General features: G+C 62.9%; 104 protein-coding genes, 1 tRNA gene and 1 pseudogene (2 of these 106 cut by a window edge). 39 read left to right on the forward strand and 67 right to left on the reverse strand.

Annotation, left to right across the window (positions count from 1 at the left end; translation table 11 throughout):
* The 4 genes from trmB to ACIOVF_RS08235 all read right to left on the reverse strand — a co-directional run.
* Positions 1–342, reverse strand: the beginning of a protein-coding gene (gene trmB / locus ACIOVF_RS08220) for a tRNA (guanosine(46)-N7)-methyltransferase TrmB (protein WP_401288704.1). Its footprint begins 381 nt before the window's first position; the window shows 342 of its 723 coding nt (coding positions 1–342); its start codon is at positions 340–342; its stop codon lies beyond the left edge, outside the window.
* 9 nt (positions 343–351) lie between these two features.
* Positions 352–1146: a thiazole synthase gene (locus ACIOVF_RS08225; RefSeq protein WP_093377214.1), complete on the reverse strand. Its 795-nt coding sequence runs from the start codon at positions 1144–1146 to the stop codon at positions 352–354.
* A 48-nt stretch (positions 1147–1194) separates the two neighbouring features.
* Positions 1195–1395, reverse strand: coding sequence for a sulfur carrier protein ThiS (gene thiS / locus ACIOVF_RS08230; RefSeq protein ID WP_045193991.1), 201 nt, complete (start codon positions 1393–1395; stop codon positions 1195–1197).
* Between the two features lie 101 nt (positions 1396–1496).
* Complete coding sequence (locus ACIOVF_RS08235; RefSeq protein WP_045193969.1) at positions 1497–1868, reverse strand: DUF423 domain-containing protein; 372 nt, start codon at positions 1866–1868, stop codon at positions 1497–1499.
* A 34-nt stretch (positions 1869–1902) separates the two neighbouring features.
* Here ACIOVF_RS08235 and mtgA point away from each other — a divergent pair, with 34 nt between their 5' ends.
* The gene (gene mtgA, locus ACIOVF_RS08240) at positions 1903–2661 is read left to right on the forward strand and encodes a monofunctional biosynthetic peptidoglycan transglycosylase (RefSeq protein WP_401288708.1); all 759 of its coding nucleotides are present in this window, start codon (positions 1903–1905) and stop codon (positions 2659–2661) included.
* Positions 2662–2724: 63 nt separating this feature from the next.
* On the opposite strand, the gene ACIOVF_RS08245 is transcribed toward mtgA, so the two are convergent.
* The 5 genes from ACIOVF_RS08245 to ftsY form a co-directional block, all read right to left on the reverse strand.
* Entirely contained in the window at positions 2725–3234 is a 510-nt protein-coding gene (locus ACIOVF_RS08245) for a DUF1993 family protein (RefSeq protein WP_045193971.1), read from the reverse strand.
* 80 nt (positions 3235–3314) lie between these two features.
* Complete coding sequence (gene rpoH / locus ACIOVF_RS08250) at positions 3315–4169, reverse strand: RNA polymerase sigma factor RpoH (protein WP_010222193.1); 855 nt, start codon at positions 4167–4169, stop codon at positions 3315–3317.
* 112 nt (positions 4170–4281) lie between these two features.
* Entirely contained in the window at positions 4282–5313 is a 1032-nt protein-coding gene (ftsX, locus tag ACIOVF_RS08255; protein ID WP_045193972.1) for a permease-like cell division protein FtsX, read from the reverse strand.
* Positions 5310–5981 (reverse strand): cell division ATP-binding protein FtsE, encoded by a 672-nt coding sequence (gene ftsE / locus ACIOVF_RS08260; protein ID WP_010222191.1) that lies wholly within the window; start codon positions 5979–5981, stop codon positions 5310–5312. The genes ftsX and ftsE overlap by 4 nt, the downstream gene beginning before the upstream one ends.
* Complete coding sequence (ftsY, locus tag ACIOVF_RS08265) at positions 5978–7489, reverse strand: signal recognition particle-docking protein FtsY (protein WP_401288717.1); 1512 nt, start codon at positions 7487–7489, stop codon at positions 5978–5980. Before ftsY ends, ftsE begins: the two co-directional genes overlap by 4 nt.
* Before the next feature lie 230 nt (positions 7490–7719).
* Here ftsY and ACIOVF_RS08270 point away from each other — a divergent pair, with 230 nt between their 5' ends.
* From ACIOVF_RS08270 to ACIOVF_RS08295, 6 genes are all read left to right on the forward strand, one after another.
* The gene (locus ACIOVF_RS08270) at positions 7720–9075 is read left to right on the forward strand and encodes a pitrilysin family protein (protein WP_045193974.1); all 1356 of its coding nucleotides are present in this window, start codon (positions 7720–7722) and stop codon (positions 9073–9075) included.
* The gene (locus ACIOVF_RS08275; RefSeq protein ID WP_045193975.1) at positions 9068–10567 is read left to right on the forward strand and encodes a pitrilysin family protein; all 1500 of its coding nucleotides are present in this window, start codon (positions 9068–9070) and stop codon (positions 10565–10567) included. Before ACIOVF_RS08270 ends, ACIOVF_RS08275 begins: the two co-directional genes overlap by 8 nt.
* The gene (rsmD, locus tag ACIOVF_RS08280) at positions 10567–11160 is read left to right on the forward strand and encodes a 16S rRNA (guanine(966)-N(2))-methyltransferase RsmD (RefSeq protein ID WP_401288722.1); all 594 of its coding nucleotides are present in this window, start codon (positions 10567–10569) and stop codon (positions 11158–11160) included. The genes ACIOVF_RS08275 and rsmD overlap by 1 nt, the downstream gene beginning before the upstream one ends.
* Positions 11161–11272: 112 nt before the next feature.
* Positions 11273–12622, forward strand: a complete 1350-nt coding sequence (locus tag ACIOVF_RS08285) for a pitrilysin family protein (RefSeq protein ID WP_045193977.1) — start codon at positions 11273–11275, stop codon at positions 12620–12622.
* 169 nt (positions 12623–12791) lie between these two features.
* Positions 12792–14018 carry a pitrilysin family protein gene (locus ACIOVF_RS08290; RefSeq protein WP_177329131.1) on the forward strand — a complete coding sequence of 409 codons (1227 nt, stop codon included), beginning with the start codon at positions 12792–12794 and terminating at the stop codon, positions 14016–14018.
* 66 nt (positions 14019–14084) lie between these two features.
* The gene (locus tag ACIOVF_RS08295; RefSeq protein ID WP_045193978.1) at positions 14085–15086 is read left to right on the forward strand and encodes a hydrolase; all 1002 of its coding nucleotides are present in this window, start codon (positions 14085–14087) and stop codon (positions 15084–15086) included.
* 74 nt (positions 15087–15160) lie between these two features.
* On the opposite strand, the gene ACIOVF_RS08300 is transcribed toward ACIOVF_RS08295, so the two are convergent.
* Positions 15161–16015, reverse strand: coding sequence for a sulfurtransferase (locus tag ACIOVF_RS08300; protein WP_401288727.1), 855 nt, complete (start codon positions 16013–16015; stop codon positions 15161–15163).
* 39 nt (positions 16016–16054) lie between these two features.
* Positions 16055–16720 (reverse strand): TetR/AcrR family transcriptional regulator, encoded by a 666-nt coding sequence (locus ACIOVF_RS08305; RefSeq protein ID WP_045201895.1) that lies wholly within the window; start codon positions 16718–16720, stop codon positions 16055–16057.
* Between the two features lie 150 nt (positions 16721–16870).
* Here ACIOVF_RS08305 and ACIOVF_RS08310 point away from each other — a divergent pair, with 150 nt between their 5' ends.
* The 6 genes from ACIOVF_RS08310 (at position 16871) to ggt (ending at position 23129) form a co-directional block, all read left to right on the forward strand.
* Entirely contained in the window at positions 16871–18304 is a 1434-nt protein-coding gene (locus ACIOVF_RS08310; protein ID WP_045201885.1) for a coniferyl aldehyde dehydrogenase, read from the forward strand.
* A 25-nt stretch (positions 18305–18329) separates the two neighbouring features.
* Positions 18330–18863 (forward strand): hypothetical protein, encoded by a 534-nt coding sequence (locus ACIOVF_RS08315; protein ID WP_045201883.1) that lies wholly within the window; start codon positions 18330–18332, stop codon positions 18861–18863.
* A 27-nt stretch (positions 18864–18890) separates the two neighbouring features.
* Entirely contained in the window at positions 18891–20489 is a 1599-nt protein-coding gene (locus ACIOVF_RS08320) for a GMC family oxidoreductase N-terminal domain-containing protein (RefSeq protein WP_401288732.1), read from the forward strand.
* 112 nt (positions 20490–20601) lie between these two features.
* Positions 20602–21081, forward strand: a complete 480-nt coding sequence (coaD, locus tag ACIOVF_RS08325) for a pantetheine-phosphate adenylyltransferase (RefSeq protein WP_038997673.1) — start codon at positions 20602–20604, stop codon at positions 21079–21081.
* A gap of 108 nt (positions 21082–21189) precedes the next feature.
* Positions 21190–21441, forward strand: coding sequence for a YfhL family 4Fe-4S dicluster ferredoxin (locus ACIOVF_RS08330; protein ID WP_045201878.1), 252 nt, complete (start codon positions 21190–21192; stop codon positions 21439–21441).
* Positions 21441–23129 carry a gamma-glutamyltransferase gene (gene ggt, locus ACIOVF_RS08335; RefSeq protein ID WP_401288737.1) on the forward strand — a complete coding sequence of 563 codons (1689 nt, stop codon included), beginning with the start codon at positions 21441–21443 and terminating at the stop codon, positions 23127–23129. Before ACIOVF_RS08330 ends, ggt begins: the two co-directional genes overlap by 1 nt.
* 6 nt (positions 23130–23135) lie before the next feature.
* On the opposite strand, the gene mutM is transcribed toward ggt, so the two are convergent.
* Entirely contained in the window at positions 23136–23948 is an 813-nt protein-coding gene (gene mutM / locus ACIOVF_RS08340) for a bifunctional DNA-formamidopyrimidine glycosylase/DNA-(apurinic or apyrimidinic site) lyase (RefSeq protein ID WP_045201873.1), read from the reverse strand.
* A gap of 3 nt (positions 23949–23951) precedes the next feature.
* Positions 23952–24818, reverse strand: a complete 867-nt coding sequence (locus ACIOVF_RS08345) for an HDOD domain-containing protein (RefSeq protein ID WP_045201871.1) — start codon at positions 24816–24818, stop codon at positions 23952–23954.
* A 154-nt stretch (positions 24819–24972) separates the two neighbouring features.
* On the opposite strand from ACIOVF_RS08345, the gene ACIOVF_RS08350 reads away from it, so the two are divergent.
* On the forward strand, positions 24973–26169 hold the full coding sequence (locus ACIOVF_RS08350; protein WP_010222172.1) for a class I SAM-dependent rRNA methyltransferase: 1197 nt from the start codon (positions 24973–24975) through the stop codon (positions 26167–26169).
* Positions 26170–26227: 58 nt separating this feature from the next.
* Here the strand turns inward: ACIOVF_RS08350 and ACIOVF_RS08355 are convergent, their stop codons facing one another.
* Positions 26228–27901: a DUF4153 domain-containing protein gene (locus ACIOVF_RS08355; RefSeq protein ID WP_045201869.1), complete on the reverse strand. Its 1674-nt coding sequence runs from the start codon at positions 27899–27901 to the stop codon at positions 26228–26230.
* 315 nt (positions 27902–28216) lie between these two features.
* Between ACIOVF_RS08355 and ilvD the strand changes: the two genes are divergently transcribed.
* On the forward strand, positions 28217–30058 hold the full coding sequence (gene ilvD / locus ACIOVF_RS08360; protein WP_045201867.1) for a dihydroxy-acid dehydratase: 1842 nt from the start codon (positions 28217–28219) through the stop codon (positions 30056–30058).
* 71 nt (positions 30059–30129) lie between these two features.
* Here the strand turns inward: ilvD and ACIOVF_RS08365 are convergent, their stop codons facing one another.
* The 4 genes from ACIOVF_RS08365 to ACIOVF_RS08380 all read right to left on the reverse strand — a co-directional run bounded on the left by ACIOVF_RS08365 (position 30130) and on the right by ACIOVF_RS08380 (position 35309).
* On the reverse strand, positions 30130–32535 hold the full coding sequence (locus ACIOVF_RS08365; RefSeq protein ID WP_401288742.1) for a TonB-dependent siderophore receptor: 2406 nt from the start codon (positions 32533–32535) through the stop codon (positions 30130–30132).
* Between the two features lie 130 nt (positions 32536–32665).
* The gene (locus tag ACIOVF_RS08370) at positions 32666–33610 is read right to left on the reverse strand and encodes a FecR family protein (protein ID WP_045201863.1); all 945 of its coding nucleotides are present in this window, start codon (positions 33608–33610) and stop codon (positions 32666–32668) included.
* 29 nt (positions 33611–33639) lie between these two features.
* A complete protein-coding gene (locus ACIOVF_RS08375) occupies positions 33640–34173 on the reverse strand; it encodes an RNA polymerase sigma factor (protein ID WP_093377285.1) in 534 nt (177 codons plus the stop codon).
* 80 nt (positions 34174–34253) lie between these two features.
* A complete protein-coding gene (locus ACIOVF_RS08380) occupies positions 34254–35309 on the reverse strand; it encodes a haloacid dehalogenase-like hydrolase (protein WP_401288746.1) in 1056 nt (351 codons plus the stop codon).
* Between the two features lie 240 nt (positions 35310–35549).
* On the opposite strand from ACIOVF_RS08380, the gene ACIOVF_RS08385 reads away from it, so the two are divergent.
* Positions 35550–36941, forward strand: coding sequence for an L-cystine transporter (locus ACIOVF_RS08385; RefSeq protein ID WP_258608864.1), 1392 nt, complete (start codon positions 35550–35552; stop codon positions 36939–36941).
* Positions 36942–36980: 39 nt separating this feature from the next.
* On the opposite strand, the gene ACIOVF_RS08390 is transcribed toward ACIOVF_RS08385, so the two are convergent.
* Positions 36981–37499, reverse strand: a complete 519-nt coding sequence (locus ACIOVF_RS08390; protein ID WP_401288750.1) for a dihydrofolate reductase — start codon at positions 37497–37499, stop codon at positions 36981–36983.
* 63 nt (positions 37500–37562) lie between these two features.
* Here ACIOVF_RS08390 and ACIOVF_RS08395 point away from each other — a divergent pair, with 63 nt between their 5' ends.
* Together ACIOVF_RS08395 and ACIOVF_RS08400 are read left to right on the forward strand one after the other, a co-directional pair.
* The gene (locus ACIOVF_RS08395) at positions 37563–38954 is read left to right on the forward strand and encodes a DUF2868 domain-containing protein (protein ID WP_045201854.1); all 1392 of its coding nucleotides are present in this window, start codon (positions 37563–37565) and stop codon (positions 38952–38954) included.
* Positions 38947–40311: a GTPase/DUF3482 domain-containing protein gene (locus tag ACIOVF_RS08400; RefSeq protein WP_045201852.1), complete on the forward strand. Its 1365-nt coding sequence runs from the start codon at positions 38947–38949 to the stop codon at positions 40309–40311. The genes ACIOVF_RS08395 and ACIOVF_RS08400 overlap by 8 nt, the downstream gene beginning before the upstream one ends.
* Here the strand turns inward: ACIOVF_RS08400 and ACIOVF_RS08405 are convergent.
* The 7 genes from ACIOVF_RS08405 to ACIOVF_RS08435 form a co-directional block, all read right to left on the reverse strand.
* Positions 40294–40848 (reverse strand): phosphonate degradation HD-domain oxygenase, encoded by a 555-nt coding sequence (locus ACIOVF_RS08405; protein ID WP_045201848.1) that lies wholly within the window; start codon positions 40846–40848, stop codon positions 40294–40296. The genes ACIOVF_RS08400 and ACIOVF_RS08405 overlap by 18 nt on opposite strands.
* 2 nt (positions 40849–40850) lie before the next feature.
* Positions 40851–41978: a TIGR03364 family FAD-dependent oxidoreductase gene (locus ACIOVF_RS08410; RefSeq protein WP_401288755.1), complete on the reverse strand. Its 1128-nt coding sequence runs from the start codon at positions 41976–41978 to the stop codon at positions 40851–40853.
* Positions 41979–42090: 112 nt separating this feature from the next.
* Complete coding sequence (locus ACIOVF_RS08415; RefSeq protein WP_401288758.1) at positions 42091–43116, reverse strand: putative 2-aminoethylphosphonate ABC transporter substrate-binding protein; 1026 nt, start codon at positions 43114–43116, stop codon at positions 42091–42093.
* Between the two features lie 39 nt (positions 43117–43155).
* Positions 43156–44880 (reverse strand): putative 2-aminoethylphosphonate ABC transporter permease subunit, encoded by a 1725-nt coding sequence (locus ACIOVF_RS08420; protein ID WP_258608854.1) that lies wholly within the window; start codon positions 44878–44880, stop codon positions 43156–43158.
* Position 44881: 1 nt separating this feature from the next.
* On the reverse strand, positions 44882–45946 hold the full coding sequence (locus ACIOVF_RS08425; RefSeq protein WP_258608852.1) for a putative 2-aminoethylphosphonate ABC transporter ATP-binding protein: 1065 nt from the start codon (positions 45944–45946) through the stop codon (positions 44882–44884).
* 122 nt (positions 45947–46068) lie between these two features.
* Entirely contained in the window at positions 46069–46938 is an 870-nt protein-coding gene (locus ACIOVF_RS08430; protein WP_093377326.1) for a LysR family transcriptional regulator, read from the reverse strand.
* Between the two features lie 7 nt (positions 46939–46945).
* Positions 46946–49207: a heavy metal translocating P-type ATPase gene (locus ACIOVF_RS08435; RefSeq protein ID WP_401288762.1), complete on the reverse strand. Its 2262-nt coding sequence runs from the start codon at positions 49205–49207 to the stop codon at positions 46946–46948.
* Between the two features lie 82 nt (positions 49208–49289).
* Here ACIOVF_RS08435 and cadR point away from each other — a divergent pair, with 82 nt between their 5' ends.
* On the forward strand, positions 49290–49733 hold the full coding sequence (gene cadR, locus ACIOVF_RS08440) for a Cd(II)/Pb(II)-responsive transcriptional regulator (RefSeq protein WP_038997693.1): 444 nt from the start codon (positions 49290–49292) through the stop codon (positions 49731–49733).
* Positions 49734–49942: 209 nt separating this feature from the next.
* Here the strand turns inward: cadR and ACIOVF_RS08445 are convergent.
* Positions 49943–50398, reverse strand: a pseudogene (locus tag ACIOVF_RS08445) (transposase); the annotation flags it as partial.
* Positions 50399–50550: 152 nt separating this feature from the next.
* Between ACIOVF_RS08445 and ACIOVF_RS08450 the strand changes: the two are divergent.
* A complete protein-coding gene (locus tag ACIOVF_RS08450; RefSeq protein ID WP_401288765.1) occupies positions 50551–52125 on the forward strand; it encodes a S8 family serine peptidase in 1575 nt (524 codons plus the stop codon).
* Positions 52126–52394: 269 nt separating this feature from the next.
* Here the strand turns inward: ACIOVF_RS08450 and ACIOVF_RS08455 are convergent, their stop codons facing one another.
* The 3 genes from ACIOVF_RS08455 to ACIOVF_RS08465 are packed head-to-tail and all read right to left on the reverse strand — an operon-like array spanning position 52395 to position 55020.
* Positions 52395–53366, reverse strand: coding sequence for a thymidylate synthase (locus tag ACIOVF_RS08455; RefSeq protein WP_045201834.1), 972 nt, complete (start codon positions 53364–53366; stop codon positions 52395–52397).
* Positions 53367–53413: 47 nt separating this feature from the next.
* Positions 53414–54223 (reverse strand): prolipoprotein diacylglyceryl transferase, encoded by an 810-nt coding sequence (lgt, locus tag ACIOVF_RS08460; RefSeq protein ID WP_045201832.1) that lies wholly within the window; start codon positions 54221–54223, stop codon positions 53414–53416.
* A gap of 14 nt (positions 54224–54237) precedes the next feature.
* Positions 54238–55020: a sulfite exporter TauE/SafE family protein gene (locus tag ACIOVF_RS08465; RefSeq protein ID WP_401288769.1), complete on the reverse strand. Its 783-nt coding sequence runs from the start codon at positions 55018–55020 to the stop codon at positions 54238–54240.
* 129 nt (positions 55021–55149) lie between these two features.
* Between ACIOVF_RS08465 and ACIOVF_RS08470 the strand changes: the two genes are divergently transcribed.
* Positions 55150–55896 (forward strand): NRDE family protein, encoded by a 747-nt coding sequence (locus ACIOVF_RS08470; RefSeq protein ID WP_401288772.1) that lies wholly within the window; start codon positions 55150–55152, stop codon positions 55894–55896.
* Between the two features lie 48 nt (positions 55897–55944).
* On the opposite strand, the gene ptsP is transcribed toward ACIOVF_RS08470, so the two are convergent.
* Positions 55945–58224, reverse strand: coding sequence for a phosphoenolpyruvate--protein phosphotransferase (ptsP, locus tag ACIOVF_RS08475; RefSeq protein ID WP_045201822.1), 2280 nt, complete (start codon positions 58222–58224; stop codon positions 55945–55947).
* Positions 58225–58246: 22 nt separating this feature from the next.
* On the reverse strand, positions 58247–58726 hold the full coding sequence (locus ACIOVF_RS08480) for an RNA pyrophosphohydrolase (RefSeq protein WP_010222140.1): 480 nt from the start codon (positions 58724–58726) through the stop codon (positions 58247–58249).
* Positions 58727–58866: 140 nt separating this feature from the next.
* Here ACIOVF_RS08480 and ACIOVF_RS08485 point away from each other — a divergent pair, with 140 nt between their 5' ends.
* Complete coding sequence (locus ACIOVF_RS08485) at positions 58867–59523, forward strand: HAD family phosphatase (RefSeq protein ID WP_258608847.1); 657 nt, start codon at positions 58867–58869, stop codon at positions 59521–59523.
* A 46-nt stretch (positions 59524–59569) separates the two neighbouring features.
* Here the strand turns inward: ACIOVF_RS08485 and ACIOVF_RS08490 are convergent, their stop codons facing one another.
* A complete protein-coding gene (locus ACIOVF_RS08490; RefSeq protein WP_195885434.1) occupies positions 59570–59998 on the reverse strand; it encodes a DUF2269 family protein in 429 nt (142 codons plus the stop codon).
* Positions 59999–60039: 41 nt separating this feature from the next.
* The gene (gene ilvA, locus ACIOVF_RS08495) at positions 60040–61554 is read right to left on the reverse strand and encodes a threonine ammonia-lyase, biosynthetic (RefSeq protein WP_401288777.1); all 1515 of its coding nucleotides are present in this window, start codon (positions 61552–61554) and stop codon (positions 60040–60042) included.
* A gap of 136 nt (positions 61555–61690) precedes the next feature.
* Between ilvA and rpiA the strand changes: the two genes are divergently transcribed.
* Positions 61691–62362 carry a ribose-5-phosphate isomerase RpiA gene (gene rpiA, locus ACIOVF_RS08500; protein WP_010222132.1) on the forward strand — a complete coding sequence of 224 codons (672 nt, stop codon included), beginning with the start codon at positions 61691–61693 and terminating at the stop codon, positions 62360–62362.
* An 88-nt stretch (positions 62363–62450) separates the two neighbouring features.
* On the opposite strand, the gene ACIOVF_RS08505 is transcribed toward rpiA, so the two are convergent.
* The 4 genes from ACIOVF_RS08505 to ACIOVF_RS08520 all read right to left on the reverse strand — a co-directional run bounded on the left by ACIOVF_RS08505 (position 62451) and on the right by ACIOVF_RS08520 (position 66637).
* Positions 62451–63362: an SdiA-regulated domain-containing protein gene (locus tag ACIOVF_RS08505; RefSeq protein WP_195885432.1), complete on the reverse strand. Its 912-nt coding sequence runs from the start codon at positions 63360–63362 to the stop codon at positions 62451–62453.
* An 86-nt stretch (positions 63363–63448) separates the two neighbouring features.
* Positions 63449–64381, reverse strand: a complete 933-nt coding sequence (locus tag ACIOVF_RS08510; protein WP_213602750.1) for an SdiA-regulated domain-containing protein — start codon at positions 64379–64381, stop codon at positions 63449–63451.
* A gap of 151 nt (positions 64382–64532) precedes the next feature.
* Positions 64533–65198 carry a fumarylacetoacetate hydrolase family protein gene (locus ACIOVF_RS08515; RefSeq protein ID WP_045201812.1) on the reverse strand — a complete coding sequence of 222 codons (666 nt, stop codon included), beginning with the start codon at positions 65196–65198 and terminating at the stop codon, positions 64533–64535.
* A 41-nt stretch (positions 65199–65239) separates the two neighbouring features.
* Positions 65240–66637 carry an FAD-binding oxidoreductase gene (locus ACIOVF_RS08520; RefSeq protein ID WP_045201810.1) on the reverse strand — a complete coding sequence of 466 codons (1398 nt, stop codon included), beginning with the start codon at positions 66635–66637 and terminating at the stop codon, positions 65240–65242.
* 172 nt (positions 66638–66809) lie between these two features.
* Here ACIOVF_RS08520 and serA point away from each other — a divergent pair, with 172 nt between their 5' ends.
* Complete coding sequence (gene serA, locus ACIOVF_RS08525; protein WP_045201808.1) at positions 66810–68039, forward strand: phosphoglycerate dehydrogenase; 1230 nt, start codon at positions 66810–66812, stop codon at positions 68037–68039.
* A 56-nt stretch (positions 68040–68095) separates the two neighbouring features.
* On the opposite strand, the gene ACIOVF_RS08530 is transcribed toward serA, so the two are convergent.
* Positions 68096–68572 (reverse strand): DUF4399 domain-containing protein, encoded by a 477-nt coding sequence (locus ACIOVF_RS08530; protein WP_045201806.1) that lies wholly within the window; start codon positions 68570–68572, stop codon positions 68096–68098.
* 225 nt (positions 68573–68797) lie between these two features.
* Here ACIOVF_RS08530 and ACIOVF_RS08535 point away from each other — a divergent pair, with 225 nt between their 5' ends.
* Entirely contained in the window at positions 68798–69565 is a 768-nt protein-coding gene (locus ACIOVF_RS08535) for a transporter substrate-binding domain-containing protein (RefSeq protein ID WP_045201800.1), read from the forward strand.
* A 67-nt stretch (positions 69566–69632) separates the two neighbouring features.
* Here the strand turns inward: ACIOVF_RS08535 and ACIOVF_RS08540 are convergent, their stop codons facing one another.
* A complete protein-coding gene (locus tag ACIOVF_RS08540; RefSeq protein ID WP_195885429.1) occupies positions 69633–70115 on the reverse strand; it encodes a DUF523 domain-containing protein in 483 nt (160 codons plus the stop codon).
* A 1-nt stretch (position 70116) separates the two neighbouring features.
* Complete coding sequence (locus ACIOVF_RS08545; protein WP_258608833.1) at positions 70117–70749, reverse strand: 2OG-Fe(II) oxygenase; 633 nt, start codon at positions 70747–70749, stop codon at positions 70117–70119.
* Between the two features lie 114 nt (positions 70750–70863).
* On the opposite strand from ACIOVF_RS08545, the gene ACIOVF_RS08550 reads away from it, so the two are divergent.
* Positions 70864–71613, forward strand: coding sequence for a DUF2059 domain-containing protein (locus ACIOVF_RS08550; protein ID WP_038997712.1), 750 nt, complete (start codon positions 70864–70866; stop codon positions 71611–71613).
* On the opposite strand, the gene ACIOVF_RS08555 is transcribed toward ACIOVF_RS08550, so the two are convergent.
* Positions 71614–72555, reverse strand: a complete 942-nt coding sequence (locus tag ACIOVF_RS08555) for an alpha/beta hydrolase (RefSeq protein WP_195885428.1) — start codon at positions 72553–72555, stop codon at positions 71614–71616.
* 98 nt (positions 72556–72653) lie between these two features.
* Here ACIOVF_RS08555 and ACIOVF_RS08560 point away from each other — a divergent pair, with 98 nt between their 5' ends.
* The gene (locus ACIOVF_RS08560; RefSeq protein WP_401288785.1) at positions 72654–73223 is read left to right on the forward strand and encodes a DUF6436 domain-containing protein; all 570 of its coding nucleotides are present in this window, start codon (positions 72654–72656) and stop codon (positions 73221–73223) included.
* Here the strand turns inward: ACIOVF_RS08560 and ACIOVF_RS08565 are convergent.
* On the reverse strand, positions 73220–73768 hold the full coding sequence (locus tag ACIOVF_RS08565; protein ID WP_045201787.1) for a sugar O-acetyltransferase: 549 nt from the start codon (positions 73766–73768) through the stop codon (positions 73220–73222). The genes ACIOVF_RS08560 and ACIOVF_RS08565 overlap by 4 nt on opposite strands.
* A gap of 84 nt (positions 73769–73852) precedes the next feature.
* Here ACIOVF_RS08565 and ACIOVF_RS08570 point away from each other — a divergent pair, with 84 nt between their 5' ends.
* A complete protein-coding gene (locus ACIOVF_RS08570) occupies positions 73853–76222 on the forward strand; it encodes a penicillin acylase family protein (protein WP_195885427.1) in 2370 nt (789 codons plus the stop codon).
* 113 nt (positions 76223–76335) lie between these two features.
* Here ACIOVF_RS08570 and ACIOVF_RS08575 read toward each other — a convergent pair whose 3' ends face one another.
* The 11 genes from ACIOVF_RS08575 to ACIOVF_RS08625 all read right to left on the reverse strand — a co-directional run bounded on the left by ACIOVF_RS08575 (position 76336) and on the right by ACIOVF_RS08625 (position 87018).
* Positions 76336–77214, reverse strand: coding sequence for a transporter substrate-binding domain-containing protein (locus ACIOVF_RS08575; RefSeq protein WP_045201781.1), 879 nt, complete (start codon positions 77212–77214; stop codon positions 76336–76338).
* Positions 77211–77984 (reverse strand): amino acid ABC transporter ATP-binding protein, encoded by a 774-nt coding sequence (locus ACIOVF_RS08580; RefSeq protein WP_045201779.1) that lies wholly within the window; start codon positions 77982–77984, stop codon positions 77211–77213. Before ACIOVF_RS08580 ends, ACIOVF_RS08575 begins: the two co-directional genes overlap by 4 nt.
* Positions 77981–78640, reverse strand: a complete 660-nt coding sequence (locus ACIOVF_RS08585; protein WP_045201778.1) for an amino acid ABC transporter permease — start codon at positions 78638–78640, stop codon at positions 77981–77983. The genes ACIOVF_RS08580 and ACIOVF_RS08585 overlap by 4 nt, the downstream gene beginning before the upstream one ends.
* A complete protein-coding gene (locus ACIOVF_RS08590) occupies positions 78621–79286 on the reverse strand; it encodes an amino acid ABC transporter permease (protein ID WP_038997719.1) in 666 nt (221 codons plus the stop codon). The genes ACIOVF_RS08585 and ACIOVF_RS08590 overlap by 20 nt, the downstream gene beginning before the upstream one ends.
* 455 nt (positions 79287–79741) lie before the next feature.
* Entirely contained in the window at positions 79742–80527 is a 786-nt protein-coding gene (locus ACIOVF_RS08595) for a MetQ/NlpA family ABC transporter substrate-binding protein (RefSeq protein ID WP_045201774.1), read from the reverse strand.
* A gap of 176 nt (positions 80528–80703) precedes the next feature.
* Entirely contained in the window at positions 80704–81645 is a 942-nt protein-coding gene (locus tag ACIOVF_RS08600) for a sigma 54-interacting transcriptional regulator (RefSeq protein ID WP_213602761.1), read from the reverse strand.
* Positions 81646–81714: 69 nt separating this feature from the next.
* Positions 81715–82296 carry an alpha/beta hydrolase gene (locus tag ACIOVF_RS08605; RefSeq protein WP_045201770.1) on the reverse strand — a complete coding sequence of 194 codons (582 nt, stop codon included), beginning with the start codon at positions 82294–82296 and terminating at the stop codon, positions 81715–81717.
* A 171-nt stretch (positions 82297–82467) separates the two neighbouring features.
* Entirely contained in the window at positions 82468–82869 is a 402-nt protein-coding gene (locus ACIOVF_RS08610) for a biopolymer transporter ExbD (RefSeq protein WP_045201768.1), read from the reverse strand.
* Between the two features lies 1 nt (position 82870).
* Positions 82871–83599 carry a MotA/TolQ/ExbB proton channel family protein gene (locus ACIOVF_RS08615; protein ID WP_401288794.1) on the reverse strand — a complete coding sequence of 243 codons (729 nt, stop codon included), beginning with the start codon at positions 83597–83599 and terminating at the stop codon, positions 82871–82873.
* Positions 83600–83627: 28 nt separating this feature from the next.
* Complete coding sequence (locus ACIOVF_RS08620; RefSeq protein ID WP_093377395.1) at positions 83628–84428, reverse strand: energy transducer TonB; 801 nt, start codon at positions 84426–84428, stop codon at positions 83628–83630.
* A gap of 247 nt (positions 84429–84675) precedes the next feature.
* Positions 84676–87018, reverse strand: a complete 2343-nt coding sequence (locus ACIOVF_RS08625) for a TonB-dependent receptor (RefSeq protein ID WP_401288797.1) — start codon at positions 87016–87018, stop codon at positions 84676–84678.
* A gap of 144 nt (positions 87019–87162) precedes the next feature.
* Here ACIOVF_RS08625 and ACIOVF_RS08630 point away from each other — a divergent pair, with 144 nt between their 5' ends.
* Positions 87163–88113: a LysR family transcriptional regulator gene (locus ACIOVF_RS08630; protein WP_401288800.1), complete on the forward strand. Its 951-nt coding sequence runs from the start codon at positions 87163–87165 to the stop codon at positions 88111–88113.
* 100 nt (positions 88114–88213) lie between these two features.
* Positions 88214–89815, forward strand: coding sequence for an alkaline phosphatase family protein (locus ACIOVF_RS08635; RefSeq protein ID WP_401288803.1), 1602 nt, complete (start codon positions 88214–88216; stop codon positions 89813–89815).
* A gap of 94 nt (positions 89816–89909) precedes the next feature.
* Here ACIOVF_RS08635 and ACIOVF_RS08640 read toward each other — a convergent pair whose 3' ends face one another.
* The 6 genes from ACIOVF_RS08640 to dibA form a co-directional block, all read right to left on the reverse strand.
* Complete coding sequence (locus tag ACIOVF_RS08640; RefSeq protein ID WP_045201760.1) at positions 89910–90899, reverse strand: sulfate/molybdate ABC transporter ATP-binding protein; 990 nt, start codon at positions 90897–90899, stop codon at positions 89910–89912.
* Between the two features lie 3 nt (positions 90900–90902).
* Positions 90903–91775: a sulfate ABC transporter permease subunit CysW gene (gene cysW / locus ACIOVF_RS08645; protein WP_045201758.1), complete on the reverse strand. Its 873-nt coding sequence runs from the start codon at positions 91773–91775 to the stop codon at positions 90903–90905.
* 14 nt (positions 91776–91789) lie between these two features.
* Complete coding sequence (cysT, locus tag ACIOVF_RS08650; RefSeq protein ID WP_010222098.1) at positions 91790–92608, reverse strand: sulfate ABC transporter permease subunit CysT; 819 nt, start codon at positions 92606–92608, stop codon at positions 91790–91792.
* An 83-nt stretch (positions 92609–92691) separates the two neighbouring features.
* On the reverse strand, positions 92692–93699 hold the full coding sequence (locus ACIOVF_RS08655; protein WP_258716131.1) for a sulfate ABC transporter substrate-binding protein: 1008 nt from the start codon (positions 93697–93699) through the stop codon (positions 92692–92694).
* 47 nt (positions 93700–93746) lie between these two features.
* Positions 93747–93929, reverse strand: a complete 183-nt coding sequence (oscA, locus tag ACIOVF_RS08660) for a sulfur starvation response protein OscA (RefSeq protein WP_007941032.1) — start codon at positions 93927–93929, stop codon at positions 93747–93749.
* A 209-nt stretch (positions 93930–94138) separates the two neighbouring features.
* Complete coding sequence (gene dibA, locus ACIOVF_RS08665; RefSeq protein WP_213602765.1) at positions 94139–96034, reverse strand: phosphodiesterase DibA; 1896 nt, start codon at positions 96032–96034, stop codon at positions 94139–94141.
* A gap of 150 nt (positions 96035–96184) precedes the next feature.
* On the opposite strand from dibA, the gene desA reads away from it, so the two are divergent.
* Together desA and ACIOVF_RS08675 are read left to right on the forward strand one after the other, a co-directional pair.
* Positions 96185–97369, forward strand: coding sequence for a delta-9 fatty acid desaturase DesA (gene desA, locus ACIOVF_RS08670; RefSeq protein WP_401288809.1), 1185 nt, complete (start codon positions 96185–96187; stop codon positions 97367–97369).
* A 135-nt stretch (positions 97370–97504) separates the two neighbouring features.
* Complete coding sequence (locus ACIOVF_RS08675) at positions 97505–98494, forward strand: sensor domain-containing diguanylate cyclase (RefSeq protein ID WP_195885417.1); 990 nt, start codon at positions 97505–97507, stop codon at positions 98492–98494.
* 51 nt (positions 98495–98545) lie between these two features.
* Here ACIOVF_RS08675 and ACIOVF_RS08680 read toward each other — a convergent pair whose 3' ends face one another.
* The 3 genes from ACIOVF_RS08680 to gabD all read right to left on the reverse strand — a co-directional run bounded on the left by ACIOVF_RS08680 (position 98546) and on the right by gabD (position 102803).
* Positions 98546–99754: a response regulator gene (locus tag ACIOVF_RS08680; protein WP_045201750.1), complete on the reverse strand. Its 1209-nt coding sequence runs from the start codon at positions 99752–99754 to the stop codon at positions 98546–98548.
* Positions 99755–99895: 141 nt separating this feature from the next.
* On the reverse strand, positions 99896–101176 hold the full coding sequence (gabT, locus tag ACIOVF_RS08685; RefSeq protein WP_038997739.1) for a 4-aminobutyrate--2-oxoglutarate transaminase: 1281 nt from the start codon (positions 101174–101176) through the stop codon (positions 99896–99898).
* A 184-nt stretch (positions 101177–101360) separates the two neighbouring features.
* A complete protein-coding gene (gene gabD / locus ACIOVF_RS08690) occupies positions 101361–102803 on the reverse strand; it encodes an NADP-dependent succinate-semialdehyde dehydrogenase (RefSeq protein WP_045201748.1) in 1443 nt (480 codons plus the stop codon).
* A gap of 261 nt (positions 102804–103064) precedes the next feature.
* Here gabD and ACIOVF_RS08695 point away from each other — a divergent pair.
* Both ACIOVF_RS08695 and ACIOVF_RS08700 read left to right on the forward strand, forming a co-directional pair.
* Positions 103065–103141: transfer RNA gene (locus ACIOVF_RS08695), tRNA-Arg, on the forward strand.
* Between the two features lie 467 nt (positions 103142–103608).
* Complete coding sequence (locus tag ACIOVF_RS08700; RefSeq protein ID WP_045201747.1) at positions 103609–103911, forward strand: DUF3077 domain-containing protein; 303 nt, start codon at positions 103609–103611, stop codon at positions 103909–103911.
* Positions 103912–104070: 159 nt separating this feature from the next.
* Here ACIOVF_RS08700 and ACIOVF_RS08705 read toward each other — a convergent pair whose 3' ends face one another.
* Entirely contained in the window at positions 104071–106044 is a 1974-nt protein-coding gene (locus ACIOVF_RS08705; protein ID WP_401288814.1) for a TonB-dependent receptor family protein, read from the reverse strand.
* Between the two features lie 179 nt (positions 106045–106223).
* Here ACIOVF_RS08705 and ACIOVF_RS08710 point away from each other — a divergent pair, with 179 nt between their 5' ends.
* From ACIOVF_RS08710 to ACIOVF_RS08725, 4 genes are all read left to right on the forward strand, one after another.
* Entirely contained in the window at positions 106224–108080 is a 1857-nt protein-coding gene (locus ACIOVF_RS08710; RefSeq protein WP_093377423.1) for a DUF3857 and transglutaminase domain-containing protein, read from the forward strand.
* Positions 108081–108213: 133 nt separating this feature from the next.
* On the forward strand, positions 108214–108564 hold the full coding sequence (locus ACIOVF_RS08715) for a DUF4190 domain-containing protein (RefSeq protein ID WP_401288817.1): 351 nt from the start codon (positions 108214–108216) through the stop codon (positions 108562–108564).
* Positions 108565–108574: 10 nt separating this feature from the next.
* Complete coding sequence (locus tag ACIOVF_RS08720) at positions 108575–109018, forward strand: DUF805 domain-containing protein (RefSeq protein WP_093377433.1); 444 nt, start codon at positions 108575–108577, stop codon at positions 109016–109018.
* A gap of 174 nt (positions 109019–109192) precedes the next feature.
* Complete coding sequence (locus tag ACIOVF_RS08725; protein ID WP_010222085.1) at positions 109193–109633, forward strand: CBS domain-containing protein; 441 nt, start codon at positions 109193–109195, stop codon at positions 109631–109633.
* 12 nt (positions 109634–109645) lie between these two features.
* Here ACIOVF_RS08725 and ACIOVF_RS08730 read toward each other — a convergent pair whose 3' ends face one another.
* The 3 genes from ACIOVF_RS08730 to ACIOVF_RS08740 all read right to left on the reverse strand — a co-directional run bounded on the left by ACIOVF_RS08730 (position 109646) and on the right by ACIOVF_RS08740 (position 111116).
* Positions 109646–110284, reverse strand: coding sequence for a hypothetical protein (locus tag ACIOVF_RS08730; protein WP_045201740.1), 639 nt, complete (start codon positions 110282–110284; stop codon positions 109646–109648).
* 70 nt (positions 110285–110354) lie between these two features.
* Positions 110355–110597 (reverse strand): DUF2789 domain-containing protein, encoded by a 243-nt coding sequence (locus ACIOVF_RS08735; RefSeq protein WP_093377442.1) that lies wholly within the window; start codon positions 110595–110597, stop codon positions 110355–110357.
* Positions 110598–110657: 60 nt separating this feature from the next.
* Complete coding sequence (locus ACIOVF_RS08740) at positions 110658–111116, reverse strand: aminoacyl-tRNA deacylase (RefSeq protein WP_045201736.1); 459 nt, start codon at positions 111114–111116, stop codon at positions 110658–110660.
* 102 nt (positions 111117–111218) lie between these two features.
* Here ACIOVF_RS08740 and ACIOVF_RS08745 point away from each other — a divergent pair, with 102 nt between their 5' ends.
* Positions 111219–111762: the 5' end (the start) of a nodulation protein NfeD gene (locus ACIOVF_RS08745; RefSeq protein ID WP_401288823.1), read on the forward strand. Its footprint extends 830 nt past the window's final position; only the first 544 of its 1374 coding nucleotides appear in the window; it begins with the start codon at positions 111219–111221; its stop codon lies off the right edge, out of view.

Consider the following 111762-nt stretch of genomic DNA (forward strand, 5'->3'; position numbering starts at 1 on the left):
CTTCAGGCCCTGGGTCAGCACGCCGTTGAGCAGCGCCCCGACACCCGGACGGTGCACTTCGACACCGATGAAGTCCTGCTCCGGCGCGGCAGCAGCCATTTCCAGCAGGGAGTGGCCCATGCCGAAGCCGATCTCCAGGGTACGCGGCGCCGAGCGGCCGAAAACCTCGTCGTAGTCCACCGGGCTCTCGGCCAGGGGCAGGATGAACAGCGGTCCACCCTGGTCCAGGCCGCGCTGCTGGCCTTCGGTCATGCGCCCGGCGCGCATCACGAAACTCTTGATGCGGCGGTGTTGGCGCTCTTCGCCTTCGGTGGTGATCGGCGTTTCTTGCGATTCAGTCATCAGGGGCTCTTACTTGATCAGACCATCCAGCGGCGACGAGGCGCTGGCATAGAGTTTTTTCGGCATACGCCCGGCAAGGTAAGCCAGGCGGCCAGCGACAATGGCGTGTTTCATGGCTTCGGCCATCATGACCGGCTGCTGTGCGTGCGCGATCGCCGAGTTCATCAGCACCGCCTCACAGCCCATTTCCATGGCGATGGTGGCGTCGGACGCAGTACCGACACCGGCATCGACCAGCACCGGGACTTTCGATTCTTCGAGGATGATCTGCAGGTTGTACGGGTTGCAGATCCCCAGGCCCGTACCGATCAGCCCGGCCAGTGGCATTACCGCGATGCAACCGGCTTCGGCCAGCTGGCGGGCGATGATCGGGTCGTCACTGGTGTAGACCATCACGTCGAAACCGTCCTTGACCAGCACTTCGGCGGCCTTGAGGGTCTCGATCACGTTGGGGAACAGGGTCTTCTGGTCGGCCAGTACTTCGAGCTTGACCAGGTTGTGGCCATCGAGCAGTTCACGGGCCAGGCGGCAGGTGCGCACGGCTTCGACCGCGTCATAGCAGCCAGCGGTGTTCGGCAGGATGGTGTAGCGATCGGGCGGCAGCACGTCGAGCAGGTTCGGTTCGCCCGGGTTCTGGCCGATGTTGGTGCGGCGCACGGCAACCGTGACGATCTCGGCGCCGGAGGCCTCGATGGCCAGGCGGGTTTCTTCCAGGTCACGGTACTTGCCGGTGCCGACCAGCAGGCGCGACTGGAAGGTACGACCGGCCAGGGTGAAGGGCTTGTCGCTACGAACGTTGCTCATCGGTAATCCTCTTGAAGGTTGAGGGACTTGCAGGTGAAGCGCGAAGGCCTAGCCGCCGCCAATGGCGTGCACCACTTCAACCTGATCGCCGTCGTTCAGCGTGGTGACGTCGTGCTGGCTGCGCGGCACGATGTCCAGGTTGAGTTCGACCGCCACCCGGCGACCCGCCAGGTCAAGCCGGTTGAGCAGGGCCGCGACGCTTTCGCCATCGGGCAATTCGAAAGGTTCACCGTTCAGTTGAATGCGCATGCGCACGGCCGCCATTATTTTTAGGGGCCCGCATTCTAGCCCTGATCAGGGCGCAAACCCAAGGCCGGGCCGCGCCATTCGTCTCGATCCGGACTCGCGGGTCAGCTCAGACGCCAGGCTGCAAGGCCCAGGCACAGCCATCCGCCGAGAAACGCCAGGCCGCCAAAGGGGGTGATGATACCGAGCTTGCCGATGCCGCTCAGGGTCAGCACATACAGGCTACCGGAAAACAGCAGGATCCCCAGGGTGAACAGACCACCGGCCCACCCGACCAGACGCCCTGGCAGGTGCACCGACAGCACTGCTACCGCGAGCAGGGCCAGGGCGTGTACCAGCTGGTAGGTGACCCCGGTATGAAAGATCGCCAGGTATTCGCTGCTCAGCCGGCCCTTGAGGCCATGGGCAGCAAAGGCGCCCAGGGCCACGCCGGTAAAGCCGAAAAACGCCGAAAGCAGCAGAAAACTACGCAGCATTGGGAAGACTCCTAGTCAGCACAGGGTCTGTATAATGGCCCGCACCATCGCTTCGGCCAAGCCATCGCCTATGCTGTCTTCCATTTTCCGTCGCCTCACCCGTGCCCTGCTGTGGTTTGCCGCAGGCAGCGCCCTGCTGGTGCTGGTGTTTCGCTGGGTGCCGCCGCCCGGCACCGCACTGATGGTCGAGCGCAAGGTCGAGTCCTGGTTCGATGGCCAGCCGATCGACTTGCAACGGGACTGGGAGCCGTGGGAGCGAATCTCCGATGAGCTGAAAGTGGCTGTGATTGCCGGCGAAGACCAGAAGTTCGCCAACCACTGGGGCTTTGACTTCAACGCCATCCAGGCGGCGCTGGCCCATAACGAGCGCGGCGGCAGCATTCGCGGCGCCAGTACCTTGAGCCAGCAAGTGGCCAAGAACCAGTTCCTCTGGGCCGGCCGTAGCTGGTTGCGCAAGGGGCTCGAAGCCTGGTTCACCGCTTTGATCGAGCTGCTGTGGTCGAAAGAGCGGATTCTTGAGGTCTATCTCAACAGCGCCGAGTGGGGCGAAGGCGTGTTTGGTGCACAGGCGGCCGCCCGGCACCACTTCGGCGTCGATGCCAGCCAGCTTTCGCGCCAGCAGGCCAGCCTGCTGGCCGCAGTGCTGCCCAGCCCGCTGAACTGGAGCGCCAGCCGGCCCAGCACTTATGTGGCGCGACGCGCAGGCTGGATTCGCCAGCAGATGCGCCAGCTCGGTGGTAACAGCTACCTGGCGCAGCTGGACAGCCCGCGTCGGGCACCTTGGAAGCAATAAAAAACCCGGCAAAGCGCACGCTTTGCCGGGTTTTTACTGCTTGCCCATTACTGGGTAAAGATTTTAGAACGCGCCCATGTAGTCACGCTTGCCCACTTCTACACCGTTGTGACGCAGGATTGCGTAGGTGGTGGTGACGTGGAAGAAGAATTGCGGCAGGCCGTAGGTCAGCAAATAGGCCTGGCCACTGAAGCGCTTCTCTTTCGGCGTGCCCGGACGGGTCACGATTTCAATGCCTTCCTTGCCGTCGATCTGCGCCGGCGCAATGCCGTCCAGGAAAGCCAGGACCTTGCTGATCAGCGCTTGCAGCTCGGCAAAGGTGGTTTCGCTGTCATCGTATTTCGGCAACTCGACCTCAGCCAGGCGCGCCGAAACGCCCTTGGCGAAATCAACAGCGATCTGCACCTGGCGAACCAGCGGAAACATATCCGGATACAGGCGAGCCTGGAGAAACACGCTCGGATCAATGTTTTTCGCCGTGGCGTGAGCTTCGGCCTTGTTCAGCACATCGCTCAGGGCGTTGAGCATCTGCTTGAAGACAGGAACAGAAGCGGCATACAAGGAAATGGTCATAACAGCCTCGACAGGGGTGGCGGAGAATCATGAAAAAGCCCCGACACGTCGGGGCTTTTTGGTTATTGCCGTTTTGCGAATCAGACCGCGATCAAGGCTTTGACCTTGTTCATCGCGTTCTTTTCCAGCTGGCGGATCCGCTCGGCGGATACGCTGTATTTCTCGGCCAGGTCATGCAGGGTGGCCTTTTCCTCGGCCAGCCAGCGCTGGTAGAGGATATCGCGGCTGCGGTCATCCAGGCCTTGCAGGGCTTCGTGCAGGTTGCTGGTGGAGTTGTCACTCCAGTCGGCATCCTCCAGTTGACGCGCAGGGTCGTAACGGTGGTCTTCCAGGTAGTTGGCCGGCGACTGGAATGCACTGTCGTCGTCGGCTTCACTGGCCGGGTCGAAGGCCATGTCCTGACCGGTCAGGCGGCTCTCCATTTCACGCACTTCACGCGGTTCGACACCCAGGCTTTCGGCGACACGATGAACTTCATCGTTGTTCAGCCAGGCCAGGCGTTTTTTCTGGCTGCGCAGGTTGAAGAACAGCTTGCGCTGGGCCTTGGTGGTCGCCACCTTAACGATGCGCCAGTTGCGCAGGATGAACTCGTGAATCTCGGCCTTGATCCAGTGCACCGCAAAGGACACCAGGCGCACGCCCATTTCCGGGTTGAAGCGCTTGACCGCTTTCATCAGGCCAACGTTGCCTTCCTGAATCAGGTCGGCCTGGGCCAGCCCGTAGCCCGAATAGCTGCGAGCGATGTGTACAACAAAACGCAGGTGGGCGAGCACCATCTGCCGAGCCGCCCCAAGATCCTGCTCATAGTAGAGACTCTCGGCCAGTTCACGCTCCTGCTCGGGCGTCAGCAGTGGAATGCTGTTGACCGTGTGCACATAGGCTTCCAGGTTTGCGCCGGGAACCAGGGCATAGGCAGGTTGCAACGAAGTGGTCATACGAAAAAACCTCCGACTCACTAAACTCGTGCCAAAGGCACTGCCAACATTGACCGGGAACCGCGAAACAAGTTCCCTAAAAATGAAAAGAGTCAATACCAGCAAAAAGACACTATCGCGGTGCAAGCTCGCTCAAGTGGCGGGCGACCGCAATCCAAGCACCGATATACCCTAACAACACCGCCCCAAGCAAGAGGGACAGACCATCGGCTGACGGAACCCCGGCCAAGGCAAAATCACTGCCGTACAGCCCGGAGAGCCCGATAACCGCGTCGTTCAGCCAGTTCAGGCCAAACGCCAGCACGCCCCAGGCCAATACCCCGGCACCCAGGCCATACAAGGCGCCCATGTACAGGAAAGGCCGGCGCACATAGCTGTCGGTGCCGCCGACCAGCTTGATCACCTCGATCTCGGTGCGGCGGTTCTCGATGTGCAGGCGAATTGTGTTACCAATTACCAAAAGCAGCGCCGAGACCAGCAAGACGGTCAGGCCGAAGACAAAGCGGTCGCCCAGTTTGAGAATCGCCGCCAGGCGCTCGACCCACACCAGGTCCAGCTGCGCGGCTTCGACCTTGGGCAGCTCGGCCAGGCGCTGACGCAGGGCTTCCAGCGCCGGCTTGTCGACCTCTGCGGGAGTCACCACCACGACCCCAGGCAACGGGTTCTCCGGCAGTTCGCGCAGGGCTTCGCCCAGGCCGGACTGCTGCTGGAACTCGTTGAGGGCTTGTTCGCGGCTGACGTATTCGGCCTCGGCAACCCCTGGCAAACCTTTGATCTGCTCGCGCAAGGCTTCGCCGTCGTGGCTGCTGGCATCGAGTTTCAAGTACAGGGAAATCTGCGCCGCGCGCTGCCACGAACCACCCAGGCGCTCGACGTTGCTCAGCAGCAACGACAGGCCCATGGGCAGGCTCAGGGCCACGGCCATCACCAGGCAGGTAAAGAAGCTGCCGATCGGCTGCTTGCCCAGGCGCCGCAGGCTGTCGAGCAGGCTTGAGCGGTGGCTTTCCAGCCAGGCGTGCAGCAGGGTACGGAAATCCGGGCCGTCATCGTCGTGGCCGCCGCCGGGTTTTTTCTTTTCCGGCGCAGGGTCAGCGGCTTTTGGCGCTACTCGTTCGGAAACCTTGGGACTGCGTGTCGCACTCATTGCCCGGCCTCCCCATCGCCGATCAAGCGGCCGCGCTGCAGGGTCAGCATGCGATGGCGCATGCGCGCGATCAGCGCCAGGTCGTGACTGGCGATCAGTACGCTGGTGCCCAGGCGGTTGATATCTTCAAAAACACCCATGATCTCCGCGGCCAGGCGCGGGTCGAGGTTACCGGTGGGTTCGTCCGCCAGCAGCAAGGCCGGGCGGTGAACGATGGCGCGGGCAATGCCGACGCGCTGCTGCTGGCCGGTAGACAGGTCACCCGGGTACAGCTCGGCCTTGTCCGACAAGGCCACGCGCTCGAGCGCCGAGTCGACCCGCTTGGCCACTTCGGCCTTGGACAGGCCGAGGATCTGCAGCGGCAGGGCGACGTTGTTGAATACGGTACGGTCGAACAGCAACTGGTGGTTCTGGAACACCACGCCGATCTGCCGGCGCAGGAACGGGATTTGCGCGTTGCTGATCTGCCCCAGGTCCTGCCCGGCCAGCAGCAGCTTGCCGCTGGTAGGGCGTTCCATGGCCAGCAGCAGGCGCAGCAGAGTGCTTTTGCCGGCGCCGGAATGGCCGGTCACGAACAGGAATTCGCCCCGACGCACCCGAAAACTCAACTCATGCAGGCCAACGTGACCATTGGGGTAGCGCTTGGCGACCTGTTCGAATCGAATCATGGATGCTCCCGCTCGGCAAACAGTGCTTTCACGAAGGGTTCGGCTTCGAAGGTGCGCAGATCGTCAATCCCTTCGCCCACGCCAATATAGCGGATCGGCAGGCCGAACTGCTTGGCCAGGGCAAAGATCACCCCACCCTTGGCGGTACCGTCGAGCTTGGTCAGGGCCAGACCGGTCAGTTCAACGCTCTGGTTGAAGTGCTTGGCCTGGTTGATGGCGTTCTGGCCGGTACCGGCGTCGAGCACCAGCAGCACCTCGTGGGGCGCGTCGGCATCGAGCTTGCCAATGACCCGGCGAACCTTCTTCAGCTCTTCCATCAGGTTGTCTTTGGTGTGCAGGCGGCCGGCGGTGTCGGCGATCAGCACATCGATGTTACGGGCCTTGGCGGCTTGCACGGCATCGAAGATAACCGAAGCCGAATCGGCACCGGTGTGCTGGGCGATGACCGGGATCTGGTTACGCTCGCCCCAGACCTGCAGTTGCTCGACCGCTGCGGCGCGGAAGGTGTCACCTGCGGCGAGCATGACCTTCTTGCCTTCAAGCTGCAGCTTCTTCGCCAGCTTGCCGATGGTGGTGGTCTTGCCGGCGCCATTGACGCCGACCACGAGGATCACGAACGGCTTGCTCTGGGCTTGAATGTGCAGCGGTTGCTCGACCGGCTTGAGCAGGTCGGCCAGCTCGTCTTGCAGCGACTTGTACAGCGCGTCGCTGTCGGCCAGCTGCTTGCGCGCGACCTTCTGGGTCAGGCTCTGGACGATCACCGAGGTGGCTTCGACGCCAACATCGGCGGTCAGCAGGCGGGTTTCGATTTCATCAAGCAGGTCGTCATCGATGGCCTTCTTGCCGAGGAACAGGCTGGCCATGCCTTCGCCAATGCTGGCGCTGGTCTTCGACAGGCCCTGCTTGAGGCGGGCGAAGAAGCCGCCCTTGCTCTCTTCGCTGCGCACAGGTGCGGCTGGCTCGGCCGGGGCTGGCTCGGCAACCGGAACTGGCGCTGCAACAGCAGCAACTACAGGTACAGGCTCGGGTTCGGGCACTACCACTGGTTCCGGCGCTACAACCGGCTCAGGTGCAACCACCACCGGCTCAGGCGCGATGAACACTGGCTCAACCACTGGCGCGGGAGCAGGCTCCTGGCGCGGCGGAATCGGCGGCGGTGTGTGTGGCTCAAGGTCGGCGACCAGGGCAACCGGCTCTTCCGGCACGGGCAGCACCAGGCCGGCGGGCGCTGCGGGCTGGACCTCGACCGGCGCAACGGGCGCAACGGCAGCGGGCTCTGGAACAGCAACCGGTGCAGGCGCAGCACCAGGTGCTGCAGCCACCTCGACCGGGGCAACGGCAGCCGGCGTTTCGACCGGCAACGCAGCCGGTTGCTCCGCTTCAGCCGGAATGGGGTTTTGCGGCTGTTCGGCTACGGGTTGCTGCGGTTTTTTGCGCAACCAGCCGAACAGGCCTTTCTTTTCACCAGCCGCGGCCGGCGTCTTTTTGTCGTCGTTGGAACCAAACATGGAAGACGGCTATCTCAGGGTAGCGATGCGCCACTGCGGCGCTTCTTAAATTCTTTTAACGCAGAACAGTCTACTTTTAATCCGGCTCGTTCTTGCGCAGCATTTTGTCATCAAGCCTTCGGGCTGGTTCCATGACAGGCATGGTCCTCAGGCAACCGGATCAGTATCCTAGCACCTCCAAGCCCGCCGACGCTAAGACCACGCGGGCAGTCCTACAGGTTAAACAACGTATGAATGCTCTAGCCCGCCGCGCCGCTGGCCTGTTGCTCAGCACAGTTTGTCTGCCGTTCGCGGCCTTCGCCGCCGATACGCAACCCACCCACGAATTCATTCTCGACAACGGCCTGAAAGTGGTCGTGCGCGAGGATCACCGGGCGCCGGTGGTGGTCTCGCAGATCTGGTACAAGGTCGGTTCGACCTACGAATCACCGGGCCAGACCGGCCTTTCCCATGCCCTGGAACACATGATGTTCAAAGGCAGCGAGAAGCTCGGCCCTGGCGAAGCCTCGCGCATCCTGCGCGACCTGGGCGCCGAAGAGAACGCCTTCACCAGCGACGACTACACCGCTTATTACCAGGTACTGGCCCGCGACCGCCTGCCGGTGGCCCTGGAGCTTGAAGCCGACCGCATGGCCAGCCTGCGCCTGCCGGCCGACGAGTTCAGCCGCGAGATCGAGGTCATCAAGGAAGAGCGCCGCCTGCGCACCGACGACCAGCCCAACGCCAAGGCCTTTGAGCTGTTCAGCGCCATGGCTTTTCCGGCCAGCAGCTACCGCACCCCGACCATCGGCTGGATGGCAGACCTTGACCGCATGAAGGTCGAGGAACTGCGCCACTGGTACGAGTCCTGGTACGTGCCGAACAACGCCACCCTGGTGGTGGTTGGCGATGTCACCGTCGACGAGGTCAAGGGCCTGGCCCAGCGCTTCTTCGGCGCCATCCCGAAACGCGCGGTGCCACCGGCCAAGCTGCCACTCGAACTGGCCGAGCCGGGCCTGCGGGAAACCACCCTGCATGTGCAAACCCAGCTGCCGAGCCTGATCTACGGTTTCAACACCCCGGGCCTGGCCACCGCCAAGGACCCGCGCAGCGTGCACGCCCTGCGGCTGATCTCGGCATTGCTCGACGGCGGCTACAGCGCGCGCCTGCCAAGCCGCCTGGAGCGCGGCCAGGAGCTGGTCACCGGGGCGTCGTCGAGCTACAACCCGTTCACCCGCGGCGACAGCCTGTTCGTGATCTCGGCCATGCCGAACCTGCAAAAGCACAAGACCCTGGCCGACGTCGAAGCCGGTATCTGGAAGCTGCTCGACGAGCTGAAAACCACCCCGCCGTCGGCTGAAGAGCTTGAGCGCGTACGTGCCCAGGTCATCGCCGGGCTGGTCTACGACCGTGACTCGATCAGCAGCCAGGCCACCGCCATCGGCCAACTGGAAACCGTCGGCCTGTCGTGGAAACTGATCGACAGCGAGCTGGACGAGCTCAAAAGCGTGACCCCGGCCGACATCCAGAACGCCGCCCGTACTTATTTCACCCGTGAACGCCTGAGCGTTGCCCATGTACTGCCCGAGGAGAACGCTCATGAGTGAACGCAGCGCACCCCGCTACACCCTGATCGGCCTCGGCCTGTTGTTGCTGATTGGCCTGCTGGCGTTCTTCCTGGCCAAACCTGCGCAATCGGATAACGCCGCGCAACCGGCTGCGGTCACCGAAGCCAAGGCGGCCAACACCCTGCAATCGCTGGCCGAGCTGGATGGCAAGGCGCCAAGCCGCCGGCAACTGAACATCCAGACCTGGAACACCGCCGAAGGCGCCCGCGTGCTGTTCGTCGAAGCCCGCGAGCTGCCGATGTTCGACCTGCGCCTGACTTTCGCCGCCGGCAGTAGCCAGGACGGCGATGCCCCGGGCCTGGCGACCCTGACCAACGCCATGCTCAACGAAGGCGTGGCCGGCAAGGACGTCACCGCCATTGCCGAAGGCTTCGAGGGCCTGGGCGCCGACTTTGGCAACGGCGCCTACCGCGACATGGCCGTGGCCTCGCTGCGCAGCCTGAGCGCGGCCGACAAGCGCGAACCTGCGCTCAAGCTGTTCGCCGAAGTGGTCGGCAAGCCGACCTTCCCGCAGGACGCCCTGGCGCGCATCAAGAACCAGATGCAGGCCGGCTTCGAATACCAGAAGCAGAACCCCGGCAAGCTGGCCAGCATCGAGCTGTTCGAGCGTCTGTACGGCACCCACCCCTATGCTCACCCGAGTGACGGCACCGCCAAGAGCATTGCGCCGATCACCCTGGAGCAACTGCGTGCCTTCCATGCCAAGGCCTATGCCGCTGGCAATACGGTGATCGCCCTGGTCGGCGACCTGAGCCGCAGCGAAGCCGAAGCCATTGCCGCACAGGTGTCCTCGGCCCTGCCCAAAGGCCCGGCCCTGGCCAAAGTGGCCCAGCCAAGCGAACCCAAGGCCGGCGCAACCCACATTGACTTTCCGTCCAAGCAGACCCACCTGATGCTCGCGCAACTGGGCATTGATCGTAACGATCCGGACTACCCGGCGTTGTCGCTGGGCAACCAGATCCTCGGGGGTGGCACCTTCGGCACCCGGCTGATGAGCGAAGTGCGCGAGAAACGCGGCCTGACCTACGGCGTATACTCGGTGTTCAGCCCGATGCAGGTGCGTGGCCCGTTCATGATCAACCTGCAGACCCGTGCCGAGCTCAGCGAAGGCACCCTCAAGCTGGTCCAGGACATCCTCGCCGACTACCTCAAGAGCGGCCCGAGCCAGGCTGAGCTGGACGACGCCAAGCGGGAACTGGCCGGCAGCTTCCCGCTGTCCAATGCCAGCAACGCCAGCATCGTTGGCCAACTGGGTGCCATCGGCTTCTACAACCTGCCACTGACCTGGCTGGAAGACTACATGCAGCAGTCCCAGCAACTAACCACTGAACAGGTCAAGGCAGCGCTGAACAAACACCTGGCTGCTGACAAGATGGTTATCGTCACCGCCGGGCCAAGCGTGCCGCAAAAACCCTTGCCGCCGCCTACTGACAAACCCGCCGAGCAACCGCTTGGCGTACCGGAGCATTAATGGCCAGTCCATCCGCAAAACCGGCCAAGCCGCACCACGGCCAGGGCCAGCTGCGCATCATTGCCGGCGAATGGCGTAGCCGGCGCCTGGGCTTCCCTGACGCGCCGGGCCTGCGCCCAACCCCGGACCGGGTCCGCGAGACCCTGTTCAACTGGCTTGCCCCGCACATCGAAGGAGCCAAGGTGCTCGACGCCTACACCGGCAGCGGCGCCCTGTACCTCGAAGCGCTGTCCCGTGGCGCGGGCGATTCCGTGGCCCTGGACAGCAACCCGGCGGCCATCGCCTGCCTGCGGCAGAACCTCGAGACCCTGCGCTGCCCTCGCGGCCAGGTGATCCAGACCGACGCCCAGCGCTACCTGCAGGGTGAGCCGAAGCTGGCCTTCGACCTGGTGTTCCTCGATCCGCCGTTCAACCAGGGCTTGCTGCCGACCACCTGCGCCCTGCTTGAAGAGCGTCAGTGGCTGGCCGAAAACGCCTGGATCTACACCGAGAGCGAAACCCCGCCATCGACCTTGCAGTTGCCCGGCAACTGGCGCCTGCACCGCGAGAAAAAGGCCGGCCAGGTGTACTACGCACTCTGGCAGCGCGGCTGAGCAATATTCACGACCCGGCCGCCGCCGGGTCGTGCCCGCTAAATATCTAACGCCTTTCACCTTTACGCTTGCTTGATCGTGCGCCTTGTTTTCAACCACAAGGATCACTGTCATGGATCGACGCACCTCCCTCAGGAGCAGCCTGCTCGGCCTGTTTCTGCTATCCGGCCAGGCCCTGGCCGAACCCTCCATTCGCCATGAGTTCACCCTCGACAACGGCCTGCACGTAGTCATCAGCGAAGACCGCCGGGCGCCCGTGGTCACCACACATATGCTGGTCAAGGTCGGTTCGAGCCATGAGTACCCCGGGCAGTCCGGCTTATCCCACGCCCTCGAACACCTGCTCTACCGAGGCAGTGCCAAGACCGCCCCGGGTCAGCTCTCACAGATCATCGAACGCCTGGGCGGCGAGGACAACGCCTACACCCTCCGTGACTTCACCGTGCATCATCAGACGCTCCCCAGTGATCGGCTGGCTGTAGCGCTGGAGCTCAATGCCGATCTGCTCAAAGGCGCAGTGCTGAGCGAACACGAGTTCGTTCGCGAGATCGAAGCGGTCAAGGCTGAGCGGCGAGAGAATGTCGATAACGATCCATTGCTAAGGCTCTTCGAGCAACTGCAGGCCATTGCCTACCCGCAAAGCAGCTATCACACCCCGGTGATCGGCTGGATGAGCGATCTGCAGCGCATGCACAACGAAGAACTGCGCGCCTGGTATCGCACCTGGTACGCGCCCAACAATGCCACGCTGATCATCGTTGGCGATGTGCGGCGTGATGCGGTGAAACACGAGGTTGAAAAGTATTTTGCCGGTTTCCCCCGCCAAGACCTGCCGTTCATTAAAAAGCCCCTTCAGACCGCTGCCCCCGGCCCCCGTCAGGTTACGGTCTACGAGGATTTCAGTACGCCAACCCTGGTCATGGCCTTCAACGTGCCGACCTATGCCAGCGCAGCGTCAGCAACTGACGTACATGCCTTGCGCCTGCTTTCGGCCCTGCTGGGCAAAGGCTTGAGCGCCCGCCTCAGCACCCGGCTGGAGCGCCAGCAAACTCTGCTGACACGCCCTGACGTCAGCTACGACCCGGTGGCCAGGGGCGATAACCTGTTCGAGATCCAGGCTTCAATCAACACCGTTCAGCCCAGGCCACTGGACGAACTGCAAGCGGCGATCTGGGCACAACTGCAGGCACTGAAAAAAAACCCTCCCGAACCTGACGAACTTGCCCGGGCGCGAACACTACTGCTGGCAGAAAACACCTTCGCCCGCGACACCCTCGCCTATCAGGCCGGCGACTTGGCTGCTCTGCTCGGCAGTGGCTTGCCAGCCGCTCAACTGGACAATGATGCCGACGACCTGGCGCGAATAACGCCTGAACAACTACAGCAGGCCGCCAACACCTACTTCACCCGCGAACGGCTTACGGTCGCTTATCTGCAGGCCAAGGAGGCCGATGATGAATAAGTTCACGCGAAACCTTTTACCTATCGTCCTGCTCCTAACATCTGTCATTGCATACGCCCAGAGCGCTGCATCTGAGCTGGGATCCCTGAAATCCACCGCCCCCCTGACCAGCATCCCTCAATTGCCGATCAAATCGTGGCACACGCCTCAGGGCAGCCAGGTGTTGTTTGTGCAGAACAACCATTTGCCGATGTTTGACCTGCAGGTTGTATTCGCTGCCGGCAGCGCCCGCGATGATGGCGCAGCAGGCCTGGCACAACTCACCCTGGGCATGCTCGATGAGGGCGCAGGCCAGTACGATGCCCTGCAGATTGCCGAAGGCTTCGATGCGGTCGGCGCACAGTTTCACAAGCAGGCCGGGCGAGACAGCCTGGCCGTAACCCTGCGCAGCCTCAGCAGCCAGGAGCACAGCAGCAAAGCCGTCGGCTTGCTGACAGATGTACTCGGCAAACCGCAACTTGCCGATGACAAGCTGCAGGCGATCAAGGATCAGCTCACCAGCCAGCTCATACAACGCCAGGGGGTCCAGACCTACAGGGCCACCGACCTGCTTTACCAGCATGCTTACGCCAATCACCCCTATGCGACGAACAGCGCCGGCACCAGACAGACAATTGAATCGCTGACCATTGCCGATATCCGCGCATTCCACCAGCAAGCGCTCGCTGCGGGCAATGCCCTGATCACCCTGGTCGGAGACCTTTCGCTTGAGCAGGCTCAAGCCATTGCACTTCAAGTATCGTCAGCACTGCCCAGCGGGCCGGCACTCTCACCTTTACCCGTGCCCGCTGCTTTCGAGCCGGAGATCTATCACCTTGAGCATCCGGGCAGCCAGGCGCTGTTGTTGTTTGCCATACCCGGCATCAGCGTGCACCATGCCGATGCACCGGCGCTGACCCTGGCCAATCTGATACTGGGCGGCCCCGGCGCGACTTCGCGCCTGTTCGATGAACTGCGCAGCCAACGTGGTTTGACCTACGGCGCCAGATCAAAGCTGATCCAGCACCCTGCCAGCGGCCTGTGGACCTTTACCACTGAGGTCGAGGCCAGGTACCGCGATGCCAGCATGGCGTTGCTCGAGCAATTACTTGCAGACTACGCGGCACAGGGCCCGACCGCGCAGGAGGTCGAAGACGCGAAGCACAAGCTGCGCGGCAGCTACCTGCTGGGTTCAGTGAGCAACCAGCAGATCAGCGATATCCTGATCCACACCGGGGTCAACCAGTTGCCGCTGGACAGCCGCCAGGCGTTTCTCGACAAGGTTCAGGCGCTGACCCTGGATCAGCTGAAAGTCGCGTTGAAAAAACACCTGAAGCTCGACAAGCTGGTGCAAATCAGCGTCGGCCCGACGGTCGAACAAGACGCCTTGCCGAACATCGAGCCTGCGACCGGCTGATCGGTGCGGGCAACTGCCAGTAACCGGACATACACTTGTCTGAAACAGATCTGCGAGTACGCCACGATGTGTGCCTCAACCCCCAGCCCCTTCAAACCCGCCCTGGGGCTGGGCAATCCACATATGCAGACGCTCTGGGGGCCGCTATGGCGCAAGTCAGCGGCCCTGAGCCGCCAGCGCGAACGTCTGTGGCTGGCTGATGGCGATTTCCTCGACCTCGACTGGCACGGCCCCCATGAAGCGACAACCCCGGTGGTGCTGGTGCTGCATGGGCTCACCGGCTCGTCCAGCTCGCCGTACGTCATCGGTATGCAACAGGCCCTGGCCGACCGTGGCTGGGCCAGCGTGGCGCTGAACTGGCGCGGCTGCTCGGGCGAACCCAACCTGCTGCCGCGCAGCTACCATTCCGGCGCCAGCGAAGACCTGGCCGAAGCCATTGACCATCTGCGCGCCCAGCGCCCGCAGGCACCGCTATACGCCGTGGGTTACTCGCTGGGCGGCAATGTGCTGCTCAAGCACCTGGGCGAAGCCGGCTCGGCCAGCCAGTTGCAGGCGGCGGTGGCGGTGTCGGTGCCGTTTCGCCTGGACCAGTGCGCCGACCGCATCGGCCTGGGTTTTTCCCGGGTGTACCAGGCGCATTTCATGCGCGCCATGCTCGCTTATGTGAAGGACAAGCAGCGCCACTTCCAGCATCACGGCCACCACGAAGGGCTGGCCGCGCTGGAGCGCCTGGGGCCGCTGGAAAACCTGCGCACCTTCTGGGATTTCGACGGCCGGGTGACCGCGCCGCTCAATGGCTTTAGCGATGCCAAGGACTACTACCGACGTGCTTCCAGCCGGTATTTTCTGGGCGAGAACCGCACGCCGACGCTGATCATCCATTCCAGCGATGATCCCTTCGTGTTCGCCCATAGCTTGCCAGCAGCCAATGAACTGGCGGCGCAGACCACCTTTGAGCTGCATGCGCGGGGCGGACATGTAGGGTTTGTCGATGGCAGCGTGCGCAGTCCGGGCTATTACCTGGAGCGGCGGATTCCTCAGTGGCTGGCGATAAATCGAGCTGACTGAAAAAGCATCGCCGGCAAGGCCGGCTCCCACAGGATTTGTGGTGTTGCACCGTTCTGTGGGAGCAACTGTCTTGATCAGTCGCCGGTGGCCACCGGCCGTTGGGGGTCGGTAATCCACTCACTCCACGAGCCTGCATACAGCTTGCCCAGCGGATACCCCGCCAGCGCCAGGGCAAACAGGTTGTGACAAGCCGTCACCCCCGACCCGCAGTAAGCGACCAGTTGCTCTGGCGAACGCTTGTCCAGCTTCTGGGCAAAGCGCTGCTTGAGCTGCTCGGCCGGCAGAAACCGCCCGTCGGCGCCGAGGTTGTCGGTAAAGGCTGCGCATTGTGCACCGGGAATATGCCCGGCCACCGGATCGATCGGCTCGACCTCGCCGCGAAAGCGCGGCAGGCCACGGGCATCGATCAACGTAAGCTCCGGCTTGCCCAGGCGCTCGCCCAACTGCGCAGCATCCAGCACCAGGCTGGCGTCCGGCTCACCACTGAAGTTGCCTTCGCGCTTGACCGGCGGATCAAGGCTCAGCGGCAGCCCGGCCGCGTGCCAGGCCTTGAGGCCGCCATCGAGGATGAATACACCACTGCGCTTGCCCAGCCAGGCCAGCAGCCACCAGGCCCGGGCCGCGAAGGCACCTGGGCCGTCGTCGTAGAGGACGATTTCGCTGTCGTTGTCGATGCCCCAGTCCCGCAGGCGCTCGACCAGACGCTCCGGGTCCGGCAACGGGTGGCGGCCGGTCACGCCCTTGATGATCGGCCCGCTGAGGTCGCGCTCAAGGTCGGCAAAGTGCGCCCCGGCAATATGCCCCTCGGCATAGCTGCGCTGACCATAATCGATGTCTTCCAGGGCAAAACGGCAATCGAGAATCACCAGCGCCGGCGCCTCCAGGCGTTCGGCCAATTGCTGGGCGGTGATCAGTTGCGCGAGTGGCATGACAGTCTCCTGAACGATTGAACGGATAAGGCCCGGGCGTTATTGCTCCAGCGCCTGGTTAAGCGAAACGTAGAATTCCTGGCACAAGGCGTCGACGGCGGGGCGCGCCTTGGCGGTGACAAAGCCAAGCTCCAGCACCAATACCTGATAGACACCGCGCTTGAAGGCTTCTTCACTCAAGTGCGCGGAATTTTCGCGAGTGGTGCAGAGAAAACGCACCCAGGACGTAAGCACGATCCAGGCATTGAGGGTCAGCGACTCGATCTGCACGCTGTCCATCTCGACGATGCCGGCCTCGACAAAGCCGCGGTAGATCGCCTGGCCCTGCAGCAGGCAGCGCTGGGAGAAGCGCCGGTAACGGGCGGCCAGTTCCTTGTCGCTGTCGAGCAGGTGTTCCAGGTCGCGGTGCAGAAAGCGGTAGTTCCACATCGCCGCCAGCAACGCCTTGAGGTAGAAGCGCTTGTCTTCGACCGTGGCAACACGCCCCTGGGGCGGGCGCAAAAAGCTTTCCACCAGCTCTTCATACTGGGTGAAGAGCACGGCGATGATTTCCTGCTTGTTGGCGAAGTGGTAGTACAGGTTGCCGGGCGAAATCTCCATGTGCGCGGCAATGTGGTTAGTGCTGACACTGCGCTCGCCCTGCTGGTTGAACAGCTCCAGGCTGTTCTGCACGATGCGCTCGCGGGTCTTGATACGCGGGGCCATGATCAATTCCAGGCGTTGAGCTTGAATGAATAGGTCCATCTTACGGTGTATCCACACCGGTATGTACCCGCAGGCGCTGTGAAAAACAGTCGCACCGGGCACATATTAGAGTATATGCTCTAGAAAACCTGCCTTGCCGTGGAGTTTCGCATGCTCGCCGACGCTACCCGCTCCCTGCCGCCCACCGAATTCGCCGCCCTTGACGCGGTGTTCGCCACCCAGCGCCAGGCCTTTGCCGGCAACCCCCTGCCCTCTGCGCCACAGCGCCGGCAATGGCTGAAAAGCCTGCGCGAAGCCCTGCTGGAGCAACAGGACGCGTTGATCGCAGCGATCAACGAGGACTTCTCTGGCCGTAGCGCCAACGAAACCCTGCTGGCCGAATTGATGCCGAGCATTCAGGGCCTGCGCCATGGCGAAAAGCACCTCAAGCAGTGGATGAAAGCCTCCAGGCGCAAGGTCGGCCTGGCCTTCCAGCCGGCCAGCGCCGAGGTCCAGTACCAACCGCTGGGAGTGGTCGGCATCATCGTGCCGTGGAACTACCCGCTGTTTCTTGCCATCGGCCCGCTGACCTGCGCCCTGGCCGCCGGCAACCGGGTAATGCTCAAGCTCAGCGAAGCAACCCCGGCGACCGGCCTGTTGCTCCAGCAACTGCTCGACAAGATCTTCCCCGAAGACCTGGTCAGCGTGGTGCTGGGTGAGGCCGACGTTGCCCAGGCCTTCTCGCGCCTGCCGTTCGATCACCTGCTGTTTACCGGGGCCACCAGCGTCGGCCGCCAGGTGATGCTCGCCGCCGCGCACAACCTAACGCCAGTGACCCTGGAACTGGGCGGCAAATCGCCGGCCATTGTCTCGGCCAGCGTGCCGCTGGCCGACGCCGCCGAACGCATCGCCTTCGGCAAGACCCTCAACGCCGGCCAGACCTGCGTGGCTCCCGACTACGTGCTGGTGCCACGTGATCGCCTGGGGGACTTCGCCACGGCCTACCGCGACGTCGTGCGGCGCTTTTACCCGACCCTGGCCGACAACCCGGACTACAGCGCGATCATCAACCCGCGCCACCTGGCCCGCCTGGAGAGTTATCTCGAGGATGCCCGCAGCAAGGGCGCCGAGATCATCGACCTGTACCCACAAGAGCCACGCCATGGCCGGCGCCTGCCGCCGCACCTGCTGCTCGGGGTCAGCGACGACATGCGCGTGATGCAGGACGAAATCTTCGGCCCGCTGCTGCCGTTGGTGCCCTACGACAGCCTCGACCAGGCGCTGGCCTACATCAATCAACGCCCGCGCCCACTGGCGCTGTATTACTTCGGCTACGAGCGCAGCGAGCAGCAACGGGTACTGGAACAGACCCACTCTGGCGGCGTATGCCTCAACGACACCCTGTTGCACGTCGCCCAGGACGACCTGCCGTTCGGCGGCATTGGCCCCTCGGGCATGGGCCATTACCACGGCCATGAAGGTTTCCTGACCTTCAGCAAGGCCAAGGCGGTGTTCGCCAAGCAGCGCTTGAATGCCGCGCGGCTGATCTACCCGCCTTACGGCAAGGGGCTGCTCAAGCTGGTGTACAAACTGTTCATTCGCTGAAAAACCACCCACGGGCCTGATAACAATGACCACAAGCCTGCCTGTAAACCCCGCGCTGAGCCGGCGTGGGCTGCTCAAGTTCAGCCTCGGCGCCAGCGCCTTGCTCGCCACCGCAGGGTTGGGCGCCAGCCTCAGCGGCTGCTCGGCGCAAACACCGGCCAGCGGCTTCATTACCCTGCGCGAAAACGACTTGCCGATCCTCCACGCGCTGATTCCGGTAGTCCTGGCTGGCACCCAGGCGGCGGACAACCGCGAAGCCTTGCTGCGCGGGCTGGACAACAAGCTCGCCGCGCTGTCGCCGGCCATGCTCAAGTTGACCCGGCAACTGTTCGACGTGCTCGCCATGGCGCTCACCCGCGGGCCGTTGACCGGCATCTGGGGCAGTTGGGACAACGCCAGCAGCGTGCAGATCGAAGCCTTTTTGCAGCGCTGGCAGGACAGCTCGCTGAACCTGCTGCGCATGGGCCATGCCTCGCTGCTGCAACTGCTGCACATGGCCTGGTACGAACTGCCGCAATCCTGGGCCCATTGCGGCTACCCAGGGCCACCCAAGGTCTGATCCACCGATAACCACAAGAGGCTGAACATGCCCGTACCCGACCTGTTTCGCGACGGCCTTGGCCGTGGCTGGAAAACCCGTGACGCCTCGCGCCTGGACCAGGACCTGAGCCTTGAAACCGACATCGCCATTATCGGCAGCGGCGCCGGCGGCGCCACCAGTGCCGAGCTGCTCAGTGCTGCAGGCTTCAAGGTACTGCTGATCGAAGAAGGCCCGCTGAAAACCAGCAGCGACTTTCACATGCTCGAAGACCAGGCCTACGCCAGCCTCTACCAGGAAGGCATCGGGCGCATGAGCAAGGACGGCGCCATCACCATCCTGCAAGGCCGCGCAGTCGGCGGCACCACCCTGATCAACTGGACCTCGAGCTTTCGCACCCCCGCGCCAACCCTGGAGCACTGGGCCCGCGAACACGGGGTAAAAGGCCTGAGCAGCGCCGAATTGGCGCCCTGGTTCGCACGCATGGAACAGCGCCTGGGTATCGAGCCATGGATCATGCCGCCCAACGCCAACAACGAAGCACTGCGCCGCGGCTGCGAAGCGCTGGGCTACAGCTGGAAAGTGATCCCGCGCAACGTGCGCGGCTGCTGGAACCTGGGCTATTGCGGCATGGGTTGCCCGGTCAACGCCAAGCAGTCGATGCTGGTCACCAGCATCCCGGCGACCCTTGAGCACGGCGGCGAGCTGCTGTACCTGGCCCGCGCCGAGCGCCTGGAGCACAACGGCGAACAGATCAGCGGCCTGCAGTGCGTGGCCATGGACGCGCGCTGCGTCGAGCCCACTGGCCGGCAGATCCGGGTCAAGGCCCGGCATTACATCCTTGCCGGTGGCGGCATCAACAGCCCCGGCCTGCTGCTGCGCTCGGACGCTCCGGACCCCCATGAGCGCCTGGGCAAGCGCACCTTCCTGCACCTGGTCAACTTCAGCGCCGGGCTGTTCAAGGACAAGGTCAATCCGTTCTACGGCGCGCCGCAGTCGATCTACTCCGACCATTTCCAGTGGCGCGACGGCGTCAGCGGGCCGATCGGCTACAAGCTCGAGGTGCCGCCCCTGCACCCGGCGCTGGCCAGCACCTTGCTGGGCAGCTTCGGCAAGGACAACGCCCTGCGCATGGAGCAACTGCCGCACACCCACGTGATGCTCGCCCTGCTGCGCGATGGTTTTCACCCGGACAGCGTCGGCGGCGAGGTGCAGTTGCGCGGCGATGGCTCGCCGGTGCTCGACTACCCGCTGTCGGCCTATGCCTGGGACGGCGTGCGCCGGGCCTTCCAGAGCATGGCCGAGATCCAGTTCGCCGCTGGCGCCGACAGCGTGATGCCGGTGCACAGCGATGCCCGCCATGCAAAAAACCTGGCCGAAGCGCGGCAGATGATCGACGGCCTGAACCTTGAATTGTTTCGTACCCGCCTGGGCAGTGCCCATGTCATGGGCGGCTGCGCCATGGGCGAAGACCCGCGCCAGGCGGTGTGCGACAGCCTGGGCCGGCACCATCAGCTGGAAAACCTGTCGATTCACGACGGCTCGCTGTTCCCCACCAGCATCGGCGCCAACCCGCAATTGTCGGTGTACGGCCTCAGTGCCCGGCTCAGCGACGCCCTGGCCGAGCGCCTGGTGGCTGGCAGATGACAACAAATGGCCGCACTGTCTATAGTGCCTTCAGCGTGGTCGGGCGACTTGGCCGACCGCCACTGCTGCGATACCATCCGACTCCCCAACGCACTCCTGCCAGGACGACGCGATGAACCGAGTGTTGTACCCAGGTACTTTCGACCCTATTACCAAGGGCCATGGCGATCTGGTCGAGCGTGCCTCGCGGCTGTTCGACCAGGTGATCATTGCGGTCGCCGCCAGCCCGAAGAAAAACCCACTGTTCCCGCTTGAGCAACGGGTGGAACTGGCTCGCGAGGTCACCAAGCACCTGCCCAATGTCGAAGTCATCGGCTTCTCCACTTTGCTGGCGCATTTCGCCAAGGAACAGCAGGCCAATGTGTTCCTGCGCGGCCTGCGGGCGGTTTCAGACTTCGAGTACGAGTTCCAGCTGGCGAACATGAATCGCCAACTGGCGCCCGACGTCGAGAGCCTGTTCCTCACCCCTTCAGAGCGCTATTCGTTCATTTCCTCGACCCTGGTCCGGGAAATCGCGGCGCTGGGCGGTGACATCACTAAATTCGTCCACCCGGTGGTGGCCGAGGCCCTGACCGAACGCTTCAAGAAGTGACATCGGCGATTTGACCACGGCGCCCGCGTGCACTGCGGGCGCTAATGCGGCACAATTGTGCCCATTGGTTTTCAAATGCCCGGGTTCTGAGCCCTGGCCGGAGTCCCCATGTCCCTGATCATCACCGACGATTGCATCAACTGCGACGTCTGCGAACCCGAGTGCCCGAACGCTGCGATCTCTCAAGGCGAAGAGATCTACGTGATCGACCCCAACCTGTGCACCCAGTGCGTCGGCCACTACGACGAGCCGCAATGCCAGCAAGTCTGCCCGGTGGACTGCATCCCGCTGGATGAAGCGCATCCGGAGAGCGAAGCGCAGCTGATGGAAAAATACCGCCGAATTACCGGCAAGGCCTGATGCCGTTCGTCGCCCGGGTTACCCCGCTGGTCCTTGGCGCCGTACTGGCGCTGGGGATGGCCAGTGCCCAGGCACAAGGCCCGGGCCGCGCGGCGATTGCCACGCCGCATAGCGACGCGACTGCCGCCGCACGCGAAATTCTCGAGCAGGGCGGTAACGCCTTTGACGCCGCCATTGCCGTCAGCGCCGCGCTGGCGGTGGTCGAGCCTTATGGTTCAGGCCTGGGCGGCGGTGGCTTCTTCCTGCTGCGCGAGGGCGACACACCCGCCCGCTATGCCTTTATCGATGCCCGCGAGCGCGCACCTGGCAAGGCCAGCGAAGCCATGTACCTCAAGGACGGCAAGGTCCAGCCGGGCTTGTCGATCAATGGCCCGCTGGCGGCGGCGATTCCCGGCTTGCCGGCAGCCCTCGCCGACCTTGCTGCCCATTACGGCAAGCTGCCGCTGAAAAGCACCCTGGCCCCGGCTATTCGCCTGGCCAACCAGGGCTTTGCCGTCGACCGCATCTATCGCGACCGCGCGCAGATGCGCTTGAGCGCACTGCGCGACGATCCAGAAAGCGCCCGTCTGTTCCTGATCAACGGTGAAGTGCCGGCCCTGGGCGCTAAAATCCGCCAACCGCAACTGGCCATAACCCTTGAACGTATCGCCAGCCAGGGCCGCGACGGATTCTATGCCGGCCCGAGCGCCCAGGCCATGGTGCAGGGGGTACAGGCCGCGGGCGGGATCTGGAGCCTGGATGACCTGGCCAACTACCGCACCGCCAAACGCGAGCCGCTGCGCTACCAGCTGGCCAATCAACGCGAACTGATCAGCGCCCCGCCGCCCTCGGCCGGTGGCGTGGCCCTGGCCCAGAGCCTGGCGATGCTGCAGCGCCTGCCCTGGCAGAGCGCCGAGCCTGTACAGCGCAGCCATTACGTTCTGGAAGTATTGCGCCGGGCCTACCGTGACCGCGGCCTGCTCGGCGATCCGGACTACGTCAGCAATCCGATACCACAGCTGCTCGCGCGTAATTACCTGACGTCACTGGCCGACAGCATCGACGTGCGCCAGGCCACGCCCAGCAGCAGCCTGCCGCCCGCCCCGGCCTGGCGCGAGGGCGATCACACCACCCACTTTGCAGTGATCGACGCTGACGGCAATGCCGTGGCCGCGACGCTGTCGGTCAACCTGCCGTTTGGCGCCGCGTTTACTGCCCCGGGTACCGGCGTGGTGCTGAACAACGAAATGGACGACTTTGCCGCCGACCCGCGTGGCAGCAACAGTTACGGCCTGGCCGGCAGCCAGGCCAATGCCGTGGCCGCCGGCAAACGGCCGCTGTCGAGCATGAGCCCGAGCTTTATCGAGAGCCCGACCCAGTTCGCCGCCTTCGGCACGCCGGGCGGCAGCCGTATTCCGAGCATGGTGCTGCTGTCGATGATGGGCTTTCTTGAGGGCCGGCCGGTGGCCGAATGGCCGGCGGTGCCGCGCTATCACCACCAGTACCTGCCCGATGTGGTCGAGCACGAACCGGGGGCTTTCAGCACTGGGCAGCAGCGCGAGCTGCAGGCGCGCGGCTACCCGCTCAAGGACCTGGGCCGCAGCTATGGCAATCAGCAAGTGCTGTACTGGGACAAGGCCGGGCAAACCCTCGAAGCCGCCAGCGACCCCCGCGGCGTGGGCGCCGCGCAAGTGCTTAGCCCGCGCTGAGCCGCTTCACTTCTGGCAGCGCGGGCAGTAGACGCTGGCGCGCTGGCCAAGCTTGACCTCACGCAGAATGCTGCCGCAGACCTTGCACGGCTCTTCCCCGCGCCCGTAGACGAACAGTTCCTGCTGGAAGTAGCCCGGCTGGCCGTCGCCGCCGATAAAGTCGCGCAAGGTGGTGCCGCCGCGCTCGATGGCGCAGGCGAGGATGCGCTTGATCTCGATCGCAAGCTTCAGGTAGCGCGCCCGGGAAATGCCCCCGGCTTCACGGCGCGGATCGATACCGGCAGCGAACAGCGCCTCGGTTGCATAGATATTGCCAACCCCGACCACCACCGCGTTGTCCATGATGAACGGCTTGACCGCCATCGACTTGCCCCGCGACAGCTGGAACAACCGCTCGCCGTCGAACAGATCGGTTAACGGCTCCGGGCCGAGTTTGATCAGCAGCTCATGGTTGAGCGGATCGAGGCTCCAGAGCATCGCACCGAAGCGCCGTGGGTCGGTGTAGCGCAGGGCCAGGCCGGATTCCAGTTCGATATCCACATGCTCGTGCTTGGCCGCCGGCAATCCAATCTCGACCAGGCGCAAATTACCGGACATGCCCAGGTGGCTGATCAGGGTGCCCACTTCGGCATTGAGCAGCAGGTACTTGGCGCGCCGCTCGACCTTGACGAAGCGCTGCCCGGAAAGGCGAATGTCGAGGTCCTCGGGGATCGGCCAGCGCAGGCGCCGGTCGCGCACGATTACCCGGCTGACCCGCTGGCCCTCCAGGTAAGGCGCAATACCGCGCCGGGTGGTTTCGACTTCTGGCAATTCCGGCATGGATCAGTGACCGCCCAGTTCGCGAATGGTCTGCTTGAGGTTCTCGAAGTCATACTCGGACAGGCCGACATAATCGAGCACCAGGTGCCCGACGGTATTCCATTCGTGGTCGATGCTCTGGTTGCCCAGCACCCGGTACGAAGCGCAGATGTGCTCGGCCATTTTCAGGATCGCCAGCAGGTTTTTCAGCTGGCTGTTGCGCGCCGAGTCATCGCTGAATACCGCCAGGGCGTTGTGATGGTTGGCGATGGCGTTGCTCAGGTGCTCGGGCAGGCGCCACGACTTGGCGGTGTAGTAACCGACCACCGCGTGGTTGGTGTTGAACACCTGGTTCTCGGTGTCGACCACCCGCTGCTCGGCACCGGCACTGGCGTAGGCATCCTCGAGCACGCTCATGTACTCGGGGAAGCGTTTGAGCATCAACGGCACGCCGCAATCGTGGAACAGGCCCAGGGCATAGGCTTCGTCCACCGCCTGCGAGCCGATGCGCTTGGCCAGGGTCAGGCAGGTCATGGCTACGTCCTGGGCGGTGTCCCAGAAACGGTTGAGGGTGACGATGGTGTCGTCGCTCATCTCGCCCTTGATCGACTGGGCGTTGATCAGGTTGATGATCGAGCGGCTGCCGAGCAGGTTCACCGCACGCTGGATCGAGGCGATCTTGTTGGTCAGGCCATAGTACGGCGAGTTGACCAGCTTGAGCAGCGCGCCGGACAGGCCCGGGTCCTGGGAGATCAGCTTGGCGATCACCTCCAGGTCAGGGTCGGGCATGTATTGCTCGAACTGCAGGTCAACCATGATCTGCGGCTGCGGCGGTACGCTGATGCCTTGCAGGGCATGCTGGATCTGTTCGGCGGAGAGTTCCTGGGACATAAGTACACACTCGGGGCTGAGCGGCGATTCTAACCTGATCGTACCGGCCAGCGGTGAAGCTAAAGGCCATCGCTCTGTTGCAATTTGTCGCTATTCCCCATCGAGGCGTCAGGCATCGGGTTATAATCCCGCTCTTTTTTCCCGGAGCGACGTCATGTCCCTGCCCAGCCTTCGTCTCAAAGCCAATGCCGACCGCCGCCTGCGCGCCGGCCACCTGTGGGTCTACAGCAACGAAATCGACGTCGCCGCGACCCCGCTGCATGGCTTCAAGGCCGGTGACCAGGCGATCCTCGAGACCGCCGGCGGCAAGGCCCTGGGCGTCGTCGCCATGAGCCCGAACAACCTGATCTGCGCCCGCCTGCTGTCACGTGACGCCAAGCTGGCCCTGGACAAGTCGCTGCTGGTGCACCGCATCAACGTAGCCCTGTCGCTGCGCGAGCGTCTGTTCGACAAGCCGTTCTACCGCCTGGTGTACGGCGATTCCGACCTGCTGCCGGGCCTGGTGGTCGATCGTTTCGGCGACATCCTGGTGGTCCAGCTCGCCTCGGCGACCATGGAACAGCACAAGGACGACGTGGTTGCCGCGCTGGTCCAGGTGCTCAAGCCCACCGGCATCCTGTTCAAGAACGACTCGGCCGCCCGCGACGCCGAAGGCCTGGGCCGTTACGTTGAAACCGTGTTCGGCCTGGTGCCGGAATGGGTGGCCCTGGAAGAGAACGGCGTGAAGTTCGAAGCGCCGGTCATGGAAGGCCAGAAGACCGGCTGGTTCTACGACCACCGCATGAACCGCGCGCGCCTGGCGCCGTACGTCAAGGGCAAGCGCGTGCTCGACCTGTTCAGCTACATCGGCGGCTGGGGCGTGCAGGCCGGTGCCTTTGGTGCCAGCGAAGTGTTCTGCGTCGATGCCTCGGGCTTTGCCCTGGACGGCGTCGAGCGTAACGCCGGGCTCAACGGCATTGCCGAGAAGCTGACCTGCATCGAAGGCGATGTGTTCGAAGCGCTGAAAGAGCTCAAGGCCTCCGAAGAGCGTTTCGACGTGATCGTGGCCGACCCGCCCGCCTTCATCAAGCGCAAGAAAGACCTGAAAAACGGCGAAGGCGCCTACCGCCGCCTGAACGAGCAAGCCATGCGCCTGCTGACCAAGGACGGCATTCTGGTCAGCGCATCGTGCTCGATGCACCTGCCTGAAGACGACCTGCAGAACATCCTGCTGACCAGCGCCCGTCACCTGGACCGCAACATCCAGCTGCTCGAGCGCGGCGGCCAGGGCCCGGATCACCCGGTGCACCCGGCGATCCCGGAAACCCGCTACATCAAGAGCATCACCTGCCGCCTGCTGCCCAACAGCTAAGGCGTGGCGCAATAAAAAATCCCGGCCTGGTGCCGGGATTTTTTTCGCCTGCAAGACGCTAGCGGTTGGGCTGCCAGGTCAGGTCGACACCATCAATGGTCAGCGTCTTGTAGCGCGGCATCACCGGTTTCATCTGGCCATGGCGGATCAGCTGAACCAGGCGCTCGGTGTTATCGCGAATACTGTGCAGGCTACCGACTTCGCGCCACTCACCCTTGCCCTCGCGGGCAAACAGAAAAACGCTGGATGCGTAGGTGTGCCGCGGGATCATCAACACTTCGTTGCGCCCGTCGCCATCCATGTCCACGCCCCACAGAAAGCAGCCCCTGCCGGTGCATTGAGTCTCGGCCATGACCATCTTGGCGAACGCCTCGCTGCCAGGCTGCTCGGGGCCCAACCATTCCAGTTTCGGCCCGCGAGTGTCTTCGCCATACCGCGCGTGGGATTCCTCCATGATCCACTGCAGCCTCTTGCGCCCTTCAGCGTCGAACAGCTCGTCAGTCTTGAGCCGCTCTTGCAGCGCCGTGAACGCCTCACGTCCCGGCTTGCCCAGGCCGTGATACAAGGTTCTGGCATCGAATTCCTGGATCGCGGTGCGCCCGCTAAGCAAGCGCTCGACCTGGTTGTTGGCACTGAGCTGCAAAGGGTTCAGCAGCGGGGTATAGAACAGCACCACCAGCACCGCGCTGAGCAGGGCAATCCACGGGTTACTGACCCGCAGGCTATTGAGCCAGCCCTTGCCCGAGGCGAACACCGCCCACAGCGCAGCAAGGCTGTGCACCTGCATCACACCAATCAGCAACAGGGCGAGAATACGCTCAGGCGTCAGGCCGTACTGATTCACCCGCAACCAGCTTGAATAGCCCGCCAACGCCACCAGCACCGGCAAGCACAGCAAGCAGGCCTCGACCAGGCGCTTGAGCACACCCGGATAGGGATTGGCCTGATGGCCATCCTGGAACACGCCGTTGACCAAAAACAGGTTGATGGCCACCAGCAACAGCAGGATGGTGGTCGAGTAGCCGGTGTTCCAGATCGGCTGCAACCCGGTAAACGGCAGCATCAGGCTGAACAGCAAGGCGATCAGTGCGCTCAGTGGCAGCAACACACGGCACAGGGTCAGCAGCACACCGCGCAACAGGCCGATGACCTTTTCGTTCTCCAGGCCCATGCGCATCCCCAGGGAGAACACCACAGCCAGACCGATACGCACCACTGGCGCCGAGGTCAGCACATCTTCGACCTGGGGGATGCCGAGCATCAGGAACAAGCGCCCGCACAGCCACAGCAGCAGCCAGAACAACAGAGTGAACAGCAGCGCCAGGAGGACGATGAAGATGTTGTTCCAGGCATGCCGGAACAGGTCTTCATAACGCGGCCGCAGCCCTTCGCGGGTCGGCCAGCTGAGGATGAAGGCGGTGCCGATGTAGGTCACCACAACCGCGGCCAGCCATGAGCTCTGCCAGACCCAGCCCAGCGTGTCCTGGCTGAAGGTCCAACTGCTGATAAAGCCGATCAGCAGCGTCAGGCCCAGGACCAGCCAGGCGGTACCGCGTTGCAACACCGCACTGCCGAGCAGTTGCAGGTTGACCCCGGCCACCAGCACGGCGGCGCACAGGCCAAATGGCAGCCCGGCGATATCAATCTGGATGTGCCTGGCGAAGAGGAACACCAGGCCTTGCAGCAGGCCAATGGCCAGGTAGAACAGTAAAGATCGACTTATCGCAGGCATTGCAAATCCTTTTGGCCAGTGGGGTGCGAAGCGCGCAAGTCTACCCAAAGCCTGGCAGCCGACGCCAAGGCCTTTACCTTGCGGGCTGCGCCAACGGCCAATTATCACAACGCCATTCCCTCAAGGCCGCAGCGGTGTAGAATCGGGCTATTCATCGCCAGTCATCCCCGGCGGGTTTATGAGCTCTGGCCGAGCGCACGGCGATCCCGCGGCGATCTCGGCTTCATCCGTACCAGCGGCCACCTGCCTTCGGTGCAAAGGACAAGAGAAGCTCACTCCCCTTTTTGTTACCTGATTAGCCGCCAGGAGTGCTTCATGCCTGATTACCGCTCGAAAACGTCCACCCACGGCCGCAATATGGCCGGCGCCCGCGCCCTCTGGCGTGCCACCGGGATGAAGGACGAAGACTTCAAGAAACCGATCATTGCCATCGCCAACTCGTTCACCCAGTTCGTCCCGGGCCACGTGCACCTGAAGGACCTCGGCCAGCTGGTGGCTCGCGAGATCGAACGCGCCGGTGGCGTGGCCAAGGAATTCAACACCATCGCGGTCGACGACGGCATCGCCATGGGCCATGACGGCATGCTCTATTCGCTGCCAAGCCGCGAGATCATCGCCGACTCGGTCGAGTACATGGTCAACGCCCACTGCGCCGACGCCATTGTCTGCATCTCCAACTGCGACAAGATCACCCCCGGCATGCTGATGGCCGCCCTGCGCCTGAACATCCCGGTGATCTTCGTTTCTGGCGGGCCGATGGAAGCCGGCAAGACCAAACTGGCCAGCCACGGCCTGGACCTGGTCGATGCCATGGTCATTGCCGCCGACTCCACTGCCAGCGATGAAAAAGTCGCCGAGTACGAGCGCAGCGCCTGCCCGACCTGCGGTTCGTGCTCCGGCATGTTCACCGCCAACTCGATGAACTGCCTGACCGAAGCCCTGGGCTTGGCTCTGCCGGGCAACGGTTCGACCCTGGCCACCCACAGCGACCGCGAACAGCTGTTCCTGCAGGCCGGGCGCACCATCGTCGAGCTGTGCAAGCGCTACTACGGCGACAACGACCAGAGCGTACTGCCGCGCAACATCGCCAACTTCAAGGCGTTCGAGAACGCCATGATGCTCGACATCGCCATGGGCGGTTCGACCAACACCATCCTGCACCTGCTGGCCGCCGCCCAGGAAGCCGAGATCGCTTTCGACCTGCGCGACATCGATCGCCTGTCGCGCAAAGTGCCGCAGCTGTGCAAAGTGGCGCCGAACATCCAGAAGTACCACATGGAAGACGTCCACCGCGCCGGCGGCATCTTCAGCATCCTCGGCTCGCTGGCCCGTGGCGGCCTGCTGCACACCGACCTGCCGACCGTGCACAGCCCGAGCATGGAAGAAGCCATCGCCAAGTGGGACATCACCCAGACCAGCGACGAAGCGGTGCACCACTTCTTCAAGGCGGGCCCGGCCGGTATTCCGACCCAGACCGCGTTCAGCCAGTCGACCCGCTGGCCGAGCCTGGACGACGACCGTGAAAACGGCTGCATCCGCAGCGTCGAGCACGCCTACTCGCAAGAAGGCGGCCTGGCGGTGCTGTACGGCAACATCGCCTTGGACGGCTGCGTGGTGAAAACCGCCGGCGTCGACGAGTCGATCCACGTCTTCGAAGGCAACGCCAAGATCTTCGAAAGCCAGGACAGCGCCGTGCGCGGCATCCTTGCTGACGAAGTGAAGGCCGGTGACATCGTCATCATCCGCTACGAAGGCCCGAAAGGCGGCCCGGGCATGCAAGAGATGCTCTACCCGACCTCGTACCTCAAGTCCAAGGGCCTGGGCAAAGCCTGCGCCCTGCTCACCGACGGCCGTTTCTCTGGCGGCACCTCGGGCCTGTCGATCGGCCACGCTTCGCCAGAAGCCGCAGCCGGCGGCGCTATCGGCCTGGTGCAGGACGGCGACAAGGTGCTGATCGACATCCCCAACCGCTCGATCAACCTGCTGGTCAGCGATGAAGAGCTGGCGGCGCGCCGTATCGAGCAAGACAAGAAAGGCTGGAAGCCGGTCGAAGCGCGGCCACGCAAAGTGACCACGGCGCTCAAGGCCTACGCCCTGCTGGCGACCAGCGCCGACAAGGGCGCGGTACGCAACAAGGCACTGCTGGACGGGCTGTAAGCAGAAAAGCATCGCGGGGCAAGCCCGCTCCTACAGGTGTGGGAGCGGGCTTGCCCCGCGATGGCCTCAACTCAGTACTTGGCCCGTACAGTGAACGTCAGATTGCGCGGCTCGCCATAAAAGTTCGACCCCCACGAACTGTCCACCCGCTCATAGTAGGTACGATCGAACAGGTTGTTGGCCGTCAGCGTTGCCGACAGGTTCTGGTTGATTTTGTACCCTACCTGGGCCGTGGCAATGCTGTAGCCGCCCTGGACGAAGTCGACGTCACGCTTGTAGTAGGTGGCGCTCACCGCCCGTAGCCCGCCACCGACACTGAAGTCCTTCAACGGGCCATCGGCGAATTCGTAGCGCGTCCACAGGTTGAAGTTGTGCTTGGGGGTGATGGTGGTGCCCTGGTTGGTGTCTTCGCCGCTCAGCGACTTGAGCATGGTGAAGGCATAACCGGTGCTGATGCTCCAGTTGTCGGTGAGGTTGCCGCTCAGCTCGGTTTCCCAACCCTGGCTACGGATCTTGCCTTGCGGCTCGTAGTACTGGTTGTTGGCGACCAGCTCGGCGCGGTTTTCGTCGTAGATGCGAAACAGCGCCACGCTGCCATTCAAGCGCCCCTCATAAAACTCGCGCTTGAGGCCGATTTCGTACTGCTTGCCTTTGCGCGGGGCGATGGTCTGGCCGCCGGCATTCACATCGGTCTGCGGTTTGAACACGCTGGTGTAGCTGGCATAGGCCGACAGTTCCGGGGTCAGTTTGGCCACCAGCGCGCCATAGGGGATGACCTTGCGGTTGATGCTCGACTCGGTGCTGTTGAAGTTGTTGAAGAAGGCGTTGGCGTTGTGCGCTTCGCTTTCGAACCAGGTCACCCGGCTGCCGAGGATCACGTCCAGCCAGTCGGTGGCGCTGATCTTGGTGCGGGCGTAGAGGCCGTACTGGTGCGATTTCGACCAGTTGCCGTTGTCCATTTGGTACTTCTGCTTAGGGATATTGATGCTGCCCGGGTCGAACACGTTGGTGTCGAAGTATTCTCCGCCGCCGTAGGTGAAGTCCTTGTCCAGGTGCTGGTATTCGGCGCCCACCGTCAGCTCGTGGGTACGGCCAAAGGCTTCCACCGGCAAGGTCACGAAGCTGTCCAGGCCCAGGGTCTTGATGTGCGTGTAGTAGGAATAGGCCACGGCCGAGCTGGCGCCGGTGGCCGGGTCGACCGCACCGTCGCTCCAGGTGAAGTTGCGGGTCGGGGTCTCGGCGTCGCGGTAAGTCAGCGAGGTCTTGAATTGGCCGCCGTTGTCCAGGGCATGATCGACTTCGAAGAAGCTTTCCCAGACGTGCTCGTCCAGTTCGTTCCATTTGGCATCGACAAAGGTCGAGCGCTTGACGTCCAGCAGCTTGCCATTGGCGTACGCCGGCAGGCCGAACGCCGGGGTCGAATGGTTTTTCTGATAGGCGCCGCCCAGCGACAGGGTGGTGTCCGGGGTCACGTCGTATTCCAGCCGGCCGTAAACCATTGGCCGCTCGTTCTGGGCGTAGTCGACGAAGGACTTGTTGTCTTCGTAGGCGGTGACGAAGCGCCCGCGCAGGCTGCCGTCGCTGTTGAGCGGGCCGGTGATGTCGACGGTCGAGTGGTAATGATCGTAGGAGCCTGCCGACAGCTCGCCGCTCAGGGCGAACTGGCCGAGGGCGCGCTTGCGCACCAGGTTGATGGTGCCACCAGGTTCACCCGCGCCCTGGTACAGGCCGGAAGGCCCGCGCAGCACTTCGACGCGGTCGAACATCGCCAGGTCGAAGCTGGTCATCAGGTCGCCCTGGCCAGTCATTTGCGAAACACCATCGACCTGCACCTGATCGACCAGGAAGCCGCGCATATATACGTCGTTGAGGCTGGAGCCGGAGTTGTAGCTTTTGATCGTCGCCCCGGTCACCTGACGCATGGCGTCCTGCAGGCTGTTCATGTTCTGGTCGTCCAGGCGCTGGCGGGTGACCACCGACACCGACTGTGGAATGTCCTTGAGCTTCTGTTCGCCCTTGCCGATGGTCAACGCACCGGTGGTGTAGGACTGGCTGCCTTCGGTAGTAGCCCCAAGCACCTTGCCGCCGACCATGGTCGCGCCCAACTGCAGCGCCGCCTCTTCACCCTGGCGTTTTTCCAGGGTCACGCTGTCGCGATCGATGTAGCTGGCGCTCAGGCCGGTGCCAGCCAGCAGGCGGGCCAACGCCTGGTCCTGTGGATAACTGCCGCTGATGCCCGGGGAGCGCAAGCCCTGAGTGACCTCGGCGCCGACCAGCACCTGCACCCGGGTAACCGCACTGAAAGCCGCCAGCGCTGCATCCAGCGATTGCGCCGGAATCTCGAAGCGATACACCTGCGCTTGTGCGGCAGGCGCGGCCAGTATCGGCGTTGCCAGTGTGCCGCAGCCCAGGGCAATGGCCAGGCTCAGCAGGGTGGGCACGCCGGGCAGGCGCCGGGTGGCGGTGGTATGTTCCATCAGTGAAGCTCCCCAGAATCGTCGAAGTCGTTGAATAGCGCCGCACTGTCTGAGAGTGCTTATTATTTGCGCCTACGAGATCAAGGACGTCAGCTACTGGGGAAACCCTGAAATTTTCGTAAGAAAGTTTTCAGCCCTCACGCAACACCCGCAGATACGGGGTGTAATGCTCGGCGCGCAGGCCCAGGGTGTGGGTCAGGGCCTTGAGCACCGCCTCGGGCTTGTCGATCTCGAACACCCCCGAGACCTTGCGCTGGCGCAGGCCCTCGCCCAGCACCAGGGTCTGCCCCGGCCAGTAGCGGTTGAGAGCATCGACCACTTCGACCAGCGGCTGCTCGCGGAACACCAGCTGGCGTTGGCGCCAGGCGAACTCGGCGGCCACATCGAAAGCATGTGCCGAACCCAGTTGTGTGCCGCGATACTCGACGGCGCGACCAGGCTCCAGCAACACCGACTGATGGCTGTCGGCACCGACCTGGACCTTGCCCTGGGCAACCCGCACTCGGGTCTGGTCACCTTCCCGGGCGACGCTGAAACGCGTGCCCACCACCTTCACCCAGCCATCGCCGGAACGAATCACGAACGGCCGCGCCGGGTCATGGCTGACCTCGAACCACGCCTCGCCACGCAGCAGCCGCACCCGCCGCTCGCCACCTGCCAGCTCGACCTGCACGGCCGTGTCGGTGTTGAGCTGCAGCTGCGAACCGTCCGCCAAGGCAATGCTGCGCGACTCGCCAGTGGCGGTGGCGTAGTCGGCACGCCAGCGGTCCGGCCAGGGGCTATTCACCAGTAAAGCGACCATCAGCAATACCGCCGCGGCACTCGCCCAGAGCTGCCGCCGCGGTCGGCGCCAACGCGCGCGCTGGGCCTGACGCAGTTGCCGTGCCGGCTCACGCAGGGCCCCGAGCAGGCCAAGCACCTCGTCCCAGGCCTGGGCCTGTTCCGGGCCCTGGCCCAGCCAGGCGCTGAAGGCCTCACGCTCTGCGGGCGTGACGTCGTCGGCCTGCAGGCGGTAGTACCAGCCACTGGCTTCGGCGAACAGGTCGTCGGCATCCGTGGCGTGAGGGTCGGTCATCGGGGTATCCGTCACTGCAAATGGCCGGTTCATGGACGCGGCCCCGGCGTGCCACTGAGCAAGCGCGCCTTGATAAAGGCCCGGCAGTCGATCAGCGCACGGCGCAATTGGTATTCGACACTACGCGGGGAGATCTGCAGCCGCTCGCCAATTTCCCGGTAGGAACATTCGTCGACATGATAAAGCAGGAAGATATGCCGGGTCGCCTCGGGCAGGGCCTGAATGGCCTCGTGCATCAGCGCTTGTTCCTGCAGCGCCGAGAGTTGCTCGTCGGCCCCGGGCGTTTCGCAGGCCAGCTCGTCGCTGGGCTCACCGCCGTCCAGGCGCTCGCGGCGGATGGCCTGGCGCTGGTGGTCACGGATCAGGTTGCTGGCAATGGTGAAAAGAAAGGCCGGCAGGTTGTCGATCTTCTTGTCGGCAGGCAGCCGCGCCAGGCGCAGGAAAGACTCCTGGGTCAGGTCGGCTGCCACCTGCGAATTGCCCGTGCGGCGCGCAACAAAGGCTTCCAGCGCTTTCTTGTGCTCGGCAAACAGGCGGGCAATCTGCGTATTCCACGAAGACACGGTACTTCCTGGCGATGGACCTCAAGGTGCGCGCACGCTAGCAGAAGATGAGATGAATTCGCAATTGATATCTATTTTGCTTACTGAATCTGCTCCGGCGTAACGATCACCCAGTTCTTGTCCGCCGTCACCGGCAAGCCTTCCTTGGCCTGCGCCGCGGCATGCTTGGCGATCATGCCGTTGAGCTGGTCCATGTACTTGGCCTTACGGTTTATCCACAGGTGGATGCCGCCCTTGGCCACGTCGACGCTATGAAACTGCATATAGCCGTCACTGGTCGGAGTATCGCCACCGACCAGCACCGGCTTCTTCCATTCGTCGATATAGGTAAGGATGGCCGCCTGCTTGCCGGCCATCCAGGTGGCCGGGGTCCACAGATACGGGGTCAGCTCAAGGCCCATGTTGGCCTGCGGGTCATAGCTGCCGGCGCTGATCTGCTTGCGCGCGGTGGTCAGGGCGCCGCTGTTGCGGTCCTTGAGCAGCAGACTGACGCCGATCACGTTCTGCGGTTTGACGTTGTAGCCGTACTTGGGGTCGGCAGCGACCATGCGCACCAGCTCTTCGGAGGCGGCGCTGATCACGTAGACCTCAATGCCGTTCTCCATCAGCTTGTTGAACAGCTCGGCCTGGCCGGCGAACACTTTCGGCGGTTGCACCTCAATGGGCTTGACCTGATCACCCTCGTAATAGCTGCTCGGCACCGGCTTGCCCGAGGCCATCAGCTCGTCGACATAGCCCTTGAGCTCCTTGAGGGTGAAACCGGAAAACACCTGGGCGACCCAGGGGTAGCAGACCATGTCGTCGATTTCGCAGAGCCGATAGTAGTAGCTGAACAGGCTCTCCTTGTGCTCGGCGGTGTCTTTGAAGGGGATGAGCTTGAGCGACGGGTCGAGTTTGTCGCGGCTGAGCAGGCCCTTGTTTTCCATGAACGGCAGCAGCGATTCTTCGAGGTCGAAGCGGTAGCTGGTGTTGTCCATGTCGAAGACCGCGTAGTTGCCCTTGTTGGCATTGGCCGCGATCATACTGTCCAGTTGCTTGGCAGCCTCGGCCGGCCAGTGCTTGAGCTCGGTGGCCCAGCTGTGCCCGGCGAGCAGCAGGGCGAGGCCGGCGGCGAGGATTTTCGGAGCAGACGTCATGTGCATTTCTCCAGAAAAGTGGCCCGCCCACGCTAGCAAAGCCTGCAATGCGCACCGACCCGACAGCGACACCGACACGCCCCTGAGCGGCCACGAGCATTCTGTTTGCGACCTGGCGTTATTCCAAAAACGACTATCGAAATTCCATTTCGATATAAATTCGTTGGTTTTCATGCTGTTAGCATTTCTGTTCGCAATCGCACACAGAGGCGATGCCCCGCCTTTTTTCCTGGAGCTTCAATGAATCTGCCGTTGTCTCTCAATCTGCTGGCGTTCCTGGCCTTGCTGCTAGGCCTGGCGCAAACCCGTCATGGCAACTGGAGCCTGGCCAAGAAAGTGCTGGTCGGCCTGGTCCTCGGCGTGCTGTTTGGCGCTGCCCTGCATGCCATTTACGGCGCCGGCAACCCGGTCCTCAAGGCCACCATCAGTTGGCTCGACCTGGTCGGCAACGGCTACGTGCAGTTGCTGCAGATGATCGTCATGCCGCTGATCTTCGCCTCGATCCTCAGTGCCGTGGCGCGCCTGCACAATGCTTCGTCGCTGGGCAAGATCAGCTTCCTGACCATCGGCACGCTGCTGTTCACCACGGCCATCGCCGCGCTGATCGGCATCGTGCTGACCAACCTGTTTGGCCTGACCGCCGAAGGCCTGGTGGCCGGTACCGCCGAAACCGCGCGCATGGCGGCGATCCAGAGCGACTACGTGGGCAAGGTCACCGACCTGAACATCCCGCAATTGCTGCTCTCGTTCATCCCCAGCAACCCGGTAGGCGACCTGGCCCGGGCCAAGCCGACCTCGATCATCAGCGTGGTGATCTTTGCCGTGTTCCTCGGCATGGCCGCCCTGCAGTTGCTCAAGGATGACGCCGAGAAGGGCAACCGCGCCCTGGCCGCCATCGACACCCTGCAAGCCTGGGTGATGCGCCTGGTGCGCCTGGTGATGAAGCTCACCCCCTACGGCGTGCTGGCGTTGATGACCAAGGTAGTGGCCAGCTCGAACCTCGACGACATCCTCAAGCTCGGCAGCTTCGTGGTGGTCTCGTACATCGGCCTGGGCCTGATGTTCGTGGTACACGGCGTGCTGCTGGCGATGAGCGGCGTCAACCCGCTGCGCTTCTTGCGCAAGGTCTGGCCGGTACTGACCTTCGCCTTCACCAGCCGCTCCAGCGCCGCCAGCATCCCGCTGAGCATCGAGGCGCAAACCCTGCGCCTGGGTATTCCGCAGTCGATCGCAAGCTTTGCCGCGTCATTTGGCGCAACCATTGGCCAGAACGGCTGTGCCGGCCTGTACCCGGCAATGTTGGCGGTGATGGTGGCGCCAGCGGTGGGCATCGACCCGTTTGACCCGCTGTGGATTGCCACCCTGGTGGCGATCGTCACCCTGAGCTCGGCCGGTGTTGCCGGTGTCGGCGGCGGTGCGACGTTCGCGGCGCTGATCGTATTGCCGGCCATGGGCTTGCCGGTTGAGCTGGTGGCCTTGCTGATCTCGGTCGAGCCGCTGATCGACATGGGCCGCACGGCGTTGAACGTCAACGGTTCGATGACGGCCGGGGCGATTACCAGCCAGATGCTCAAACAGACCGACAAGTCGGTGCTGGATGCGCAGGAACATGCGCAGCTGACGCACTCCTGAGTCCTGCGCCGCCCTGAAGGGCCTTGCCGGCGATGTTTTTCAGGCCTTTTCCCAGACCTCGAAGTGATACGCCGGCTTGTCACCTTCAGCCGCATTGGCCTGGCTCGACGCCAACTTCCACTGCGCCGGATCAAACTCAGGAAACCACGCATCCCCTTGCGGGCTGAGCTCAACCCGGGTCAGGTACAGGCGATCCGCCAGGCCGCGCTCGATGGCCTGGGTATACAGCTGCGCGCCGCCGATCAGCATCAGCTCGTCGACGCCCTGCGCCAGTGCCCACTGCTCGGCACGCTCAATGGCAGCCTCCAGCGAGGCGAACACTTCGGCACCTTCGAGCTGCAAGCCCGGCTGGCGGCTGACCACCAGGTTCAGGCGCCCCGGCAGTGGGCGACCCAGCGAATCCCAGGTCTTGCGCCCCATGATGATCGGCTTGCCCAGGGTGGTGGCCTTGAAATACTTGAAATCCCCCGGCAAGTGCCAGGGCATGCTGTTGTCGATGCCGATCACGCGGTTCTCGGCGAGGGCCGCGATCAGGCTGAGGGGGAGTGATGTTTTCATGCCGGCGAGGATAGCAAAGCCCGATCTTCGATGCCTGGGTTATGCTTTGGGCTGACTTGATCAATGGAAGACCGTGTGACTGCACTGACTGACCTGGACAAACGCTGGCTCACCGAAGCCGTGCGCCTGCGCGAAGAACATGCAGGCCCCTTGGAAGACCAGGAAGCCAACCGCCGCGCCCGCCAGGCAGGCGGCGACCTGCCGGCGCGCATCGAAAGCCGCGCCCTGTGGCTGGCCGAACGCGACGGCATGCGCAGCGCCCTGCAACACTGGAAACAAGGCGCTCGCCTGGCGCTGGCAGCCCTGGTGGTACTGGCCGTGCTCAGCGGCGCCGGCCTGGCCCTGGCCGCCCTCGGCGACAGCCTGCGCCCGGTCAACGTGTTCTGGGCCCTGGGCAGCCTGCTCGGGTTGAACCTGCTGCTGTTGCTGGGCTGGCTGCTGGGCTTTTTTCTGGCCGGTGAACAGGGCGCCAGCCTTGGTCGCCTGTGGCTGTGGCTGAGCGAAAAATTCGCCCGCGATGCCCAGGCCGCACACCTGGCCCCCGCCCTGCTGGTGATGCTGCAGCGACAAAAACTCAATCGCTGGCTGCTCGGCCTGTTGGTGCACAGCCTGTGGCTGCTGGCCTTGAGCACTGCGCTGTTGATGCTGCTGATGCTGCTGGCCACCCGACGTTACGGCTTCGTCTGGGAAACTACCATTCTCGGCGCCGACACCTTCGTCGCCCTGACCCAGGCCCTTGGCGCCCTGCCCGCATTACTCGGCTTCAGCGTGCCGGACGTGGCCATGATCCGCGCCAGCGGCGACACGCAACCGGCACTTGAGCTGGCCCGCCAGGCCTGGGCCGGCTGGCTGCTCGGCGTGCTGCTGGTATACGGCATCGTTCCGCGCCTGCTGCTTGCCGCCCTGTGCCTGTGGCGCTGGCGCAGTGGCCGGGCACGCCTGCAACTGGACCTCAAGCTGCCCGGCTACAGCCAGCTGCGCGATGTGCTGATGCCCAGCAGCGAACGCCTGGGCGTCAACGACGCCGCGCCTGATGCCTTGCCGCAGATCGTGCGTGGCGTTGGTGAAGAACACAGCGAAGGCGCCCTGCTGGTCGGCCTGGAGCTGGACGACAAACGCCCGTGGCCACCTACCCTGCCGGCAACGGTGAGCAACGCCGGTATCCTCGATAGCCGCGAGTCGCGCAACAAACTGCTGGAACAGCTCAGCCGTTTTCCGCCAGCGCGCCTGGCGATTGCCTGCGACCCGCGCCGCTCGCCCGACCGTGGCAGCCTGGCGCTGCTCGCCGAGCTTGCGCGCAATGCCGGGGCCACGCGCATCTGGCTGCTGCAGGCAATGCCCGGTCAGGCACTGGACGCTGAACGCCTGGGCGACTGGCATCAGGCCCTAGAACAGCTGGGTTTGAGCTACGCCGACAGCGCCCCGCTGAACTGGCTGGAGCATGGCCATGACTAAGCCGCTGAAACTGGCCGTGGTCGGCCACACCAACGTTGGCAAGACCTCGCTGCTGCGCACCCTGACCCGCGATGTCGGCTTCGGCGAGGTCTCGCATCGGCCGAGCACCACCCGTCATGTCGAGGGCGCACGCCTGTCGGTGGACGGCGAGCCGTTGCTCGAACTCTACGACACCCCGGGGCTGGAAGACGCCATCGCCCTGCTCGACTACCTTGAGCGCCTGGAACGGCCGGGCGAACGCCTCGATGGCCCGGCACGGCTGGAGCGCTTTCTGCAGGGTAGCGAGGCGCGCCAGCGTTTCGAGCAGGAAGCCAAGGTGCTGCGCCAGCTGCTGGCCAGCGATGCCGGCCTGTATGTGATCGATGCCCGCGAGCCGGTGCTGGCCAAGTACCGCGACGAACTGCAAGTGCTGGCCGGCTGCGGCAGGCCGTTGCTACCGGTGCTCAACTTCGTCGCCAGTAGCGACCATCGCGAAGCTGACTGGCGCGAAGCCTTGGCGCGCCTGGGGCTGCATGCGCTGGTGCGCTTCGACAGCGTCGCCCCGCCAGAAGACGGCGAGCGCCGCCTGTACGAAAGCCTGGCGTTGATGCTGGAGCACTCACGACCAGCGCTGCAACGCCTGATCGACGATCAGCAGGCCCAGCGCCAGGCCCGGCGTGAAAGCGCCAAGCGCCTGGTCGCCGACCTGCTGCTCGACTGCGCTGCTTGCCGGCGCAGTGTGGTCGCCGAGCCTGGCGCCGAAGCCGTGGCCATCGAAGCCCTGCGCCGCGATGTGCGCCAGCGCGAGCAACGCTGCGTCGAAGCGCTGCTCAAGCTCTATGCGTTTCGCAAGGAAGACGCCGCCAGCAGCGACCTGCCTTTGCTCGACGGGCGCTGGGGCGATGACCTGTTCAACCCGGAAACCCTCAAGCTGCTCGGTGTACGCCTGGGCAGTGGCGTGGCAGCCGGTGCGGCGGCCGGGGCCGGGGTCGATTTGCTGGTCGGCGGCCTGACCCTCGGTGCCGCGGCGCTGGCCGGGGCGATAGCCGGCGGCGCGCTACAGACTGCCCGCAGCTACGGCTCGCGCCTGCTCGGCAAACTCAAGGGCCAGCGCGAGTTGACGGTGGACGACAGTGTGTTGCGCCTGCTGGCGTTGCGTCAGCATCAGCTGATTCACGCCCTGGATGCCCGTGGCCATGCGGCGCTGGAGCGAATCAAGCTGGCGGCGCCACAAGAGCAGACCTGGCGCGAAGGCAAGCTGCCGCAAGCGCTGGGCAAGGCCCGGGCGCATCCGCAGTGGTCGTCGCTCAATCCCGGGGCGAAAGTGAATCAGGCCGAGCGCCAGGAGCAGATAGATGCGCTAGTGCAGGAGCTTTAGCGCCTTGCCCTTGAGCAGTTGCAGGTCAATCACCGGCACATCCATCTCCTTGGCCAGCTCATCCCACTGGCGCATGCGCAGGCTCACCGCACACAGTGGGTCTTGCTCGAAGGCATCGGCCTCGGCCTCGCTCATCACCCCGCCCTGGTACTCCAGGGTGCGCCGGCTGGCCTCACTCAGGCGCTGGTAATAACCCGGCTGGCGCAAGGTCAGGTAGCGCTTGGCCTCGACGTGGTACTCCACCAGCCTGGCCAAACGCTCGCTGAAGCCGCAGCGGCGCAGGTAGTTGGCGCCAACACGCTCATGGCTGACCACGCCATAGCCGCCCATGTCGCCTTCGGCGCTGCCACAGATATGGCCGATGTCATGGAAGAACGCCGCCAGTACCACCTCGTCGTCATAGCCCTCGGCCAACGCCAGCTGCGCCGCCTGGGACATATGCTCGAGCTGCGAAACCGGCTCGCCAATGTAGTCCTCATTGCCATGCTGCTGATACAAGGCGAAGACCTCGCTGACAATCTGTTCGGCACTAACCATGATCAGTCACTCTCCTCCAGCAAACGGGCGATATGTTGCTCGGCCAGGGCCGGGCCGACGCTCATGCCGACACCGCTGTGCATCAGCGCAGCGCTGATACCCGGCGCCACCTGCAGCAAGGAAAACGGCCCCGGCCCGCCAGAACCATAGACGCCCTGCCAGCGTTCGACCACCTCGATGCGCCCGCCCAGGGTCTGCTCGGCCAGCTCGATCATCCAGTTGTCGACCTGCTCGGCGTTGAACGGTGAAGCATCGCTGCCATAGGCATGGGAGTCGCCGATGATCAGCTCGCCATGGGGCGTCGGGCTGATCAGCAGGTGGATGCCATGCTCCAGCAGGTGCGGGCTGTTGGCCTGCAGTTGCGCTTTCAGCGCCTGGGCCTGCGGCAGGTCGGCGAAGGCGCCGTAGTGCACACAGCTCAGGCCAGTCAGCAAGGCGTGCTGCAGGTCGAGTTTGAAGCGCGGCCGGGCGCGCAGCATCTGCAGACGGCAAACCTGCGGTTGCAGGGCGGCGATGGGTTCGGCGAGCAGGGTCTGGTAGTCGTGGCCGGAGCAGACCACAATCTGTCTGGCGCTGAAGTCCCCCGCCGTGGTCGATACGCGACCAGGTTCGATAGCACGTACCAAGGTTGAAAAGTGAAACGCTACATCCAGTTCCTGCTGCAGGAAGCGGATCAGGCTCGGCAGCGCTTCGCGGGAATACAACTGCTGGTCTTGCAAGCCACGCAAGGCGGCGCGGTGGTGGCGAAACTGGCCGCCGTACAGGTCGTTCAAGGCGGCGCCGCTGAGCAGTTCCACCTGGTAATCATGTTGTGGCGCGCGCTCGGCACAGAAGGCTTCGAGCAGTTCCAGCTCCAGCGCAGTGCGGGCAAACAGCAGCGAGCCATTGGCCTTGAGCTCGAAGCCGGCCTGCTGCGCCCAGTGCTTCCAGATACCACTGCTGGCCTTGGCCAGTTCGAGCATCTGGCCGGGTGGCTGGCCGGTTACCAGGGCCTGGCCGAAGTTGCGCACCGAGGCGCCCAGGGGAGTGGCGCTGCGTTCGAAGACCCGCACCTTGAGCCCGCGCCGGGCAGCGGCGTAGGCATGGGACAGGCCGAGGATGCCGGCGCCGACGATGAGTAGATCGGTCATCTGAGGTTCCTTGAAGAATTCGTCGCCCCATCGCTGGCAAGCCAGCTCCCACAGGTACTGCATACACCAATCCTGTGGGAGCTGGCTTGCCAGCGATGAAGTCAACGCAGTGTTACTGCTGCGCGACCTTCTCCGACTTGCCGTCATAGCGCTTGCGCCATTCGGCGAGGATGTTGTCGCGGTTCTTCGAAGCCCAGGCGAAGTCGTTCTTGATCAGGCGCTGTTCGTAGTCGGCCGGCAGTTCGGTCTGCGGCTTGGCGATGCCCGGCTGGGCCAGGACGGCGAAGTTTTCCTTGTACAGCTCCATGGCCGCCGGGCTCGCCGAGAAGTCGGCCAGGCGCTTGGCCGCGTCTTCATGCTGGCTGCCCTTGATCACCGCGGTGGCTTCGATCTCCCAGCCCAGGCCTTCCTTCGGCAGGACGATGTCCAGCGGCGCACCCTGGCGCTTGAGCTGCACGGCCGGGTATTCGAACGAGATGCCGATCGGGAATTCGCCAGCAGCAGCCAGCTTGCACGGCTTGGAGCCAGAGTGAACATACTGGCCGATGTTCTGGTGCAGGCCGTCCATGTACGCCCAGCCCTGCTTCTCGCCGAAGGTCTGCAACCAGGCGCTGACATCGAGGAAACCGGTGCCGGAAGACGCCGGGTTAGGCATGACGATCTTGCCCTTGTACTCAGGCTTGGTCAGGTCCTGCCAGCTCAGCGGCTTGCTCAGGCCCTGCTTCTCGGCCTCGACGGTGTTGAAGCAGATGGTCGCGGCCCAGACGTCCATGCCCACCCAGGCCGGCGGATTGGCGGCATCGCGGTAGTTGGCGCCGATCTTGCCGAGGTCTTTCGGTGCATAGCTTTGCAGCATGCCCTGCTGGTCGAGGATTGCCAGGCTCGATGCCGCCAGGCCCCACACGGCATCGGCGTGCGGGCGGTCTTTTTCGGCCAGCAGCTTGGCAGTGATGATGCCGGTGGAATCACGCACCCACTTGATTTCGATGTCCGGGTTGGCCTTTTCGAAGGCCTGCTTGTAACTCTTGAGCTGTTCGGCTTCGAGCGCGGTGTACACCGTCAGTTGGGTATCGGCGGCAAAGGCCTGCACGCTGAATGCAGTGAGGACGGCAGCGGCAAGAGCAAGTGGCTTGAACATGATGCGGTTCCTTTGAACAGTACAGGTTGGGAGAGGCAATCAGTGACCCGGCGCGCGCTGGCGCCAGGCTTGGGAGCGTTGCAACAGGCCGCGCGAGGCCCAGGCCAGGAGCAGCGAAACGGTGGCGCTGGTAATCAGGATCAGGGTCGACATCGCTGCGGCGCCGCCGACGTTGCCGGCATCATCCATGTTCAGCACGGCGACCGCGGCAAGGATGGTGTCGGGGCTGTAGAGGAAGATCGCCGCCGACACCGTGGTCATCGCCGAGACGAACAGGTAGCGAATGATGTCGAGCAATGCCGGCAGGCAGATCGGCACCGTGACCCGCATGAAGTGCCGGTACAGCGGTGCCTTGAGCGACAGCGCGGCAGCCTCGAACTCGCCATCGAGCTGGCGCAGGGCAGTGGTCGCGGTCATGTTGGCGGTGGTCAGGTAGTGAGCAATGGTGCACACCACCAGCAGCGCCATGCTGCCGTAGAACACATGCAGCGGGTTGCTGCTGAGGTTGAAGAAGAACACGTAGCCAAGGCCCAGCACCAGGCCCGGCACCGCCATCGGCACGAAGCTGAGCAGGCGCAGCAGCAGGTTCAAGCTGCGCTGGCCCTTGGTTTTTTCCATCAGGTAGGCGCCGGTGAAAATCACCGCGCTACCGATCAGCGCCGTGCCCAGGGCCATGGTCAGGCTGTTGCGGTAGGCCAGCCAGCCGCCACCGGCGGTTTCGTCGAACTGATAATGCTTGAGCGACAGCGACAGGTTGTAAGGCCAGAACTTGACCAGCGATGAGTACACCGCCATGCCCACCACCAGCAACAGCACCGCGCAAATCAGGATGACCACGGCCATGAAGCAGGCATCGCGACGCCGCGACGGCTGTGGCTGGAACACCTGCGCCCGGCCGCTCATCGAATCGCCCTGACGGCGGCGCAGCCAGGCATCGACGGCAAAGCTGAGCAGTGCCGGCACCAGCAGGACCATGCCGATCAAGGCGCCACGGCCGAACTGCTGCTGGCCGACCACGGCCTTGTAGGCTTCCAGCGCCAGCACTTGATAGTCGCCACCGACTACCACCGGCACACCGAAGTCGGTGATGGTCAGGGTGAACACCAGGCAGAAGGCGGCGAACACCGCCTGCCGGGTGGCCGGCCAAGTGATGCTGTGAAACGCCCGCCATGGCCCGGCGCCCATGCTCGAGGCGGCGTCGAACAAGCGCGCATCGGCCAGCGACAGCGCCGACAGCAGGATCATCAGCGCATGCGGGAAGGTGTAGATCGCCTCGCCGAGGACAATGCCCCAGAAGCCGTAGATATTGTCGCTGAGCAGCCCGCGCAGCAGCCCCTGGTTGCCGAACAGATAGACCAGGGCAATAGCCGGGAGCATCGACGGCGCCAGCAATGGCAGCAGCGAAATGCCGCGCCACAGGCCCTTGGCCGGAATCAGTGTACGCTGCAGAGCGTAGGCGAACAGGTAGGCCAGCGGCACCACAATGGCCGCAACGCTGAGCGAGACCTTCAGGCTATTGCCCAGCAGCCAGTGAAAGTTGGCGCTGGCAAACAGTTCGCGAGCAGCGACCAGGCCGCCGCCCTGGCCGGCATCGCTGCTGAAACCGCGCCAGAAGATCGCCAGCAGCGGCATCAATACCGCGACGGTAAGCAAGAGCAGCAGCAACCACTTGCCGCCGACCACGAACAGTCGATCACCCAGCGAAACGCCAGCGCGCTGGCTTGCCTTCGCGTGCGCGATCGGCATGGCGATTGGCGCGGCCATCTCAGGCAAACACCTGCAGGCTGCGCGGCGGCAAGGCGACCCAGATGTCCTGCGAGCCCAGGCGCGGCATCGACTCGGGGGCGACTTCGGCAAGCAGGGCATGGCCTGGCAGTTCGTTGAATTCGAAACTCATGCGGCAGCGATTGCCGAGGAAGGTGATCTCGCGCACCCGCGCCGGGAACAGGTTCTCTTCATGCACCGGCGGGTTGACGCTGATCGCTTCCGGGCGGCAGAACAGCCGACCGCTGCGGGCCTGGCTGGCGCCATCGGCCAGGCGCATGTTCAGCGCACCGACCCGGGCATGGCTGTCGCTGTGGCGCTGGAACGGCAGCCAGTTACCCTGGCCAACGAACTCGGCAACGAACGGCGTGGCCGGCTTGTCGTAGATTTCCTGCGGGGTGGCGTACTGCTCGACCTGGCCGTTGTTCATCACCGCGATACGGTCGGCCATCAACATGGCCTCGTCCTGGTTGTGGGTGACCATCAGGGTGGTGATGCCGAGCTGGCGTTGCAGCTGGCGCAATTCGCTGCACAGGTGTTCGCGCACCCGGGCGTCGAGGGCCGACATCGGCTCGTCGAGCAGCAGCAACGACGGTGCCGGGGCCAGGGCTCGGGCCAGGGCCACGCGCTGTTGCTGGCCCCCGGAAAGCTGGCCGGGGTACTTCTTCTCGCTGCCGCTCAGGCCCACCAGCTCAAGCATCTGCGCCACCCGCTGACGCACTTCGTCACGACCGCTGCCGGCCAGGCCATAAGCGATGTTGGCTTCGACGGTCAGGTTGGGGAACAGCGCATAGGACTGGAACAGAATGCCGTAGTCGCGGGCCTGGGGCGGTAGCTCGGAGATATCACGGTCGCCGATGTACAGGGTGCCGCGATCCTGGCGCTCGAGGCCGGCGATGCAGCGCAGCAGGGTGGTCTTGCCACAGCCGGAGGGGCCCAGCAGGCACACCAGCTCACCAGCGGCGACGTCGAGGGAAACATCGTGCAGGGCGGTAAAGGCGCCGAAGCGCTTGTGGATACCGCGCACTTTCATCTGTGCGCCAGGGTTTGCGACCGGAGTGTTCATGGCAGGACCTCATCGAACGAATGAGGGCCATGCTAGGCGGGCAATGCGAAGGTTCTGTGGCGCAGAGGCAAAAGTTGCCGATAGTGGTATAGGCAGATTTTGGTGTGATGCAAATCCCGCTCCTACACCTCGACCGCCGCCACTTCCTGAGCCAACCCCAGAAACGCCGCCGGCAACCGCGCCTGGCGCCGCTCCTTCAAGCAATACAGATACTCATGCATCAGCGGCGCGCCCTCCAGGCTCAGCACCCGCAGCTCGGGGTTATGCGGCACTTCATGGCGGGCAATGATGCTGATGCCGATATTGCGCAGCACCGCCTCGCGAATCGATTCGCGGCTGCCAATCTCCAGCAGCGAGCCAACCTTCACCCCCGCAGCTTCGAGCATCTGCTCGGTCAGCTTGCGCGTGGTCGAACCCTGCTCTCGTACCAGCAGGCAATGCCCGGCCAGCGCCGACAGCGGCAGCGATTCGCGGCTGGCCAGCACATGGTTGCGATGCACCGCCACCACCAGCGGATCGGTACCCAGCACCCGCCGCACCAGCCGTGCATCCTCGACCAGTTGCGATGAGGCGGCCAGATCGACCCGGTAGTCCTCAAGCAATTCCAGCACCTGCTGGGAGTTGCCGATCTCCACCGACACCTCCACCTGCGGCAAGCGCTCGCGGAAGATCTTCACCAGGTCGAGGATGTAGTACGGCGCCGTGGCAGCGATACGCAAACTGCCCTGACCCTGGCCACTGTTGCGCAGGAAGAACTCGATATCGGCTTCCTGCTGCAGCAGCGCCTTGACCATCGGCAGCAGCCGCGTGCCGTCGTCACTGAGGGTCAGGCGGCGACCGCCACGGTAGAACAGCTCCACCGCGTACTGGCTTTCGAGGTTGCGGATCTGCGTGGTTACCGTCGGTTGGCTGAGCCCGAGTTTCTTCGCCGCCAGGGTAATGCTGCCCAGGCGGGCAACCATGTAGAAGGCTTTCAACTCGGAACTCAACATAGATCCTCTATTTACGCAGCAGGCGCAGGCCGTTGAAGACCACCAGCAAACTCACGCCCATGTCGGCAAACACCGCCATCCACATGGTTGCCATGCCGGCGAAGGTGACTGCCAGGAAGATCGCCTTGATCCCCAGCGCCAGAACAATGTTCTGAGTCAGGATCGCCGCACTCTGGCGCGAGAGCCTGACGAAGGCCGGGATTTTGCGCAAGTCATCATCCATCAATGCCACGTCGGCGGTCTCGATGGCGGTGTCGGTACCGGCCGCGGCCATGGCAAAGCCGATCTCGGCGCGGGCCAGTGCCGGCGCATCGTTGATGCCGTCGCCGACCATGCCGACCCGATGGCCCTGGGCGTACAGGTCCTCGATGGTCTTGAGCTTGTCGGCCGGCAGCAGGTTGCCATGGGCCTGGTCGATCCCGACCTGGGCGGCAATCGCCTGGGCCGTGTGCGGATTGTCGCCGGTCAGCATGACAGTCTTGATACCCAGCTCATGCAGCTCGGCAATTGCCTCGCGGCTGCTGTCCTTGACCGTGTCGGCGACGGCGAACAGCGCCAGCGGGCCGGACTTGTCGAGCAGCAGTACAACGGTCTTGCCCTGCCGCTCCAGGGTATCGAGCCGGGCTTCGAGCTGTGCCGAGCACAGGCCCAGCTCCTCGACCAGGCGATGGTTACCGAGGTGATACAGCTCACCGTCGATCTCGCCACGCACACCGCGACCTGCCAGCGCTTCAAAGGCCGTTACTTCACTCAGGGGCAACCGCTGCTCATTGGCAAACACGGCAATGGCACGGGATACCGGGTGGTCGGAACGATCGGCAAGGCTTGCCGCCAGCGCCTGGGCGCGGCCTTCGAACAACGGTTCGAGCACTTCATGGTCGGTTTGCACCGGCTTGCCATGGGTGATGGTGCCGGTTTTGTCCAGGGCCAGGAAGTCGAGTTTGCGCCCGCCCTCCAGGTACACCCCGCCCTTGACCAGGATGCCTTTGCGCGCCGCCGCGGCCAGGCCGCTGACGATGGTCACCGGGGTGGAAATCACCAAGGCACAGGGGCAGGCCACCACCAGCAACACCAGCGCGCGGTAGATCCAGTCGAACCAGGCGCCAGCCATGAACAGCGGCGGAATCACCGCCACCGCCAGGGCGAAGGCAAACACCGCCGGGGTGTAGATGCGCGAGAACTGGTCGACGAAGCGCTGGGTCGGCGCCCGCGCGCCCTGGGCTTCTTCCACGGCCTTGATGATCCGCGCCAGGGTCGATTGCCCGGCCGCCGCCGTCACCCGGTACTCCAACGCCCCGGCCTGGTTGATGGTGCCGGCGAACACCTTGTCACCGGGGCCCTTCTCTACCGGCAGGCTCTCGCCGGTGATCGGTGCCTGGTCGATACTCGACTGGCCGCTGACCACCTCGCCGTCCAGGCCGATGCGTTCGCCGGGACGCACGCGCACCAGATCACCGAGGGCGACCTGCTTGACGTCCAGCTCACGCCACTGGCCATCGGCTTGCTGCACGGTGGCAAGGTCCGGGCTCAACTGCATCAGACCGCCGATGGCGTTGCGCGCGCGGTCAAGCGAGCGCGCTTCGATAAGCTCGGCGACGGTGAAGAGGAACATGACCATGGCCGCTTCCGGCCACTGGCCGATCAGCACCGCGCCGGTCACGGCGATGCTCATCAGTGCGTTGATATTGAGGTTGCCGTTCTTCAGGGCGATCCAGCCCTTTTTGTAGGTGCCCAGACCGCAACTGAGGATCGACACCAGGGCGACCAGGGCCACTACCCAGGACGGCGCCAGCTCGGCAAAGTGGATTGCTTCGGCGCCCAGCGCCGCCACACCGGCCAACGCCAGCGGCCACCAGTGCTTTTTCACCGGCGCAGGCGCAGCGGTAGCTTCTTCGCTGGCCTCGCTCAACGGGTCGGCCTGCATACCCAACGAGGCGACCGCCTGCTCGATGGCGACAGTGTCGGCATGGGTGTGGCGCACGCCGAGGATGCGGTTGATCAGGTTGAATTCCAGCTGCTCGACCCCGGCCAGCTTGCCCAGTTTGTTCTGGATCAGGGTCTGTTCGGTCGGGCAATCCATGGCCTCGATGCGAAAGCGGCTCAGGCGCGCACCGGCGCTGCTCGCCTCGCTCAGTTGCACCAGCGCTGGTGCGGCGTCGTGGGAACAGCAGCTGTGGGCGTGCTCGGCATGTTCATGCCTGGCGTGATCATGGCTGTGGTCATGATCGTGAGGAGCTTTACCGGGGGTGTGGCTGACAGGCTGATTCATGGGTTCATCCTTAAATGTCCTGTTGCCAAGTGAACACCCTGTAGCCACTATAGGGTCAAGCCACTTGTCGAGGTATTTGCAGATGAAGATCGGAGAACTGGCCAAAGCCACCGATTGCGCGGTGGAAACCATCCGTTACTACGAGCGGGAAAACCTGCTGCCGGAGCCGGCGCGCAGCGAAGGCAACTACCGGATGTACACCCAGGCCCACGTCGAGCGCCTGACCTTCATCCGCAACTGCCGCACCCTCGACATGACCCTGGAAGAAATCCGCAGCCTGCTGCGCCTGCGCGACAGCCCGGATGACCAGTGCGAAAGCGTCAATGCGTTGATCGACGAGCACATCCAGCACGTCAAGGCGCGCATCGATGGGCTGCAGGCACTGCAGGCGCAACTGCTGGAACTGCGTCAGCACTGCCATCCCAAGGAGGTCCAGTGCTCGATCCTGCAGCATCTTGAGGTCAATGGCGCGGTAACGGCGCCAGAGGCGGAGCATTCGCATGTGGGCAGGAGCCACGGGCATTGAAGTGGTCATCTGAAGACAGATTCTTGCAGCAATATGTATTTAGGCTTTGTACGAACTTCTTAGGGAAGGTCTGAAGTAGTCACGAATTACTAGCGGACTCCAGTCCCGTCGATTTTTTCAAAGCGAAGAATTGATCAAAATTATCAAATCAACTGCTCATTTCTATGTTTTCGGCCGCCGCGAACACCGCGCGGCCGCCATTTTCCGCATTACAGGCTCACCTCTCCTGTGTTCGTCCGCAAATGCCAACGCGCCCTCCATAGGTTCGACAGGGCGAACAGCGTCACCAACTGCGCCGTACTCTTGGCCAGGCCACGGAAGCGCATCATCACATACCCGAACTGGCGCTTGATAACTCTGAACGGATGCTCGACCTTCGCCCGTACCTGCGCCTTGGCTTTCTCATCTTGCAGATCGCTGTGTACAAGGCGCTGCGCTTGCCATGTTTCTAGTAGGTGCCGCAACGGGCGACCGTCATGCCCAGGCCGCTTCTTGACCGCAGTGTAACCACCATCGGCACACACCACGTTCTCTTCGCCGTGCAGTAGTTTGTCGATCTGCGTAACGTCCGCGACATTGGCCGCCGTGACTTCCACACTATGCACCAAACTCGATTTATCGTCGGTGCCAATGTGTGGTTTTGCGCCGAAATAATATTGGTCGCCTATTAAAAATAGCGCACCAAGGCATCACATCCATTATTTGTCAACTGTTAGAACTGACAGTTGATAAACGCCTTTACTTAGTCAAGCCTGTGCACAGCCCTCTCCCGCGACAAAAGAGAGAGCCAACTTTACCTTTCAAGGAGTCGCCTTTCATGCAAACAGACCTCATGATATATCGCAACGTTTATTTCGACGGAAACATTTACGTCAAATATAATGGTATGACAACCTTTAAAACCACCAAGTACCAACTCTATAGAGATGGAAAAAAAATCGCAGAAATCGACTCAAGCGAAAACGGTGAGACGATCTGCTTTGAAAACCAAATCGCTGCAAACTACAAAGCAAGCTTTGTCATGGAGCTATCCGATGGAAAAATCCTTACTGGCGACTCCATGGAAATTGATGCTGCATTTCGCTCTCCACTTCTCCCTGAATCTCCACCTACTCGATCTCAGCAAAAAAGCCTTAAAGGCGGCCATTACCTATATGAAAACGTCACCAGTCACTTCCTTGAAGTTAAATTTCATCCTGGTGGACTTGAAAAACTGAAAAATGAAACCTCTCGTGCGCTGACCACCTTTGCCCGATTAAAATCGGGGCTCACCTTCAATCTTGTTTTTTCACCCACCACCACAAAAAAGAAGGGCCTCGAGTCTTTTGCTGATTTTTATCGAATTGATGGCCCCATTGCCACGGACGAACTGATCCCGGTGGCCACCGAGTTAGAAACTCTAGATTACGTTATATATTGCTCCGTCACGCCAGACACCAGAAACATGCAACCACCAGAGCTTCCACTGACAGGAGCCCCTGCAACGGAAGAACAGCAACATGCCAGCAACAATTCTACAACCCCCAACTTCAATTCATTACAAGGTTACCTAGACCCAACCAGAGGAATGAACGTTCGCCACCACTGGGAAAGAAAAAATGGCCGGCTTGCCGTCGTACGACACTTGGACTTTGGCATCTATCGAAACCACGAAGACCTGCGCAATGTTTTCGTGATGAGCAGCAGACCAGAGACCCAAGATTGTAACCATGGAACCGCATCAACTGGATGTATTGTGGGAACAAATAACGGCTTCGGAGTGACGGGCATATCATACAACTGTAGCTTTTACTTCTACGATACGAGCTACATTGACTGGATCGTTCGTGACGCCAGACATGGCGACATTGTGGGAATAGACAATCAATTTTCCCGGGATGGCAAACTACTACCCATGATAGATAACAAGTCCTACTGGGACAAGATCCAAGTGCTTACAAATAGACATATTACCGTCATCCTTGCGGCTGGCAATGGGGGACTCAATTTAAGCACTCCTGGAGTAATGAACGATTGGGGAGATAGCGGCAGCATGCTGGCAGGTGCATGCAGCTCAAGTACCGGCCGCAGGCTTTCATTCTCAAACTTCGGACACATTACCTCGATGATCAGTTCATGGGGGGAAAACGTAACAACTACCGGATATGGCGGCCTGCAGTCAGCGGGAAACAATGCAAGCTATACTCGATCTTATAACGGAACATCAAGCGCCACACCGCTCAGCGTTGGTGCTATTGCGGTAGTACAGGGGCACAGTCTTGAAGGTGGCGGCTACTATCCGCCAGATACTTTCCGGAGCTTACTCGAACGACTCGGCTATACTGAGGGAGTCACCGACAAGATCGGTTATCGTCCCAATGTGCGTGCACTCATAGAAGCTTATGGCGAATGAATCGCTCACAACGAATGACTTGCGCCCCAAACTGTGAGCACCGAACCAAAAGACGATGCTACGCTCCGAGAAGTCTATTACTTCAGCGGATACGAAGGCGATCATCGATTATGTGGATCTAGGGATGAAGACGGCCTGATAGCAGTGGGAGCGGCTGGGCGCTGGCCAAACTTGCCTTGCGATAGCGATTTATCAGTTTCATCGCTATCGCGGGGCAAGCCCGCTCCCACAGTTACATATTCAGACAGTTGTTTCTGCAGTGGCAGAACTCAGACCGCCATCGGCGCCGTCATTGGCGCGTGGTGCTCGTAGCCTTCGAGGCTGAAGTCGCTCGGTTCGATCTTCTCCAGCCACTCTGGCTCGTACACGCCGGTCTTGGCGAACTCCGGCACGCGATCACTGATCACCAGCTTCGGCGCAGCCAGCGGCTCGCGTTTGAGCTGTTCGCCCAGCATGTCCAGGTGGTTTTCGTAGACGTGCGCATCACCGATGAAATAGGTGAACCAGCGCGGCGTGTAGCCGGTCAGGCGGCCCATCAGCGACAGCAGCGCGGCGCCTTCGGTGAGGTTGAACGGCGTGCCAAGGCCCAGGTCGTTGGAGCGGATGTAGAGGGTCAGGGAAATTTCCCTGGTCTCGACATTCGGGTGGAACTGGTACAGCAGGTGGCACGGCGGCAGGGCCATTTCGTCGAGCTGCGCGCAGTTCCAGCCGTGGAACAGGATGCGCCGGCTGCCCGGGTCGTTGTGGATGGTGTCGATGCACTGGCGGATCTGGTCGATGGCCTTGTACAGCACCACGAAGGCTTCGCCGTCTTCCTCGGCCTGGGCGATCTGCTGGAAGCCCTGGCTCTTGGCCAGTTCGATGGCCGCCGGGTTGCTCAGCGGGATGCGCTTGTAGGCCGGCCACTGGCGCCATTGCACGCCGTAGATCTCGCCGAGGTCGTCATGGCCCTGGCGAAACGGGTTGGCCAGCCACTGGGCGTTTTCGTTGGCGTTCTGATCCCAGACCTTGCAGCCCAGCTCACGGAACTCGCCGGCGTTCTTCACGCCACGCAGGAAGCCGACCATCTCGCCGATAGCCGACTTGAACGCCAGCTTGCGGGTGGTGATGGCCGGGAAGCCCTTCTGCAGGTCGAAGCGCAGCATGGCGCCAGGCAGGCTGATGGTGCGGATACCGGTACGGTTACCTTGAAGGGTGCCGTTTTCGATGACGTCGCGGACCAGATCTAGATACTGTTTCATGGCTTACCTGTAGCAAAGACGGCAGGGGATCGCCCTGCCGTGGAAATTCAAACGGCGGCCTTGACCGTGGGTTTGCGGTTGTAGGCCCACCAGATCAGGAAGATGCCACCGACAATCATCGGCACGCAGAGCAACTGACCCATGGTCAACCAGCCGAAGGCGATGTAGCCAAGCTGGGCATCGGGTACCCGCACGAACTCTACGATGAAACGGAAAATACCGTAGAACAGCGCGAACATGCCGGAAACGGCCATGGTCGGGCGCGGTTTGCGCGAGTACAGCCAAAGGATCAGGAATAATGCCACACCTTCCAGGGCGAACTGGTACAGCTGCGACGGGTGACGCGGCAACTGCGCCGGGTCGCTGAACGGCGGGAAGACCATCGCCCACGGCACATCAGTGGCCTTGCCCCACAACTCGGCGTTGATGAAGTTGCCGATACGCCCCGCACCGAGGCCGATCGGTACCAGTGGCGCAACGAAGTCCATCAGCTCGAAGAACGACTTGTTGTTGCGCTTGCCGAACCACAAGGCGGCGAGCATCACGCCGATAAAGCCGCCGTGGAACGACATGCCGCCCTTCCACACTTCGAGGATCAAGGTCGGGTTGGCCAGGTAGGCGTGCAGGTCATAAAACAGCACGTAGCCCAACCGCCCGCCGACAATTACGCCCATGGACAGCCAGAACACCAGGTCCGAGAGTTTTTCGCGGCTCCAGGTCGGGTCGAAGCGGTTCAGGCGACGCGAGGCCAGCAGCCAGGCGCCGCCGATGCCGACCAGGTACATCAGACCGTACCAATGGATTTTGATCCATTTCAGGTCAAGGGCTACTGGATCTATCTGCGGATAAGGCAGCATGGTGACTCCTCTCGTTAAAGCAAAAAGCTAAGACCGACGCAAAACAGCAGCGCGGCGAACAGCCGCTTGAGCAGGCGTGGCGACAGTTTATGTGCCAGGCGCGCGCCGAAGCGGGCGAAAAACATGCTGGTCAGGGCAATCCCCAGCAGCGCCGGCAGGTACACAAAACCCAGGCTATGGGCGGGCAGGTGCGGGTCGTGCCAGCCGAGCCAGATGAAACTCAGGGCGCTGGCCACCGCAATCGGAAAGCCGCAGGCCGACGAGGTTGCCACCGCCTGCTGCATCGGCAGGCTGCGCCAGGTCAGGAACGGCACGGTCAACGAACCGCCGCCAATGCCGAAGATCGCCGAGGCCCAGCCGATCACGCTGCCGGCGAGGGTCAGCCCGGGCTTGCCAGGGATGCCGCGGCTGGCCTTGGGCTTGAGGTCGAGGGCCATCTGCACGGCGATCACCAGAGCGAACACGCCGATGATCTTTTGCAGCATTGGCCCCTGAATGGCCGAGGCGGTCTTGGCACCGATACCCGCACCGACCAGGATCCCCAGGGTCATCCAGACAAAGATCGGCCACTGCACCGCGCCCTTGCGGTGGTGCTCGCGGATGGCATTGACCGAGGTGAAGACAATGGTCGCCAGCGAGGTGCCCACCGCCAGGTGGGTCAGCACCGACGCGTCGAAGCCTTGCAGGGTGAAACTGAACACCAGCACCGGCACGATGATAATGCCGCCACCAACCCCAAACAGCCCGGCCAGCACGCCTGCGCAGGCGCCCAGCGCCAGATAGAGCACGAATTCCATTGTCGCCCCCGTAAATTCAGTCCGGCATGGTAACGGAAGGTAGGCCTGCGGCTCTAGTGAAGACACATTAAGTCGATGGATCGCGTCGGACGCTATCGGTAGAGTGGGCAAAAACACAGAGGTCCACCTATGTGTCTGATCGTCTTTGCCTGGCGGCCTGGGCATGCCCAGCCGCTGATCGTCGCGGCCAACCGTGATGAGTTCTACGCCCGCCCCAGCCGCGTACTGGGGGCCTGGGAAGATGCGCCCGGGGTTTACGCCGGGCGCGACCTGGAAGCCGGCGGCACCTGGCTGGGGGTCGGCCCCAACGGCCGCTTTGCCGCGCTGACCAATATCCGCGACCCGCAGCAACCCCAGGGCGCGCGCTCGCGCGGCGAGCTGGTGGCGGCGTTTTTGCGCGGGGAGCTTGGGGTTGAGGCTTACCTGGATCAGGTGGCCAGCCGCAGCCAGCAATATTCGGGGTTCAACCTGCTGGTCGCCGACAGCACGCAACTGGGTTACCTGAATGCCCGGCAAGCCACGCCGCAGCTGCTGGGCGCCGGGGTTTACGGGTTGTCCAACGCCGGCCTGGATACGCCCTGGCCAAAGCTGGTCAAGGCGCGTGCGGGCTTGCAATTGCAACTGGCCGATCCACAGCCGCAGCGCTTGCTGGAGTTACTTGGGGATAACCTGCCGGCGGCAGACAGCGAGCTGCCAGAGACCGGCGTCGGCCTGGGTACCGAGCGGTTATTGTCGAGCGTGTTCATTGCCAGCCAGAACTACGGGACGCGGGCCAGTACCGTGCTGATTGTCGAGGCCGATGGCCGACGGCAAATGGTGGAGCGCAGTTTTGGGCCGCTTGGCGGGCATCTGGGGGAGGTGTGTTTGCAGGTCTGACGCTATCGCTGGCAAGCCAGCGATGGGCTGCAAAGCAGCCCCCAAACCTCACAAAGGCTTGCCCACTCCTGGCCCGATCATCCGCGCCAGGCCCAGGTTCTTCAGGGCCAGCTGCAGCGAGCTGTGGATAACTTGCGGGTTGTCGATGCCCATGGCCTGGGCCAGCAGTTCCTTGGACTTGCTCATGCTGACCTGACGCAACATCCACTTCACCTTGGGCAGGTTGGTAGCGTTCATCGACAGGCTGTCGAAACCCATGGCCATCAGCAGCACCGCCGCCGCCGGGTCACCGGCCATCTCGCCGCAGATGCTCACCGGCTTACCTTCGGCGTGGGCATCGCGCACCACGTTCTGCAGGGCCTGGAGCACCGCCGGGTGCAGGTAGTCATAGAGGTCGGCGACGCGCGGGTTGTTGCGGTCGACCGCCAGCAAATACTGGGTCAGGTCGTTTGAGCCGACCGAGAGGAAGTCCACCTGGCGCGCCAGCTCGCGGGTCTGGTACACCGCCGCAGGGATTTCGATCATCACCCCCACCGGCGGCATCGGCACGTCGGTGCCTTCGTCGCGCACTTCGCCCCAGGCCCGGTGGATCAGGTGCAGGGCTTCTTCGAGTTCGTGAATACCGGAAATCATCGGCAGCAGAATGCGCAGGTTGTTCAGGCCTTCACTGGCCTTGAGCATGGCGCGGGTCTGCACCAGGAAGATTTCCGGGTGGTCGAGGGTGACGCGAATACCGCGCCAGCCGAGGAACGGGTTGTCTTCCTTGATCGGGAAGTACGACAGCGCCTTGTCGCCGCCGATATCCAGGCTGCGCATGGTCACCGGCAGCGGATGGAAGGCCGCCAGTTGCTCGCGATAGATCGCCAGCTGCTCCTTCTCACTGGGGAAGCGCTGGTTGATCATGAACGGCACTTCGGTGCGGTACAGGCCGACGCCTTCGGCGCCACGCTGCTGGGCGCGAGCGACATCGGCAAGCAGCCCGGTGTTGACCCACAACGGCATGCGGTGGCCATCGAGGGTCACGCAAGGCAGTTCGCGCAGGGCGTCAAGGCCCTGGGCCAGCTGGCGTTCTTCTTCGACGACTTCGGCGTACTGCTTGCGCAGCACTTCGCTGGGGTTGGTGTAGACCTCGCCCTTGTAGCCATCGACGATCATGTCGATGCCGTCGACCTTGGAATACGGCAGGTCGACCAGGCCCATGACGGTCGGAATGCCCATGGCCCGGGCCAGGATGGCAACGTGGGAGTTGCCCGAGCCCAGTACCGAGACCAGGCCGACAAGTTTGCCTTCCGGCACTTCGCCGAGCATCGCCGGGGTGAGTTCTTCGCTGATGAGAATGGTGTTGTCGGGATAGACCAACGACAGCTGACGGGCCTCCTGCAGGTAGGCCAGCAGTCGCCGGCCCAGATCCTTCACGTCCGAAGCCCTCTCGCGCAGGTAGGCGTCGTCCATCAGCTCAAAACGATTGACGTGCTCGCCGACCACCTGGCGCAGCGCGCCCTGGGCCCACTGGCCGGTCTTGATCACCTGCACCACTTCACCGCCCAGGGCCGCGTCTTCGAGCATCATCAGGTAGACGTCGAACAGCGCGCGCTCTTCCGGGCGCAACTGGGTGGCGAGTTTGGCGGAGAGGTTGCGCATGTCTTCGCGCACCCCTTCCAGGGCGTTGTTGAACAGTTTCAGTTCGGCGTCGATGTCATCAACGGTCTTGTCCGGCACCACATCGAGGTCGGCCGGTGGCAACATGACCACCGCCTTGCCCACCGCAGCGCCGGGTGAACCGGGCACACCGACGAACTTGGCCTCCTGGATACCCTTGCCCTGACGGCCCAGGCCACGGATCGAACCGGTGGCCTCGGCATGGGCGATAACCCCGGCCAGCTGCGCGCTCATGGTCACCAGGAAGGCTTCTTCGCCCTCGTCGAACTGGCGCCGCTCCTTTTGCTGGATGACCAACACCCCGACCACGCGACGGTGGTGGATGATCGGCGCACCGAGAAAGGAAGCAAAGCGCTCCTCGCCGGTTTCAGCAAAGTAGCGATAACGCGGGTGGTCGGCGGCGTTTTCCAGGTTCAGCGGCTCTTCGCGCGTGCCGACCAGGCCCACCAGGCCCTCGTTGGGGGCCATGCTGACCTTGCCGATCGAGCGCTTGTTCAGGCCCTCGGTAGCCATCAGCACGAAGCGGTTGGTCTCGGGGTCGAGCAGGTAGACGGAGCAGACCTGACTGCCCATGGCCTCTTTTACGCGCAACACAATGATCCCCAACGCCGTCTTGAGATCCTTGGCGGAGTTAACTTCCTGGACGATCTTGCGCAGCGTATTGAGCATGGCTCGGGGTCGAACTCCGTCGTCAGTCGCGCGCCAGCAGGCGCGGGGCAAGCTCTTTGAGAGCGCGGCGGTAAACCTCGCGCTTGAATGTCACCACCTGGCCCAGCGGATACCAATAGCTGACCCAGCGCCAGCCGTCGAACTCCGGTTTACCGGTCAAGTCCATTCGCACCCGTTGCTCGTTGGAGACCAGGCGCAGCAGGAACCATTTCTGTTTCTGGCCGATGCACAGCGGTTGGCTGTGGGTACGGACCAGGCGTTGGGGTAAACGATAACGCAACCAGCCGCGGGTGCAGGCAAGAATTTCAACATCATCTCGCTCCAGCCCCACTTCTTCGTTCAGCTCGCGGTACAGGGCATCTTCCGGCGTTTCCTCGGGGTTGATACCTCCCTGGGGAAACTGCCAGGCATCCTGGTTGATCCGTCGAGCCCATAGCACCTGCCCAAGATCATTCGTCAGAATGATCCCGACATTGGGGCGAAAACCATCGGGGTCGATCACGGCAGCAACCTCGCAAACGCATGTCACGGCATTGTTCCACAAAGGTCACAAGGCCAGCAACGCGCCTGTTTACCTTATGTGCACCGATGTGAAAAGTCCGTATTCTGTGGGACTTTTCAGATGTTATGCGAGTGACTTAAATGCGCCTGGCTTTATTCGATCTGGACAACACGCTCCTTGGTGGCGACAGCGACCACGCCTGGGGTGACTACCTGTGCGAACGCGGCATTCTCGACCCGGTCGAGTACCAGAACCGCAACGACGCCTTCTATCAGGACTATCTGGCCGGCAAGCTGGACCTGAACGCCTACCTGAACTTCAGCCTGGAAATCCTCGCGACCACGGAAATGGCGCAACTCGACGAATGGCATCGCGACTTCATGCGCGACTGCGTCGAGCCGATCATCCTGCCCAAGGCCCTGGCCCTGCTGAAAAAGCACCAGGATGCCGGCGACAAACTGGTGATCATCACCGCCACCAACCGTTTCATCACCGGCCCGATCGCCAAGCGCCTGGGCGTACAGACCCTGCTGGCGACCGAATGCGAAATGGTCGACGGCCGTTTCAGCGGGCGCAGTACCGATATACCCTGCTTCCGTGAAGGCAAAGTGACGCGTCTGAACCGTTGGTTGCTGGAAAACGGCTACAGCCTGGACGACAGCTACTTCTACAGCGACTCGATGAACGACCTGCCGCTGCTGGAGAAGGTGGCCAACCCGGTCGCCGTCGATCCGGACCCGAACCTGCGCGCCGAAGCTGAAAAGCGCGGTTGGCCGGTGATCAGCCTGCGCGATTGATCGCCGCTATGGGAGCGACTGCCCGCTCCCACCGAAGCCCGCATGATCAGACCGGCTTGGCACCCATCAGCCCGGCGATGGCGATAAAACAGACACCGCTGAACACCGCCAGCGCCAGGGTGAACTTCGGGTTGCCCACGGCCGGCGCCGTGCGCAGGCGGTTGACCCGCGCCAGCAGCCAGAACCAGCTGAACGCCCCGAAGGTGTAGATCACGCTGGACCCCAGCACCCAAGTCTGGCCCAGCGGCCAGCCAATCAGGTGCACCAGCCACCAGCCGGTGAACGGCATGCTTACCAGACAGATGCCCATCAACAGCCAGACAAACACCAGCGGCCGGGCCATCAGCCGGGTGTGGGCACTGGCATCGCCCTTGCGGCGCGCAATAAAGGTCCAGATCGCCAGCCCCAGGGCGCTGCCCAGCAGCAACACGGTGGCCAGGATGTGGGCGGTTTTCAGGGTAGTCAGCAGTTCCATTTCTTATTTCTTCCTCAGGCGTTGCCCAACAGCGTAGACGCTCAGCCCAGGAACAGCCGGTACGCCGGGTTATCGGTTTCGTCCCAGTACGGGTAGCCAATCTTGGCCAGCGCCGCCGGCACCAGGTGGCGCTCATCATCCGGTACCTGCAGGCCGGCGACCACGCGACCATCGGCCGCGCCATGGTTGCGGTAGTGGAACATCGAGATGTTCCAGCGCCCGCCCAGCTTGTTGAGGAAGTTGAACAGCGCCCCCGGACGCTCCGGGAACTCGAAACGCAGCACCAGCTCGTCGCTGACCCGCGCCGCATGGCCGCCGACCATGTGGCGGATATGCAGCTTGGCCAGCTCGTTGTCGGTCAGGTCGAGCACCGGGAAGCCTTGCTCGGTCAGGCTCTGGATCAGCGCGCTACGCGGGTCGGTATCCGGATGGGTCTGCACGCCAACGAAGATGTGCGCTTCGCCGTCGGCATGGTAGCGGTAGTTGAATTCGGTGATCTGGCGCTTGCCCACCGCCTCGCAGAAGGCCTTGAAGCTGCCCGGCTGCTCGGGGATGGTCACGGCGATGATGGCTTCGCGGCCCTCGCCCAGCTCGGCGCGCTCGGCAACATGGCGCAAGCGGTCGAAGTTGACGTTGGCGCCGGAGTCGATGGCCACCAGGGTCTGGCCGGCCACGCCATTGAGTTCGACATACTTCTTGATCCCGGCAACACCCAGAGCCCCGGCAGGTTCGGTGATCGAGCGGGTATCGTCGTAGATATCCTTGATGGCTGCGCAGATCTCGTCGGTACTGACGGTAATCACCGCGTCGACGTAGTCCTTGCAGATGTCAAAGGTGTGCTGGCCGATCTGCGCCACCGCCACGCCATCGGCAAACAGCCCGACCTGCGGCAATACCACGCGTTCACCCGCAGCCATGGCGGCCTGCAGGCAGTTGGAGTCGTCCGGCTCGACGCCGATCACTTTGATGTCCGGGCGCAGGTACTTCACGTAGGCGGCGATGCCGGCAATCAGGCCGCCACCACCAACCGGGACGAAGATCGCGTCCAGTTGCCCCGGGTGCTGACGAAGGATTTCCATGGCCACGGTGCCCTGCCCGGCAATGGTGTGCGGATCGTCATAGGGGTGGATGTAGACATAGCCCTTCTCGTCCACCAGCTTCAGCGAATAAGCCAGCGCTTCCGGGAACGAGTCACCGTGCAGCACCACCTTGCCGCCGCGCGAACGCACGCCTTCGATCTTGATCTCGGGGGTGGTCTTGGGCATCACGATGGTAGCCTTGATCCCCAACTCACGGGCCGCCAGGGCCACGCCCTGGGCATGGTTGCCAGCCGATGCGGTGACTACGCCACGGGCCAGTTCCTCAGCACTGAGCTGGGCCAGCTTGTTATAGGCACCGCGAATCTTGAACGAGAACACCGGCTGCAAGTCTTCACGCTTGAGCAGGATGTTGTTGCCCAGACGCTTGCTCAGCTGGCCGGCGGTCTGCAACGGAGTTTCGACGGCGACGTCGTAAACGCGCGAGGTGAGGATCTTCTTGACGTACTGTTCGAGCATCTGGAAAGCATCACTGAGCGGTTGGGCGGGGTTTGCGAGTCTACCCCAGCGCCCTGTCGGGCGACCACAGCAAGGCAGCGGTTTTAGCCGCTATACTACGCGCCTTCACGATACTCCTCCCCGCTTCGGAGCCCGCATGACCCAGGACCAACTCAAACAGGCTGTCGCCCAGGCCGCTGTCGATTTCATTCTGCCCAAGCTCGACGACAAGAGCATCGTCGGCGTCGGCACCGGCTCGACCGCCAACTGCTTCATTGACGCCCTGGCCAAGCACAAGACCGCCTTCGACGGCGCGGTCGCCAGCTCCGAAGCGACCGCGGCACGCCTGAAGGGTCATGGCATTCCGGTGTACGAGCTGAACACTGTCAGCGACCTGGAGTTCTACGTCGACGGCGCCGACGAAAGTGACGAGCACTTGAACCTGATCAAAGGTGGTGGCGCGGCCCTGACCCGCGAGAAAATCGTTGCCGCCGTGGCCAAGACCTTCATCTGCATCGCCGACGCCAGCAAGCTGGTACCGGTGCTGGGCGCCTTCCCGCTGCCGGTCGAAGTCATCCCCATGGCCCGCAGCCATGTGGCCCGCCAGCTGGTCAAGCTCGGTGGCGACCCGGTGTACCGCGAGGGTGTGCTGACCGATAACGGCAACATCATTCTCGATGTGCACAACCTGCAGATCACCAACCCGGTCGAGCTGGAAAGCCAGATCAACGCGATTGTCGGCGTGGTCACCAACGGCCTGTTCGCGGCGCGCCCGGCGGATCTGCTGTTGCTGGGGACTTCGGAAGGGGTCAAGAGCCTCAAGGCCTGATCTGATTGAGGGCGGCGTTGCAGCCTATCGCTGGCAAGCCAGCTCCCACAGGTTCTGCTGGTGGGAGCTGGCTTGCCAGCGATGAAGCTTACTCGGTCGGCTTCTTGAACACGTAAAACAGGTTCGGCTCGCTGACCAGGTAAATGGTCCCGGCATCGTCCATGGCGATGCCTTCGGCCTGCGGCACACTCTTGTTCAAGCCCTGAAAACCCTTGCGCAGCGACAAGGTGCTCAACGGCTTGCCCTGCACATCCAGCTCCAGCACCAGTTGCGACTCATCCGACAGCGCCAGCAAGTGGCCGCTGCGCTCATCGAACTGCAAGCTCGACAGATCACGCACAAACAACCGCGAATCACGCTTTTGGTCCTGCACCACATGCACCGCATACGGCTGCTCGGGGTTGTCGTGGGGGAAGCCATGCACCTCGTAGATCAGCATCGGGTCGCGCTCCTTGGCGACGAACAGACGCTTGCCGGCCGAGTCGTAGGCCAGGCCCTCAAAGCCTTTGTTGCCATTGAGGCCAATGCCCAGGGTCAGCTGTTCGGCATCCTTGGCGTCGAGAAACGGCGTGTTGTCGGTCAGGCGCACGCGAATCAGGCGCTGCTCGCGCTCATCGGTAATCACGTAGCTGTTGGCGCCGACGTACTCCACCGCCTCCGGATCACCAAAGCCGGTCAACGGCACGCGCCTCAGGATACGCCCGTCCAGCGACAGCTCGATCAGCTCGGAACGCTTGTTGGTCACGGTGAACAGGCTGTTGCGGTCAGGGTCGAAGGTCAGCGCCGAGATATCGTCGTCCAGGCCTTCGATGGGTTGCGCCTCAAGCACCACCTGGTATTGATCCAGGCCGATGCTCTGCTCGAACGGCTGCCACCAGGTCTTGAGGTTGAACCAGCCGCGCTCGAACAAACGGTATTGCTGCCCGGCAACGGCGACCAGGAGCAAGGCGAGCAGGCTCGCAACCAGGAAAATCAGCGGCAGGCGGATGTAGCGACGCATTCAGGTGGACTCTTTGGGTGACAGCCTGAATCTTCCCACACTCAACTGAAGCGAAACTTAAATCCTGACGTAGGAAAAGTCTGAAATCACGGCTTTTTGAAACGATAGAACAAGTCCGGCTCACTGACGATGTACAGCGTGCCGTGTTCGTCCATCGCCACGCCTTCGGCGCGCGGAATTCGCTTCTTCAGGCCGTTGAAGCCGCCCAGCAGGGTCATGAAGCTGACCTGCTCGCCCTTCTCGTCCAGCTCCAGGAGCATGTTGGAGTCAGCCGACAGCACCAGCAGATGCCCGGTGCGCGGGTCGACACCCAGCGCCGAGAGGTTGCGCAGGTCCAGTTCGTCGCTTGGCAGCGGCTGCTTGTCGCCGGTCAGCGGGCTGTGGCCGTCGCTTTTCCAGGTGAACAATGCCGGCGGCCGCTCTTCGCCGAGGATGATGCGCTGCTGCAGAGGGTCCCAGGCCACGGCTTCGAAGGCCTTGTTCTGGTTTGCCGAGGGGCCGAGGTCGTATTGGGGGAAATCGGCGATATTCAGCGACTTGGTGTCGGCAGCAAGGGTGACGATGGTCATCTTGTGATCGCGCTCGTCGACGATCGCCAGGCGCCCGCCTTCAAGCACGGCCACGCCCTCGGGGTTGCTCCAGCCCACCAGGGGCATCTTGCGCAGCACGTCGCCATCAAGGGTCAGTTCGACCAGAAAGGGATTCTTGCCCATGACCGCGAACAGAGTTTTGCTCACCGGGTTGTAGGACAGGTCGGAAGCTTCATCGTCCTCCATGCCCGGCAAGACCTTGGCATCGATATCGACCTGGTAGTCCGGCAACCAGATGCTCGCCTGTTGCTCGCTCTGACTTTCGAAACGCTCCTGCAACCAGAGCAGGCCACGGTCATCCCAATGCATGGCGATCGCCACGCCATAGCCGATGATCGCCGCGGCCACCAGCCAGGTGGACCAGCGCAGGGCCAGGCCACGCTTGCGCGCAGGCGGCAGGGAATTGCTCGAAGGAAGAGGAGTGGCCATGGATTTGTGCTCTTTTTGCCAGTTGATAACACCGTACCGGCACATTTCGCAGAGCCAGGTCCGCAAGCATTATCCGGATCGATTGTGAAAAAAATGGCAAAAGCCGACGGGCAGTATGGCAGCCAGTATTTCTGGCTGCCACGTCGGTGGTTCAGAGCACCTGGCTTTCGAAACGGCTGACGCCTGGCAGTTCGAGCACCAGTTGGTCGCCGGGGTTGAGCGGGCCGACGCCAACCGGGGTACCGGTGAGGATCACGTCGCCGGCCAGCAGCGAGAATTGTGTGGCCATGTGCTGGATCATCGGCACGATCGGGTTAAGCATCAGCGCGCTGTTGCCGTCCTGGCGCACCTCACCGTTGAGGGTCAAGCGGATGCCGATGTCGGTCAGGTCCTCAAAGGCACCGACCGGCACGAACGGCGGCAGTACGCAGGCGCCATCGAAGCACTTGGAGCGCTCCCACGGCAGGCCCTTCTCTTTGAGTTGCGCCTGCAGGTCGCGCAGGGTCAGGTCCAGGGCCGGGGCAAAGCCGGAGATGGCGTCGAGCACTTCTTCTTCTGTGGGGCTGGTAGACAGCGACTTGCCGAGCAATACGGCAATTTCCGTCTCGTAGTGCACCGAGCCACGCTCGGTCGGGATCTTGAAGCCGCTGTCGAGCGGCACCACGCAACTACCCGGCTTGATGAACAGCAGCGGCTCACTCGGGATCGGGTTATCCAGCTCTTTGGCGTGCTCTGCATAGTTGCGCCCGATGCACACCACCTTGCCCAGCGGAAAGTGAATACGCGTGCCGTCTACATACTGGTGCTGATAGCTCATTACCGACTCCTGGCGCTATTGGATGCTCTTGTGCCTGTGGCTTACTCGACCGCGAAGATCTTGCCCGGGTTCATGATCCCGTTAGGATCGAACGCCGCCTTCACTGCTTTCATGTATTCGATTTCGACCGGCGAACGGCTGTAGGTCAAGTAGTCGCGCTTGGTCATGCCTACGCCATGCTCGGCAGAGATCGAGCCGTTGTACTTCTCGACAGTCTCGAACACCCACTTGTTGACCGTCGCGCACTTGGCAAAGAACTCGTCCTTGCTCAGGTTGTCGGGCTTGAGGATGTTCAGGTGCAGGTTGCCGTCGCCGATGTGGCCGTACCAGACCACTTCGAAGTCCGGGTAGTTATCGGCGACGATCGCGTCGATATCCTTGAGAAACGCCGGTACTTTGGACACGGTCACGGAAATGTCGTTCTTATACGGGGTCCAGTGCGAGATGGTCTCGGAGATGTACTCGCGCAACTTCCACAGGTTCTGCAGTTGCTGCTCGCTCTGGCTCATGACGCCGTCGAGCACCCAGCCCTGCTCGACGCAGTGCTCGAAAGTGGCCAGGGCATCATTGGCCACCTCTTCGTTGCTGGCTTCGAACTCCAGCAAGACATAGAACGGGCAGTCGGTTTCGAACGGTGCCGGCACGTCGCCACGGCCCATGATCTTGGCCAGGGCCTTGTCGGAGAAGAACTCGAAGGCTGTCAGGTCGAGCTTGGCGCGAAACGCGTGCAGCACCGGCATGATCGAGTCGAAATCCGGGGTACCGAGGACCATCGCCGTGAGGTTGTTCGGCGCCCGATCCAGGCGCATGGTCGCCTCGACCACAAAGCCCAGGGTGCCCTCGGCGCCGATGAACAGCTGGCGCAGGTCGTAGCCGGTGGCGTTCTTGATCAGGTCCTTGTTCAGCTCGAGCAGGTCGCCCTTGCCGGTGACGACCTTGAGGCCGGCCACCCAGTTGCGGGTCATGCCGTAGCGAATAACCTTGATCCCGCCGGCATTGGTGCCGATATTGCCGCCAATCTGGCTGGAACCTGCCGAGGCAAAGTCCACTGGGTAGTAGAGGCCCTTGTCTTCGGCAAAATCCTGTAGCTGCTGGGTAACCACCCCCGGCTGACAGACCACCGAGCGGTCGAACTCGTTGAAATCGAGAATCTGGTTCATGTAGTCGAACGCCACGACCACCTCGCCATTGGCCGCCACCGCTGCAGCTGATAGCCCGGTGCGACCGCCCGACGGCACCAGGGCGACCTTGTGCCGGTTGGCCCAGCGCACGATGGCCTGGACCTGGTCGATGCTCTTGGGGAAGACGATGGCCGAGGGCGCGGGGGCGAAGTGCTTGGTCCAGTCCTTGCCGTAAGCCTCAAGGGAGGCCGCATCGGTCAGCACCTTGCCGGGCTCTACCAGGGTCATCAGCTCATCAATCAGCGCAGAATCGGTCATCGATAGAACTCTCGAACTATTCATAGTCACCCTGAGCACTCTTCACGTCCCAGGGATGGGCGTATCGGGGGGGACTCATGCTAGCATACGCCCCCCGCCGATCGTGCTTCAGGCCGATGCTGCGAGAGCTTCACTTCCCTGCCATTTTTCTCCGGGACACAGGTTTACGCAGATGAGCAAGACTTCTCTCGATAAGAGCAAGATCAAGTTCCTTCTTCTCGAAGGCGTCCACCAATCCGCCGTGGACGTCCTCAAGGCCGCCGGGTATACCAGCATCGAGTACCTCACCGGTTCTCTGCCCGACGCTGAGTTGAAAGAAAAGATCGCTGATGCCCACTTCATCGGCATCCGCTCGCGCACTCAACTGACCGAAGAGGTTTTCGACTGCGCCAAGAAACTGGTCGCTGTCGGCTGTTTCTGCATCGGTACCAACCAGGTTGACCTGAACGCCGCTCGTGAGCGCGGTATCGCCGTGTTCAACGCGCCGTACTCCAACACCCGCTCGGTGGCCGAGCTGGTGCTGGCCGAAGCGATCCTGCTGCTGCGCGGCATCCCCGAGAAAAACGCTTCCTGCCACCGTGGCGGCTGGATCAAGAGCGCGGCCAACTCCTTCGAGATCCGCGGCAAGAAGCTGGGCATCGTCGGCTACGGCTCGATCGGCACGCAACTGTCGGTCCTGGCCGAGAGCCTGGGCATGCAGGTGTTCTTCTTCGACCCGCTGACCAAGCTGCCACTGGGCAACGCGACCCAGGTCACCAGCCTCAACGAACTGCTGGGCCTGGCCGACATCGTCTCGCTGCACGTGCCTGAGCTGCCATCCACCCAGTGGATGATCGGCGAGAAAGAAATCCGCGCGATGAAGAAGGGCTCGATCCTGATCAACGCCGCCCGCGGTACCGTGGTCGAACTGGATCACCTGGCTGCGGCGATCAAGGACAAGCACCTGATTGGCGCCGCCATCGACGTGTTCCCGGTCGAGCCGCGCTCCAACGATGAGCAATTCGAAAGCCCGCTGCGTGGCCTGGACAACGTGATCCTGACCCCGCACATCGGCGGTTCCACCGCTGAAGCCCAGGCCAACATTGGTCTGGAAGTGGCCGAAAAGCTGGTCAAGTACAGCGACAACGGTACTTCCGTGTCGTCGGTCAACTTCCCTGAAGTGGCCCTGCCGGCGCACCCGGGCAAACACCGCCTGCTGCACATCCACGAAAACATCCCGGGTGTACTCAGCGAAATCAACAAAGTGTTCGCCGAAAACGGGATCAACATCTCCGGTCAGTTCCTGCAGACCAACGAGAAAGTCGGTTACGTGGTTATCGACGTTGACGCCGAGTACTCGGACCTGGCGCAAGAAAAACTGCAACAGATCAAGGGCACTATCCGTTCCCGCGTTCTGTTCTAAGTTTTCCGTGCGACAAAAAAGGGAGGCCGTGATGGCCTCCCTTTTTTATGCCCGCCTTACTTGACGGTAACGGTGATCTTCTTCGACTCGACGCTTGGCTTGAACGGCACGTGGAACTTGTCGCCCAGCACCAGTTGCAGGGTGTGCTTGCCCGGGGTCAGGGTCAGTTTTACTTCAGTCTGTGCCTTGCCGAAGTGCAGCACTTGCGGGCCCGCCGCCAGCGGCGCGTTGTTTTCCGGCAGCAGGCTGGTTGGCAGTACCTGGTCGGCTGCAGGTTCTTGATCGACGTCCACCAGCAAGTGGTGGTGGCCGCTATGCGGGGTCTGATCACCCGCCGGCTTGAGCTCCATGCCCTCGATGCCGAATTTGACGGTGAAGGTCTGGTCGACCGTGGCGCCATCGGCCGGGGAAACGATGAAGACCTTGGCGGCTTTTGGCGGCTCCTGGCTTTTCAGGCCATCGGCGGCAGCGGCAAAGGCCGAGACCCCCATCAGCAATCCGGCGACGGCTGCACGCGAAAATAGGCTTTTCATTCACTTCTCCTGTGTTTTACTTCAATAACCCTTGCCACTGAACGAACGGCAACGGTGGATTACCATAGTCCAAATGCGTCAAAACATGTTTAACAACGGTGACAGAAAAATTTCGCCGCCCGTTAAACATCCTCCACCTGACGTGGTCTTAAGTTGTGTTCGACCGTGACAACACCAGAAAGTCGCGGCGACTCGATTTCACTGCCAAGCATTCAAGGGGCTTAAATGCGTTTTGCCATTGGGGTACTACTTGCCACCCTGCTCAGCCCATGGGCACAGGCCGAGCTGATCGACGACGTCAACGACCGCGGTGAACTGCGCATTGCCGTAGAAGCCAACATGGCGCCGTTCAATTTCAAGGAAAACGACAAGCTGAGCGGCTTCGAAGTCGAGCTTGGACAGTTGCTGGCCAACGAACTGGATGTGCGCGCCGAGTTTGTCGTGGTTGAAGCCAAAGACCTGCTGCAAGGCGTTGAAAGCGGCAGCTACGACATCGCCATCAACCACATCGCCGCTACCCCTGAGCTTAAGGAGCGCCTGGATTTCAGCGAGCCCTACGCGTATTCCAGTGCCCAACTGATCGTGCGCAAGGAAGAAAAGCGCCCGCTGGGTTCCCTCCAGGCCCTCAAGGGCCATAGCCTGGGCGTGGTCCAGGGCAGCCAGTTCGCCGAGCAGGCGCGGGTGGTCGAAGGCGTGGACCTGCGCAGCTACGCGGATGCCATGCAGCCGATCAAAGACGTGGCCAGCGACCAGATCGATGCCGCCATCAGCGACCGTTTGCTGGTGCCCTATGCCATCCGCGACAGCCAGCAAGCGGTGAGCAAGGGGGCCACCGTTGGCCCGATCCTGACCCTGGCGATTCCGTTTCAGAAGGGAAACCCGGCGTTCCAGAGCGCTGTGGACAACGCCCTGCAGCGAATCAAGGCCGATGGCCGCTTGAGCGAGCTGTCGCAGAAGTGGTTCGGGATGGATGCGAGCAAGCCGCCGAAGTAACAAAAGCTTCGCGGGGCAAGCCCGCTCCCACCGGGCCCGGTAGGAGCGGGCTTGCCCCGCGATGGTGTTAAAGCTGTTTCAAGGCTTGCTCTGCCGCCTCAAGCTCCAGCTCACTGAACACCTGCACCCCTTCCCGGCGCAGTAACGCCACAGTCACCCCTTCGCCGGTGACTTTGGTGCCACTGAAGGTACCGTCATAAGTCAGCAGATTGCCACACGAAGGACTGCCTGACTTGAGCACCGCGATACGGATGCCATGCCGCCGCACCAGCTCCAGCGCCCGCTGCGCACCGGCCAGAAATTGCACACTGACATCCTCGCCCGTGACGGTCAGTACCTGCGTGTCACCTTCGAGCACCGCTGCGCCCTGGCCACCGGGGATCTCCGCCGGTGGCCGTGGCGTTGGCAAGCCGCCGGCCACTTCAGGGCACAAAGGCACGATGCGCCCCTGGTTTTGCCATTGCTGGAGCAATTCCGGATGGCCGCTGGCGCGTCCGTCATAGCGCACCGGCTGGCCGAGCAGGCAGGCACTGACCAGGACCTTGTGCATCTCAGAACGGCTCGTTGCCGCGGCGGCGGAACCAGCCGGTCAAGGACAGGCGGTCGCGGTGGGCCGGCAGCACTTCGTGGGGGACTTCGCCGGAAAGGAATATCACCAGGCAACCGCCGATCGGTGGCACGTCGTGCTCGACCTCACCCTTGAGGGTCATGCGTAGCTGGCCGCCATGTTCGGGCTGCCAGCCTTCATTGAGGTAGATCACCGCCGAAACCATGCGCCGGTCGTCGTCGCGAAAGCGGTCAAGATGTTTGCGATAAAAGGCACCCGGCGGATACAGGGCGAAGTGGCACTCGAAGTCCTCAAGACCGAGGAACAGCCCGCGATTGAGGGCCAGGCGCAGGCTGTCCATCAGCGCCAGGTAGTGGTCGCAAGGCTCGGCCTGGCCGGGCTCCAGCCACTGGATGCGGTCGCCGCGGATGCCCTCGCGGACCTCCTGGGCAACGCCCCGACCCACGGCTGCCGGTTCCAGCTCGCCCTCGGCGGCGCGTTTGCGGCACTCGGCCGCCAGCGCCAGGGTCAGAGGCTCTGGAAGAAAGGTATCTTGCTGCGACCAGCCACGGGTGGCCAGGTCGTCGACGATGCGCAACAGCAGGGGGTCATCAGGGGATATGTGCATGTCGCGCATAGTATCGATCTGCTGCGAAATCCGACAGCGCCACTTGGCCGAGAGTATGCAATGGCTTCTCGACAAAGCCCCGCCATGGCAAGGACAATAGCGCCCTGCCGACAGGAGTCCTGAATGCGCCGTTTGTTTTTACTGCTGATGATGATCTGCACCACGCCTGTCTGGGCAGACAGCCTCGACCAACTCTACAAGGTCGCCGGCTGGCCCGAGCAGCGCGCCCACTTTACCGATGCCCTCGATGCCGCCCAGCAGCGCTATCGCAACAGCCTGCCGCCTGCGGTTTACCAGGCGCTGGTCAATAACAGCAATCAGCGCTTCCAGGCCCAGGCCGTGGATAAACGCGCCGAGGCCCAATTGCGCGCCAATCTCAGCGATCCAGCGCCGGCCCTGGCGTTCTTCCAGTCGCCGCTGGGGCGCAAGATCGTCGCCGCCGAACTGCTCGCCACCCGTCGCGACCAGTTGGCCAAGAATGCCAAGGGCCTGCCCAAGGTCCAGGCCAGCGACAACCGCCTGCTGATCATCGGCCACCTGGCCCAGGCCCTGCCGGCCCGTGAAGCCGGTGCCGAAGTGAGCCTGGCGATTGCCGGGGTCGCCGCCGACAGCCTCAGCCAGATGATCCCCGGCCTGCTTGGTGGCGGTCAGGCCCAGGGCCTGCTCGACGGCCAGCGCCAGCGTCTGATGGAGCAGATCGGCAGCGAGCTGAACAACACCCTGCTGTACGTCTATCGCGACTTGTCCGATGCCGAGCTTGAAGAGTTCGCCACCTTTGCCGAGTCTGATGAAGGCAAGGCGTACTACAAGGCGGCCCTGGCGGCGATCCGCGCCGGCCTTGCGGTGGGCCAGGAAACCTCGCAGCTGAAGTGATCAGCCCAGGCGCTGGTCGATGAACTCGAAATAGCGCGCGCGAATCGCCGGCAGCTCGTTGGCCAGGTGATGCCGCGCTTCGGGGATCATCAGGATCCGCGGCGCGGCGAACTTCTCCCCCAGCACCTTGAGGTTGTACGGCCAATCGACGGTCATGTCGCATTCGCCCTGGATGATCAGCGGCTGGCGCGGGCTGAGCGGCGCCGCCTCGATACGCTTGACCCAATCGAGCAGCGCCCCGACCCAGGCCGTCGGCAGGCGCCTTGGCTGCAGCGGGTCGGCCAGCAGGAACGGCAAGAAGGTCGGGTCGTTGCTGTTCTCGCTGAAGCGCCGCTCGATACCGTTGACGAACGGCTTGAGTACCCGGTAGCTGAACTTCGACCAGCGCCAGGCCCGTGGCCGTACCAGCGGCGCCAGCAGGATCACCTCACCCTGGGCCGGGCTCTGGGCGCCGTGATGCAGCAGATGGTCGACGACGATGGCGCCACCGGTGCTCTGCCCGAACAGGTGCCAGGGCTGCGGCAACTCAAGGCTGCGGGCCTGCTCGAACAACGCATGCAGCACCTGCTGGTAGGCGCTGAAATCATCGATGCTGGCCCGCTCGCCGCTGGACAGCCCGTGCCCCGGCAGGTCGCAGGAAATCACCGCATAGTGCTGGTCCAGCGCCCAGTCGATGACATGCCGGTACAGGCCCATGTGATCATAAAAGCCATGCAGCAGAATCAGCGTTGCCACTGGCGCTGCCGGCAGCCACACCTGGCCGACCACCTCGAAACCTGCGGCGTCGAAGCGCCCGAGCCAGCTCTGCGGGGCCTCTTCGCGGGCGGGCAGATCCAGCCCGTAGAAGCGCTGATAGGCCTGGCCCTGCGTCGACAGCGGCTGCCGCGCCGCCAGGGAGGTCAGGCTGGCACGTAGGGAGTCGGGCTGAAATGACGCGGGCATAAAAGAATTCCAGACGCAAAAGCGGGTTATTGACCTGTGATATTCATCTGTCGCCGCCGGCATGGCAAGCTAGGCGACTTTTTTCGGATATTGCCGACATGCCCCGCTCGCCCCTGCGTACCCTGCCTGGCCTGTTGCTCGCCGCCCTCTGCGGCGCCGGCCTGTGGTGGGCCTACGACAGTTTTCAGAGCCGCTACCTGCGCACCTTCGACAATCAGACCGCGCTGTTCTCCGGCGACCGCCTGCAACTGCCGGCGGGCATTGCCGGCCCCGGCCCGATCCGCCTGGTGCACTTCTGGGACCCGGCCTGCCCGTGCAACGTCGGCAACCAGCAGCACCTGGGCGAGCTGATCGAGCACTTCGCCCCCCAAGGCGTGGAGTTCTACGTGGTGCAAAAACCCGGCACCCGCGGCCAACTGCCTGCCACCCTCAGTGCGCTCAAACCGCTGGGCGAGCTGCCCGGCGCCGAACACCTGCCGGCCACCCCCGGCGTGGCGATCTGGGACCGCAACGGCCAACTGGCCTACTTCGGCCCCTACAGCGAAGGCGCCACCTGCAACTCCAGCAACAGCTTCATCGAGCCGATCCTGCTCGCCCTGAGCCAGGGCCGCGCCGTCAGCGCCACGCACACCATGGCGGTGGGCTGCTACTGCCCCTGGCAGCCCTAGCGCACCCGCGCAGGGTTGCCCACCACGGTGGCACCCGCCGGCACATCGCGGGTGACCACGCTGCCGGCGCCGATCACCGCGTTGTCGCCCACCGTCACCCCCGGCAGGATGATCGCGCCGCCGCCGATCCAAACGTTGTTGCCGATCTTCACCGGCCGCCCGCTTTCCAGGCCGCTGCGGCGTAGCGCCGGGTCCAGCGGGTGGTCGGCGGTGTAGATCTGCACCGCCGGGCCGATCTGGCAGTCATCGCCGATACTTACCGGGGTGACGTCGAGGATCACGCAGTTGAAGTTCATGAACACATTGGCGCCGACACTGATGTTGTAGCCGTAGTCGCAATAGAACGGTGGGCGAATCACCGCGCCGTCACCGACCTTGCCGAAATGCTCGACCAGCAAACCATGGCGCTGCTCATTGAGCAGCTCGGCGCTGTTGTTGTAGCGCTGCATCCAGTGCTTGTTGGCGATCTGTTCGGCCTGCAGCTGCGGGCAGCTGGCGTGATAGAGCTGGCCGCTGAGCATCTTCTGCTTTTCACTGAGACTCATCTTCCCTCCTTTGGGGCTATCCTCTGTCCGACTTTACCTCGATGATCGGACCACACGATCCGCTAAAAAGCACAAGGAGTCACGATGAAGCGCAGCCTGACCTTCCTCGCCGTGGTCATCGCCGCGGCCGCCGGCGGCGGTTACTGGTACGTGCACGGCAAGCTGCCGCAACGCCAGGGCGAGGTTACCCTGAGCAGCCTGCAGGCACCGGTCAATGTGCGCTACGACGCCCGCGGCGTGCCACATATCCAGGCGCAGAACGAGGCCGACCTGTACCGTGCCCTGGGCTATGTGCATGCCCAGGATCGCCTGTTCCAGATGGAGATCATCCGCCGACTGGCCCGTGGCGAGCTGGCCGAGATCCTTGGCAGCAAACTGGTCGCTACCGACACCCTGTTCCGCAGCCTGCGCATTCGCGAGCAGGCCGAGCTTTACGTCGAACGCCAGGACAAAACCTCGCCCGCCTGGCTGGCCCTGCAGGCCTACCTTGAGGGCGTCAACGCCTGGCAGGACAGCCATCCCAAGCCGATGGAGTTCGACGTGCTGGGCATCTCGCCACGGCCCTTTACCGCCCAGGACACCATCAGCATCGCCGGCTACATGGCCTACAGCTTTGCCGCAGCGTTCCGCACCGAGCCTGCGCTGACCTATATCCGTGACCAGCTGGGCGCCGACTACCTGAAAATCTTCGACCTCGACTGGAACCCGCAAGGCGCCCTGGCCAGCACGCCAGCCCTGGCCGCCAGCGACTGGCAAAGCCTGCAGCAGCTTGCGCAGCTCAGCCAGCAAGCCCTGGGCGATGCCGGCATTCCCCAGTACGAAGGCAGCAATGCCTGGGCCATTGCCGGCAGCCGCACGCGCAGCGGCAAGCCGCTGCTGGCCGGCGACCCGCATATCAGTTTCGCCGTGCCATCGGTGTGGTACGAGGCGGAACTGAGCGCGCCCGGCTTCAACCTCTATGGCTATCACCAGGCGCTCAATCCCTTCGCATCGCTCGGGCACAATCGCGACTTCGGCTGGAGCCTGACCATGTTCCAGAACGATGACGTCGACCTGATCGCCGAACAGGTCAACCCCGACAACCCCGAGCAGGTCAAGATCAACGGCCAGTGGCAAACCCTGAGCCAGACCCATGAACAGATCGCAGTGAAGAACGAGGCGCCGGTGGACATCACCCTGCGCCGCTCGCCCCACGGGCCGATCGTCAACACGGTGCTGGGCGACATGGCGGGCCCGACGCCGATTGCCGTGTGGTGGGCGTTCCTGGAGACCGAGAACCCGATCCTCGATGGCTTCTACCAGGTCAACCGTGCCGACACCCTCGACAAGATGCGCGCCGCGGCGGCGAAGATCCAGGCACCCGGGCTCAACCTGATCTGGGCCAACGCCCGTGGCGATATCGGCTGGTGGGCGGCGGCGCAGTTGCCGATTCGCCCTGCCGGAGTCAACCCGGGCTTCATTCTCGATGGCAGTACGGCGCAGGCCGACAAGCTCGGTTTTTATCCTTTCAGCGCCAACCCGCAGGCGCAGAACCCGGCCAGCGGCTACATCGTCTCGGCCAACTTCCAGCCGCCAGCGAACATACCGGTGCCGGGCTATTACAACCTGGCCGACCGTGGCCAGCGCCTGAACCAGCACCTGGCCGACCCGCAGATCAAGTGGGACCAGCAAAACAGCCAGGCGCTGCAACTGGACACCGCCACCGATTACGGCCCGCGCACCCTGGCGCCGCTACTAGCAGTGCTGCGCGAAGTGGCCGAGGGCGATCAGGAGAAGGAACTGGTCGAGCAACTGGCGGCGTGGAATGGTGACTATCCGGTGGACTCGGTCAGTGCCACGCTGTTCAACCAGTTCCTCTACGAACTGGCCTACACGGCGCTGCACGACGAGCTGGGCGACACCTGGTTCCAGACCCTGATCAGCACCCGCGCCATCGACGCCGCGCTGCCGCGCCTGGCGGCCGACGCCAGTTCACCCTGGTGGGGCAAACAGGGCAGCAGCGAGCAAGGCGATCGCACCGCAGCGGTGAGGCAGGCCTGGGGCAACACCCTGGCGCACCTGCGCGAGACCTTCGGCAACGACCCGGCCGGCTGGCAATGGGGCAAGGCACATACCCTGACCCACAACCATCCGCTGGGGCTGCAGAAGCCGCTCAACCTGTTGTTCAACGTTGGCCCGTTTGCCGCGCCGGGCAGCCATGAAGTGCCCAACAACCTGTCGGCGAAAATCGGCCCGGCGCCATGGCCGGTGACCTATGGGCCATCGACCCGGCGCCTGATCGACTTTGCCGATGCCGGCCAGGCACTGACCATCAACCCGGTCGGGCAAAGCGGGGTGTTGTTTGACCGCCACTATGGCGACCAGGCCAAGGACTATATCGAGGGCCGCTACCACAAGGCCCAGATGGGGGTGATTCCGGCGCAAAGCACCTTGAAGCTCGTGCCCCGGAATTAGCAAGGCTGCGCCTTGCATCGCTGGCAACGCCAGCTCCCACAGGTCCGATGGACACAAGTTCATTGTGGGAGCCGGCCTTGCCGGCGATGGGCTGCGCCAGCAGCCCCAAAGGGTCAGCCCTGCCAGTTACCGCCTTCGACAATCACGCTCTCAGGCTTGGTGTCATCGCTCAGTTCCTTGCGCACATACTGGTCATACAGCTTGAGCAGGTACTTCTGCTCGCCCAGGCGCGCCAGTTCGGCGTTGACCCAGTCGCGCAGCTCGATATTGCCCTTCTTCACCGCCGGTGCAATCGGCGCTTCCTCACCGAGTTTTTCTTCCAGCACGCGGTAGCCCGGGTTCTGTTTCGACCAGCTGAACAGGATCAGGTTGTCCTGGGCATAGGCATCACCACGACCACTGGCCAGGGCCTGCAGCGACTCGGTGTTCTTCTCGAACTTGAGCAGCTTCCAGTCCGGATGGTTCTTGGTCAGCCAGATATCAGCGGTGGTGCCGGTGGTGACGATGGTGGTCTTGTCGGCCAGGTCATCGAGTTTTTTCACGCTGCTGCCTTCCGGCACCAGGGCCTGCACGGCAACCCGCAGGTTGGGGTTGGTGAACTCCACCGCTTCCTTGCGCTCCGGGGTCACGGTCATGTTGGCCAGGATCAGGTCGACCTTGTCGCTTTGCAGGAACGGAATACGGCTGGCAGGCTCGACCGCCACGAACTCGACCTTGTTCTCGTCGCCGAGCAGGTCCTTGGCAAACTGGCGGCCGATGTCGGTATCAAAACCGACATAGCGCCCGGCCTCATCGACAAAGCCGAATGGCGGCTTGTCGGTGAAGACGCCGACGATCAGCTTGTCGCGGGCCTTGATGGTTTCTAGGTAGCTGGTGGCTGGGGCGGCGCCAGCGGCGGCCGGCTTGCCCGGTTCTTCAGCCTTGTTGCAGCCGGCCAGCAAGGCCAGGCCGAGTAGGGACAACAGCAGTTTCGACGTCTTGGCAGTTTTCATGACAATTCCTTTGCGGGTGTTTTGGGCAGGCTTTCAACAAAGGAGAATTTCTCCAGGAACTGCTGCGCGCGTGCGCTCTGCGGGTTCGTAAAGAAGCTCTCTGGGTCGCGCTGTTCAAGGATCCTGCCGGCCTCCATGAACACGATGCGGTCGGCCACCGCGCGGGCGAAGGCCATTTCATGGGTGACGATGAGCAGGGTCATGCCGTCGCGCGCCAGGCCCTGGATTACCTGCAGCACTTCCTTGACCATTTCCGGGTCGAGCGCCGCGGTGACTTCATCGAACAGCATCACTTGCGGGTTCATGCACAGCGAGCGGACGATGGCGATGCGTTGCTGCTGGCCCCCGGAAAGCTGGCGCGGGAAGGCGTCGCGCTTGTCCAGCAGGCCAACCCGGGCCAGCAGGGCTTCGGCCTGGGCCTGGGCCTCGCGGCGCTCGCGCTTTTGCACCTTGAGCGGGCCGAGCAGCAGGTTGTCGATCACGCTCATGTGGCCGAACAGGTGATAACTCTGGAACACCATGCCGACCTGCTGGCGCACTTGGCGCCAGTCGGTGCCAGGCGTCAGCAGCTCTTCACCGGCCAGGCGCAGGCTGCCGCTGTGGGCGCTTTCCAAGCCATTGAGGCAACGCAGCAAAGTGCTCTTGCCGCAGCCGCTGGGGCCGAGGATCACCACCACTTCACCGCTGCGCACCTGCAGGTCGACGTGGTCGAGCACCTGCTGCTCGCCGAAGAATTTATTGAAGCCCTTGAACTCGATCAGTGCGCTCATGCGTGTGTCCAGCGACGCTCCAGCGCACGCGAGGCGGCTGACAGCGGGTAGCAAATGAAGAAGAAGAACAGGAACAGCGCGCCGTAGATCAGCACCGACTCGTAGGTGCGTTCGATGATCTGCTGGCCGACCTTGATCACATCGACCACGCCGATCAGCACGGCCAGCGAGCTGGTCTTGATGATCCGCGTGTAGATGTTGATGGTCGGCGGGGTCATGCGCTTGAGCGCCTGGGGCAGCAGCACGTAGCCGTACAACTGCACACCGGACAGGCCGATCGACAGCCCCGCTTCACGCTGCCCGCGCGGCAACGACTGCAGCGCACCGCGCACCACCTCGCCGACTTCGCTGGCGCCCCACAACGACAGCACCAGCACCGCACACCAGAAGCTTGGGATGCTCACGGCAAAGAAAATCGGCAGGCCGAAGAACAGCAGGTACAACCAGACCAGCACCGGAATCGCCCGAAACAGCTCCAGGTAGATGCGCAGCAGCAGGTTCACACTGCGTTTGCCCAAGGTCGCCAGCACGCCGTAGAGCACGCCGCCGAGGGTGGCAAAGAGGATGCTCAGCGCCGAAATCGCCAGGGTTTGCGCAGCGCCCTTGCCCAGTTGCGGCAAAGACACCAGCAACAACTCAAGACCCGAACTGGCCATGTTGCAGCCTCCGTTCCAGGCGGCTGAGCAGCAGCGACAAAGGCAGGAACAGCAGCACGCAAATCAGCGTCAGCACCGCGAGCATCTCGTAAGTCTTGTAATACAGGGCGATGTAGCTCTTGGTGGTGTAGAGGATCTCTGGCACCGCCACCGCCGACACCACGGTGGTTTCCTTGAGCAAAAAGATGAAATTGGCGAACAGCGCCGGCAAGCTGAGGATGCCTGCCTGGGGCAGGATCACATGGCGCAGCAGCTGGCCTTCCGACAGGCCGATCGAGCGCCCGGACTCCAGTTGCGCCACCGGCACCGCCTCGACGCCGGCGCGCAGCACCTCGGTCAGGTAGGCGCCGCCGAGGAAGGTCATGGTGATGATCGCCGCAGCGAAGCCGGAAATCTTCAGGCCCAGCTCCGGCAAGGCGAAATAAACGAAGAACAGCTGGATCAGCAGCGGCGTGTTGCGCGCCAGCTCCACGTAGAGTTTGACCAGGCGCTGCAGGTACGGCGTGCGGTAAACCAGAATCGCGGCGTTGACCAGCGCCACCAGCAGCGAAGTACCGATGGCGATCAGGCCGACTTGCAGTGTGACGCCCACCGCCTTGAGAAAGGCTGGCAATGTGCTAAGGATAAAGGCGAAGTCGAAGCTCATGGAGTGAGCCTCGGCAGACGATGACGATGCGACATGGACAGGATCTCGGACCGGCCCGAGGGTAAACGGGCGGCTCTACACAGGGGTTGTCAGTGCGGGTGAGCACAATAGGTAGACTCTAAAGGTATAAAAATATTTCTTTAAATACCTTTATTGCATATTGATATCACCCAAACAGCTAACCTGCGAAATCCTTGGCGGTGACGGGATCTTTCTGCTGAAAATGCCATCCAAGCGCTGTCGACCCATCACACCAACAAGGAAGACAAAGGATGAATAGCGCCCCCACTCTCGATGCAAAAGAACTGATCAAGTGGCTGACGGCATTGCGCCGGGCGGTCAATGCGGGGAATTGAAAGCACTGTGGGAGCAAGGTTGACCCGCGATGCGATTTGACTGGTAGATCGCATCGCGGGGCAAGCCCGCTCCCACAGGATGTGTGTGTGTGTAGCCTCTTAGAACGCCGGCAGTACCGCGCCGCTGTATTTCTTCTCGATGAAGGTCTTCACTTCAGGGCTGGTCAGGGCCTTGGCCAGCTTCTGGATGGCGTCGCTGTTCTTGTTGTCCGGACGGGCCACCAGGAAGTTCACGTACGGCGAGTCGGCGCCTTCGATCACCAGGGCGTCCTTGGCCGGGTTCAGGCCGGCTTCCAGGGCGTAGTTGGTGTTGATCATGTCCAGGTCGACCTGATCGAGCACACGCGGCAGCATGGCCGATTCAAGCTCGCGGAACTTCAGCTTCTTCGGGTTCTCGGCGATGTCTTTCGGGGTCGCCAGGGCGTTCTTCGGATCCTTCAGGGTGATCAGGCCAGCCTTCTGCAACAGCAGCAGGGCACGACCGCTGTTGCTGCCTTCGTTAGGAATGGCAACGGTAGCGCCTTCCTTCAGTTCGCTCAGGCTCTTGACCTTCTTCGAGTAGCCGCCGAAGGGTTCGACGTGCACGCCGATCACGGTTTCCAGGTGGGTGCCTTTGCCTTCGTTGAAGTTCTTCAGGTACGGCAGGGTCTGGAAGTAGTTGGCGTCCAGGCGCTTCTGGTCGACCTGCACGTTAGGCTGCACATAGTCGGTGAATACCTTGATCTCCAGGTCCACACCTTCCTTGGCCAGGGTCGGCTTGATCAGCTCGAGGATTTCCGCGTGCGGTACCGGGGTAGCGGCAACTACCAGCTTCTCGCCCGCCTGGGCAAAACCTGCAACCGACAGAGCGGCCGCCAGAGCAGTCAACAACAGAGCCTTTTTCATGCGCAGTCCTTATTCGAATACATGGCCATCGGGCGACGGCGAAGATGGGGGTTGCCAGCACTTTGCTAGCTGGCTTGAAGCGGACAATACCTAGATTTTTTATACCAGAACAATATCTTTTATTTTGCTGCTTATGCCATTTTCAACGGACACCGCCATGCACCCCATACATGGCATCAGGCAGCGGGTTGCGTCAGACGCAACAGAGTCTTCTCCAGCAATTGTTGCAGAGCACTGCGCTCACCCGGCTCACCAAGGCTCAGAAGCTGCTCCAGCTGGCTGGCCAGAGCGCTCAAGGGTGTCGGCAGGTTCAAATGCTCGGGGAGGATTTCTTCACCGCTGCTGACCAGCAGGGCAAAGTGAATGACGTTCTCAAGCTCACGGGTATTGCCCGGCCAGCTGTGCAGCTCCAATACCCGCTGCGCCGCTTCGCTGATCAACGGCACCGGCAGGTTCAGGCGCGGGCTATAGATACCAACGAAATACTCGGCCAACGGCAGGATATCGCCGACCCGTTCACGCAAGGCCGGCAGCTCCAGCTGGCCTTCGCGCAGGTAGTGGTACAGGCGGTCGTGGAACTTGCCGGCGCTCACCGCCTCGGCCAGGTCGATGCTCGAGGCGGCGACCAGGCGCACGTCCACCGGGTTTGGTTGCTGGGCACCGACGCGGGTGACTTCGCGGTTTTCCAGCGCCGAGAGCAGCTTGATCTGGATCGGCAGCGGCAGGTCGGCGATTTCGTCCAGGTACAGGGTGCCGCCGTTGGCCGAGCCGAACCATCCGGCCCGGCTGCTGGCCGCGCCGCTGTGGGCACCGGCGCTGTAGCCAAACAACTCGGCGTCGGCATAGGTCGGGCTGATCGCCCCGCAGTTGACCGAAACAAACAAGCCGCCGCGATCACTGGCGCGATGAATCTGGCGGGCCAGCAATTCCTTGCCAGTCCCGGTTTCGCCGCGGATCAGCACTGGCAGGGCCAGGGGCGCTAGCAGCTCGAGCTCTTCGCGCAATTGCCGCGACCGCGGATCGACGAACACCAGCGCCTTGGCGCGGATGCTCAGCGGGCTCTTGTCCAGCTCGGGAAACGTCAACAAAGGCTGGCCGAAGGTGTCGTGATTACTCATGGCAAACTCCCGCCCTTGGCGCTTTCCGGCCGGGCGTTCGAATCAAGGCAAATGGTCAGCGCCTGAAGCTCAGGCGCGGCGTAGAGCGTGCTGTTCGAGACGGTTCTGCAGGCGGTACAGGTAAGCGAAGCCCTGCTCCCAGCGACGGTGCCCGGACTTGACGTTGATATGCCCGGCACCTGCGAGGAAGCCCGTTTCGGCGCCCCAGGCACGGGCCAGCTGCATGGCCCGCGGGGCACTGACAGCCGGGTCGTTGTCGGAGCTGACCACCTGGCTTGGGAACGGCAGCAGCAGCTGTGGAATCGGTGCAAAGTTGCGCAGTGCCGGCGCACAGGTCGGCCGCTCAACGTCGGCCGGCGCCACCAGCAAGGCACCGCGTACCCGGCGCAACAGGGTAGCGCTGGCTTGCGCGGCCCAATGGGCAACGGTGATGCAACCCAGGCTGTGGGCGATCAGGATCACCGGCGACTCATCGGCGGCCACCGCCTGCTCGAGAGTTGCGACCCAGTCCTGGCGCTGCGGGTTCAACCAGTCGGCCTGCTCGACCCGGGCGCTGTTGGGCAGCACCTGCTGCCAGTGGGTTTGCCAATGCTCGTCTGGCGAACCTTGCCAGCCCGGCACAATCAGGTAACGGATCGACTCGTTGCGCATGGGACGCCTCCTGCTGCGTTTGCGTGCATGAGGCCAAGTATAGGGAGGTGGTTATATTCGTAAAGGAATAAGAAGCTATTTATTAATAACCAAAATATAAATTTTCCATAAAAAAAGGGACCACCCCCTGCCGAAGGACCGGTCCCTGAAGCATTGCCTGAGAGATGTTGCTCAGCGGGCGGTGATCACCGACAACTTGGTGATACCGGCACGTTCGATCGAGGCCATGGCGCGCGCCACCTCCCCATAATTGACGCCATCGTCGGCCTGCAGCTGTACGCGCAGTTCCGGGTCTTTGGCCTTGGCCGCCTGCAGGTTGGTTTCCAGCAGATCCGGCTGGATCTCGTCCTTGTTGATAAACAGCTTGCCGCCGCCGTCGATGCTCACCACCAGCGGATCCTTCTGTTCCACCGGAGCCACGGCCTCGGTCTTGGGCAAGTTGATCGGGATGGCGTTGGTCAGCAGTGGCGCGGTAACGATGAACACCACCAGCAGCACCAGCATCACGTCCACCAGCGGCGTCACGTTGATCTCGCTGAGTACTTCGTCACTGTCCTGGGTCGAGAAGGCCATATCAGGATGCCTCCTTCACTTTCTGGGTGTGCTGGCCAGCGGCGGCCTTGTAGGCAGTCGGGTGCACCAGTACCCGGAACGCGCTCTTCTGCGCCAGGCTGTAGAAGTCGTGGGCAAAGTCATCGAGGTCGGCGGCGGTCAGCTTCAGGCGGCGCAGGAAGTAGTTGTAGACCAGCACCGCCGGCACCGCGACGGCAATACCGACACCAGTGGCGACCAGCGCCGCACCGATCGGCCCGGCCACGGTTTCCAGGCTCGCCGAACCTGCGGCACTGATGCCCTTGAGCGCTTCCATGATGCCCCAGACAGTGCCGAACAGGCCGATGAAGGGCGAGGTGCTGCCGATACTGGCGACTACCGCCAGGCCGGTTTCCAGCGACCGACGCTCACGCACGATCTGCTGGCGAAGGGCACGTTCGAGGCGGTCCTGATGGTTGATCGCCTGGCTCAGGTCGCTGGCTTGCTGGCCTGGCTCGCCGACCGCGATAGCGGCGTAACCGGCCTGGGCGACCCGGGCTGCGGCGCCGGGTTGTGCATGGCTGAGCTCGGCAGCGGAATCCAGGCTTGAAGCCGCCCAGAATTGTTTGTGAAAGCGTTTGTCCTGGTTCTTCAGGCGAACGAACTGCACGCCCTTGACCAGGGCCAGGCCCCAGGTGACGACGGAGAAGCCCACCAGCAGCCAGATCACCGCGCTTTCGATGGATTCGAGGGGGGATACCAATACAGTCATGATCAATACTCTCTTCTGTTAGCGCGAATTAGCGGATCTTGAAGTCGATGGGTACGCTGACCCAGCCGTCCTGGGCCACGTCGCCCTGCTTGGCCGGGACGAAGCTCCAACGCTTGACCGCAGCCAGGGCGGCGTCGTCGAGCTGCTGGCGGCCACTGCTTTTCTGAATCTGGATGTCACCCGGCTTGCCGCTGGCCAGTACCCGCACCCGCAACAACACCGTGCCTTCCCAGCCGCGACGCTGGGCCAGCGACGGGTACTCCGGCGCCGGGTTCTTCAGGTACGCGGCGTTGGCCGAAGCCGGGGTCACCGGCGCTGGTGCCGGCGGAGCCGGGGGCGCTGGTGGTGCTGCCGGTTGTGGCGGTACGGGCGGTTGCTCGACCGCCTTGGGCGCAGGCTTGGGTACCGGTTTAGGCACAGGTTTCGGCTTGGGCTTGGGTACCGGCTTGGGCGCAGGTTTGGCGGCCAGCTCATCAACCACCGGTGGCGGCGGCTCGACCACTGCCGGTGGCGGTGGCGGAGGCGGCTCGACGGCCGGCGGCGCTGGCTGGGAAAACTCGATGGTCATCGGCGGGATTTCCGGCGGCACCACCGGCAACACCGGGGTCGGCGCCTGGCTCACCCAGTACGCCAGCGCACCGTGCAAGGCCAGGGCAAACACCCCGAGCAGAATCTTCTCCCGACGGCTCAGCGCGCTTTTCGGCGTGCTTTGCAGACGCAACTGCGCCAGCGGCAACCGCAGCGGGCGACCGAGGTCGACCAGCTCGCCGCTCGGCGACTGGCGCCAAAGCACATCGTGAGCACTGGCGGCGGTCTGGACATTACCCATTGATCAACTCCTGGGACGTGAGTGCGTTTCGTCGAAGGCAGGTCAATTGCCTTCGCTGGGGTGGATCATCAACTTCTGTTACTTATGTCTTAAAGTAATTTTTAAAGTTATGAATAGAACCAAAATACATATACGAATTAGCTGAACCGCTCTAAGCCGCGCCCTTCAAGGGCTGGCGCCAACGCCCTGAAACGCCATGCCTGCAGGGCATGAAAAATATTCGCCAAAGGCATCGAAAAACACCGTTTCAGAAGTCGTAGCGGCCGGTCACACCCAAGGTCCGCGGGGTGCCGAGCAAGCCTTCATAACCGCCGTTGGCCGCGCTCCAGAGGGTGGTGTAGTAGGTTTTGTCGAAAGCGTTCTTCAGCCACAGCGAGACATCCCACTGGCCCAGGCCAAGGTCGCCACGCAAGCCGGTGGAGAGGTTAACCACGGCGTAGCTGGGGATCTGCGCGAAGTCCGAGTCCTCGACCGTGCCTACGGCCTTGGAGCGGAAGGCGTAACTGGCGGTGACGTAAGGTTGCAGGCCGTTGTCCAGATCCCACTGGTACTGGCCGTTGGCGTTGGCGATCCATTTCGACGCACCGACTACCTGGTGGCCACTGAGGTCGCAGGCCGCCGGTGCCCCCGGTTGCAGGGCGACTTCCGGCGCGCACGGGGCATCCTTGTAAGACAGATACCGCACGTCGTTGTAGGAGCCGTTGATGTTCAGGGTCAGGCCACGTACCGGGATCAGCGTGCTTTCCAGCTCCACCCCGCGTGAGCGCACGGAGCCAGCGTTGGTCAGGTATTGCACGCGGTTGGCGTCGTCGTAGGCGTTGGTCTGGTAGCCGTGCACCTCGGTCCAGAACAGGTTGGCGTTGAGCTGCAGGCGACGGTCCCAGAGGGTGCTCTTCAAGCCCAGCTCGGCGTTGTTGGCGCGCTCGGTGCCGATCAGCAGCGAGTCGGCGCCGGCAACCGGTGCGGTACCGACCGCCAGGTTGACGCCACCGGACTTCTCGCCGTGGGACAAGGTGGCGTAGCCGAGCAGGTCATCGGTAAAGCGATAACTCAGGTTGAGCAAGCCCGAAGGGCTGGTGCTGTACTGGTTGAGGTCGCCCGAGTCATAAGCACCCACCCGGCCCTGGCGCGCGGTTGCCGCAGCGCCTGCAACCGCCGCACCACCGACGGGCGCGGCGCGATCGACCCAGGCGCTTTTCTCCTCATAGGTGCCGCGTACCCCGGCGGTGAAGTCCAGGCGCTCGGTCAGGTGCCAGGTGCCCTGGGCGAACAGGGCAAAGCTGTCAGTCTTGATATGACCCTTGCCGACGCTGCTGACATTGGCCAGCGCCCCGGTAGGCGTACCGTTCCAGATATCCGCCTGGGGCCCGTAATGGACGAAGGATTTGTTGTCCAGGTCGGAGCCGAAGTAATAGGCACCCAGTACATAGTCGAAGAAGCCGCCGGTTGGCGAGGCCAGGCGAAATTCCTGCGAGTACTGTTTATCACGCACCGACACCCCGGCGTTGTAGGCCGCCGGCACGTTCAGGCCATCATCGTTGCGCGGGGTGAAGTCCCACCAGCGGTAGGCGCTTACCGAGGTCAGGGTGAAGTCGTTGTCCAGGGTCCAGTTGGCTTCCAGGGAAGTCCCGCCCTGGAACACCGTGACCTGCTGATCGTCATCGAGGTTGACCTTGCGCTTGCTGCCATCGACCAGCGTCGCCCCGGCCGCCTGGGCCCGCGCTTCATAGCGGTTGACGCCATTGATGGTCGGCCCGGTGCTGTACAGCAGGCGAGTGCCGGCGCTGGAATCTTCTTCGTTGTAGTCGCCGATCCAGCGCAGGTTGAACTGCTCGTTGGGCTTGTACAGCAGCTGGCCGCGAAAGCCCTGGCGCGAACCGCCGTTGAGGGTGTGGCCGTCGAATTCGTTCTTGATGTCGCCATCGTTGCGCGTGCGGTAGGCCGAAATGCGCCCGGCCAGGGTCTCGCTCAAGGGCCCGGACAAGGTGCCCTTGGTCTGCAAGTAGCCATCCTCGCCCACCGAGGTTTCGATGCTGCGCTCGGGGGTGAAGCTTGGCGCGCGGGTGCTGATGTTGATCACCCCAGCGGTGGTGTTCTTGCCGAACAGTGTGCCCTGCGGGCCACGCAGCACTTCCAGTTGCTCGATGTCCATGAGGTCGAACACGGCCATGCCCGGGCGGCCGAGGTAGACGTTGTCCAGGTACAGGCCGACGCTGCCTTCCAGGCCGTCGCTGGCCGGGTTGTTGCCCAGGCCGCGAATCGACACGCTGGACTGGCGCGCGTGCATGTAGGCGACGTTGACGCTGGGCACCAGCTGCTGCAGGTCCTGAATGCGATACACCCGCTGGCTTTCCAGGGCCTGGCCGTCAAGCACACTGATCGGCGTCGGCACCTCCTGGGCGCTCTCTTCGCGGCGCCGGGCGGTGACGGTGACGGTCTTGAGCTGGCTGTCGCTGGCCTTGACCTCAGGCTTTGCCGAGTCGGCGGCCTGAGCCGGCAACCAGTGCGCGCTGCCAGCCAGCAGCAAGGCCAGGGGCAGGCGCTGGAGCCGCCGTGAAGACAAGGGTGCAGCGCGAAGGGTCGGGCTCATGGGCGGCTCCTGGCAAAGGAATTTATATTCCTTTAAGTTATTTATTTATGATTCGACATACATTTACTGCATAAGAGATTGCCTTTATAAGGAGTGCACCAGAGGCAGAGCAAATGCGTTTGCCCGATACTTTTTATGTGAAAAATGCATATAGACCTGCGCCAACTCCGCCACCTGATTGCCCTTGCCGAGCACCGCAGCTTCGTCGCCGCGGCGACCGCGGTGAACCTCTCGCAATCGGCCTTCAGCCGCAGCATCCAGGCCCTGGAGCACAGCGCCGGCTTCCAGTTGGTGGACCGCTCACACAAAGAACTGCCACCGACCAAGCAGGGCCTGGTGGTGCTCGAACACGCGCGCCGGCTGATCAGCGGCGCGCGCCAGTTGAGCAACGAGATCAGCCAGTTCAATGGCCTGGAAGCCGGCGAACTGCGCTTCGGCTGCGGCCCGGCGCCCGCCGCGGGCCTGGTGCCACGGGCGATTGGCGGCTTCATCGGCCGCTACCCCAAGGCGCGGGTGCAGTTTCAGGTCGATGACTGGCAGAGCCTGAACAAGCGCCTGCTGGCCGAGGAGTTCGAATTCTTCGTCGCCGACACCCGCAGCTTCGAGGCCGACCCGCAATACCAGACCCTGCGCCTGCGGCCTCGACGCTGGCATTTTTGCTGCCGCGCCGGGCACCCGCTGGCGGCGCTATCGAGCGTCAGCGCCGAGCAACTGTTGCACTACCCCTTGGCCGTCACCCTGCGCCCACCCAACCTGCGCAAGGTAATCGCCGACCTCAGCGGCCGCCCGGATTTCGTCGCCAATGTCGAATGCGAAAACAGCTACAGCCTGCTTGGGGTGGTGCTCAATTCCGATGCCATCGGCATCTGCGGCGCCTACAGCGACGCCCTGCACAACGCCAACGGCAAACTGGTGCGGCTGAGCATCGACGGTCTGAGTGACGACTGCGAAGAGCTCTACACCCGCTACGGCATCGTCAGCCAGGCGCGCCTGCGCCTGTCGCCGCTGGCCGAGGCGATGATCGAACAGATCATCCTCACTGATCAGGCCGACCGCGCCCTCGACGCCTGCAACCTGGAGCAACTGGCGATCTGAGCCATTGCGCAAAACGCATCGACTGCATTCGGCAAATGCGCTTGTGATGCGCGCCCCGGGCGGCGAAAACAGTCAGCTGAAATCTGCCCAGGTGACTGCCATGCCCCACCCCACTGCCGTGCGCAACGTGCTGTACATCATGTGCGACCAACTGCGTCGCGATTACCTCTCGTGCTATGGCCACCGCCATCTGCACACGCCGAACATCGACCGCCTGGCCGCCGCCGGGGTGCGCTTCAGCCGCGCCTACACCCAGGGCACCATCTGCGGCCCGTCGCGGATGTCGGCCTACACCGGGCGTTATGTCAGCAGCCACCAGGTGGCCTGGAACGGCGTGCCGCTGCCGCTGGATGAACTGACCCTCGGTGACTACCTGCGCCCTGCCGGCATCCGCACCGCGCTGGTGGGCAAGACCCACGCCACGCCGAACCAGGACGCCTTGCAACAGCTGGCCATCGACCCGCTGATGGCCGAGCAGCTCAACGAGGTGGGGTTCGAACCGGTTGCCCGCCACGATGGCATCTTCCCCGACGACCCGCTGTTCGCCGACAAGCGCGAAAGCGCGCCCTACACCCGCTACCTGCGCGACCACGGCTTTACCGGCGACAACCCCTGGCACAGCTGGGCCAATGCCGCCGCAGGCGAAAACGGTGAAATTCTCAGCGGCTGGCACATGCGCAACGCCGACCTGCCCACACGCCTGCCCGAGCAGCACTCCGAGACGGTCTACAGCACCGACCGCGCCATCGACTTCATCCAGGCCCAGGGCGAGCAGCCCTGGTGCCTGCACCTGTCGTACATCAAGCCGCACTGGCCCTACATCGCCCCGGCGCCTTACCACGCGCTGTACAACGCCAGCCAGGTGCAGGCGCCGATAGCTGTTCAGCCAGGCAACGACCATCCGGTGTATGCCGCGTTCCGCCAGCACCAGGAAAGCCTCAACTTCTCTCGCGAAGAAGTGCGCCTGAAAGTGATCCCCACCTACATGGGCCTGATCAAACAGATCGACGACCAGCTCGGGCGCCTGTTCGATGTGCTGCAAAGCAATGGCCGCTGGGACGACACCCTGATCGTGTTCACCAGTGATCACGGTGATTTTCTCGGCGACCATGGCCTGGGCGAAAAGGAGTTTTTGCTAGAGCCTGCGGTGGGCGTACCGCTGATTGTGCGTGATCCACGGGCGGCGGCGGATGTCAGCCGCGGCACGGTGGATGAGCGATTGGTTGAGACCATCGATGCGCTGCCGACCTTCCTCGACGCGCTGGGGCTGCCGAGTGCCGAGCATCGGCTGGAGGGGCGTTCGCTGATTCCGCTGTTGCATGGCACCGCCAGCGCCTGGCGCAGCTATGCCATCGCCGAATACGACTACGCCTTCCAGGCCCCGGCCCGCGAGCGCCTGGGCCAGCCGATCGACCGTTGCCGGATGACCATGGTGCGCAGCGAGCGCTGGAAGTACCTGGCCTATGACGGCTTTCGCGCGCAACTGTTCGACCTGCTCAACGACCCGCAGGAGCTGCACGACCTGGGTGCGGACCCGGCCTATGCCAGCGTGCGCGAGGCCCACCAGGGTTATCTGTTCGAATGGCTGAGGGGCTTGAAGCGGCGGACCACCATCAGCCATGCCGAGATCGAGCGGCGTGGGCAGTGGTTTCGCTATGGCGAACCGCGCGAGGACAGCGTGGTGAAGATCGGGGTGTGGTAGGGGCTGCTTTGCAGCCCATCGCTGGCAAGCCAGCTCCCACAGGGTTCAGTGTATGCAGTACCTGTGGGAGCGGGCTTGCCCCGCGATGAGGCCCTCAGATATTGGCCACTTTCTGCCAGACCTTGGGCTTGAAGAACAAGGTCTCGCCACGCGCCAGACCGCTCAGGCTGTCATGGTCCTTGACCACTTCGGCCTCGATCAGCTCGCTCTGCCCTTCGACCTTCAAGGTCACCCGGGTCGTCGCCCCCAGCGGACGGATATCGCGCACCTGCGCCGCGTGATGGCCTTCAATTTCATGGCGCGACAGCGACACTTCATGCGGGCGGAACATCACGTGCTGGCCTTCGCTCAGGTGCAGGCGGTTGGAATCGCCAAGGAAGTGATAAACGAAGTCGCTGGCCGGGTTCTCGTAGACCTCGCCCGGCGAGCCGATCTGCTCGATCACGCCCTTGTTCATCACCACGATACGGTCGGCGACTTCCATGGCCTCTTCCTGGTCGTGGGTAACGAACACCGAGGTCAGGTTAATGTCTTCGTGCAGGCGCGCCAGCCAGCGGCGCAGCTCTTTGCGTACCTTGGCATCCAGGGCACCGAACGGCTCGTCGAGCAGCAGTACCTTGGGCTCCACCGCCAGGGCGCGGGCCAGGGCGATACGCTGGCGCTGGCCGCCCGACAGTTGCTCCGGGTAACGGTCGCTGAGCCAGTCGAGCTGGACCATGTTCAGCAGCTCGTGGACCTTCTCGGCAATCTTGCTTTCGTTCGGGCGCTCGCCCTTGGGCTTCATGCGCAGGCCGAAGGCGACGTTGTCGAACACGCTCATGTGGCGAAACAGCGCGTAGTGCTGGAACACGAAACCGACGTTGCGATCACGCACATCGTGGCCCGAGACATCTTCGCCGTGGAAGACGATGCTGCCCTGGTCGGGGGTTTCCAGCCCGGCGATGATCCGCAGCAGGGTGGTCTTGCCGCAGCCGGACGGGCCGAGCAAAGCCACCAGCTCGCCGCTGTGGATATCCAGGTTGATGCTGTCCAGAGCCTGGAAAGCGTTGAAGCGCTTGCTGACGTTACGAACTTCGATCGACATGAATTATTCCTCCGCCGCGTTATGGCGCAGACGGTTAATACGGGACTCGCTCCACTGCTTGAGCAGCAGGATGAAGAGCGCCAGGATCAGCAACAGGCTGGCGACGCTGAAGGCCGCAACGTGGTTGTATTCGTTGTAGAGAATCTCGACGTGCAGCGGCAAGGTGTTGGTGACCCCGCGAATATGACCGGACACCACCGACACCGCACCGAACTCGCCCATCGCCCGCGCGGTACACAGCACCACGCCGTAGATCAGGCCCCATTTGATGTTGGGCAGGGTCACGTGCCAGAACATCTGCCAGCCGTTGGCGCCGAGCAGGCGCGCGGCCTCCTCTTCCTGGGTGCCCTGCTCCTGCATCAGCGGGATCAGTTCACGGGCCACAAACGGCACGGTGACGAAGATGGTCGCCAGAACGATACCCGGCAAGGCGAAGACGATCTGGATGTCATGGTCCTGCAACCACGGCCCGAACAGGCCCTGGGCGCCGAACATCAACACATAGACCAGGCCCGCGATCACCGGCGACACCGAGAAGGGCAGGTCGATCAGCGTGACCAGGATGCTCTTGCCACGGAAGTTGTATTTGCTCACACACCAGGCAGCGCTGACCCCGAACACCAGGTTCAGCGGCACCGAGATGGCCACGGCGATCAGGGTCAGCTTCAACGCCGACAGGGCGTCGGGCTCGAAGATCGCCTCGAAGAACGTGCCCAGGCCCATTTTCAGGCCCTGGGACACCACGATCACCAGCGGCAGCAGCAGGAACAGGGCGAAGATCAACCAGCCAAGGCTGATCAGGATACGCCGTGAAGTGGCGCTGCCACGGCGGGCGGCATTGGCCGAAGCGGCCGCGCCAATAGAAGTCGCAGACATGGACGTGGCCTCCTTCAAGGGGTTTCGATGCGCCGCTGCAGCAAGTTGATCAGCAGCAACAGGATGAAGGAAACCACCAGCATCAACACGCCGATGGCGGTGGCGCCGGTGTAGTCGTACTGGTCGAGCTTGACCATGATCAGCAGCGGCAGGATTTCGGTCTTCATCGGCATGTTGCCGGCAATGAAGATCACCGAACCGTACTCGCCAACGCCACGGGCAAAGGCCAGGGCAAAGCCGGTCAGCCAGGCCGGCAACAGCGCCGGCGCCAGCACGTAGCGGAACACCTGCAGCGGCTTGGCGCCCAGGCAGGCGGCGGCCTCTTCGACTTCACGGGGAATGTCGGCCAGCACCGGCTGCACCGTGCGCACCACGAACGGCAGGGTCACGAAAGTCAGCGCCAGGGTGATGCCCAAGGGGGTGTAGGCGATCTTGAAACCGAGGTCGGTGGCGAACTGGCCGACCAGGCCGGCTGGTGCGTACAGCGCGGTCAAGGCAATGCCGGCAACCGCAGTAGGCAGGGCGAACGGCAGGTCGATCATCGCATCGATGATCTTGCGCCCGGGAAAGGTGTAGCGCACCAGCACCCAGGCCAGCAGGGTGCCGATGATGCCGTTGATGATGGCAGCGTAGAGGGCAGTGCCGAAGCTCAGCTTCAGCGCCGCAAGCACCCGCGGGGCACTGACGATGGCCCAGAACTGCTCCCAGGTGAGCTGGGCGGCATGTATGAACATGGCGGCCAGCGGTATCAGCACAATCAGGCTGAGGTACACCAAGGTGTAGCCCAGCGTCAGCCCGAAGCCGGGTATGACGGGGGAAATACGACGTGACATAAAGGTCCCTGGTTGAACGCACGAAGCCCGGGACGAATCCCGGGCCCATGCTGGCTACTGAACGGCGATTATCCTGCCGGGCATCACTGCGCCGTGTAGATCTGGTCGAACACGCCACCATCGTTGAAGAACTTGGGTTGGGCAGTTTTCCAGCCACCGAAGTCTTTGTCGATAGTCACCAGGTCCAGTTTAGGGAACTGCTTGGCGTATTCGGCGGCCACTTGCGGATCACGCGGACGGTAGAAGTTCTCGGCCGCGATCTTCTGCCCGGCCGGGCTGTACAGGTGCTTGAGGTACGCCTCGGCGATCTGCTCGTTGCCCTTTTTCTGCGCGTTCTTGTCGACCACCGCCACTGGCGGTTCGGCAAGGATCGACAGCGACGGCACGACGATGTCGAACTTGTCGGCGCCACCGTCTTCCTTGAGGGCCAGGAAGGCTTCGTTTTCCCAGGCCAGCAACACGTCACCCTGACCGTTGTTGACGAAGGTGATGGTCGAGCCACGGGCGCCGGTGTCCAGGACCGGTACGTGCTTGAACAGCTCTTTCACGTACTCCTGGGCCTTGGCTTCGCTGCCACCGGCTTTCAGGCCGTAGGCCCAGGCGGCGAGGAAGTTCCAGCGGGCGCCGCCGGAAGTTTTCGGGTTCGGGGTAATGACCGAGACGTCCTTCTTGATCAGGTCGCCCCAGTCCTTGATGCCTTTCGGGTTGCCCTTGCGCACCAGGAAGACGATGGTCGAGGTGTACGGGGTGCTGGCGTCCGGCAGGCGGGTCTGCCAGTTGTCCGGCAGGGTCTTGCCGAGCTTGGCCACTTCGTCGATGTCGCCGGCCAGGGCCAGGGTCACCACGTCGGCACGCAGGCCGTCGATCACCGCACGGGCCTGCTTGCCCGAACCGCCGTGGGACTGCTGGATCTTCACCTTGTCGTCCGGGTGAGCCTGCTGCCAGTGCTTGATGAACTCGGCGTTGTACTGCTGATACAACTCGCGGGTCGGATCATAGGACACGTTCAGCAGTTCGTAGTCCTTGGCGATTGCGGAACCGGCAAAAACGGCGCTGGCGAGTGCAGCCAGGGCATAACGGCGGATGGACATGGTGAAGCTCCCGATTGGCGTATTTTTCTAATTAGGTGGCGCGGTAATCAGCTGGGCTTGTTGCCGGGGTTCTGCAGGCGGAACTTTTCCTTGCGTTCGATCTGGACGACCTGGGCGTTGTGCACGGTGATTTCCACCGCGCCAAACCGCAGGTCGCGCAGGGCGCTCTGGATTTCGCGCAGAATGGTGGCTTCGTCCTGACCGTCAACGCTACGCAGAGATGCGCTCATGCTCGTGCTCCTGTGATATGGGTGCCGTGCAGTGCGTGAAGGGGAGCGACTGCGCCTGGCTTGAGGGCAATCTTAGGGGGGCGCGAATATTCTTAAAAATACTATTTAAGAATTTTTATATAACTGAAATAGAGTTTCGCGGGACAAGTCGGATCGCCGCCCCGCCGCACCTGCACTTGTAGGAGCGGGCTTGCCCCGCGATAGGGCCCTCAAGCCCAGCGCAATTGCTGCGCCGGCACCGGCCTGCCAAACCAGTAGCCCTGACCCAGCTGGCATTGCTGCTCCAGCAGAAAACGCGCCTGCTCGGCCTGCTCGATACCCTCGGCATGCACCAGCATGCCCATGCTTCGGGCCAGGGCGATGATCACCCGGACGATCGCCACATCGTCTTCATCACAAGGCAAGCCGGCGACAAAGCCCTGGTCGATCTTGAGCTTCTGCACCGGCAGGCGCTTGAGCCGCAGCAGCGACGAGTAACCGGTGCCAAAGTCATCGATGGCCAGGCGCAAGCCCAGTTCACGCAAGCGGTGCAGTTGCTCGAGCGCCACCTCGGGGTCTTCCATTACCGCGCTTTCGGTCACTTCCAGCTCCAGCAGGGCCGGGTCCAGCGCCGTATCGTGGAGTACCTGAGCGACTTGCTGGTAGAGGTCGCGATGGCCAAACAGACGACTGGAAATATTCACCGCGACAAACTCCAGTGCCCGCCCCTCGGCCTGCCACTTAACCATCTGCAGGCAGGCCTGGCGCAGCACCCAGGTGTCGATATCGGCAATCAGCCCGGTGCGTTCGGCAATCGGGATGAACTCCCCGGGCGGCACCAGCCCACGCTGTGGATGCTGCCAGCGCACCAGGGCCTCGACGCCAATCATCTTGCTGCTGAACAGGTCGTGCACCGGCTGGTAATAGACCCGCAGTTCTTCCTGCTCCAGAGCCCGGCGCAGCTCGCCAGCGGTTTCGACCCGCTGCTGGGCATGGGCGGTCAGCTCCTCGGTGTACAGCGCATAACCGGCGCGCCCGCAGGTTTTGGCCTTGAACAGCGCCGAGTCGGCATTGCGCAGCAATTGCTCGGCGCTCAGGGCGTCGCTGGGGAACAGGCTGATGCCGATGCTGACGCTGATGAACAGGCGCTGGCGGTCGACTTCGAACGGCGCCTTCATGCCGTCGATGATGCTCTGGGCCAAGGCCGCGGCCTGGCCGACCTGCGGGCAGTTCTCGGCGAGCACGGCGAACTCGTCACCGCCCAGGCGCGCCAGGGTCACGCCGTTGCCCAGCAGCGCCTTCAAGCGCTCGCCGACCACCTTGAGCAACTGGTCGCCGATGTTGTGACCGAGGCTGTCGTTGATGCTCTGGAAATGATCGAGGTCGAGCAGCAGCAAGGCGCAACCGCGCTTGTTGCTCTGCGCTGCGGCCAGGGCCTGCTGGGTGCGGTCGTTGAACAGCAGGCGGTTGGGCAGGTCGGTGAGCGGATCGTGATGGGCAAGATAGGCCAGCTCGCGCTCGGAATGCTTGATCGCGCTGATGTCGCTGAATACCGCAACGTAATGGCTCAACTCGCCGCTGTCATCGCTGATGGCGCAGATGGTCTGCCATTGCGGATACACCTCGCCGCTTTTGCGCCGGTTCCAGATCTCGCCGCTCCACTCACCCTTTTCGGCCAGGGTGGCGTAGATCTGCTGGTAGAACGCCGCACCGTGGCGGCCGGACTTGAACTTGCTCGGGCGCTGGCCGAGCACTTCGTCCTTGTCGTAGCCGGTGATCTGCATGAACGCCCGGTTGACGTGCACGATCAGGCCATCGCGGTCGGTGACCAATACCCCTTCAAGGGTGCTGTCGAACACCGCCGCCGCCATGCGCAGGCGCTCGCGGTCCTCGCGGCGCAAGCGCACGCCGACGCCAATGAAGTTGAGCAAACGGGCGCGCGAGACAAAAATCAGCAAGGCGCTGCACAGCACCCAGAAGTGCGCGCTGATCAGTTGCCAGCGGGCGATTTGCTCGGGAGCATCGAAAAGACTGTTCAATAATTGATCAGACAGAGCCAGCCACAGTACCGACAGCACGAGGTAGAGCGCCGCCATGCGCATGGCGTCTCGAATGGAAGCAGACATAAGGTCCCGGGCAAACCCACAAAAATTTGTGGGGGATTATAGGGTAGAAACATCCGGTGACCTCCTATCTAAAAGGCCGACTGGTTTTATTTGCTGGCGCAGGGATAATGTTTCCCGCTGTTCCCTATGTTTTTGAGGGCCATTTAGCCTATGTGGTACGAAGGTTTGCTCAACTTGTCAGTGTGGCAATTGCTGGCAGTTACCCTGGTAATGACGCATGTGACCATCGTCAGTGTCACCGTTTACCTGCACCGTTACTCTGCCCACCGCTCGCTGGAACTCAACGCCGGGCTCAAGCACTTTTTCCGTTTCTGGCTGTGGCTGACCACGGCGCAGAACACCCGCGAGTGGACTGCCATCCACCGCAAGCACCACGCCAAATGCGAAACCGTCGATGACCCGCACAGCCCGGTGATCAAAGGCCTGTCCACGGTGCTGCGCAAGGGCGCCGAGCTGTACCGCGAAGAGGCACAGAACCCGGAAACCTTGCGTATCTACGGCAAGAACTGCCCGGAAGACTGGATCGAACGCAACCTCTATAGCCGCTACAAGCTTGGCGGCATCGCCCTCATGGCGGTGATCGACCTGCTGCTGTTCGGCACCGCCGGCATCACCATCTGGGCGGTGCAGATGATGTGGATTCCGTTCTGGGCCGCCGGCGTGGTCAACGGTCTGGGCCATGCGGTCGGCTATCGCAACTTCGAATGCCGCGACGCCGCCACCAACCTGGTGCCCTGGGGCATCATCATTGGTGGTGAAGAACTGCACAACAACCACCACACCTACCCCAACTCGGCCAAGCTCTCGGTCAAGCGTTGGGAGTTTGACATGGGCTGGGCCTGGATCAAGCTGTTCTGCTGGCTGCGCCTGGCCAAGGTGCAGCGCGTCGCGCCCATCGCCCACCGGGTCGAAGGCAAGGGGCAGCTGGACATGGACACCGCCATGGCGATCCTCAACAACCGCTTCCAGATCATGGCCCAGTACCGCAAGCTGGTGATCGCGCCGCTGGTCAAGCAGGAGCTGGCCCGCGTCGACGACTCGGTGCGCCACCAGTTCCGCCGCGCCAAGCGCTTGCTGTCGCGGGAGACCAGCCTGCTGGAAGACCGTCATCACCTGCGCATCCAGACCATGCTCGAGCACAGCCAGGCACTCAAGACCATCTACGAAAAACGCCTGGCCCTGCAGCAAATCTGGGTACGTACCAGCGCCAACGGCCACGACATGCTCGCGGCCATGAAAGACTGGGTGCACGAGGCCGAAGCCAGCGGTATCCAGTCGCTGCGCGACTTCGCCACCCAGCTCAAGACCTACTCGCTGCGCCCTGCCCTGGCCTGATGCCGTTGATCGGCGCGCCCGTCCCGCGGCGCGCCGACCGGAACTTAGCCGCCTAATCTCACTCTGACAGGCATATCGCCCGCGTGGCGGGCCGGGTCGTGGCCGCACGCCCCCGTCGTGAGAATTTCCGCGCAAATGGTCAAGAACAAACCAACAACCCTGGCCTGCAATCCGCCACCTGAAGCCGCCCAGACCCTGCTGGCCCTGATGCACGCCCAAGGCGAAGTCGCGCGCCTGAGCGAGCGTGAACAGCTGTTCAGCTCGTTGCTCGACAGCGTTAACGCCGTGCTCTGGGCCTTCGACTGGGAAAGCCGCCAGGTGCTTTACGTCAGCCCCGCCTACGAGCGCATTTTTGGCCGCCCGGCCGGCCTGCTGCTGGCCGACTTCAATGAGTGGCGCGACAGCATCTACCCCGACGACCTCGACTACGCCGAACGCAGCCTGGCCGAAGTGCTGGTCAAAGGCGCAGTGGAAGACCGCGAATACCGCATCATCGCCGCCGACGGCCAGGTGCGCTGGATCAGCGACAAATGCTTCATCAACCAGCAAGCCGACCCCAGCCAGCGGGTGATCATCGTTGGCATGGCCGAGGACATCACCGAAAAGAAGCAGCTCGAAGGCGAGCTGCAGCGCCTGGCCACCACCGACGTCCTGACCCAGAGCAGCAACCGCCGGCACTTTTTCGAGTGCGCCCAGCACGCTTTCGAAACCGCGCGACTGGAGCAGACGCCGTTATCCTTCCTGCTGCTCGACATCGATGACTTCAAGCAGATCAACGACACCTACGGCCATCAGGAAGGCGACTATGTGCTGCAGCGCATCGCCGACACCGGCAAGGCGGTGTTGCGCCGTGGTGATCAGTTCGGGCGCATTGGCGGTGAAGAATTCGCCGCAGTGTTTCCGGGTTGCACCCCAGAGATCGCCCAGCAGATTGCCGAACGCCTGCAACGCGAGATCCAGCGCTTGAGCTTCAGCCATGACGACAAGGTATTTGGAGTGACGGTGAGCCAGGGGCTGACCGGGATTACTGAAGAAGATGAGTCGCTGGACAGCCTGTTCGCCCGGGCGGATGCGGCCATGTACCAGGCCAAGCGCCAGGGCAAGAATCAGATTGTAAGAGGCTGAAAAGCATCGCTGGCCTTGCCAGCGATTGGGCCGCACAGCGGCCCCAGAGTCTCAAACCTTGCGCAACCTGCCCAGCTCCGCCATCCCCACCTTGAGCAAGCGCGCCGTCTTGCTTTCAGCCAGGCCTTCGAGCCCCTGATCCGCCGGAAGGCGCGCCAGTTGCCCGGCCAGGTTCATCACCAGCGCATCGCGTGAATACACGCCGCCGCCCAACTGGTAGATCGCCGCAATCAGCTCACGCAGCTCCAGCGGCAAGCGCCAGCGGGTGCGCAGCGCCGAGCCGAACGCCGCGCCAAACTCGTTGAGCGACAGCTCCACCGAGTCTTCATCCAGCTCACCGCCGGCCTGCTGCCATTCCTGCAAACAACGCAACAGCGCCAGATCGCCCAGGCAATGCAGCAAGCCGGCGCAATAGCAGCGCTCCTGATCGAGCTCGAGCATGCGGGCCAGGGTTCGCGCGTATTCGGCAGTGTGCAGTGACAACTCCCAGAAATGCTCGGCATGACGCGACAGGATCGGATCACTGAGTTTGGCGCTGCGCTTGAGCGCAAGCCCCAGTATCAAGTTCATGCTCTGGGTGGTGCCCAGCTTGTTCAGCGCCTGCATCAGGCTCTGCACCGCGCCATCGCGATGCAATGCGGCGCTGTTGGCGGCGGCAATGAGCACGGCGGTAACCTGCGGGTCATTGCGGATCTCGGCCTCCAGCACCTTGAGGTCCAGGCCCTGGGGTTGCAGGCTGCGCTTGATCGCCAGTTTCACGTCGGCAAACAGCGGTCCGCCATCGGAATTGGCGCGACGCCCTTCGAGAAAACGCGGCAAGGTCGAGCCCGGCTGCAACGGCGGCACCGGACAGGCAACCTCCTCGCCGGCGCTGAGCAGCAGGTCTTCCAGGCGCTGACGCAGCGAATCCATGTTCAACGGCTTGCTCAGGTAAGCGGTGGGTGCGAACGGCAGCACCTCGCGGACACTGGCGGCATCGCTGCGGTTGCTCATGAGAATGAACGGCAGTGCCGGCTGGCGACCTTTGGCCCGTACGTTGCGCAGCAAGTCGAGGCCGTCGCCGCCGGGCAGCTCGCGCGCGGCGATGATCAGGTCCGGCTTGCTGGCCAGCGCTGCCAGCGCCTGCGAGCCATCGGCACACACCTGCAAACGCGCATCGCAGCGCACGCTCAGCAGCATCTGGCTCAGCATGTCCCGCACCCAGGGGTCGCCTTCGGCAATCAGCACGCAAGGCGCCTGGGCGGGCTCTACAACGCTCATACACAACTCTCCCGATATTCCGCTACACGCAATCCTGTGCACCTTCCAAGGTGTCTCCTTACAGGCAACCTTAGCCGCCTGGCCTTCCTTTGGGCGAAAAAAAACCCGCCGAAGCGGGTTTTTCTTCTAATGCGTCACAGTTTACGCGAGTTCTGCGAAGCACTCTTCGATGATTGCCAGACCTTGGTCCAGTTGCTCATCAGGCGAGGTCAGCGGAACCAGGATACGCAGGACGTTGCCGTAAGTGCCGCACGACAGCAGGATCAGACCCTTGTCACGCGCCTTGGCCACAACCGAGGCTACAGCGGCAGCGTTAGGGGTGTGGGAACCGGCTTTGTCGAACACTTCAATAGCGATCATCGAACCCAGGGCACGCACGTCACCGATGATCGGGTGCTTGTCCTGGATCTTGCGCAGGCCGGCGACCAGGCGCTCGCCAACGGCCTTGCTGCGGTCCAGCAGTTTTTCTTCTTCGAACACTTCCATCACGGCCAGGGCCGCGGCGCAAGCGATCGGGCTACCAGCGTAGGTGCCGCCCAGGCCGCCTGGAGCGATGGCGTCCATGTACTCGGCCTTGCCGCACACACCGGCCAGCGGGAAGCCGCCAGCGATGGACTTGGCGAAGGTGGTCAGGTCTGGAGCAACGCCCATCTGTTCCATGGCGAAGAAGGTACCGGTACGGCCAGCGCCGGTCTGAACTTCGTCGGCGATCAGGAGGATGCCGTGCTGGTCGCACAGGGCACGCAGGCGCTTCATGAACTCTTTCGGCGCAACGTAGAAACCACCTTCGCCCTGAACTGGCTCGAGGATGATTGCGGCGATGTCACGGGCTTCGGCGTCGTTCTTGAAGATGCGTTCGATGGATGCGATCGAGTCGTCGATGCTCACGCCGTGCAGTTCGTTCGGGTAGATGGCGCGGAAGATGCCGCCTGGCATCAGGCCCATGCCGGCCGAGTAAGGCACGACTTTACCGGTCAGGCCCAGGGTCATCATGGTGCGACCGTGGTAGGCGCCGGTGAAGGCGATTACGCCGGCACGGCCAGTGGCGGCACGGGCGATCTTGATGGCGTTCTCAACGGCTTCGGAACCGGTGGTAACCAGCAGGGTTTTCTTGGCGAAGTCGCCTGGCACCTTGGCGTTGATCTTTTCGCACAGCTCGACGTAAGGCTCGTAGGCCAGTACCTGGAAGCAGGTGTGGGTCAGCTTGTGCAGTTGGGCTTCAACGGCAGCGATGATCTTCGGGTGCACGTGACCGGTGTTCAGTACCGCGATACCGCCGGCGAAGTCGATGAACTCGCGGCCTTCGACGTCAGTGACGGTGGCGTTTTTTGCCGACTCGGCGAAGATCGGGTGGATCTGGCCAACACCGCGTGGAACAGCGGCGACACGACGTTGCATCAAAGATTCGTTGGTCTTGCTCATAATGTCCTCAATTCGCCACACACAAGGTGGCGCGATTCAAGTCGGAGTGGCCGGTATTCAACTGCAGGCAGCATGCGTTGATCGACTGCTGCAGGGGCCCAGGCCACTGGATGTACGGTGTAAAAAAGGCCAGCGAGACGTCGCTCTCGCGCCCCGCTGGCAGAGGTAAAGCCTTACGCTGCGATCAGACGCTGATGCACAGGTATTTGATTTCCAGGTAGTCCTCGATGCCGTACTTGGAGCCTTCGCGGCCCAGGCCCGAAGCCTTGATACCGCCAAACGGCGCGACTTCGTTGGAGATCAGACCGGTGTTGATACCGACCATGCCGTACTCCAGGGCTTCGGCGACACGGAACACACGGCTCATGTCACGGGCATAGAAGTACGAGGCCAGGCCGAACTCGGTGTCGTTGGACATGGCGATGACTTCGGCCTCGTCCTTGAAACGGAACAGCGGCGCCAGCGGGCCGAAGGTTTCTTCCTTGGCCACGGCGGCGTTCTTCGGTACGTCGACCAGAATGGTCGGTTCGAAGAAGTTGCCTTCGATCAGCTTACCGCCGCTGAGCACCTTGGCGCCCTTGGCGACTGCGTCTTCGATGTGTTCCTGGACCTTGGCCACGGCCTTGCCGTCGATCAGCGGGCCGGTAGTGGTGCCGTCTTCCAGGCCGTTGCCGATTTTCAGCTTGGCCACTGCGGCCTTGAGCTTCTCGGCGAAGGCATCGTAGACGCCGTCCTGAACGTAGATACGGTTGGCGCAGACGCAGGTCTGGCCGTTGTTGCGGTACTTGGAGATGATCGCGCCGTCGACGGCCTTGTCCAGGTCAGCGTCGTCGAACACGATGAACGGCGCGTTGCCGCCCAGTTCCAGGGAAACCTTCTTGATGTCTTTGGCGCATTCGGCCATCAGTTGGCGACCGATCTCGGTGGAGCCGGTGAACGACAGCTTGCGCACGATCGGGTTGCCGGTCAGCTCGCTGCCGATGTCGCCGGCGCTGCCGGTGACCACGCTGAGCACGCCAGCCGGGATACCGGCACGGGTGGCCAGCTCAACCAGGGCCAGGGCCGAGTACGGGGTTTGCGAAGCAGGCTTGAGCACCATGGTGCAGCCAGCGGCCAGGGCCGGGCCGGCTTTACGGGTGATCATCGCCGCCGGGAAGTTCCACGGGGTGATGGCTGCGGTCACGCCGATCGGCTGCTTGATCACGATCAGGCGCTTGTCTGGCTGGTGACCCGGGATGGTGTCGCCGTACACGCGCTTGGCTTCTTCGGCGAACCACTCGATAAAGGAAGCGGCATAGGCGATTTCGCCCTTGGCTTCGGCCAGTGGCTTGCCCTGCTCAGTGGTCATCAGGCGGGCCAGGTCATCCTGGTGCTCGATCATCAGCTCGAACCAGCGACGCAGCTTGCCAGCACGTTCTTTGGCGGTCAGCGCACGCCAGGCCGGCAGCGCCTTGTCGGCGGCCTCGATGGCACGGCGGGTTTCAGCGGCGCCCATCTTCGGCACAGTGCCGATGATCTCGCCCGTTGCCGGGTTGTTGACCTTGATCGTCTGGCCGTTGTCCGCGTCCAGCCACTCTCCATTAATGAAGGCTTGCTGGCGGAACAACTGGGCGTCTTTAAGCTGCATGTCGGGCTTCCTTAACTGCACCGTGCAGGCACGGAGCGAATTATTGATTGTAGAAAAAGGAGAGCGTTTGAAATCTCAAACGAATCCTAGGATCAACGACGAGAAAGGACAATAGGGTGTTCGAAAAAAAGAACAAAAAGCGCTGTGCGGCGGATTTTTTCGGATCAACGTCACTTATAGCCCCTGGAGTGTGCGAAATCGACCACAGCCATTTCGACGATGGACGCCGCCAGCCTAGATGGGTATTATGGCGCCCGCGTTGCACTCGTAGCTCAGCTGGATAGAGTACTGCCCTCCGAAGGCAGGGGTCGTGGGTTCGAATCCCGCCGAGTGCGCCATATCGATCAAGGCTCAGGTGAATACCTGGGCCTTTTTTGTTTTCCGGCCCAGTTACTCCCTGTGTGGGAGCGGGCTTGCCCCGCGATCCGATACGGCAGGCAGACCACAATCGCGGGGCAAGTCGGGTCGCCGCACCGCCGCACCTACCAGCGCGCATCTATGTCAGATTATGTTTCGAAGTCTCGAAATGTGTCGTCCTAAGAAATACCCTACGCGGTCTGTCGATGCCCGTCTGCTTGTCCCTGGGAACTCGTGCCTCTAGGCTCTTGCCCGTCACCGAAAACTCGGTGATCGGGCGTGGTAACCCGGAGTGCGCATCATCCTATACAGTCAATGGCGGCTGTATGCGGGAGGCTTTCGAGCCTGCCGGGATTGATGCTCTCCCCGGTTTACCACCCCGTGTACAGCTGCCACCCTTTCGTGTGGTAACGGATTGTGGTGTCAGCTCCGACTTGCGAGCATCGACATGAAAAAAATCGTTCCAGATCCACCACTGGATAAATCCACCACCACCGCACACTCTGTCTTCGGCAACTGCCAGGCCGGGCACTCTGCGCTGTTCGCTGTCTGCTCCGGTGTCGCCGCCCATGATGCGCTGGTGCATGCCTCTCTCTACTTAGGCTGCGCTTACGACACTGGCTACAAGGCCTTCGACGATATTGATCCGGCCCACAAGGGCTTCTTGTGGTCGACCCTGCATTCGGTAGAAATGGCCAAAGGGTTGGTGGATGCCTTGCTGGATGGGATTGAGGAGCGGGTGGGTGAATAGCCGCTGACCACTGGTATTGTGGGAGCGGCGGTACGACTTGCCCCGCAATGCGATGCGGCCGGTAGATCGCGATCGCGGGGCAAGCCCGCTCCTACCAGAAACGCTGGAGGCTCTGTGGGAGCGGGCTTGCCCCGCGAGGTGGTCGCCGCTCCTACCAGGCTAGAAATTCAGACGCGCGCCGGCATACAGGGTGCGCCCCGGGCCCGGCTCGTAGTAACGCCCGGCGCCATCATTGATACGCAAATTGTCGTAGTAATGACGGTCACTGAGGTTATCCACACCCAGGTACGGCTCCAGGGTCTGGCCGCCAAGATCAAACTGCTTGCCAAGGCGCAAGTTGAGCAAAGCGACCCCGGCCACCCGCGCGCTGTTGGCGTTGTCGGCGTACTGCGGGCTGTAGGCATTCATGTTCACGCGCGCATAAAAGCCATCACGCTCGTAAGCCACTTCGCTAAACAACGTCTGACGCGGGATGCCCGGCAGGCGGTTGTCGTCAAAGCCGTTGAAGTCGGTGTAGCGGTAGTTGTTGAAGCTGTAGGCCATGGACAGACGCCAGTGCTCCAGCACCTGGTAGTCGGCGCTCAGCTCAACGCCGTCGCGGCGCGACTTGCCGGCGTTGCGGTAGAAGGTCTGGCCGCCGTCGACGTAAGGCACCAGCTCATCCTCAAGCGCGATGCTGTAAAGCACCGCCTCGGCGCGCACGTCGCTCCATTCGCCTTTGATTCCCAGCTCACGGTTGAGCGCCTTGGCCGGTTGCAGGCCCGGGTTGAAGCCGCCACCTGCCGGGTTGGCCAGTTCGTTGACCGTGGGCGTTTCGAACGAGGTGGCGACGCGGGCATAGACCAGGTAATGCTCGCTCAGGCGATAGCTGAGGCCGGCGCTGTAGTTCCAGTCATCCAGCGTGCGCGAGCCGGAGTCGTCGCCGTCACGCTCGAAGCGGTCGTCCACCGCCAGGCGCATGCTGTCGTAGCGCCCGCCCAGGGTCAGTTGCCAGCGCTCGCTGAGGTCGATGCTGTCTTGCAGGTACAGGCCAACGCTGCCGGCCTTCTCTTGCTGACGCAGGGTCAGCGCCCCGGTGCCGCCGCCGATCTGGTTGTTGTGGCGTTCACGCTCATCGCGCTGCTGTTCAAGATCGACACCGGCGGTGACGTGTTGATCCAGGCCGAACCAGCTGGCCTTATGGGTGTACTGCCCGCCTACCCCGGCGAACAGCCGGGTGTAGGAGGTCTGCCCGCCATTGGCGTAAGGCAGGCGATTGCCAAACTCGCGCCGCCCCAGCCAACTGCGCACTTGATAACTGTCGGCCTCGCCAAGATCGCCGGTCCAGTTCAGCGCCAGACGCTGCTGGGTGATGTCTTCGTCGGAGTTGTACAACAGGCTCTGGGCGCGGGCCTGGTCACGTTTGGCGTGCACTTCGGCGAGGGTCAGGGCGCCAGGGTCTTCGGAACGGTTGTCGAGCGCCTGGAACGTTACCCCCAGTTGCCCGGCATCGCCCTGCCAGCGCAGCTTGCCGGTAAGGTTGCGCGCCTCGGAGCTGGAGTGCTGGCGATAGCCGTCGAGGTTGGTGACATTGAGCGCCAGCAGGCCGCCAAGGTTGCCGGAGGTGCCGCTGGTTTCCGCACGCAGGCGTTGGTAGCCATACTCGCCACCACTGACATCGATGGACGATTGCGGTGTCAGCGACGGCTCGCGGGTCTGGATTGCCAATACCCCGCCTGCACCGTTGCCATAAAGCGTCGAGGCCGAGCCGCGGATCACTTCGACGCGCTCCACCAGGCCCAGGTCAACGCCGTCCATTTCGGTCTGGCCATCGGGCATGGTCAGCGGTACGCCGTCGACCATCACGCGAATGCCGCGCATGCCGAAGCTCGAACGCGCACCAAAGCCACGAATCGACAGGCGCATGCCCTGGGCCATGTTGTAGCGGCTCTGCGACACGGTGCCGGGCACGGCCGAAAGCAGGCCATCGAGGGTCAGCAGTTGCTCGCCGGGCTTCTCGGCGATGTCCACGGCGCTAACCGAAGCCGGGGTCTGCAACCAGGCGGAATTGACCCGGGTCGAGGTCACTTCCAGCGGCGCCAGTTCGACGCTGTCGGCACAGGCGCTACCGGCGCCGAGCAACAGGAGGGTCATGACGGAGTGCCGCCTGGTAAACATGCTGAATCCTTGAATCGATAGGGACAGAAAACGCAGGAAAACCTGCGCTGAAAAAATTGGCGCAGCAGCAACAGCCAGTTATAAGGCAAAATGCTACTAACTGATTCGCATTTAACGAGTCAGACCCCTGGAATACACCAGCAAGAAGGATCTTTATGAAGCGGTTCGCTGTGACCCCGGCCCGGTGGGTCGGGATGTTGTGCTGCCTGTTCGCCTTGAACATCGCACAGGCCAAGGACGACGGTACCGACCCCTCCGTCACCATCGAAAAGGACATTCTACGCACCGTGGTGGCCGAAGACGGCAGCTACGCCGCCACCCAGGACCTGGTCCTGCTGATCAATGAAGAACGCGCGATCCAGGCCAAGGCCCAGCAGTCGTTGTACTACAACCGCACCCTGGAAACCCTCGAGGTGACCCAGGCCTACACCCAGAAGCCCGATGGCCGCAAAGTGCAGGTCAGCCCCGAGCAGATCAAGGAGCAACAGGAGCAGCAATCGTCCCAGGCGCCGATGTTCCATGACAGCCTGGTCAAGGTAGTGATCTTCCCCGAAGTCGCCGTCGGCGATCGCCTGGTGCTGAGCTTCAAGAAACAGCGCAAGACCCCGCTGTTCCCTGGCCAGTTCGAAGACCTGGCGATGCCGCAGTTCCACCCGACCCAGCAGTTCACCCTGATCTACGACCTGCCGAAGAACCTCAAGCTCAATGCCGAGGCCAAGGGCTTCAAGGCTTCCAGCCCGAAGGCCGAGCCTGGTCGCAAGGTCTACCAATGGGATTATGTGCAGGGTGACAACGCCCGTACAGAACTGGGCGCAGTAGCCTACTCGGACTACGGCAAGTACCTGGCGGTTTCCACCTTCGCTGACTACAGCGAGTTCGCCAAAGCCTACGCGGCGCGCGCCAACAGCGAAGTGACGCCCGCCATCCGCGAACTGGCGGAAAAGCTCACGGCCAAGATCGACGACCCGCGCGACAAGGCCCTGGCCCTGGGTGACTGGGTGCGCCGCAACATTCGCTACGTGGCGGTTTACATCGGTGCTGGCGGCGTGGTGCCGCATGCCGCCGATACCGTGCTGAGCAACCGTTATGGCGACTGCAAGGACCACGTGGCCCTGCTCGAAGCGCTGCTGGCCGCAGTCAATATCGACAGCACCCCGGCGCTGATCAACCTCGGCAATGCCTACGCCCTGCCCAAGGTGCCGACCCTGGGCGTGATCAACCATGTGGTCACCTACATCCCGAGCCTGGACCTGTACCTGGATTCCACCGCCGAAGCCATTGCCAGCGGCTACCTGCCCGCTCCGGTGCTGGACAAACCCACCGTGCTGACCCGCTCCGGCAAGCTCGGCCACACTCCGGCCACCCAAACAGGCCTGGTGCACAACAGCACCACCTACACCGTGGCCAGCAGCGGCGCCGCCGACTTCAGCCACGCTTCGAAAATCGACGGCTGGGCCGCCGAAATGAACCGCTGGATGATGCGCAACATGCAGCCGGCCGAGCGCGACCTGCTGACCCAGCGCATCCTCGCCGCCTACGGCCAGCGTGGTAGCGGCAAGATCAGCAGCGACGACCTGGAAACCAGCGGCGCCTTCGAGATGCACATCAACGGCCGCAGCGAAAACCTGGTCAACCTGCCCGGCCCGATCGGCGTACCGACCCTGACCAGCCTGGCGGGCGGCATCGCCCAGAATATCTTCGGCTTTATCGCTGAAAAGCAGCGCACCCAGGACTTCACCTGCATCTCCGGCATCACCGAAGAACAAGCGCGCTTCGAGTTCCCGGCCGACGTCAAGATCATCGCCGCGCCCAAGCCTGTGAGCCTCAAGGACAAACACTTCGACTACAGCGCCGACTATGCCCTGCAAGGCAACAGCCTGGTGATCAAACGCCGCCTGGACTTCCACAACCCGAAAGCGGTGTGCAGCGTGAAAGACTTCGAGAAGATGAAGCCAACCCTGGACGCCATGCTCAACGACCTGAACAGTCAGGTGATCGTGCAGAAGAGCTGAGGTCCTGCGCCCTGCCGAATCCCTCGGGAGGTCAGCAGGGCGCTGTCACTGTTACGCCAACGTCGAAGTCTTTGATAAACTCCGCCGCGCCCTGCGCTGCGCCACGCAAGCGGAACTATCAAAAGGAATTGTCATGGCAATGGTTTTTTGCCGCGGTTGTGCCATGGAAATCCATGAAACGGCGCCCAGCTGCCCACAGTGCGGCGCCCCTCAGACTCCCTCTGCCACCACGCAACCTGCCGGCAAGCGCTTGTCCTGGATGGCAGCCAGCTCGCTGATCCTGTGCATCGCCTGTGTATTGACGCTGTTCGAACCAGCCAGCTGGGATCGTAACACCCTGTGGGGGATGGGCTTGTTTGCACTCACCGGGCTGGTCCTGGGCACGCTCAGCCTGGTCAAAAAAGAACCGCGAACCTACATGGCAATTACTGGCGCGGTGTTGTCAGGCATTTTGTTCATTTTGCTGATCTGGCTAGTCATGTAAGGGACAACACATGAATATGGTTTTTTGCCGTGGCTGCGCCAAGGAAATCCACAACAGCGCCGTGGCTTGCCCAGCCTGCGGTGCACCGCAACCTGCTGCAACCTTCACTGCAGCACCTGCGCCAGCCGGCATCTGGTACGTTGAACTACTGAAGAAATACGCCCTGTTCTCCGGTCGGTCACGCCGCCAGGAATACTGGCTGTTCATCCTGGTCACCTTCCTGGTGTACATGCTGGTGCCCTATCTCGACCGCGAGCTCCGTACCGGCACGCTCTTCGCTTACCTGTACAGCGTGGCATTGCTGGTCCCGGGCATTGCCGTAGCCGTTCGGCGCATGCACGACACCGACCGTAGCGGTTGGTGGCTGCTGTTCCCGCTCGTCAACCTGATCTTCCTGTGCCAGGACAGCCAGCGTGGCCCGAACCGTTTCGGCCCAAACCCGAAAAACACCTGATCACGGCTTGATCGAGAGTCAAAGCAAAGCGGCCATCATTGGCCGCTTTTGCATTTTTGCGCCCATGACGTTTTTCAATCACATCGATGCCGCTTTCGCCCTTGCCCTGCAGCGATCTGTACACGATTCTTTAGCTATCTGCCGTCACCCACTCCCAGCATCGCAGAGGCCTCTATGAAAACCGTGGCACAGCTTCTAAAAACAAAAGCCCAGCAGCACCACCAGGTTCACACCATCGGCCCCGACCACATGGTGCTCGATGCGCTGAGGTTGATGGCCGAGAAGAACGTCGGTGCCCTGCCGGTGGTGCAGGACGGGCGTGTGGTGGGGATCGTCAGTGAGCGCGACTACGCGCGCAAGATGGTGCTCAAGGGCCGTAGTTCGGTGGGCACGCCGGTCAGCGCGATCATGAGTGCGCCGGTGATTACCGTCGACCCACACCAGAACGTTGAATACTGCATGAACATGATGACCAACAGTCACCTGCGCCACCTGCCGGTGGTCGAGAACGGCGAGCTGCTGGGCCTGCTGTCGATTGGCGACCTGGTCAAGGAAGCCATCGCCGAACAGGCCAACATGATTCTGCAACTGGAACAGTACATTCGCGGCGACTGATTCGCGGCGGGCTCAGCGGTATTCGCCCTCCAGCTCATCGAGCTGGTGGTCGAAGCTGCGCAGGCGCGCTGACCAGGTGTACACCAGCACTTCCAGGTCGCGGTTGAGCACCGCGGCGCCGCGCCCGCTGCTCTGCTGCGAGTCGCACAAGTCCAGTTGATAACGCTCCCGGGCCATTGCAGTGGCAACCGTAGACAGCTCGCGGGCGTTGTCCAGCCAGTGGCGGCGGTGGTCATGGGTTTCGCGGTCGAGCTCGCGGCATTGGCGTTTCAGCGCTTCCAGGCTCTGCTCCAGCGGCGTGCCTTCAAGCTCGCCCATTACCTCCTGGAAGGTACGCCCGGGCTGCCAGTAACTGCCCCAGAAATAACGGTCGAAGACGGTTTCGACCCGGCGCAAGGCAACCTTGGTGTTCCAGATAGCCACCAAGGTTCGCCCTTGGGCCAACTGGCGTTTGCTCACCCGCAGTTGCTGCCAGGCAATCCACGCCAGCGCGGTCAGGGCCAGCGCCCCGATCACGCCCCCGGCGGCGTAAAGAAATACCAGAGCCTGACCCAACTGGTGGGTCTGTTTGATTCCATAGAAATAACCGACGGTCAGCAGCCCCAGGGCGGTCACGGCACACCAGAAACCGGCGGCATAGGGATCTTTCATTGGCGCTGTCCCCTTGTTGTTTTTCCTGAGCATAGCAACGCCATTCGCCGGTCGATGTGCCGCTCGGCGTTTATTTTTTCGGACGCCGCAGCGCCTCGTTCAGCTGGTCGAACGGCACGGCCCAGTCGGAGTCTTCGATAATGCTTTCCTTGAGAAATGCCCGCTGGCTCTCGGTCCAGAACGGTGCATCAACCAGCTTTATTTCATTCTTGAGCGGCGAGTGGCTGGTGATGAACTGGTCAATGCCCTGGGGATCATCAGCCAGGCCCAGCTGTTTGAAGAGCTCCGAAAACGGATGAATATTTGATTCCATGCGTGACTCCTTGGGGCCAGGACGGGCATCCACGACGCCAGCCTGGCAGTGGGTTGATCATCAGCAAACCTCACGCACTTCGGCGTTCGGTACCAGTTTCAGGTATTGCGTCATGTTCATGTGGATCAGGTGATCGTGATCACCGGCCTCGACATAGATATCGCCCTGACGGGTCAGGGTCGGGTCGAGCAGCATCTTGATCGAGTAAGCATCGCCCAGTGCCGGAATGGCGCCACGCTCGCAGTCGCCGAACAGATGCGGCAGCCCGCTTTCATGGGTCATTTGCCAGGCGCCGGTGGCGCGTACCTTGCTCATGTCCAGGTGACGGTTGGCCGGTAGCACGGCCATCAGATAGTTGCCGTGGCGGTCGTCGAGCATGACCGACTTGGCCACCCGCTCGGCGGGCACTCCAGCGGTACGGGCCGACTCAAGGCTGGTAGATGAGTGCGGGTGAGAAATGATGTCGTAGTCGCAGCCGGCCTTGTCCAGGCACTGCTGCAGGGTTTTTGCCATACGCATGATGCACCTCCGGATACAGCGCCCCCACTTCTGAAGTTTAGGCCGTGCTGCCGCAAGCAGCCGACTAAACTTATTGGACACGCACAGCCCGGGTGAATTCAGGTGATCGCTCGCTGGTGTCGGCACCTGCTGGTTTTATTGATGCTCGGCGCCCTGACGAGCGGTGTGGCTGCGCCCGGCAATCCGGTGCTGGTACTGAGTATCGACGACGCCATCGGCCCGGCCAGTGCCGACTACCTGATACGCGGCCTGGAGCAGGCCAAGACGCAGCAGGCGCAATTGGTGGTCATCCGCCTCGACACCCCGGGCGGGCTCGACAGCTCGATGCGCGCGATCATCAAGGCGATCCTCGCCAGCCCCGTGCCAGTCGCTACCTTCGTCGCCCCCGGTGGCGCCCGGGCGGCCAGCGCCGGCACCTACATACTCTATGCCAGCCATGTCGCGGCCATGGCCCCGGGCACCAACCTCGGCGCCGCCACGCCGGTGCAGATCGGCGGGATGCCAGGCCCGCCGAAAGACCCGGCTGCGCCCACCGGCGACAAGCCAGCACCGAGCAGCGAACAAGACACCCTGACCCGCAAGCAGATTAACGACGCTGCCGCCTATATTCGCGGTTTGGCGCAACTGCGCGGGCGCAATGCCGACT

The organism is Pseudomonas sp. NPDC087612 (assembly GCF_044743505.1).
In the GTDB taxonomy this organism is placed as follows: Bacteria; Pseudomonadota; Gammaproteobacteria; order Pseudomonadales; family Pseudomonadaceae; genus Aquipseudomonas.

Bases quoted from the DNA above. Each gene is read 5' to 3' on its own strand.
- ACIOVF_RS08225 (WP_093377214.1), bottom strand. From the start codon at position 1,146: ATGAGCAACGTTCGTAGCGACAAGCCCTTCACCCTGGCCGGTCGTACC.
- thiS (WP_045193991.1), bottom strand. From the start codon at position 1,395: ATGCGCATTCAACTGAACGGTGAACCTTTCGAATTGCCCGATGGCGAA.
- ACIOVF_RS08235 (WP_045193969.1), bottom strand. From the start codon at position 1,868: ATGCTGCGTAGTTTTCTGCTGCTTTCGGCGTTTTTCGGCTTTACCGGC.
- mtgA (WP_401288708.1), top strand. From the start codon at position 1,903: ATGGCCCGCACCATCGCTTCGGCCAAGCCATCGCCTATGCTGTCTTCC.
- ACIOVF_RS08245 (WP_045193971.1), bottom strand. From the start codon at position 3,234: ATGACCATTTCCTTGTATGCCGCTTCTGTTCCTGTCTTCAAGCAGATG.
- rpoH (WP_010222193.1), bottom strand. From the start codon at position 4,169: ATGACCACTTCGTTGCAACCTGCCTATGCCCTGGTTCCCGGCGCAAAC.
- ftsX (WP_045193972.1), bottom strand. From the start codon at position 5,313: ATGAGTGCGACACGCAGTCCCAAGGTTTCCGAACGAGTAGCGCCAAAA.
- ftsE (WP_010222191.1), bottom strand. From the start codon at position 5,981: ATGATTCGATTCGAACAGGTCGCCAAGCGCTACCCCAATGGTCACGTT.
- ftsY (WP_401288717.1), bottom strand. From the start codon at position 7,489: ATGTTTGGTTCCAACGACGACAAAAAGACGCCGGCCGCGGCTGGTGAA.
- ACIOVF_RS08270 (WP_045193974.1), top strand. From the start codon at position 7,720: ATGAATGCTCTAGCCCGCCGCGCCGCTGGCCTGTTGCTCAGCACAGTT.
- ACIOVF_RS08275 (WP_045193975.1), top strand. From the start codon at position 9,068: ATGAGTGAACGCAGCGCACCCCGCTACACCCTGATCGGCCTCGGCCTG.
- rsmD (WP_401288722.1), top strand. From the start codon at position 10,567: ATGGCCAGTCCATCCGCAAAACCGGCCAAGCCGCACCACGGCCAGGGC.
- ACIOVF_RS08285 (WP_045193977.1), top strand. From the start codon at position 11,273: ATGGATCGACGCACCTCCCTCAGGAGCAGCCTGCTCGGCCTGTTTCTG.
- ACIOVF_RS08295 (WP_045193978.1), top strand. From the start codon at position 14,085: ATGTGTGCCTCAACCCCCAGCCCCTTCAAACCCGCCCTGGGGCTGGGC.
- ACIOVF_RS08300 (WP_401288727.1), bottom strand. From the start codon at position 16,015: ATGCCACTCGCGCAACTGATCACCGCCCAGCAATTGGCCGAACGCCTG.
- ACIOVF_RS08305 (WP_045201895.1), bottom strand. From the start codon at position 16,720: ATGGCCCCGCGTATCAAGACCCGCGAGCGCATCGTGCAGAACAGCCTG.
- ACIOVF_RS08310 (WP_045201885.1), top strand. From the start codon at position 16,871: ATGCTCGCCGACGCTACCCGCTCCCTGCCGCCCACCGAATTCGCCGCC.
- ACIOVF_RS08315 (WP_045201883.1), top strand. From the start codon at position 18,330: ATGACCACAAGCCTGCCTGTAAACCCCGCGCTGAGCCGGCGTGGGCTG.
- ACIOVF_RS08320 (WP_401288732.1), top strand. From the start codon at position 18,891: ATGCCCGTACCCGACCTGTTTCGCGACGGCCTTGGCCGTGGCTGGAAA.
- coaD (WP_038997673.1), top strand. From the start codon at position 20,602: ATGAACCGAGTGTTGTACCCAGGTACTTTCGACCCTATTACCAAGGGC.
- ACIOVF_RS08330 (WP_045201878.1), top strand. From the start codon at position 21,190: ATGTCCCTGATCATCACCGACGATTGCATCAACTGCGACGTCTGCGAA.
- ggt (WP_401288737.1), top strand. From the start codon at position 21,441: ATGCCGTTCGTCGCCCGGGTTACCCCGCTGGTCCTTGGCGCCGTACTG.
- mutM (WP_045201873.1), bottom strand. From the start codon at position 23,948: ATGCCGGAATTGCCAGAAGTCGAAACCACCCGGCGCGGTATTGCGCCT.
- ACIOVF_RS08345 (WP_045201871.1), bottom strand. From the start codon at position 24,818: ATGTCCCAGGAACTCTCCGCCGAACAGATCCAGCATGCCCTGCAAGGC.
- ACIOVF_RS08350 (WP_010222172.1), top strand. From the start codon at position 24,973: ATGTCCCTGCCCAGCCTTCGTCTCAAAGCCAATGCCGACCGCCGCCTG.
- ACIOVF_RS08355 (WP_045201869.1), bottom strand. From the start codon at position 27,901: ATGCCTGCGATAAGTCGATCTTTACTGTTCTACCTGGCCATTGGCCTG.
- ilvD (WP_045201867.1), top strand. From the start codon at position 28,217: ATGCCTGATTACCGCTCGAAAACGTCCACCCACGGCCGCAATATGGCC.
- ACIOVF_RS08365 (WP_401288742.1), bottom strand. From the start codon at position 32,535: ATGGAACATACCACCGCCACCCGGCGCCTGCCCGGCGTGCCCACCCTG.
- ACIOVF_RS08370 (WP_045201863.1), bottom strand. From the start codon at position 33,610: ATGACCGACCCTCACGCCACGGATGCCGACGACCTGTTCGCCGAAGCC.
- ACIOVF_RS08380 (WP_401288746.1), bottom strand. From the start codon at position 35,309: ATGACGTCTGCTCCGAAAATCCTCGCCGCCGGCCTCGCCCTGCTGCTC.
- ACIOVF_RS08385 (WP_258608864.1), top strand. From the start codon at position 35,550: ATGAATCTGCCGTTGTCTCTCAATCTGCTGGCGTTCCTGGCCTTGCTG.
- ACIOVF_RS08390 (WP_401288750.1), bottom strand. From the start codon at position 37,499: ATGAAAACATCACTCCCCCTCAGCCTGATCGCGGCCCTCGCCGAGAAC.
- ACIOVF_RS08395 (WP_045201854.1), top strand. From the start codon at position 37,563: ATGGAAGACCGTGTGACTGCACTGACTGACCTGGACAAACGCTGGCTC.
- ACIOVF_RS08400 (WP_045201852.1), top strand. From the start codon at position 38,947: ATGACTAAGCCGCTGAAACTGGCCGTGGTCGGCCACACCAACGTTGGC.
- ACIOVF_RS08405 (WP_045201848.1), bottom strand. From the start codon at position 40,848: ATGGTTAGTGCCGAACAGATTGTCAGCGAGGTCTTCGCCTTGTATCAG.
- ACIOVF_RS08410 (WP_401288755.1), bottom strand. From the start codon at position 41,978: ATGACCGATCTACTCATCGTCGGCGCCGGCATCCTCGGCCTGTCCCAT.
- ACIOVF_RS08415 (WP_401288758.1), bottom strand. From the start codon at position 43,116: ATGTTCAAGCCACTTGCTCTTGCCGCTGCCGTCCTCACTGCATTCAGC.
- ACIOVF_RS08420 (WP_258608854.1), bottom strand. From the start codon at position 44,880: ATGGCCGCGCCAATCGCCATGCCGATCGCGCACGCGAAGGCAAGCCAG.
- ACIOVF_RS08425 (WP_258608852.1), bottom strand. From the start codon at position 45,946: ATGAACACTCCGGTCGCAAACCCTGGCGCACAGATGAAAGTGCGCGGT.
- ACIOVF_RS08430 (WP_093377326.1), bottom strand. From the start codon at position 46,938: ATGTTGAGTTCCGAGTTGAAAGCCTTCTACATGGTTGCCCGCCTGGGC.
- ACIOVF_RS08435 (WP_401288762.1), bottom strand. From the start codon at position 49,207: ATGAATCAGCCTGTCAGCCACACCCCCGGTAAAGCTCCTCACGATCAT.
- cadR (WP_038997693.1), top strand. From the start codon at position 49,290: ATGAAGATCGGAGAACTGGCCAAAGCCACCGATTGCGCGGTGGAAACC.
- ACIOVF_RS08450 (WP_401288765.1), top strand. From the start codon at position 50,551: ATGCAAACAGACCTCATGATATATCGCAACGTTTATTTCGACGGAAAC.
- ACIOVF_RS08455 (WP_045201834.1), bottom strand. From the start codon at position 53,366: ATGAAACAGTATCTAGATCTGGTCCGCGACGTCATCGAAAACGGCACC.
- lgt (WP_045201832.1), bottom strand. From the start codon at position 54,223: ATGCTGCCTTATCCGCAGATAGATCCAGTAGCCCTTGACCTGAAATGG.
- ACIOVF_RS08465 (WP_401288769.1), bottom strand. From the start codon at position 55,020: ATGGAATTCGTGCTCTATCTGGCGCTGGGCGCCTGCGCAGGCGTGCTG.
- ACIOVF_RS08470 (WP_401288772.1), top strand. From the start codon at position 55,150: ATGTGTCTGATCGTCTTTGCCTGGCGGCCTGGGCATGCCCAGCCGCTG.
- ptsP (WP_045201822.1), bottom strand. From the start codon at position 58,224: ATGCTCAATACGCTGCGCAAGATCGTCCAGGAAGTTAACTCCGCCAAG.
- ACIOVF_RS08485 (WP_258608847.1), top strand. From the start codon at position 58,867: ATGCGCCTGGCTTTATTCGATCTGGACAACACGCTCCTTGGTGGCGAC.
- ACIOVF_RS08490 (WP_195885434.1), bottom strand. From the start codon at position 59,998: ATGGAACTGCTGACTACCCTGAAAACCGCCCACATCCTGGCCACCGTG.
- ilvA (WP_401288777.1), bottom strand. From the start codon at position 61,554: ATGCTCGAACAGTACGTCAAGAAGATCCTCACCTCGCGCGTTTACGAC.
- rpiA (WP_010222132.1), top strand. From the start codon at position 61,691: ATGACCCAGGACCAACTCAAACAGGCTGTCGCCCAGGCCGCTGTCGAT.
- ACIOVF_RS08505 (WP_195885432.1), bottom strand. From the start codon at position 63,362: ATGCGTCGCTACATCCGCCTGCCGCTGATTTTCCTGGTTGCGAGCCTG.
- ACIOVF_RS08510 (WP_213602750.1), bottom strand. From the start codon at position 64,381: ATGGCCACTCCTCTTCCTTCGAGCAATTCCCTGCCGCCTGCGCGCAAG.
- ACIOVF_RS08515 (WP_045201812.1), bottom strand. From the start codon at position 65,198: ATGAGCTATCAGCACCAGTATGTAGACGGCACGCGTATTCACTTTCCG.
- ACIOVF_RS08520 (WP_045201810.1), bottom strand. From the start codon at position 66,637: ATGACCGATTCTGCGCTGATTGATGAGCTGATGACCCTGGTAGAGCCC.
- serA (WP_045201808.1), top strand. From the start codon at position 66,810: ATGAGCAAGACTTCTCTCGATAAGAGCAAGATCAAGTTCCTTCTTCTC.
- ACIOVF_RS08530 (WP_045201806.1), bottom strand. From the start codon at position 68,572: ATGAAAAGCCTATTTTCGCGTGCAGCCGTCGCCGGATTGCTGATGGGG.
- ACIOVF_RS08535 (WP_045201800.1), top strand. From the start codon at position 68,798: ATGCGTTTTGCCATTGGGGTACTACTTGCCACCCTGCTCAGCCCATGG.
- ACIOVF_RS08540 (WP_195885429.1), bottom strand. From the start codon at position 70,115: ATGCACAAGGTCCTGGTCAGTGCCTGCCTGCTCGGCCAGCCGGTGCGC.
- ACIOVF_RS08545 (WP_258608833.1), bottom strand. From the start codon at position 70,749: ATGCGCGACATGCACATATCCCCTGATGACCCCCTGCTGTTGCGCATC.
- ACIOVF_RS08550 (WP_038997712.1), top strand. From the start codon at position 70,864: ATGCGCCGTTTGTTTTTACTGCTGATGATGATCTGCACCACGCCTGTC.
- ACIOVF_RS08555 (WP_195885428.1), bottom strand. From the start codon at position 72,555: ATGCCCGCGTCATTTCAGCCCGACTCCCTACGTGCCAGCCTGACCTCC.
- ACIOVF_RS08560 (WP_401288785.1), top strand. From the start codon at position 72,654: ATGCCCCGCTCGCCCCTGCGTACCCTGCCTGGCCTGTTGCTCGCCGCC.
- ACIOVF_RS08565 (WP_045201787.1), bottom strand. From the start codon at position 73,768: ATGAGTCTCAGTGAAAAGCAGAAGATGCTCAGCGGCCAGCTCTATCAC.
- ACIOVF_RS08570 (WP_195885427.1), top strand. From the start codon at position 73,853: ATGAAGCGCAGCCTGACCTTCCTCGCCGTGGTCATCGCCGCGGCCGCC.
- ACIOVF_RS08575 (WP_045201781.1), bottom strand. From the start codon at position 77,214: ATGAAAACTGCCAAGACGTCGAAACTGCTGTTGTCCCTACTCGGCCTG.
- ACIOVF_RS08580 (WP_045201779.1), bottom strand. From the start codon at position 77,984: ATGAGCGCACTGATCGAGTTCAAGGGCTTCAATAAATTCTTCGGCGAG.
- ACIOVF_RS08585 (WP_045201778.1), bottom strand. From the start codon at position 78,640: ATGGCCAGTTCGGGTCTTGAGTTGTTGCTGGTGTCTTTGCCGCAACTG.
- ACIOVF_RS08590 (WP_038997719.1), bottom strand. From the start codon at position 79,286: ATGAGCTTCGACTTCGCCTTTATCCTTAGCACATTGCCAGCCTTTCTC.
- ACIOVF_RS08595 (WP_045201774.1), bottom strand. From the start codon at position 80,527: ATGAAAAAGGCTCTGTTGTTGACTGCTCTGGCGGCCGCTCTGTCGGTT.
- ACIOVF_RS08600 (WP_213602761.1), bottom strand. From the start codon at position 81,645: ATGAGTAATCACGACACCTTCGGCCAGCCTTTGTTGACGTTTCCCGAG.
- ACIOVF_RS08605 (WP_045201770.1), bottom strand. From the start codon at position 82,296: ATGCGCAACGAGTCGATCCGTTACCTGATTGTGCCGGGCTGGCAAGGT.
- ACIOVF_RS08610 (WP_045201768.1), bottom strand. From the start codon at position 82,869: ATGGCCTTCTCGACCCAGGACAGTGACGAAGTACTCAGCGAGATCAAC.
- ACIOVF_RS08615 (WP_401288794.1), bottom strand. From the start codon at position 83,599: ATGACTGTATTGGTATCCCCCCTCGAATCCATCGAAAGCGCGGTGATC.
- ACIOVF_RS08620 (WP_093377395.1), bottom strand. From the start codon at position 84,428: ATGGGTAATGTCCAGACCGCCGCCAGTGCTCACGATGTGCTTTGGCGC.
- ACIOVF_RS08625 (WP_401288797.1), bottom strand. From the start codon at position 87,018: ATGAGCCCGACCCTTCGCGCTGCACCCTTGTCTTCACGGCGGCTCCAG.
- ACIOVF_RS08630 (WP_401288800.1), top strand. From the start codon at position 87,163: ATGCATATAGACCTGCGCCAACTCCGCCACCTGATTGCCCTTGCCGAG.
- ACIOVF_RS08635 (WP_401288803.1), top strand. From the start codon at position 88,214: ATGCCCCACCCCACTGCCGTGCGCAACGTGCTGTACATCATGTGCGAC.
- ACIOVF_RS08640 (WP_045201760.1), bottom strand. From the start codon at position 90,899: ATGTCGATCGAAGTTCGTAACGTCAGCAAGCGCTTCAACGCTTTCCAG.
- cysW (WP_045201758.1), bottom strand. From the start codon at position 91,775: ATGTCTGCGACTTCTATTGGCGCGGCCGCTTCGGCCAATGCCGCCCGC.
- cysT (WP_010222098.1), bottom strand. From the start codon at position 92,608: ATGTCACGTCGTATTTCCCCCGTCATACCCGGCTTCGGGCTGACGCTG.
- ACIOVF_RS08655 (WP_258716131.1), bottom strand. From the start codon at position 93,699: ATGTCCATCCGCCGTTATGCCCTGGCTGCACTCGCCAGCGCCGTTTTT.
- oscA (WP_007941032.1), bottom strand. From the start codon at position 93,929: ATGAGCGCATCTCTGCGTAGCGTTGACGGTCAGGACGAAGCCACCATT.
- dibA (WP_213602765.1), bottom strand. From the start codon at position 96,034: ATGTCTGCTTCCATTCGAGACGCCATGCGCATGGCGGCGCTCTACCTC.
- desA (WP_401288809.1), top strand. From the start codon at position 96,185: ATGTGGTACGAAGGTTTGCTCAACTTGTCAGTGTGGCAATTGCTGGCA.
- ACIOVF_RS08675 (WP_195885417.1), top strand. From the start codon at position 97,505: ATGGTCAAGAACAAACCAACAACCCTGGCCTGCAATCCGCCACCTGAA.
- ACIOVF_RS08680 (WP_045201750.1), bottom strand. From the start codon at position 99,754: ATGAGCGTTGTAGAGCCCGCCCAGGCGCCTTGCGTGCTGATTGCCGAA.
- gabT (WP_038997739.1), bottom strand. From the start codon at position 101,176: ATGAGCAAGACCAACGAATCTTTGATGCAACGTCGTGTCGCCGCTGTT.
- gabD (WP_045201748.1), bottom strand. From the start codon at position 102,803: ATGCAGCTTAAAGACGCCCAGTTGTTCCGCCAGCAAGCCTTCATTAAT.
- ACIOVF_RS08700 (WP_045201747.1), top strand. From the start codon at position 103,609: ATGAAAAAAATCGTTCCAGATCCACCACTGGATAAATCCACCACCACC.
- ACIOVF_RS08705 (WP_401288814.1), bottom strand. From the start codon at position 106,044: ATGACCCTCCTGTTGCTCGGCGCCGGTAGCGCCTGTGCCGACAGCGTC.
- ACIOVF_RS08710 (WP_093377423.1), top strand. From the start codon at position 106,224: ATGAAGCGGTTCGCTGTGACCCCGGCCCGGTGGGTCGGGATGTTGTGC.
- ACIOVF_RS08715 (WP_401288817.1), top strand. From the start codon at position 108,214: ATGGCAATGGTTTTTTGCCGCGGTTGTGCCATGGAAATCCATGAAACG.
- ACIOVF_RS08720 (WP_093377433.1), top strand. From the start codon at position 108,575: ATGAATATGGTTTTTTGCCGTGGCTGCGCCAAGGAAATCCACAACAGC.
- ACIOVF_RS08725 (WP_010222085.1), top strand. From the start codon at position 109,193: ATGAAAACCGTGGCACAGCTTCTAAAAACAAAAGCCCAGCAGCACCAC.
- ACIOVF_RS08730 (WP_045201740.1), bottom strand. From the start codon at position 110,284: ATGAAAGATCCCTATGCCGCCGGTTTCTGGTGTGCCGTGACCGCCCTG.
- ACIOVF_RS08735 (WP_093377442.1), bottom strand. From the start codon at position 110,597: ATGGAATCAAATATTCATCCGTTTTCGGAGCTCTTCAAACAGCTGGGC.
- ACIOVF_RS08740 (WP_045201736.1), bottom strand. From the start codon at position 111,116: ATGCGTATGGCAAAAACCCTGCAGCAGTGCCTGGACAAGGCCGGCTGC.